Source organism: Kitasatospora sp. NPDC048715 (assembly GCF_043198905.1).
Lineage (GTDB): Bacteria > Actinomycetota > Actinomycetes > Streptomycetales > Streptomycetaceae > Kitasatospora > Kitasatospora lactacystinica.
Window position 1 is genome coordinate 155,089 of record NZ_JBICVH010000001.1, and the last position, 113,593, is coordinate 268,681.

The window sequence follows — 113,593 nt, forward strand, 5'->3', positions numbered from 1 at the left end:
CGACCGGGGAGCGGACTCCCGCGAGGCTCAGTTCGCCTCGGCGAACGCCTCGTACACGTGCTTGGGGATGCGGCCACGGGCCGGCAGTTCCATCCCGCGGGACAGGGCCCAGGCGCGGACGGCGGCCGGGTCCGGGGTGAGGGCGGTGCGGCGGAAGGACTTTCCGGTGCGGCTCTGGCGGCGGCCGGCGGCGACGAACGGAGCGAGGGCCTCCCGCAGCTTTTCCGCGTTGTCCACGGACAGGTCGATCTCGTACGACTTCCCGTCGACGCCGAAGTGGACGGTTTCCGCGGCGGAGCCGCCGTCCAGGTCGTCGGAGAGCGTGACAACTACACGCTGTGCCATGGGTGTCAATCCTCTCGGGCAATTCGGCCGCCGGTCCGAGGGGGTACCGGGGCCTGATGTGCACCAACTCGCGCAAGCGCGTACGGGCGCGCCGGGTGGCTCGCCTGATACGCAGCACTTGCCGCGACAGGTGGCCCTATTCTGCACCCGAAGGGGGCAGAAATCGAAGAGTCCGGCATTCTTTTCCGGATATTCACGTCTCTTCGCGGGACTCCTGGATACCGATGTGCGGGACGGGCGGTTCTGTCCCCAAGTGCCGTATTCGGGTGTTCTCCGGGCGGGGCCGTTCCGAGTGCCGAATCCACGGAAACCGGTCGGCCCGGTCGGTGGGTGAGGGGTCCGGATCCCTTGTGGCGTAAGGGTCTCGGGTCTACGCGCGTCGCTATCCCCGGCCAGCAATCCTGCCCGAAACCACCGGTAGTCTGGAGTTCCCCCGCCTCACCGAAGACACCACCGGGAGTGCCAGTGGCACGCGTCGTAGTCGACGTCATGCTCAAGCCGGAGATCCTCGACCCCCAGGGACAGGCGGTGCAGCGTGCACTGCCCCGCCTCGGATTCACCGGGATCGCCGACGTCCGCCAGGGCAAGCGTTTCGAGCTGGATGTGGAGGGCCCGGTCGACGACGCGGCGCTCGCCCGTATCCGCGAAGCCGCCGAGACCTTTCTCGCCAACACCGTGATCGAGGACTTCACCGTCCGGGTCGAGGAGGAGGGCAAGTGACCACCCGCGTCGGCGTCGTCACTTTCCCCGGCTCCCTCGACGACCGCGACGCCCAGCGGGCGGTCCGCCTCGCCGGCGCCGAGCCGGTCGCCCTGTGGCACCGTGACAAGGATCTCCACCAGGTCGACGCCGTCGTCCTGCCCGGCGGATTCAGTTACGGCGACTATCTGCGCTGCGGTGCGATCTCCCGCTTCTCGCCGGTGATGGAGACCGTCATCGAGCAGGCGAAGCTCGGAATGCCGGTGCTCGGTATCTGCAACGGCTTCCAGGTGCTCTGCGAATCGCACCTGCTGCCCGGGGCGCTCACCCGGAACGACTCGCTGCACTTCATCTGCCGCGACCAGAAGCTGAGCATCGAGAACGCCGGCACCGCCTGGACCCGGGATTACTCGGTCGGCCAGGAAATCGTCGTCCCGCTGAAGAACGGCGAGGGCCGCTTCGTCGCCGAGGAGCGGGTGCTGGACGAACTGGAGGCGGAGGGCCGGGTCGTCGCCCGTTACCTGGACGTCAACCCGAACGGTTCGTACCGCGACATCGCCGGCATCACCAACGCCGCCGGCAATGTCGTCGGCCTGATGCCGCACCCGGAGCACGCCGTGGAGCCGCTCACCGGCCCGACCACCGAGGGCCTGGGCTTCTTCACTTCCGTCCTGAAGCAGCTGGTGAACGCCTGATGAGCCTCGACACCGTCAAGAACGCCGAGCAGACCCCGGACGCCGCCCAGCCCTGGGCCGAGCTCGGCCTCAAGGAGGACGAGTACGCGCGCATCCGGGAGATCCTCGGCCGCCGCCCGACCGGCGCCGAACTCGCCATGTACTCGGTCATGTGGTCGGAGCACTGTTCGTACAAGAGCAGCAAGGTCCACCTGAAGCAGTTCGGCGAGAAGAAGCCGGATTCGGACGCGATGCTCGTCGGCATCGGCGAGAACGCCGGCGTCGTCGACGTCGGCCAGGGGTACGCGGTCACCTTCAAGGTCGAGTCGCACAACCACCCGTCGTACATCGAGCCCTACCAGGGCGCGGCCACCGGCATCGGCGGCATCGTGCGCGACATCCTGGCGATGGGCGCCCGCCCGGTCGCCGTGATGGACCCGCTGCGCTTCGGTGCGGCCGACCACCCGGACACCCGGCGCGTGCTGCCCGGGATCGTCGCGGGCATCGGCGGCTACGGCAACTGCCTGGGCCTGCCGAACATCGGCGGCGAGGTCGTCTTCGACTCCTGCTACCAGGGCAACCCGCTGGTCAACGCGCTGTGCGTGGGCGTCATGAAGCACGAGGACATCCACCTCGCGCAGGCCTCCGGCGCCGGCAACAAGGTCATCCTGTACGGCGCCCGCACCGGCGGCGACGGCATCGGCGGCGTCTCGGTGCTCGCCTCCGAGACCTTCGACGACAGCAAGCCGGCCAAGCGCCCGGCCGTCCAGGTCGGCGACCCGTTCCAGGAGAAGCTCCTGATCGAGTGCACCCTGGAGATCTTCCGGGAGAAGCTCGTCAAGGGCATCCAGGACCTCGGCGGCGCCGGCCTGTCCTGCGCCACCAGCGAGCTGGCCTCGGCCGGCTCCGGCGGCATGCGGATCGAGCTCGACACCGTGCACCTGCGCGACCACACGCTCTCGCCGGAGGAGATCCTCATGAGCGAGTCGCAGGAGCGCATGTGCGCGATCGTGGAGCCCGACAAGGTCGACCGCTTCCTGGAGATCTGCGAGAAGTGGGACGTCATCGCCAACGTCATCGGTGAGGTGACCGACGGCGAGCGCCTGGAGATCTTCTGGCACGGCGAGCTCGTGGTGGACGTCCCGCCGCGCACCGTCGCCCACGAGGGCCCGACCTACGAGCGCCCGTACGCCCGCCCGAGCTGGCAGGACGCGCTGCAGGCCGACGCCCCGACCGCCGAGCGGCTGGCCCGCCCGACCACCGGCGAGGGCCTCAAGGCCGACCTGCTGAAGGTCGCGAGCCACCCGAACCAGGCCTCCAAGTCCTGGATCACCGACCAGTACGACCGCTACGTGCTCGGCAACACCGTGCTCTCGCACGGCGAGGACTCGGGCATGATCCGGATCGACGACGAGACCAACCTCGGCGTCTCGGTCGCCACCGACGGCAACGGCCGCTTCGCCAAGCTGGACCCGTACACCGGCGCCCAGCTGGCCCTGGCCGAGGCGTACCGCAACGTCGCGGCCGGCGGTGCCAAGCCGCTCGCCGTCTCCGACTGCCTCAACTTCGGCTCCCCCGAGGACCCGGACGTGATGTGGCAGTTCGCCGAGGCCACCCGCGGCCTGGCCGACGCCTGCCTGGTGCTCGGCACCCCGGTCACCGGCGGAAACGTCTCGCTGTACAACCAGACCGGCGACGTCGCCATCCACCCGACCCCGGTGGTCGCGGTGCTCGGCGTCATCGACGACGTCACCCGGCGCACCCCGCTCGCCTTCGCCGAGGAGGGGCAGCTGCTCTACCTGCTCGGCGACACGGCGGACGAGCTCGGCGGCTCGGCCTGGTCGCAGGCCGTCCACGACCACCTCGGCGGCCTGCCGCCGGCGGTGGACCTGGAGCGCGAGCGGCTGCTCGGCGAGATCCTGATCGCCGCCTCGCGCGACGGCATGATCGACGCCGCGCACGACCTGTCCGACGGCGGTCTCGGTCAGGCGCTGGTGGAGAGCTGCCTCAAGGGCGGCCACGGTGCGCGGATCGTTCTGCCCGAGGGCCAGGACCCGTTCGTCCTGCTGTTCTCGGAGTCGGCCGGCCGCGCCGTCGTGGCGGTGCCGCGCAGCGAGGAGCTCCGGTTCAACGACATGTGCACCGCGCGCGGCCTGCCGGCCACCCGGATCGGTGTCGTGGACGGCGAAAGCCTGGACGTCCAGGGCCGGTTCAGCGTCTCGCTGGCCGAGCTGAAGGACGCCCGCACCGGTGTCATCGAGGCCCTGCTGGCCTGACGCACGGTCGACGAGGGGCGGTTGGTTCTCTGGTGAACCACCCGCCCCTCGGCGTATGTTGACGCCCATGCCTGCCAAGTCCCGTACGTATCAGCCGCAGAAGGTGAGCGCCGCGTTGACGGCGCAGAGCGAGGCGGTGCGCGTGGTCGTGCACCAGCTGACGGAGTCCGATCTGGAACGGCCGACCCGGCTCGGCTCCTGGAGGGTGCGGGAGCTGGTGACCCACCTGAGCCTGGCGCTGAGCCAGCTGTCCGTCGTGCTGGACCTGCCGGAGGTGGACGGGCCGGTGCTCCCGCTGGCCGACTACGCGGCGCTGGCCGGGACGATGGCCGGCTTCGTCGACACCGCGACCACGGAGCACACGGCGGCCGGGTTCGCCGGCCCGCCCAAGGAGGTGGCCGCCGAGTTCGACCGGTCGCTCGACGCCGTGCTGGCCGTGCTCGACAGCCGGGCCGCGGCGGAACCGGAGCGGCGGGTGACCTTCCTGAGCGGTCATCCGATGCTCCTGAGCGACTACCTGGTGACCCGGCTGATCGAGGCCGTGGTGCACGCCGACGACCTGGCCGACGCGCTCGGCCTGGACGCCTTCCCGCACGACCGCGAGGCCCTCGCCACCGTCTCCCGGATGCTGGCCGACGCCCTCGCCGGGCAGGTGCCCGGCGGCGCCGTCGAGCTGCGCGTCCCGCCGTTCGCGGTCGTCCAGGCGGTGCCGGGGCCGAAGCACACCCGGGGCACCCCGCCCAACGTGGTGGAGACCGATCCGCTGACCTGGATCCGGCTGGCCACCGGCCGGGCCGACTGGGCGGCGGCGGTGGAGGCGGCCGAGGTGTCCGCCTCGGGGGAGCGCAGCGACCTGCGGGAGTACCTGCCGGTGCTCTGTTAGGGCGTGTCCGACCCGTCGCGCACCCGGCGGGAATTGTCGGACACGCCCCAGGGCGGCTGCCAGGACCCGCCCCCGCCGCCGCGGTTCTACGGGACGGACGGCCCGCCCACGTACGTGCCCTGTGCCGAGTACGGCCAGGCGTTGGGCGTGCAGCCCTTGAGGCCGTAGATCTGCTGCATCATCGCGGGGGCGGGCTTGCCCTCGCCCGGGCAGCCCTCGTGCCCGTGGCCGATCCGGTGGCCCACCTCGTGGTTGACGATCAGCGCCCGGTACTCCTCCAGCGGTCCGCTGAACTGCGGTGAACCGGTGTTCCAGCGCTTGGAGTTGACGAGCACCTGGTTGCCGACGTTGCAGTTGACCTCGCCGTGGGTGTCCAGCCCGGAGGCGCCGCAGATCCGGTCCACGGTGGCCGGCGAGGCGATCTTCACGGCGAAGTCGTACGGGCCGTCGGCGACCAGCTGGAAGCCGTTCTTGCGGTCGTTGGTCCAGCCTCGTTTGTCGCCGAGGATGGCGTGGATCTGCGTGGCGGCGGTCGGGGCGTCGATGCCGATGCCGTCCTCGACCTCGACCCGGTAGCGGCGCACGTTGCCGCGTCCGACCGGCTTGGCGGTGGCCGGGGCGACGGTGAAGGTGCCCGCGCCCTTGGTGGGGCCGGGGTCCGGCGCGGCGGGGGCGGGCGGCGGGGTGTCGGCCGGGGCGGGAGCCGGGGGCGGCGCCTGCTCCGCCGTCGGTGCCGCCGTGGTGGCCTGCTCGCCCGGCGGGGCGACCCTCGCCTGGGCGGTCGGGGCGGCGGCCGGGGTTCCCGCTGGGCGGTACAGCATGATCGCCGCGGCCCCCAGGACCACTGCGGAGACCACGAGTGCCGTGAGCATGCCAGGACCGGGTCCGCGGCGCGGCTTGCGGCGTCGGCGACCGCCCTTCCGGGGCGGTGCGGTGCGCCGGCCGACGGATCGGGCTGCGGACATGATCTTCACAGTGGCAGGCGAACGGGTGAATGTCCACACGCCTCGTCTGTGACTTCGGCGTCGCGGAACGGGCGCCCGCCGGGGACGGCGGTTGACCCCTGCGTCTCGGGTGGCAGACTTCAGGGCATGGCGATTCACAGGAACCTTCTCGACGGTCCCGAACCCACTCTCCTCCCGGAGGAGGAGCGGCCCTACCGGATGCTGGCGGAGGAGTCGGCCTCCCCCACCCAGGTGGCGGCCGAGTTCCCGGTCTTCTGCCTGGCCTGGGCCATGCTCGCCGACGACGCCTACGCGGCCGGCCGGTACGTCGAGTCGTACGCCTACGCCCGTACCGGCTACCACCGCGGGCTGGACGCGCTGCGGCGCAACGGATGGAAGGGCCACGGCCCGGTGCCGTGGGAGCACCGCGGCAACCGCGGCTTCCTGCGCTGCCTGGCGGCGCTCGCCCGGGCGGCCGGCGCGATCAAGGAGACCGAGGAGGAGACCCGCTGCTGGCAGTTCCTGAAGGACAGCAGCGCGGAGGCGTACGCGGAGCTCAAGCAGTAGACACCCCCGGACAGACGGGTGCCCCCGGCGGTCTCCGCCGGGGGCACCCGTCTGTCACGTCACGCCCGGAGGGCGGGGCTCACGCGGCCGTGGGCCCCGCCCCGGGCGCGGGACTCACTTCAGGCGCTTGCCCGCCGAACGCAGCTGCTCGGCGGCCTCGACCACGCGGGCGGCCATGCCGGCCTCGGCCAGCTTGCCCCAGGTGCGCGGGTCGTAGGTGTTCTTCTTGCCGACCTCGCCGTCGACCTTCAGCACGCCGTCGTAGTTGGCGAACATGTGGCCGGCGACCGGGCGGGTGAAGGCGTACTGGGTGTCGGTGTCCAGGTTCATCTTCACGACGCCGTTCTCCAGCGCGGTGGCGATCTCCTCGGCGCTCGAACCCGAGCCGCCGTGGAAGACGAAGTCGAACGGGTCGGTCTTGCCGTACTGCTTGCCGATCGCGTCCTGGAGCTCGCGCAGCAGCTCCGGCTTCAGCACGACGTTGCCCGGCTTGTACACGCCGTGCACGTTGCCGAAGGAGGCGGCCAGCAGGTAGCGGCCCTTCTCGCCCAGGCCCAGCGCCTCGGCGGTGCGCACGGCGTCGTTGACGGTGGTGTAAAGCTCGTCGTTGATCTCGTGGGTGACGCCGTCCTCCTCGCCGCCGGTCGGGGTGATCTCGACCTCAAGGATGATCTTGGCGGCGGCGGCCTGGGCCAGCAGCTCCTGGGCGATGCCCAGGTTGTCGGAGAGGGTCTCGGCCGAGCCGTCCCACATGTGCGACTGGAACAGCGGGTTCTCGCCCCGGGCCACGCGCTCGGCGGAGACCGCCAGCAGCGGGCGGACGTAGCCGTCCAGCTTGTCCTTCGGGCAGTGGTCGGTGTGCAGCGCGACGGTGACGTCGTACTTGGCGGCGACGATGTGGGCGAACTCGGCGAGCGCGACGGCGCCGGTCACCATGTCCTTGCTGTGCTGGCCGCCCAGGAACTCCGCGCCACCGGTCGAGATCTGGATGATGCCGTCGCTCTCGGCCTCGGCGAAACCACGCAGTGCGGCGTGCAGCGTCTGCGACGACGTGACGTTGATGGCCGGGTAGGCGAACTTGCCCGCCTTGGCCCGGTCCAGCATCTCGTTGTAGACCTCGGGAGTTGCGATGGGCATGCGATCCGCTCCTGTCGGGTTGCGGCGTACGGACGGTGCTGTCCGACGCTGTGTACGCCTTCGTGACGACTCCGTGCCGGCCCGCCGACGCGCGGCGTTGCGGTGTGGCTCTCCGGCACGTTCGCGGCGACCTGCGCGGTACGGCCATGAGGGTGGTGTGCCACCGCGGACCGGACGCCTGTGCCATCTTCCCAGACTCGTGCCCGCGGGTCAGCAGGAGCCCGCCATGCGGAACGGCGCACGGCACGGGCGCACGGCGGCCGCGGGCGGCTCCGGCGGGCGGCCGGGGGGCGTCCCCCGCCGGGCGCCGTCGGCACGGTGCGCCCGCGTCGTGGGCACGGTGCGCCCGCGTGGTCGGCACGGTGCGCCCGCTATCCTGCGCCCGTGGACTACAACCAGCTGGCCGTCAACCTGCTTGACGCCAAATCCCTGATCTCGTCCCTCGGCGCCATCGGGCTGATCGCGATCATCTTCGCGGAGACCGGCCTGCTGGTCGGCTTCTTCTTCCCGGGCGACTCGCTGCTGATCCTCGCGGGTGTCGCCGCCTCGAACGCGGCCTCCTCGGTGCTCGGCGACGGTGCCAAGCTGCCGATCGCCGTCCTGCTGATCGGCTGCCCGATCGCGGCGATCGCCGGCGCCCAGCTCGGGCACCTGATCGGCGCCAAGGTCGGGCCGAAGATGTTCGACAAGCCCGATTCGAAGATCTTCCGACGCGACTACGTGGTGAAGGCGGAGGAGTACTTCAACAAGTTCGGCTCCGGCAAGGCCGTGGTGCTGGCCCGCTTCATGCCGATCATCCGCACCTTCCTGAACCCGGTCGCCGGCACCCTGGAGATGCCCGCCCGGACCTTCTTCCTCTGGAACGTGATCGGCGGCGTGCTGTGGACCGAGTCCATGCTGCTGATCGGCTACTTCTTCGGCGACGCGCTCGCCCCGGTGATCGACAAGTACCTGATCCCGGCGGTGCTGCTGATCGTCCTGCTGTCGATCTCGCCGATCCTGGTCGAGATCATGCGCGAGCGGAAGAAGAAGCGGGCCGGCATCGGCGCCGAGGTCGACGAGGAGAGCCAGGTCCAGGCCGGCGGCGGCCGGCACCGGCGGGGCTGAGCTCCCGGCGCTCCGGACACGGCGAGGGCCGGTGCTGTTTCACGTGAAACAGCACCGGCCCTCGGTCGTTCGTCGTACCGGACGGGATCAGAGACCCAGGTCGTCCAGGGTGTAGGCGGTCACGTACTCCAGGCCCTGGGCCTCCACGGCGGCCGCGCCGCCGCGCTCCACGATCACCGCGACGCCGACCACCTCGGCGCCCGCCTCGCGCAGCGCCTCCACGGCGGTCAGCACCGAGCCGCCGGTGGTGGAGGTGTCCTCGACGGCCAGCACCCGGCGGCCCTTGACCTCCGGGCCCTCGATCCGGCGCTGGAGGCCGTGCGCCTTGCCCGTCTTGCGGACCACGAAGGCGTCCAGCTGCTGCCCGCGCGCGGCGGCGGCGTGCAGCATCGAGGCGGCCACCGGGTCGGCACCCAGGGTCAGGCCGCCGACGGCGTCGTAGTCCAGGTGCGAGGTCGCGTCCAGCATCACCCGGCCGACCAGCGGGGCGGCCACGCCGTCCAGCGTGATCCGGCGCAGGTCGACGTAGTAGTCGGCCTCCTTGCCGGAGGAGAGGGTGACCTTGCCGTGCACGACGGCCTTGTCCTTGATCTGTGCCAGCAGGGCGTCGCGGTCGTTGCTCATGAGCGTTCAGTCTAGGCCCTGACGGTTCCCGCGGCGCTCCGGGCTCAGCGTCGGCGCAGCGCCCTGACCAGCACCACGGCACCACCCAGCAGGGCCACCGAGCCGCCGATCACCCACGGCACCGCGCTGCGGCCGCCGGTGCCCGGCACCACGATCCCGCCGGCCTCGCCGCCCCAGCGGGACGCCGCCCGGGCCCGCGCGCTGCGGGCGGGCAGCGCCGGGGCGTACGGGCCGCGCGGCGGGGCGTGGTCCACCTCCTCGGCGGACCGGCCGACGATGCTGCGGCGCACCGGGCCGCTGAGCACCGGCTCCTCCTCGTACGCGAAGAGCGGCTCGGCGGGGAGCTCCTCGGCGACGCCGTCCTGCTCGGCGGAGCCGTCCGCGGCCCCGTCCTCCACGTCGTCCTCCTCGTCCTCGTCCTCGTCGTCGGCGGAGCCGGTGGGCAGGCCGAAGCGCTCGGCGTCGGCGTCGGAGAAGGCGATCAGGTCGGAGAGGTCGTCGTCCAGGTCGTCGCCGGGCTGGTCCTGGCGGTCCTCGATGAAGACCACACCGGCGTCGGCCCCGGCCCCGGCGTTCCCGGACCCGCCCTGCTCGGCGTCCTCCTCCTGGTCCTGGTCCTGGTCCTGCGGCTGCTCGCCCTCCGGGGCGACCAGCGCGGCGGCGAACCGGTCCAGCAGGCGGCGGCCGGTGGCGTCGAGGGTCTCCTCGTCGAACTCGGTCAGCCGGCCGGTGGCGCTCAGGTCGCCGGTGAAGCGGATCACCGCGGTGCCGTCCTCGGCGCCGTCCGCGACGCTGACCCGGACGGTGGCGGTCACCTCACCGGTGCCCCGGGCCTCCTCGCCCTCGGCGAGCACGGTCAGCACGCCCTCCCGGCCCCCGATCAGCGACAGCACGCCCTTGTACGTGATCGTGGAGCCGCCGATCCGCAGCTTCAGCCGGCCGCCGATCTCCTCGGCCGCACCGGCGCCGACCGCGGCCGGCTCGGTGCTCAGCCCCGGCACACTCCGCGCCAGCAGCGCGGGATCCTGCAAGGCCTGCCGGACCGGCTCGGCGGACAACGGGACGAGAACCTCATGCTCCATGTCACGGAGCCTACCGACTGGGCCGCGCCCGGTCCCTACCCACCACCACCGGATTTTCCCCGCCCCACCTGTTCCCTTGGCCGTCGCACCATCGCCGCGGCCGCCCGCACGGGCACCCGCCCCGGCCCGCCACGGGCGCGAGGCGGGGCTTCCGGGAAGACGGTTCCCCGGGGTGGCCTCGGCGGGGCCGGGCGGCCTCAGCGGGGGCCGAGGAGGGTGAGGGCCGCCGGGGGGTGGGCCGGGCGGAGGGCGGTGAGGCGGGCGGTGGTGGCGTGGAGGGCGTCGGGACTGAGGGCGCGGGGCGACGGGGCGTCGGGGGCGAGGGTGAGCGGGGGCCGGACGGCGGCGGCGAGGAGGAAGTTCTGGGGGTCGTCCGGCGGGCCGGGGCGGCAGGCGGCGGTGGCGCTGCCCGGGACGGCGTACGGGGCGGTCTGCAGGCCCGTCGTCCGCAGACCGGACTCGATCTGCCAGAGGCCGTCCAGGTCGTTCCCGGCGCGGACGGCGATCCGGCCGCCGGGGGAGAGCAGTCGTGCGGCGAGGCCGTAGAACTCCTGGGAGTGGAACTTGACCGGCCCGCCGTCGGCCGGTGCCGGGAGGTCGGCGAGCACCACGTCGTACGGTCCGTCCCCGCCGGGGGCGCCGGCGCCGCGCAGCCAGGCCAGCGGGTCGGCCGCGGTGGTGCGGACCCGGGGGTCGTCCAGCGAGCGGCCGCCGAGGGCGGCCAGCCCGGGGTCGGTGCGGGCGAGCCGGGGGAGGGCGGGGTCGGCGTCGACCAGCCGGACGGTGCGCACGCCCCGGTGCCGCAGCACCTCCCGCAGGGCGAGCCCGTCGCCGCCGCCGAGCAGCAGGACGCGGGCGTCCGGGCCGGCCGCCATGGCGGGGTGGACCAGGCCCTCGCTGCTCCGGTACTCGTCCGGTCCGCAGACCGCGAGCCGGCCGTCCAGGTAGAGCCGCAGGGGGCCCTCGGCGGGGCCGGTGAGCACGATCTCCTGGGACCGGCTGCGGGTGGCGTAGCGGACCTGGTCGCCGTACAGGGCGTGCCGGGCGGCGCGCTCGACGGCGTCGGAGCCGGCCGCGGCCGTCGCGAGCAGGGCGAGGACCAGCAGGCAGCCGCCCCAGAGCAGCCGTCGGATCCGGGGGGCGGGTTCCTCGCGGAACAGCCAGAGCACCACGGCCGCCCCGGCGACGGCGTTGACGGCGCCGGTGAGCAGGGCGCCGTCGCCCGGTCCGAGGGCGGGCAGGATCAGGAAGGGGAAGGCGAGGCCGCCGATCAGCGCGCCCACGTAGTCGGCGGCGAACAGGTCGGCGACGGCGCGTCCGGCGTCCTCGCGCCGGATCCGTTGGATGAGGGTCATCAGCAGGGGGATCTCGGCGCCGATCAGGACGCCGATCAGGCAGGTGAGGCCGACCATGGCGGCCTGGTAGCGGCCGATCCAGGCCCAGCAGGAGTAGAGCGCGAGGACGGAGAGTCCGCCGGTGAGCGCGAGCGCGCACTCGACGAGGGCGAAGGCGGTGGCGGGCCGGCTGGTGAACCGTTTGGCGAGCAGTGAGCCGAGGCCCATCGCGAACACCATGACGGAGAGCACGACGGAGGTTTGGGTGACCGTGTCCCCGAGCAGGTAGTCGCCGAGCGCCACGAGTTCGAGCTCGTAGACGAGTCCGCAGGCCGCGCAGACGAACGCGGCCAGCAGGACGGTCAGGCGGGCGAGCCGGGGGCTGGAGCGCAGCCGGGACCGACGGCGGGCGGGCGGGAGCGGGGCGAGGCCTCGCCCGGGCCGGGGTGGGGCGCCGTCGTCGAGGTCCACTCGCGGGCGTGCGGGCGGACCGGTCGGATGGTTGATCACGAACAAACGCTAGGGGACGTGCGGGACGGATGGATGCGCCCATCCGACGGACAGTGGGCGACGTCGGATTGACGAACCGTTCCTGCGTACGATTCGTAGGCCTGGGCCGGGCGGCCTACGGCCGGATCGGTGGTCCGGTCCGGACTTCCGGCGGTCATGCCCCGGCCACCCCGGTCACCACCAGCGAGGAGCGGGTGCACACCAGCTGCCCCTCCTGCGGGTAGGCGTGCCAGGTGCGCCAGAGCAGCCGGTCCGCGCCGCCCTGGGTGACCAGTGCGGTGAAGGCGCTCGGGTCGCCCGGGAAGACCCCGGCGAGGCCCCGCGGGTGCCCCTCGACGAGGGCCAGCAGCTCCTGCGCGCGGGCCGCGAAGTCGTGCGGCGGCAGCGCCTCGATCCGGGCCGCGAACTCGTACTCCCAGCCGCCGACCTGCTTGGCCACCCGGGCCGGCAGCGGGGTGCGGCGGCCGGGCAGGCAGGCGACGGTCTCCAGGCACTGGCCGGGGCCCGCGTCGATCACCACCTGGTGGGAGGCGCCCAGCAGGCGCAGCTGGAGGGTGCCGGGCGTGCCCGGGCGGCCGCCCCCGTCGAGTCTCAGGTCGCGGACGGCGAGAGCGGGCAGCGGGTCGCCGCCGAGGCACCAGGCGAGGTCACCCGCCCGGGTGTCCGTGTAGGAGGTCTGCAGTGTGGTGAGCATGCTCGGCTCCGCGTTTCAGCTCCGTGCGCGCCCGCCGAGCAGCAGCGAGTAGGCCTAGGCGATGGCGAGGCTGTTCGTGGCTGTGCGGCCCTGGGCGCGGCCGACCGTGGAAGGAGGGATTCCGGCTGGAGATTCAGCAGCAGAGAAGCACGAATACGCCGGGTCCGCCGGTGATTTACCCAACTTTGTCAAGCATTCACCGTTTCGAGCACACCTGCTTCCCGGCTCTGATCGAGCCCGTGTACGAGTCTGCACAGCGCGCGCCCCTATCACCGGATCGTGCGCCGTGCGCGCCGGGTGTGCGCTGTCCGGCTGCATCACACACCGCCGCCCTCCAGGCGCGGGGCGTGGAGGGCGGCGGGAGAGTGCCCGGATGCTCGGAAGGATTGCCGCAATGGTGGCAAACAAGCAAGCCGATCAAGGAAGTTGATGATCCATCAGCACTGGTGTCGGATCACGGACATCCCTGTTCGAAGGGCGCGAAAGGGGGCGTGCGGCCCCTCACAGGCGCCGCAGGCGGGTGACGGCCTCCTGGAGGACCTCGTCCTTTTTGCAGAAAGTGAAGCGGACCAGGCTACGGCCGGCCTCCACGTCGTCGTAGAACACCGCGTTCGGGATGGCGACGACGCCGCAACGGCCGGGCAGGGCACGGCAGAATTCGATGCCGTCCTTCTCGCCGAGCGGCGTGATGTCGGTGGTGACGAAGTACGTGCCCTCGGGGGTGAAGGCCCGGAAGCCGGCCGCGGTGAGGCCGCCGAGCAGCAGGTCGCGCTTGCGCAGCAGGTCGGCGCGGAGGGTGTCGAAGTACGTGTCGGGCAGCCGCAGGGCCTCGGCGACGGCGTACTGGAAGGGTCCGGCGCTGACGTAGGTGAGGTACTGCTTCGCGGTGCGCACGGCCGCGACCAGGTCCGGGCTCGCGGTGACCCAGCCGACCTTCCAGCCGGTGAAGGAGAAGGTCTTGCCGGCGGAGGAGATGGTGACGGTGCGTTCGCGCATGCCGGGCAGGGCCGCGAGGGGGTGGTGGACGGCGCCGAAGACCAGGTGCTCGTAGACCTCGTCGGTGACGACCAGCAGGTCGTGCTCGACGGCGAGCGCGGCGACGGCGGAGAGCTCCTCGGCGGTGAGGACGGTGCCGGTGGGGTTGTGCGGGGTGTTGATCAGCAGCAGCCGGGTGCGCGGGGTGATCAGGGCGCGCAGCTCGTCCAGGTCGGGGCGGAAGGCCGGGGCCCGCAGGGTGAGCGGCACCCGGGTGGCGCCGGCCATCGCGATGCAGGCGGCGTAGGAGTCGTAGAAGGGTTCGAGGGCGATCGCGGTGCGCAGCTCGGGGATGCCGGGGCCGGGCGGGTACTGGTTGCCCCGGCCGTCGCGCAGGGCCCGTACGGCCGCCTCGCGGACCTCCTCGGGCCCGTCGGTGTCGGGGAATCCCTGGCCGAGGTTGATCGAGCCGGTGGCCGTGGCCAGGGCCGACATCTCGGCGAAGATCGTCGTGCCCATCCCGGTCAGTCGGCGGTTCAGCAGCGGCCTGGTACCCATCGGTGGCTCCTCACGGCTCGTCGTCAGGGCCATCCTGGGTCAGCCGGGGGCCGGGGACAAGAACGGCCCGCCACCGGCGCGGAGGGCGGTGGCGGGCCGGACCGGAGTACCGGGACCGGGATCAGGCCTCGTCGGTGCCCTCGGTGCCCTCGCCGTCCTCGCCCTCGATCTCGTTCTGGAGGCCGAGGCGCTCGACGATCCACTGCTCGAAGCCGACCGCGGCCTGGGTCCAGTTGGCGGTGGTGGTGACGAAGTAGTCCAGGTTGACGCCGGTGCCGACGATCATCTGGGCCTCGCCGATCAGGCGGACCACGCCGTCCTCGTGGGTGTGGGTGTAGACCTTGGGCCAGAGGGTCTCGCGGTTCCACTCGTCGATCAGGTCGAGGATCTCGCCCTTCTTCTCCAGCGGGTAGGCGCGGTCGTAGAAGGCGCGCACCGCGAAGAGCTCCTTCTGCTCGCCGCGGAACATGTAGTAGACGCGGAAGCCCTCCCAGGGGGCGGTGAGGTCGCCCTCCTCGTCCACGACGTGCTTGAGCTGCATCTGGTCCAGCAGCTGGGTGACCAGGGCCTGGTCCGGGACGACGATCGGCGGCGGGCCGGCCGGCCGCCCGCCCTGGCCGCCGGGCTGGCCGCCCTGGGGAACGCCGAAGGACGGGATGGACGACGGGTCGATGCTCATGGGGGTCCTCTTCCTCAGTGCACGTGGTGGCCGGCAATGAGAGGCCGCCCTTTCCACCTCCCATCCTGCCTCATTCGGGGCTCCGCTCACAGGGGCGGCCGAGGGGCGCGTCGATCTTCGTCGGGCGTTCCTCCGGCCGTCGTCCGGCGGCTCCGGCGGCGGTGGGAAGGGTGTCGGTCACCGAGGGTGTGCGGGGCCCGGGGCGGGGGTGGGAACCCCGGTGGGGTGTGGGCCCGCGGAGGGGCGCGCGTGAGCCACGTCACGCGCCCGGCGCGCTGGTTCGGCTGCCGTCCCGGTCGGATGCGGTTAGCGTGCGACGGAACTCGCATCGATCAAATCCCGGCCTGGCCGGGGGAGTTGAGCTGTCCTGAGGTGGACTGTCCGGAATTGAGGGGGGAACAGGAGTGGGTGGAGCGGCGACGGGGGACGGCGCGACGCTCGGGGCGCTGCTGCGGAGCATCCGGCTGGACCGGGGCATGACGCAGGAGCAGCTGGGCGAGGCGACCGGGCTGAGCGTGCGGTCGATCCGGGACCTGGAACGCGGGGTGTCCTGTCCGCGGGTGTCCACGCTCAGGCTGCTGACCCAGGCCTGGAGCCTGCCGGACGTCCAGGTGGCCGAGCTGCACCGGCTGGCGCGCAGCCGGCGGGACCGGACGCGGCGGCTGCTGCGACGGGCGGCGGCGGAGTGACGGCGGCGCGGTGACGGCGGCGCGGTGACGGCGGCGGCCCCGGCGGCCGGGTGACGGCCCCGGTGCGGCCCGCGGGCGCGGAACGGGCCGCCCCCGCCGCCGGAGCGGAAGGGGCGGCCCGGGTGCCGGACGCCGGCGGTGCTACTTCTCCAGCGGCCCCCGGCCGCGGACGGTCAGGCGGTCGCCCGCCTCGTCCTGCTCGACCAGGACGGTGTCCCCGTCGTGCACCGCGCCGGACAGGATCGCCCGGGCCAGCTGGTCGCCGATCGCGGACTGCACCAGCCGGCGCAGCGGGCGGGCGCCGTACGCCGGGTCGTAGCCGGTGAGCGCCAGCCAGTCGCGGGCGGCCGCGGAGACCTCCAGGGTGAGCCGCCGCTCCCGCAGCCGCTCGCCCAGGCGGGCCACCTGGAGGTCGACGATCCGGCTCAGCTCGCCGGTGCCCAGCGGCTCGAAGACCACGATGTCGTCCAGCCGGTTGAGGAACTCCGGCTTGAACGCGGACCGGACGGCGCCCAGCACCAGCTCCCGCTTGCGTTCCTCCGGGGTGGCCGGGTCCACCAGGTACTGGCTGCCCAGGTTGGAGGTGAGGATCAGGATGGCGTTGCGGAAGTCCACCGTGCGGCCCTGCCCGTCGGTGAGCCGCCCGTCGTCCAGCACCTGGAGCAGGACGTCGAAGACCTCCGGGTGCGCCTTCTCCACCTCGTCCAGCAGCACCACGCTGTACGGGCGGCGGCGGACGGCCTCGGTGAGCTGGCCGCCCTCCTCGTAGCCGACGTACCCGGGCGGGGCGCCGACCAGACGGGAGACCGAGTGCTTCTCGCCGTACTCGCTCATGTCGATCCGGACCATCGCCCGCTCGTCGTCGAACAGGAAGTCGGCCAGGGCCTTGGCGAGTTCGGTCTTGCCGACACCGGTCGGGCCGAGGAACAGGAAGGAGCCGGTCGGGCGGTCCGGGTCGGCGACGCCGGAGCGGGTGCGCCGCACCGCGTCGGAGACGGCCTGCACGGCCTCCTGCTGGCCGATCAGGCGCCGGCCCAACTCCTCTTCCATGCGCAGGAGTTTGGCGCTCTCGCCCTCCAGTAGCCGGCCGGCCGGGATGCCCGTCCAGGAGGCGACCACGTCGGCCACGTCGTCCGGGCCGACCTCCTCCTTGACCATCGAGGTCGAGGTGTCCTGGTCCGCGGCGCGCTCCTGGGCCTCGGTGAGCTCCGTCTCGGCGGCCGGGATCTCGGCGTACATCAGCTTGGACGCGCGCTCGAAGTCCCCGTCGCGCTGGGCGCGTTCGAGCGCGCCGCGCAGGTCGTCCAGCCGCTCCTTGAGCTCGCCGACCCGGTTGAGGCTCTTCTTCTCCTGCTCCCAGCGCGCCGTCAGCACGCTCAACTGCTCGTTCCGGTCGGCGAGGTCGCGCCGCAGCCGGGCCAGCCGGTCCACCGAGGCCGGGTCGGACTCCTTCTCCAGGGCCAGTTCCTCCATCCGCAACCGGTCCACGGAGCGCTGGAGTTCGTCGATCTCGACCGGGGAGGAGTCGATCTCCATCCGCAGCCGGGAGGCCGCCTCGTCGACCAGGTCGATCGCCTTGTCGGGCAGGAAGCGGGAGGTGATGTAGCGGTTGGACAGGGTGGCGGCGGCGACCAGGGCGGCGTCCGAGATCTGCACCTTGTGGTGCGCCTCGTACCGGCCCTTGAGGCCGCGCAGGATGGCGATCGAGTCCTCCACGCTGGGCTCGCCGACCAGCACCTGCTGGAAGCGGCGCTCCAGGGCCGGGTCCTTCTCGATCCGCTCGCGGTACTCGTCCAGCGTGGTGGCGCCGACCATCCGCAGCTCGCCGCGGGCCAGCATCGGCTTGAGCATGTTGCCCGCGTCCATCGCGGAGTCGCCGCCGGCGCCCGCGCCGACCATGGTGTGCAGCTCGTCGATGAAGGTGACGACCCGGCCGTCGGAGGCCTTGATGTCGTTCAGGACGGCCTTCAGCCGCTCCTCGAACTCGCCGCGGAACTTGGCGCCCGCGACCATCGCGCTGAGGTCCAGCGCGACCAGCCGCTTGCCGCGCAGCGACTCCGGCACGTCGCCGGCCACGATGCGCTGGGCCAGGCCCTCGACCACGGCGGTCTTGCCGACGCCCGGCTCGCCGATCAGCACCGGGTTGTTCTTCGTCCGGCGGGAGAGCACCTGGACCACCCGGCGGATCTCGTGGTCGCGGCCGATCACCGGGTCGAGCTTGCCGTCCCGGGCGGCCTGGGTGAGGTCGGTGCCGTACTTCTCCAGCGCCTTGTAGGTGCCCTCCGGGTCCGGTGAGGTGACCCGGCCGCTGCCGCGGACGTCCTTGAACGCGGCGAGCAGCGCCTTCGGCGCGGCGCCCTGGTGCGCCAGCAGCTCGGCCACCTGGCCGCCCTCGGCGGCCAGGCCGACCATCAGGTGCTCGGTGGAGACGTACTGGTCGTCCAGGTCGCTGGCGCGCCTGCCGGCCTCGGTGAGCACCGCGACGGTGTCCCGGGCGAGCTGGGGCGCGGCGACCGTCGAGCCCATCGCGCTGGGCAGCGCGGCCGCCTGGCGGCGGGCCTCGGCGTCGACCCGGGCGACGTCGGCCCCGACCGCCTCCAGCAGGGGCCGGGCGATGCCCTCGGGCTGCTCCAGCAGGGCGATCAGGATGTGCACCGGCCTGACGTCCGGGTTGCCGGCCGTGCCCGCCTGCCGGATGGCGGCGGACAGGGCTTCCTGCGTCTTGGTGGTGAACTTGCTGGCGTCCACTGCTGGGGGGTCCTCCCTCGTCGTCCTTCACTACTGCTGCGTACAGCATGCACTAAGTTGAGTCTATTCCGCTCAACTTTCCGTTTCCGGTTTCCGCCTCAACTTCTCGGTGAACGTTTGACCGACCGCCGGGTCAGCCCCAGCAGCTCCCGGGCCGGCCCGCCCGGCCGCTGCCCGGCCGGCCAGACCGCGCGCAGCGGCCGCCGCAGGTCCAGCTCCGCCACCAGCGGCACCTCGACCAGCCGCCGGGTGGCCAGCTCCTCCGTCACCGCCAGCTCGCTCAGGCAGACCGGCCCCGCCCCGGTCATCGCCGCCGCCTTCAGCGCGGTGGACGAGGCCAGCTCCATCCGGGGCCGCGCCACGCCCCCGTACGGCCGCAGGGCCATCTCCAGCACCTCCCGGGTGCCCGAGCCGGGCTCGCGCAGCGCCAGCGGGGTGGCCGCCAGCTCGGCCCCGGTCAGCGGGGCGCGGCGGCGCGCCCACGGGTGCCCGGGCGCCACCACGACCACCAGCCGGTCGGCGGCCACCACCACGCCGGCCAGCCCGGGCGGGGTGGTGGGGCCCTCGACGAAGCCGAGGTCGGCGTCCCCGTCCAGGACGTGCCCGGCGACCTCCGCCGAGTTCGCCGTCCGCAGCGTCACCGCCGTCCCCGGGCTGGCCTCGGCCAGGCCCAGCAGCCAGCCGGGCATCAGGTACTCGGCGACGGTCAGACTGGCCACCACCCGCAGCTTGGCGTCCCGCCGCTCGCGCAGCGCGTCGATCCCGGCGTCCAGCGCCTGCGCCGCCTCCACCACCTGCCGGGCCCACTCGACCACCAGCCGGCCCGCCTCGGTCGGCCGGCTGCCCCGGGGCGAGCGGTCCAGCAGCGGGACGCCGACCTGCCGCTCCATGCCCTTGATCCGGGCGCTGGCGGTCGGCTGGGTGACGCCCAGCTCGGCCGCCGCCCGTCCGACACTGCCCAGCCGGGCCACCGCGAGCAGCAGTTCCAGGGCGCCGAGTTCGGGGACGTGCGGGGAGAGGGCCATAGGTTCAGGCTATGCCCCCATAGAAGCCCCGGCGCTACCGGCCGCCCGGCCTTCCGGGCGACGGTGGGGACATGTCCACTTTGGCCGGTATCCGCCCCCTCGCCCGCCCCGCCGTCCGCCGCCGGCCCGACCTCGCCCAACTCGGCCCCAACTGGTACGCCGCCGTGATGGGCACCGCGATCCTGGCGAACGGCGCCGCCGTGCTGCCGGTGCGGCCGCCCGGGCTGACCGCCTTCGGCGAGGTGATGTGGGCGTTCGCGCTGGCCGCCCTGCTGGTGCTGGCCGGGGCCCGGCTGGTCCACCTGACCCGGCACCGCGAGGCGGCCCGCGCCCAGCTGCTGGACAACCCGGCCACCGCGGTCTTCTACGGCTGCCCGCCGATGGCGCTGCTGGCGGTCGGGCTGGGCACCCTGCTGCTCGGCTCCCGGGTCATCGGCACCGGCCCGGCGGTCGCCCTGGACGCGGTGCTGTGGAGCCTCGGCACCCTGTACGCGCTGGCCGTGGCCGGCGGCATCCCGTACCTGATGATCACCCGGCACCGGCTCTCCGCCCTGGAGGCCAACCCGACCTGGCTGCTGCCCGTGGTCGCCCCGCTGGTCGCCTCCGCCTGCGGCCCCGCGCTCGTCCCCCACCTGCCGGCCGGGACGGCCCAGCAGGCCATGCTGTACGGCTGCTGGGCGCTGTTCGGGATCGGCCTGCTGGCCACCCTGGTGCTGCTGCCGGTGGTGTTCACCGGGCTGCTCCACAGCAAACTGCCCGCCCTGGCGCTCACCCCCTCGCTGTTCCTGGTGCTCGGCCCGCTCGGCCAGTCCGTCACCGCGGTCCACCAGCTCGCCGACGCCGCCCGCCCGGTGCTGCCCGCGCTGGCGCCCGCCATGGTCGACCTCGCCGAGCTGTACGGCGTGGCGGTGATCGGCGTCGCCATGCTCTGGCTGGCCGTCGCGCTCACCGCCAACCTGCGGGCCCGGCGGGCCGGGATGCCGTTCGCGATGACCTGGTGGGCGTACACCTTCCCGGTCGGCACCTGCGTCACCGGAGCCTCCGCGCTCGCCCGGCACACCGGCTTCGGGGGCTTCAGTGGCCTGGCCGTCGGCCTGTACCTGCTGCTGGCGCTCGCCTGGGTGCTCGCCGCGGGCGGCACCGCCGCCGGGCTGGCACGGGGCCGGCTGCTGGCCCGCTGAGGCGGCGCCGGACCCCCGGGCCTGCGTGAACGCGCAGCTCAGGAGCGCGCGGCCGGTGCAGGAACGCGCACGGCCGGACAACGGTGCTGCCGGGTGGTGCCGACGCCCCCGACCCGCCCCGGTTCCACCGGAATCCACCCCGCCGGCCGGACCGTCGCGCCCGCGGCCGGATGCAGGTAGCTGCAATTGCGCGAACATGCACTCGGGCGGCACTTGTTCACCGGCCGTCACGCTGTGAGGGTGGAGACACGCCAAGTCGTCCGGGCACCGCAGCCCGATGGTGGCGACACGCTCTTCGATGCTGACCGCAGGTGCGACATCCCGCGCCGGTGGAACGGGGGGGAAGAGCGCCGGGCCGGGGTCCATGTGTGGTGATGGCCCCCGGACCGGACCCGTCGAGGCGTTGCTGCTCCGCCTCGACGGGAGCGCCTTGACTGGCGTACCGATGGCGGCCCCCGGACGACCCGGCGTGCGACGGCACCCGGGCCCGGGGTCCGCCGTCCCACCCGGTACCGTGACCGCCTGATCCATGATCACGCCGTACCGGCCCACCGGCACCGTGAGCCCGCCGGGCCCACCGGTGCCACGGCTCGTGCGGCGGGGAGCACGGGCAGACCAGGGGAGAGGCGTCCGGCAGGGAGAGTGCGACGTGACGGCGGAACCGGCGGTCACACCGCACCACGGGCCCGTGGGCGAGGAGCCCGACGAGGCCGCCCGGCAGCTCTACCTGGCCATCATCGCCGAGGGCGGCCGCGTCCCCACCGGCGAGGTCGCCGACGTCGACCGGGGAGCGCTCCAACAACTCATCGACATCGGCCTGTTGATGGTCAACCGGATGGACCGCTGCTACACCGCGGTCAGCCCGCGCTCGGTCAGCGACCGCCTCGGCGCCGAACTGCGCAGCGAGGCCACCCGGCTGCTGGTCCGCGCGGAGAACCTCCCGGGCGCCCTGGACGGCCTCACCCGGGCCTACGACGCGATGCCCCGCCCGACCGACCGGGCCGGCGGCGCCGTCCACGTCGAGGGGCACGTCCACATCCGCCAGCGGATCTCCCAACTGGTCTCCGACTGCCGCTCCGAGGTCCTCACCGCCCAGCCCGGCCACCGGCCCGCCGACACCCTCCAGGTCGCCCTCCTCCAGGACGTCCAACTGCTCCAGCGCGGCTGCTCGCTGCGCACCATCTACCAGCCGGTCGCGCTCGCCGACCCGCCCGCCCTCGCCTACGCCGAGGAGGTCATCCGGCACGGCTCGCTCATCCGGGTGCTCGACGAGCCCTTCCAGCGGCTGATCGTCTTCGACCGCTCCGTCGCCGTGATCTCCGCCAACGACGACAACAGCACCGCCGCCTTCATCACCGACCCGGCCACCATCACCTACCTGGTCGGCACCTTCGAACGCGACTGGGCGCGCGCCGACACCGCCGAGGCCGCCGCCCTCGGCCAGGCATCCGCCCGCACCATCCCCGACCGGGTCGGAAGGCTGCTCGCCCGCGGCCTCACCCAGCGCGCCGTCGCCACCCGGCTGGGCCTGAGCGAACGCACCGTCGCCGCCCACATCTCCCGGCTGCGCGACCGCTACGGCGCGCAGACCCTCTTCCAGCTCGGCTGGCTGATGCGGGGCGCCCGCGATGACCGATGAGCCGGGCCCGGCCGAGCGGGCCCTCTACCTCGCCGCCGTCCGGGGCGGCGGCCGGCTGCTCCCCGAGGACCTCGCCCCCGCCGACCGGCCCACCCTGGCCGCCCTCGTCGCCCGCGGCCTGCTCACCCCCACCGCCACCGGCTGGACCGCCGCCAGCCCGCGCTCCCTCGGCGACCGGATCGGCCTGGAACTGCGCACCCGCGCCGTCCGCCTGCTGCGGCACGCCGAGCGGCTCCCGGGCACCCTCGGGCCGCTGTCCCGCGCCTACGACGAGGCGCGCAGCCCGGTCGGGGGGCAGCCGGCGGCCGGTTCCCGGGCCGTTGGTTCGGCCGGCTCCCCGGCCACGGGCTCCCCGGCCGTCGCCCTCGGCGGCACTCTCGGCGGCACCGTCGTCGGCGCCGCCGAGGTCCGCGGGCGGGTCAGCGAACTCGTCTCGGAGTGCCGGGAGGAGGTCCTGGCCGCCCAGCCCGGCCCGCGGCCGCTCGAAGGCCTCCGGATGGCCCTCGCCCAGGACCTCTCGCTGCTCCGCCGAGGCTGCTCGCTGCGCACCCTCTACCAGCCGGTCACCCTCGCCGACGCCGCCGTGCGGAGCCAGGTCGTCCTGCGCACCGGGCAGGGCGCCCAGGTGAGGGTCCTCGCCGAGCCCTACGAGCGGGTGCTGGTCTTCGACCGCGCGGTGGCCGTCATCCCCGCCGCCGAGGACCACAGCCGGGCCGCCTTCCTCACCGACCCCACCACCGTGGCCTACCTCGCCGCCCAGTTCGAACGCGACTGGGCCCGCGCCACCCCCGCCGGACGCCACCTCGACCCGCCGTCCGTCACCACCGTGCGGATCGGCCGGCTGCTCGCCCGCGGCCTCACCCAACGGGCCGTCGCCACCCGGCTGGGCGTCAGCGAACGCACCGTCGCCGCCCACATCTCCCGGCTGCGCGACCGCTACGGCGCCCACACCCTCTTCCACCTCGGCTGGCGGCTGCGGGGCGAGCACCATGACTGACACGCCCGCCACTCCGCTCGCCGCCGCCCGGGCCCTCCACCTCGCCGTCCTGCGCGAGGGCGGCCGGGTGCGGTCGGCCGAAGTCGGCGGGGAGGACGGGTCGGCGCTCCTACGGTTGGTGGAACTCGGGCTGCCGGTACCGCAGTTGGTGGACGGCTCGGACAGCGCGGTGGATCCCCGGGCGGTCGGCGAGCGGATCGGGGGCGACCTCCGGAGGACCGGTACCCGCCTGTTGGCCGAGGCCGGCCGGATCCCCGGGCAGCTGCGCGAACGCACCCGGGCCCATGGCGCGGCGCCGCGGCGGAGCGAGCCGGGTGGAGGCGTCCGCCGGCTGAGGGGCACGGCCGAGATCCGGCACCTGGTCTCGCAGTTGGTCAAGGACTACCCGGACCACCCGCACGAGGCGCTCGGTGCCCGACCCGGCGGCCTGTTCCGACGCGCCCACCGCCGGGTTCGCCCGGCGGTCGACGCGGGTCGGAAGGCTGCTCGCCCGCGGCCTCACGCAGCGGGCGAGCGCCGGCCGGATGGGGCTGAGCGAGCGCGCGGTGGCCGGTCATGTCGCCCGGCTGCGTGAGCTGTGCGACGCGGAGGCGCTGTTCCGGTCGGGCCGGCTGCTGCGGGGGTCCCGGACGGGGGAGTCCGGTGGGTAGCCGCCGCTCAGCCGGTGGCGGCGCCGGTCGGCCAGTAGCCGGGGACGGCGGGCTGCTGCCGGGGGACGTTGAACTGCTCGCCGGGGGCGGTCCAGAAGCCCTCGCGCAGGGAGAGCGCCATGCCCGCCCAGTCGAGCGCGGTCTCGACCGTGTGGTTGAGGGCCTCCTGCGACCAGGTGTCGTCGAAGACCAGCGGCAGGACGGGGGCGACCTGCTCGATGGTGGCGATCAGCGGGTTGTGGGTGATGGCCTCGTCGACCAGGAGGACGATCGGCTTGCGCAGCGCCGACGCCCAGCCGAGCTCCAGGCTCACGCCGGCCGAGAGGGGGGCACCGACGTAGGCGAACACGAGGTCGGCGGACTGGAGGGCGCGGAAGTCGGAGGGGACGCGGGGCTCCGGCGCGCGGCCGGAGATGGTCCAGGCGTCGCTGTGGTGCGCGCTGTACACGGCGGCACCGCTGCGCAGGAGGGTGGTGCGGAGCGTCGTCAGCCGCGTCCGGCTGGCGAGGGTCACCACGCTGTCGGCCGGCCCGGTCAGTCGCATCAGCGGGGCGGCCAGGAACACACGTGCACGCCGACCCTCAGGGGCCTGGCTGTCGTGGTGACGCAGGTAGGGCTCGGTCATGTCGACTCCGGGGAAAGGCCGACCGGGGGAGTGAGTGTCGGCGATGCGTTGGATGTGGTCTGCTCGGTGGACTGATGCCGCTGCTGAACGGTTTAGTATTTGACGGTACATTGGCAAGGTGTGGCGCCCTGCCGAGACCATTGAGGGCGAACTGATCGTCCATCGCATCTCCGTGTCGCGTCCAGGGTTGGCCTGTGTCATCTGGATGACTGGCAGAGAGATGACGCACACCCCCGCATGCGGAAGCAGGTGACAGCCTCCCCCTGGCGTGGCACCATGTGGACCGTTATCCTGCTTGACGCTTCTAGTGGCGATTCTCCAGAAAAGTGAGGGCGTGACTGATATGCACCAATTTGTCCGCGTGGTTGTGCTTTCATTGGTTGCCGTCGCCGCCGTGCTCGGTGCCGGCTCTCTCGTGAGCGCTGCCGACTCGCACGACGCGATTGCCGTCAATGCCTCCGTGAGCGTCGCAGACGACATCTCCTGGCAGTGAGTACGGCCGGGTGACTGCACGGCCGGGTAATCGCACGGCCGCGTGCCAGAGTATTGACGGACCCGCCTGAAGCCGGCTGGGCGAGTCAGTCGGAAGTCTCCTGCGCCTTTCGGCCGAGGACATATCCGAGTTGGAATAGCGAGTCGACCTTGTAGTCGTCTCGCATTTCGGCTATATGTCTGGCCAGTGTCCGCTCGCTAATTCCAAGGCGTCGTGCGATAACTCGGTGATTGGTTCCTTCGAGCATCTGGTCAATGATCGTCTGGCGCAGGCGTGACACGACCTGCTGCGGCACCGTGCGGTCGCCCTCGAATTCCAGGGCCCGGCTCCAGTACTGCTCGAAGACCTCATTGGCAAGATAGTCGACGACGGCAGGGTCGTAGATGAAGGCCGCGAGGCTCATGTCATCGTCGATCGGGATCACTGCCACGCGCCGATCCATCACTATGAGCCGCGTATAGGGCTCGTCAAGCGTGCGGTACTGGCCGCCGGCTTGGGCGAGTGTGGCGACGTAATCCCTGGTCGGCTGGTGGTATCGGGTGCTGGCGTGGTAGATCGTCCGCATCTTCGTCCCGCTGCGGAGCGTCTCCAGATCGTATGCGATCATTCCGGCGAGAAGATCCGGCTGCCGGGGGCCGCCAGGTTGGAGCGCCAGGGCCTCCTCGAATCCGGAACCCCTGAACTGCTCCAGCCGCTGCCGAATGAGCGCCTTCCCCCGAACATGCTCTATGGACCCTCCGGACCGCTTCGGGGTGTGGAATTCCCGGGCCAGATCCTGCAGTTCGGAGGGGAGCGATACGGCGCGTGACAGGAGTTCCAGTGCCTGACGTTGCCACGAATGGCTGAGGCTTGTCGAGAGCTGCGCGGGGTCGGCGGCCACGAAAACATTCGGATCATCACTGTCGGGTATGAGAAGGCCGATCCTCACCAGCTCGCCCCGCGCGGGATCATCCTGGTCGAGGTCGGAGTCCAACGGCAGTTTGCCGTCTCCTCGGATGACGGCGAGATATAGCTCTCGTGCTTCTGGCGAGAGGATGGTCAAGCCGGCGGCAAGGGGCTGCTCTCGTCCACTCATTCGCGACTCCTTGCCGTTACCGTGCTACCTGCGTCCCATCAGCGCTGGTGCTGAACGAGTTTTAGCATGCCAGATCTGGTGAGTCCCCCGGAGAGGGAATACGACCGCACTCTCTCACCGCACGGCAGCCGCCGGCACCCCCCGAGAGGAGGGGCCGGCGGCCGGTGGGTGCTTCGGTCAGCGCTTGGGGCGCCAGACGACGAGGGCGCTGGACTGCGGGGTGGGGGGCTGGTACGGGACGAGGTCGCGCCGGTAGGACGCGTGGACGGCGGCCTCGCGCTGCTGGAGGGCGGTGGCGGCGCCCTCCAGGGAGTCGACCAGTTCCGCGACCCGGGACCGCAGGGCGGTGACCTGGTTCTCCAGCTCGATGATCCGCTTGATGCCCGCCAGGTTGATGCCCTCGTCCTGGGAGAGCCGCTGGACCTCGCGCAACTGCTGGATGTCGCGGGCGGAGTAGCGGCGGCCGCGGCCGGCGGTGCGGTCGGGGCAGACCAGTCCGAGGCGGTCGTACTGACGCAGGGTCTGCGGGTGCAGACCGGACAGTTCGGCGGCCACGGAGATGACGTACACCGGGGTGTCCTCGGTGAGGACGTACGTCGGCGGGGCCGCGGCGGCGCGGCGGGTGCGGCGGGGGCCGGCGCCGGGCAGGCCCTCGCCGAGGCCGGGGCCGATCGGGGTGTCGGGGTCGATCGGGTTCATCGGGGACATCTGGTCGTCACGCTCCCTTCGCCGCCCGGAACAGGGCGGCGCGCGGATCGTCGGAGGCGGTGGCCTCGCGGTACTGCTCAAGGGCGTTCAGCGCGTCGCCGGTGACGTGCTGGGGCACCACGACCTCGACGGTGACGAGGAGGTCGCCGCGGGTGCCGTCCTTGCGGGTGGCGCCCTTGCCGCGGGCGCGCATGGTGAGGCCGTTGGCGCTGCCCGGGGGCAGCTTGAGCTTCACGGTCGGGCCGTTCAGCGTGGGCACCTCGATGGTGGCGCCGAGCGCGGCTTCGGGGAAGGCCACCGGGACGGTGACGGTGAGGTTGTCGCCCTTGCGGCCGAAGACCGGGTGGGAGTCGACGTGCACGGTCACGTAGAGGTCGCCGGGCTGCCCGCCGCGCTCGCCCTGGGCGCCCTTGCCCTTGAGCCGGATGCGCTGGTCGGCCTGGACGCCGGCCGGGATCCGGACCTGCATGGTGCGGGCCGAGCTGGCCCGGCCGCTGCCGTGGCAGTCGGGGCACGGGTCGTCGACGATCATGCCCCGGCCGCGGCAGTCCTTGCACGGCTCGGAGAGGGCGAAGGCGCCCTGGCCGCGGCTGACGGTGCCCGCGCCGACGCAGGTCGGACAGACCCGCGGGGTGGTGCCGGACTTGGCGCCGGTGCCGTTGCAGCCCCGGCAGGGGGCCTGGCTGGTCATCCGCAGCGGGACGGTCGCGCCGTCCACCGCCTCCTCGAAGGAGAGCGTCACCTCGGTCTCGACGTCGGCGCCGCGCCGGGGCTGGGCCTGCCGGGTGCCGCCGCGGTTGAAGAGGCCGCCGAACACGTCGCCGAGGCCGCCGCCGGCCTGGCCGGCGCCGCCCTGGCTGCCGCTGAAGAGGTCGCCGAAGTCGAAGCTGTAGCTGCCGTTGCCGCCGGGGGCGCCGCCGGCCCGGAAGCCGCCGTTGGCGAAGAGGCTGCGGGCCTCGTCGTACTCCTTGCGGCGCTTCTCGTCGGAGAGGACGTCGTACGCCTCGGAGATGTCCTTGAACCGCTCCTCGGCCTTGGAGTCACCCTTGTTGGCGTCGGGGTGGAACTCGCGCGCGAGCTTGCGGTAGGTCTTCTTGATCTCGGTGGCGGTGGCGTCCTTGGGCACGCCGAGGACCTTGTAGTAGTCCTTCTCGACAAAGTCCTTGCCACTCATGGCTTCCGCCACCTCCCGATGTCCATCGTCACTGTGCTGTCAACAGCCGGTGAGCAAACGGCTGCTGACAGAGCGCTGCGGAGCCGGCCGCCGTACTGGCCGGCGTACGACTCCGCAGCGCACTGGTTGTCAGCTGTCACAGGTTGTCAGCTGTCCGAGCCACCGTCGGACTTGTCCGCGTCGGCGGACTTCGGCTCGGCGTCCGGGGAGGACGCCTGGCTGCCGGGCTGGGGCTCCGCGACGGCCACCATCGCCGGGCGGATGATCCGCTCGCCGATGCGGTAGCCGGGCTGGAGGATCTGCACGCAGGTGTCCTCGGTGACGTCCGAGGAGTAGCTGTGCATCAGCGCCTCGTGCATGGTCGGGTCGAAGGGCTCGCCCTCCTTGCCGAACTGCTGCAGGCCCAGCTTGGCGACGACCGTCTCCAGCGACTCGGCGACGGACTTGAAGCCGCCCGTGACCTCGCCGTGCTCGCGGGCGCGGCCGATGTCGTCCAGGACCGGGATCAGCGACTCCAGGATGTTGGAGACGGCGATCTCGCGGACGGTCAGCCGGTCGCGCTCGACGCGCTTGCGGTAGTTCTGGTACTCGGCCTGGAGGCGCTGGAGGTCACCGGTGCGCTCGGCGAGCTCGCGCTTGGCGGTGGCGAGGTCGTCCGAACCGGATTCCCCGGTACCGGCCGCGGCGGCCTCCTCGGCAGCCTTGATCACGGCCTCTTCGGCGGCGGAGTCGTCGCCGGGCTTACCGCCCTGCGGCTTGTCCGTCATGCCGCACCGCCCTTGGGCTTCTCGTCGTCCACGATCTCGGCGTCGACGACGTCGTCGTCCTTGGCCTGGGCGGAGTCACCGGAGGGGGCGGCACCAGCAGCGGCGTCGGCGTTGGCGTACAGCGCCTGGCCGAGCTTCTGCGCGGTGGTGGAGACCTTCTCCGAGGCCTCGCGGATCTTCGCGATGTCCTCGCCCTTCAGGGCCTCCTTGAGCTCGCCGATGGCGGTCTCGACCTCGGTCTTGACGTCGCCCGGCAGCTTGTCGGCGTTGTCGGCGATGAACTTCTCGGTCGAGTAGACGAGCTGCTCGGCGGAGTTGCGGGTCTCCACGGCCTCGCGGCGCTTGTGGTCGTCCTCGGCGTACTGCTCGGCCTCGCGGCGCATGCGGTCGACCTCGTCCTTCGGCAGCGAGGAGCCGCCGGTGACGGTCATCTTCTGCTCCTTGCCGGTGCCGAGGTCCTTGGCACCGACGTGCATGATGCCGTTGGCGTCGATGTCGAAGGTGACCTCGATCTGCGGCAGGCCGCGCGGCGCCGGCGGCAGGCCGGTCAGCTCGAACATGCCGAGCTTCTTGTTGTACGCGGCGATCTCGCGCTCGCCCTGGTAGACCTGGATCTGCACGGACGGCTGGTTGTCCTCGGCCGTGGTGAAGATCTCGGAGCGCTTGGTCGGGATCGTGGTGTTGCGCTCGATCAGCTTGGTCATGATGCCGCCCTTGGTCTCGATGCCGAGGGACAGCGGGGTGACGTCGAGCAGCAGGACGTCCTTGACCTCGCCCTTGAGGACACCGGCCTGGAGCGCGGCGCCGATGGCGACGACCTCGTCCGGGTTGACGCCCTTGTTGGCGTCCTGGCCGCCGGTCAGCTCCTTGACGAGTTCGGCGACGGCCGGCATGCGGGTCGAGCCGCCGACGAGGACGACGTGGTCGATCTCGGAGAGCGAGATGCCGGCGTCCTTGATGACGTTGTGGAACGGGACCTTGCAGCGCTCCAGCAGGTCCGCGGTCAGCTGCTGGAACTGGGCGCGGGTGAGCTTCTCGTCCAGGTGCAGCGGGCCCTCGGCGGAGGCCGTGATGTACGGCAGGTTGATCGAGGTCTCGGAGGACGAGGACAGCTCGATCTTCGCCTTCTCGGAGGCCTCGCGCAGACGCTGCAGGGCCATCTTGTCCTTGGACAGGTCGACGCCGTGGCCGGCCTGGAAGACCTTGACCAGGTGGTCGACGACGCGCTGGTCCCAGTCGTCACCACCGAGGTGGTTGTCACCGTTGGTGGCCTTCACCTCGACGACCCCGTCGCCGATCTCCAGCAGGGAGACGTCGAAGGTGCCGCCGCCGAGGTCGAAGACCAGGATGGTCTGGTCGTCCTTGTCCAGGCCGTACGCGAGGGCGGCCGCGGTCGGCTCGTTGACGATGCGCAGGACGTTGAGGCCCGCGATCTCACCGGCCTCCTTGGTGGCCTGGCGCTCGGAGTCGTTGAAGTACGCCGGGACGGTGATGACGGCGTCGGTGACGGTCTCGCCCAGGTACGCCTCGGCGTCCCGCTTCAGCTTCTGCAGCACGAAGGCCGAGATCTGCTGGGGGTTGAAGTCCTTGCCATCGATGTTGATCTTCCACCCGGTGCCCATGTGGCGCTTGACCGAGCGGATGGTGCGGTCGACGTTGGTGACCGCCTGGCGCTTGGCCACCTCGCCGACCAGAACCTCGCCGTTCTTGGCGAAGGCGACGACGGACGGCGTGGTCCGCGCACCCTCGGCGTTCGTGATGACGGTGGGCTCGCCACCCTCCAGAACGCTGACGACCGAGTTCGTCGTACCGAGGTCGATGCCGACCGCGCGTGCCATCGTAGATACCTCCACGGAAGAGTTGAGCTTTACGGGCTCAAGGATGCATGACTCGGTGGGCGGCGTCAACAGGTATGAGTGCGGCTCGCTCAACTTTGCTGAGCGGATCGGTGGGCGCCCGCCGCCGGAGTGCCCCGCCGCGCCGTGGCGGGGGTGCGCCCACGTGACTGCCGCCATAGCTTGGGAATCTTCTGGAGAACCGTTGTCCACCGGTAATGTCCGGGCCGTCGGCCCGGCAAGTTACCGACCAGTACACTCGGTTCCCGAAGAACGTGGAACCGCAGAGCCTGCTCAACCGCGAAGCCGCAGGAGACGGAGAGCCGATGCAGCTAGCAGCGATCGTCATCTCGCTGGTCACATTCGTGATCGGCACCGCGCTCGCCGCCCGTGCGGCGTTGTACATCTACAAGGTGGTCCGCACCGGCGCGCCGGACTCCACCCGCTTCGGGCAGCCCGCCCAGCGGGTGAAGACCGTCGCGACCGAGTTCGTCGGCCACACCAGGATGAACCGCTGGGGGATCGTCGGGATCGCCCACTGGTTCGTCGCGGTGGGCTTCTTCAGCCTGGTGCTGACCATCGTCAACGCCTTCGGCCAGCTCTTCGACGCCGACTTCGCGCTGCCGATCATCGGCCACTGGACGATCTGGCAGCTCTTCGTCGAGCTGGTCGGCACCCTGACCACCCTGGGCATCCTGGTCCTGATCGTGATCCGGCTGATGAGCCTGCCGTCCCGGTCGGGCCGCAAGTCCCGGTTCGCCGGCTCGATCGCCTGGCAGGCCTTCTACGTCGAGTACACGATCCTCGGCATCGGCCTGTGCATCCTGATGCTGCGCGGCCTGGAGGGCGCCCTCAACGGCGTCGACTCGTACGGGCCGGAGCACCTGGTCTCGTACCCGCTGGTCTCCGCGCTGAGCGGCCTGTCGCACGGCACGCTGGAGAACCTGATCTACCTGTTCGCGATGCTGAAGATCTGCATCTCGTTCGCGTGGGCGACCACCATCGGCCTCAACCCCTCGATGGGCGTGGCCTGGCACCGCTTCCTCGGCTTCTTCAACATCTACTTCAAGCGCGAGGAGGACGGCGGCACCGCGCTCGGCGCCCTCCGTCCGATGACCAGCGACGGTCAGCCGATCGACTTCGAGGACCCGGCCGAGGACGCCGTCTTCGGCGTCTCCCAGGTCGAGCACTTCTCCTGGAAGGGCATCCTCGACTTCTCCACCTGCACCGAGTGCGGCCGCTGCCAGTCGCAGTGCCCGGCCTGGAACACCGGCAAGCCGCTCTCGCCGAAGCTGCTGATCATGAGCCTGCGCGAGCACGCCTACGGCAAGGCGCCGTACCTGCTGGCCGGCGGCGGCAAGGACATGGAGGGCGAGGAGAAGGCCACCTCCGAGCAGCTCGAGGACGTCCCGGCGGCCGCCCTGGCCGAGGCCGCGCGCCCGCTGATCGGCACCGCCGAGGAGAACGGCGTCATCGACCCGGACGTGCTGTGGTCCTGCACCACCTGCGGCGCCTGCGTCGAGCAGTGCCCGGTGGACATCGAGCACATCGACCACATCGTCGACATGCGCCGCTACCAGGTGATGATCGAGTCCTCGTTCCCGACCGAGGCCGGGACGATGCTCAAGAACCTGGAGAACAAGGGCAACCCGTGGGGCATGGCCACCAAGGCCCGCCTGGACTGGGTCAAGGAGCTCAAGAAGGAGACCGGCATCGAGGTGCCGGTGATCGGTGAGGACATCGACCCCGCCGAGGTCGAGTACCTCTACTGGGTCGGCTGCGCCGGCGCCCTGGAGGACCGCGCCAAGAAGACCACCAAGGCCTTCGCGGAGCTGCTGCACACCGCGGGCGTGAAGTTCGCGATCCTCGGCAAGGAGGAGTCCTGCACCGGTGACTCCGCCCGCCGCCTGGGCAACGAGTTCCTGTTCCAGATGCTCGGCGCGCAGAACGTGGAGACGCTGAACGCGGCCCTGGAGGACGCCCCGGTCAAGCGGATCGTCGCCACCTGCCCGCACTGCTTCAACACCATCGCCAACGAGTACCCGCAGCTCGGCGGCCACTTCGAGGTCATCCACCACACCCAGCTGCTCCAGCACCTCATCGACGAGGGCAAGCTGATCCCGGTCAACCCGGTCGAGGGCCTGATCACCTACCACGACCCCTGCTACCTGGGCCGCCACAACAAGGTCTACAGCCCGCCGCGCGAGATCATGGACAAGGTCCCCGGTCTGCGCCAGCAGGAGATGCACCGGCACAAGGAGCGCGGCTTCTGCTGCGGCGCCGGCGGTGCCCGGATGTGGATGGAGGAGCGCATCGGCAAGCGGATCAACACCGAGCGCGTGGACGAGGCGCTGTCGCTCAACCCCGACATCGTCTCCACCGCCTGCCCGTTCTGCCTGGTGATGCTCTCCGACTCGGTCAACGGCAAGAAGAACGAGGGTGCGGCCAAGGAGCACCTGAAGGTGGTCGACGTGGCCCAGCTGCTGCTCGACTCGGTCAAGGCCCTCCCGCCGGCCGGGAGCGAGGAGCAGCCCGCGACGGTGGACGCGTAACGCCCGTCGCGGAGCCCGCTGTTCGACAGTTCTGCTACAACCGCCCGGCCCGGTGGACGCCCCGAACGCGCCCGCCGGGCCGGGCTTTTGGGCGGCCCGACGGCGCGCGCCGGTACGGCGGGCGTACGGGGAGTGACGGCAATCGCACAGGCGCCGGACGGGCATTCGGTCGGAAGCAAATACAGTAGGCCCGGACCGGCTTCGTGCCGGTCGACCCGTTCCGGACGGAAGCCCCGGACGGGTGGCGACCCGCGCCGGCCGGACGGCCGGGTCCAGACCGACGACGAGGTGTCGGCCCGCCGGGCCGGGCCGCAGAGACACAAGGGGAACAGCGCAGACCATGACCGAGGCGATCATGCTGGTCGGTGGTAAGGGCACGCGATTGCGTCCGCTGACCACCCACACCCCCAAGCCGATGCTGCCGGTGGCAGGCGTCCCGTTCATCGCGCACCAGTTGGCCCGCGCGGCCGCCGCCGGCGTCACCCGCGTCGTGCTGGCCACGTCGTACCTGGCCGAGGTGTTCGAGGACCACTTCCAGGACGGCACCCCGTACGGCATCGAGCTGGTCTACCTGACCGAGCGCGAGCCGCTGGGCACCGGCGGGGCCATCCGCAACGCCGCGTCCGGGCTGACCTGCGGCCCGGACGAACCGGTCCTGGTCTTCAACGGCGACATCCTCTCCGGTGTCGACATCGCCGCCCTGCGCGACGGCCACGTGGCCGCCGGGGCCGACGTCACCCTGCACCTGACCCGGGTCGAGGACCCGCGCGCCTTCGGCCTCGTCCCGACCGACGAGGACGGGCGGGTGCTGGAGTTCCTGGAGAAGCCGGAGACCCCCGAGCAGATCGTCACCGACCAGATCAACGCCGGCTGCTACGTCTTCACCCGGTCCGTGATCGACCGCATCCCGGCCGGCCGCGAGGTGTCCGTCGAGCGCGAGACCTTCCCCGAGCTGCTGGCCACCGGCGCACTGCTGCGCGGCGTCGTCGACACCTCGTACTGGCTGGACCTGGGCACCCCGGCGGCCTTCGTCCGCGGCTCGGCCGACCTGGTGCTCGGCAAGGTCGACTCCCCGGCCGTCCCCGGCCCGACCGGCGACGCCCTGCTGCTGCCCGGCGCCACCGTCCACCCGGGCGCGGTGCTCAGCGGCGGCACCGTGGTCTCCGAGGACGCGGTGGTCGAGGCCGGCGCGATCGTCGAGGGCAGCGTGATCCTGCCGGGCGCGGTGATCGGCCCGGACACCCTGGTCAAGGACTCGATCGTGGGCGCCTTCGCCACCGTCGGCGACCGCTCGGCGCTGGACGGCGCGGTGATCGGCGACGGCGCGATCGTGGAGTCGGACAACGAGCTGCCCAACGGCATCCGGATCGCCTGCGGCACCCTGCTGCCGGTCGGCGCCGTCCGCACCACGGCCGGGCCGGGCGGCTGCCCGGCCGGCACCAGCGCGGCCGCGGCGGTGCACGGGCCGTCGGTCGGCGCGCAGCGGTAGCGACTCCGGGGGCTGCCGGGCTCCCGGGCCGCCGGGCTCCGGGGTGCCGGGCTGTTGGGCTCCCGGGGGTCGTTCCGGCGGGTTTTCGGCCCCGTTCGTCTCAGCCTCGCTGCAAACCGGCCCCGGCTCCGTCCGGGGCCGACGCGGGCCGGGCCGGGCGGGTACCTTCGGACCGTGGCTGGTAATCGATACGACAGCGGTCAGGGCGCCGACCGTCCGCACGGCGGGTGGTCGGCCCCTCCGCCGCCGTCGGTGCCCGGGGGGCACGGGGGGACGGACGGGCCGGAGTACTTCACGGCCCCGCACGCGGCGACGCCCGGCGGTCCCGGCGGGCCGGCCGGCCCGCCCGGCGCTCCGGGGCACCCGGCGGGGGACGGGTACGACCCGTACGCGGCGGACCGGCCCGGCAGCACCCGGGCCTTCCCGACCGGCGACCCGTACGCGGACGGCGGCCCGTACGCGCAGCAGCCGCCGTACGGGCCCGCGCAGGGCTACGGCCCGGACCAGGGCTACGGCCCCGACCACGGGTACGGTCCGGAGCCCGGGTACGGCCCCGACCAGGGCTACGGCCCCGACCAGGGCTACGACCAGCAGCCGTACGGCCAGGACAACGTCGCCGTCTACCGGGCCGGCGGCCAGTCCGCCCCGCACGTCGCCGGGCCCCGGCCGCACTGGCGCGAGCTGTTCACCGGCCTGTTCCGCGCCCCGACCGCGATCTTCGACCGCACCCGCGACCACCAGGTCTGGCTGCCCGCCCTCACCGTCTCGCTGCTGTACGGCGCGCTCGCGGTGCTCGGCATCGGGCTGACCCACGACGACATCGTCAACTCGACCTTCACCGTGGCGCTGACCGGCATCCTCGCCGCCGCCATCGGCTTCACCGTGACCGGGGCGCTCTTCGGCGGAGTCACCTACGCGCTGGCCCGCCAGCTCGGCGGCGACGGCCCGTGGAAGGCGACCGTCGGCCTGGCCGCGCTGATCGGCTGGCTCACCGACGCGCCCCGGCTGCTGCTCGACCTGGTGCTGCCCTCCGGCAGCGCCGTCGTCCAGGTCGTCGGCTGGGCCACCTGGATGCTCTGCGCGTACCTGCTGACCAGCATGGTCCGGCGGCTGCACGACCTGCCCTGGGGCAAGGCCGCGGCCGCCTCGGCGGTACAGCTGGTCGCGCTGCTGGTGCTGATCAAGCTGCCGACGCTGGGCTGAGCGCCCGGCGGGCCGAGGGGTTCGGCGGGCGGCCGGCTCCGGCGGGCTTCAGCGGGCTCCAACGGGCTCCGACGGGCTTCGGTGGGCGGAACCCTTCGGGGGGCGGAACCCTTCGGCGGGCGGAAGGCAGAATGGGGGCGGGTCGCGGCCGAGCGCCGGGCCCGCCCACCCTCGTCGTCCCACCTTCACCGGAGCCAGGAATGACCCTCCCCACCACCCACGTCAGCTTCCCGGCCGGGGCGGTGACCGGCGAGTCCCCGGTGCTCGCGGTGCACCCGCTGGCCGACGGCCGGTACGCCGTCGTCACCGAGGCGACCCCGTTCCACCCGCTCGACCACACCTGGCCGGACCAGCCGGCCGACCTCGGCACCCTGACCGTGGACGGCACCGGGCTGGCCGTCGTCGACTGCCTGACCGGCGCCGTCGGCCCGGACGGCGGGGAACTGCTGGTCGGCGCCGACATCCCGGTCCGGCGCGGTGACGAGGAGTGGTCCTGGCTGGTCCTGCACGTCCTCGACGGCGACCCCGGCGACATCGTCGGCCGCACCGCCGCGCTCGCCGTCGACGCCGACCGCCGGGGCGCCCTCAGCGCCTCGCACAGCGGCTGCCACCTGCTCGCCCTCGCCCTGAACGCCGCGCTCGCCCCGCGCTGGCGCAAGGACCCGGGCCGCTCGGACGCCTTCGGCCACCCGGACTTCGACAGCCTCGCCATGGCGAGCTCGGTGATGGACACCGCGGCCAGCACCGACACCTACCGGCTCGGCAAGTCGCTGAAGAAGAAGGGCTTCACGGTGGACGCCACCGAGGAGTTCCCGGCCCTCGCCGACGCCCTGCCGGCCCTCACCGAGGCCGTCAACGCCCGGCTGGCCGCCTGGGTCGCCGCGGACGCCCCGGTCCGCATCGAGGTGCCCGGCCCCGAGCTGACCGCCCGCCGCCAGTGGCACTGCGAGCTGCCCGAGGGCGGCGCGCAGATCTTCTGCGGCGGCACCCACCTGCACCACCTCGGCGAGCTGGCCGAGCTGCGCACCGAGCTGCGGCTGTCCGAGGACGGCACCGAGCTGGTCGCCGTCACCAGCCCGAAGCGGGCCTGAGGAACGCCGCGGGCGGCCACCCCTCCTTCCGACCTCGGAAGGGGGTGGCCGCCCGTCGTGCGTGCGCTCTGCGGAGCCCTTCGGCTCAGACCTCGGTGTGGTGGAAGTTCAGGTACGAGCGCGACGGCGTCGGGCCGCGCTGGCCCTGGTAGCGCGAGCCGTAGCGCTCCGAGCCGTACGGGTGCTCCGAGGGCGAGGAGAGCCGGAACAGGCACAGCTGCCCGATCTTCATGCCCGGGTACAGCTTGATCGGCAGCGTCGCGACGTTCGACAGCTCCAGTGTCACGTGGCCGCTGAAGCCGGGGTCGATGAAGCCGGCCGTGGAGTGGGTGAGCAGGCCCAGCCGGCCCAGGCTCGACTTGCCCTCCAGCCGGGACGCGACGTCGTCGGGCAGCGTGATGACCTCGTACGTCGAGGCCAGCACGAACTCGCCGGGGTGCAGGATGAACGCCTCGTCGCCCTCCGGCTCGACCAGCCGGGTCAGGTCCGGCTGCTCCTCCGAGGGGTCGATGTGCGGGTACTTGTGGTTCTCGAACACGCGGAAGAAGCGGTCGAGGCGCACGTCGATACTCGACGGTTGGATCATCGACGGGTCGAACGGGTCGACGACGACCCGGCCCCGGTCGATTTCGGTCCGGATGTCCTTGTCAGAGAGCAGCACGCTTCGAGGTTACGTGCAAGAAAGGGCCCCGGACGAATCCGCCCGGGGCCCGTCCGCCCTTCCGCCGGCCCTCAGGCCAGGAACTCCGCGGCCTCCAGCCGCATCGCCCGCGCCAGTTGCGGCTCCGACAGCTCCCGCACGTCGGCCAGTACCGAACTCCGCAGCCGTCCGCACTGCGGACATCGGATCAACCGCCCGGGGCCGATCCGGCCCGGACCGAGGTTCTGCATCGGGAACGTGGTGGTGCTGAACAGGTGCCCCTCGGCACAACGAACGACGGCGCGCTGCTCCATCGATCCCCTTCCCATCCCTAACCCAGTACTCACCCGTACTCACGTGCCCCGGCGGCCGAGCCCCGGGACAGCGTCACACGAAGGGATGTTCCGGACATTCCTCACCATGGCTCGCCGCCCCGGCCCCCACTCACCGGGGCACTCGCACGCGGCCCAAACAGTACGCCTCCGCACCCGCCCCACCGTGCTCCGCCACGTTCACCGACCCCCTGTGCAACCACCGTCGCAGATGGGGTACAGTGACACTGGATCGAGCGGTCTCTGACGGCTCATCAGGCGGGCGTAGTTTAATGGTAGAACATGAGCTTCCCAAGCTTAGAGCGCGAGTTCGATTCTCGTCGCCCGCTCCAGCGGTAAAGCCCCAGGTCAACGACCTGGGGCTTTCGCATTGTCTAGACCAATTCGCCCCCGCCGTGCCAGATCCGTGCCAGAAGGACGCCGATGCGATGCCTGAGCGGCGGATTCCAGTTCGTGAATCGTGTCTCCTGGGCGGACGGACGGACGGACGGTGACCTTCTCGAATGGTGAGATCCATTTTCTGTGGCCTGTGTCATGCGGTCTGAGGGGTGGGCTGCTGGTCATCGCAGAGGGGGACCGCTCGTTGAGCATGGCGAGCGGCCACGCCCACTTGTCGGTGCTCGACAACTCGTGTGTCCAGTGGGACTGCCGGGGCCGTCGTCAGTCGGTGGTGCCGAGGGCATCGGCGAGGCGGGCGTCCTGGTCGGGCGAGAGACCGAATCGGATGGCACGGGGGCTGTAGGTGCCGCCGCAGAGCAGAATGCGGCTGGTGTGGCTGGCGGCGCCGGCACCGCTGAGGGGCGAGCCGGCACCTTCGAGGTACCAGGTCTCGCCGTCCCAGAAGGGGTGGTCGAGCAGGGTCTCGGCGAGGGCGGCCGTGGCCTCGGACGGAGTTCCGATAGCGGCGAGGGCGTCGGCGACGGCCGCGGTGGCATCGGCTGGCAGGTCAGTGTCACCGAGGACGGGCAGCAGCAGGAGCAGTCGGGCGTGCGGATCGGTGATCCCCGGTCCGTCGCCGGGGTGCAGGGCGACGTGCTCCAGTTCGCACCATGCGAGGCCGGGGCCGGCGAAGTGGCCCTCGATGCTGGCGATTGAGCGTGGCCGGGCCCAGTCGGGGTGGGCCAGGTAGTAGTCGATCCCCTCGTCCTCCGTGAAGTTGCGGTGGACGATCAGGATGTTGTGGCCCTGTTGCATCGGCAGCCGGATGACGGGCCAGGCCGCCGGGTTGGAGAGCCGCTCGTAGGCTGCATCGGCGTCCGCGCCATCGACCCCGAACAGGGCGGGCTCGGGCTCGAAGTCATCGCCCTCGGCGAGCCAGAGCAGATAGGCAGCCCAGAAGCCGGGCAGGTGGAGCAGGTCCTCGCCGGCGGCAAGCGGATCGTTCTCGTGTCCAGGGATCAGCACAGGTGCATGCTGCCACCTGGTTCCGACACTGTGCGGTGAGGGGCGGTGTCTGCGGAAGAACTCGTACGGAACTGCAAGAACAGTCAGGATCTTCGCAGATGGGAGACCCTGTGGGGGATCTGGTTTTTGCAGTATTGGTGCACGTAACTCGCTGCAAAAACCGCCCGACGAGCTCGCGTTGGAGGTCCACGCCGCTGCATGCTTCACACACAACAGCGGTGTCGCGACTGCGACTTGATACCCGCTGTCAGAGCCAAGGAGGGTCTTGTGGGTACTGTGGCTGATCGTGGGCCCAGGCGGTGGGGGTGCGTAGCTGGCGGCCGTGCAGGAAGCGGTCGACTTGTACCGGACCTGGTGTTGGTTGTGGTCCTTGTTCTGCGCGGCACGCCAGCGAGGGACGTTGAGTCCCTCCTCGTGGCGGTAAGCCTGGTGGCTACACAAGCCGGTTCTGCTCGGCTTCGTCGGACCGAGTCAAGGTAAGCCGCGCAGTGGCTCGTCCCGAGAAGCCGTTGCCGATTGGTTCTGACCCGCAGATCGATGCGGCACGGTGGATGCGTGGGCTTCGCGACCGCGCTGGGTTGACGAATCGTGAGATAGCTCAATTCCTAGGCACGTCGGAGTCGACGGTGTCGAGAGCGATGTCGGGTCAAGGTTCACGGCGGTTGCATGATTTCGTGTACGCAGTGGCCATAAGGTGCGACGGGAGCACTGAGGAAGCTCGAGATCTCACGGGCCGTATGGCAAGACGCCGGCGTGCACACCTGCGGCAGCCCAATGAGGGGATCCTCGGCTGCGACCCGGACCTGATCTCGACGCCTTCCGAATTGGTTCGGGGGATGCGAGTCCTTCGTATCCAGGCTGACCAGCCCTCTCTCGCCGAGCTGAAGCGGAGGTCGCCGAACCGTGCGCTGGCTCCAACAACAATCAATGAGGTCCTGTTGGGGCAACGCTTCCCTTCGGCGCTCGTACTCGCCCGATTCGTGGCGGCGTGCGGAGTTGTTCCGCCCGAATCTGATCGTTGGGCCAGAGCCTGGCAACGGGTCATGTTCCTGCAGCAACAGAGCGGATGGAGATTCAAGGCACCATTCTCCCGCATGGTGCGCTTTCGGTTGGTGGAGATGGAGTCTGAGATTGGACCAACGTTCGTTGAGCCGTTCCGGGAGGCACACGAGGCCGTCAATGGTCATCTCGCCGGTGATCTCGAAGCCTGACCAGTCCGCGCGCTGCTCTTGCGGCATGCCTCGTGCACGATGAGAGGCATGGCCATCACGGACGATCGGCACGCTGCGCGACTCCTCGCGCAGCGTGCTCACGAGGTTTGGCGTTCGTCGGAGCGGGAGCGGTGTGGGGTGCTGCGATGGCTTGGTCGACGGAGTCTCGGCCCGTCTGCCAGCCCGAAGTTGGATACGTCATGGCGGGATGAAGCTTCGACTGCGAGGCCCGGTTGGCGTGAGCGCACTGCCTACTTGGACGGGGTGTACGCATTCGGGGTCGACTACCAGGTCTGCCGTAGCTGCGGACTCGGCTGGGTTGAGCAACCCGATACGCCTCCCCAGTAGCGGCGTTGTGGGCTGGCTGCTGCCGGTCTGGCTGCGCTACGTGTTGAGCATCCCGGCCTGATGTGGCACACGCTGGGAGGCCACTTGGCTGAATCGCGCCCGTTCTGGGCAGCGGTTGGCGCAGACGCTAGGAGCCGTCCGGCCGATCATGTGACTGTCGCCTGCCTTGGTCGTTGAACCGGACATGGGGCGGGGAGATCTCACGGATGCGGAGTGGGAACGGCTGCGGCCGTTCCTGCCGGTCAGCAAGAGGCGTTGTGGCCGGTGGCGGGACCACCGGCAGGTGATCGACGGGATTCTGCACCGGGTGCGGACCGGTGGGCACTGGTGTGACCTGCCCGATCGGTTCGGACCGTGTCGTGACTCCCACGTCCTGACCTGCAAGGTAGATGAGCATGATCGGACCACAGCCACCTTCGATGAACAGCTGGAGCGCCAAGACGACGGCGGGTTACCGAGGTTGATGGCCAACGGTGCATCACCGGTCCTACAAGGACGTATCCTGAGACTGTGTCCAGTCCGGTCGTAATCGAGGTGCCGCGGATTGCCGCGCCCGGCTACTCCAACCTGCGCCCGCCGTTGCGGAAAATCCGGCGCGAAAGGCTCTGGAAGACGGCTCGCATCACAACTCCTGGTCCGCTCTGGAAGCCAGTCCCAGAAGGCATGACACTGCCTCCCGATCTTGAGTACTACGTCGACACCTATGCCGAACAGGTCGTGCAGTACGTCCCGACCGGAGGGGGCAAAACGGCGGCCTACCAGGGTCTCTGGGATCTCGCCCGTGGGTGGGACGGCTGGCGGAACCTTGGCCGACCGATCGCGGTGGGCAGTTGGCGCGGCGTAGGCGCCGATTCCGAGTCTCTGCGGAAGCTGCGGTCTTTCCTCGACCGGCGTCCGGCGGTGAACGAGCGACTTAGCCCGCTTCGCGATGTGGTGGAACGCGGCCTGAGGCCGCCCGGATCCCCTGTCCCGGTGCCGGAGATGGGCGATGGTGAGATTTCGGGCGCGCGGGTCTCACGCCGGTTTGCTCTCGCCATCTCTGCCGAACTGCTGTCATCCTCCCTGTGGTGCCCGCCTGTCCTGCCACAGGAGTCCGCGGTATTCCCGCCGGATTGGCCGCCGATGGACCGGCTGTCGATCGCGTGCGGTATCACGCGATTGAGAATCGCTCTCGTGCCCAGAGCCCCGGGGCATGCCGCCGCAGTCGGCAGCGCGCCAGGGAGTGCGAGCGCATGCCGCCAGAGCGGTTTCTGCCTGGCTGCCTAGATCCTCTGGGTAGACGCCCTCCCGCTCAATGTGTCTCTGAGCAACGGGAGTTGTCATGCACGACGACCAGTTTCCGTGGTCGATCGAGAAGTTCGCGGCAAGCCTGATCGCGAACCTGATCATCAAGGGTGCTGAGGCGGTGGTCCGCCACCGGCAGCAGCGTAAGGGCGGTGAGAACGGACAGGCCCCTGCCGTCCGGGGTCGCCAGTCGACGGGGACCCGCCGGCCGGGCGGCAGTACCCATCCGCCCCAGAAGGATGCGGCGCGCAGGCGGCGGGCCCGTCGCCGTGGTCGGCATAGCACGCGCTGACCGGGTGCTGTCAGGGTCCGGCGTCCTCGGGCGCCGGACCCTTCGCCATGCGGCTACCGGTAGCGGCGGTGCTGCCGGTGGGCCGAGCCGCGGCGGTGGTGGCGGTGGTGCAGGGTGCGCCGGTGGTGGGCTGGCCGCCATCGGCTGGCACGGTGCAGGTCAGGTCGGCGTCCTGCCCGGCGTAGTAGATCAGTGTCGATGGCTAGCTATCCCTCTCTGCCACATTCCTTGCCCAAAGCGGGATTTGATTGCTGGTCCGCTGGTGATGCAGTCTCTTTCCGGCGCGTATAGCGCGCGCATCACAAAGGAGTGACCGTGGCACTGGAGGACATAGTCCTTGCTGTTCTCGCTACCGCGCCCGTCTCCGCACTGACGTCCTATCTAGTGGTGGCTGGGCACGAACGGCGCCGCCGCAGTTTCGCTAAACAGGACAAAAGGGAACAGGCGGCACAGATCGCTACCGAATTGGCGCTGCAGGAGGAGCAGGCCAGACGCTCTGCGTTCGACGAAGCGATCAAGGCAGTGGCTTACGCGATCCAGCACGCGCCCACCGTCCTCGGCAGGTACGTTGTCCCGCCCGGAAAGGACCCGGAGCGCTATGCGGCAGAGACAGCCGGGGAGTTCGCAAAATCTCTGGAGGACCTCAAGCGGAAGCTCATCAACGTGGCGCCCTACTTTCCCACCAAGTGGGACCAGTGGAACGCAAGCGCTTCCTGGTCATCCTTGAATCTCGAAAAGCTTCTGGATGATCTCCAGCACCAACGCGACAAGCGGAGATAGGAAGGCGATCGTCCGTACCGCCGCTTAGGACTTGTCCGCCCGATCATGTGACTATCGCCTGCTTTGCTCGTTGGTTCGGGCATGGGGCGGGGAGATCTGACCGATGCCGAGTGGGAACGGTTGGAGCCGTTCCTGCCGGTCAGCAACAGACGTTGTGGCCGGTGGCGGGATCACCGGCAGGTGGTCGACGGGATCCTTCACCGGGTGTGGACTGGTGTGCACTGGCGTGATCTGCCGGAGCGGTTCGGGCCGTGGAAGACGGTCTACGAGTGGCATCGGCTGTGGTCGGCCGACGGGACCTGGGAGCGGCTACTCCAGCAGGTGCAGGCCGAAGCGGAGGCGGTCGGCGACATCGACTGGGACGTCTCGGTCGACTCGACGATCGTGCGGGCTCACCAGCACGCGGCCGGTGCCCGCACCGATCCGCCGCCGGCCCTCGCCAGCTCAAAGGGGGCTGGCGCCGGGGAACACCAGGACGAGACGCCGTGGCAGAGCCTCGTCGCCCGCCTGGTGGAGGTGGTGCTGGAGGCGAAGGTCTGGGCCGCTCGCGGGGCGGGTTCACCACGAAGGTTCACCTGAGCGCGGACGGCCGCTGCCGTCTGCTGTCCTTGATCGTCACGCCGGGGCAGCGGGCGGACTGCACGCGGTTCGAGCCCGTGTTGGAGAAGATCCGTGTCCCGCGGACCGGTCCAGGCAGGCCCCGCAAGAAGCCCGACAGCGTGGCCGCCGACAAGGCCTAAAGCAACGGCCCGTGCCGCGCCTACCTGCGCAGACGGGGCCATCCTGCACACTATCCCGGAGAAGACCGACAGCCGGGCCGCCCGCCTGCGCAAGGGCTTACGAGGCGGACGGCCACCGGGCTTCGACGAAGAGCGGTACAAGAAACACAAGCACTCGGCGCCTACCGCGCTGGCGGTCCCGCCTTCTCGCGCTACGGCTGGCAGTCAGCAGCAGCATGACGACCAGGCTGGACGGGTCCATCGGTACCTGAGCGAATCCGCCCGTATAGACCGGACAGTCTCCGTGTCGTCAGAGGTAGGCACTCTTCCTCAACTGAGGGGGAGCGCCTATTCTCGCGACCACGCCATGTTCGGGTGGGGGGGAGCGAACGTGCCGGTCGAGGCGACGAGTTGGCAGAAGGAGCAGGTCAGTCGCGCGTACGTGCACGCACTGGCCACCCAGGGCGGTTACACGATCGGCGAGTGGAATGTCGATAAGGACGGCGTCGACGTGACTCTCCGCTCGCGGGGGCTGATGATCGACATCCAGCTCAAGTGCACACAGAGCCCGCGGGTCACGCGAGACGGATACAGCTTCGACCTCGACATCGCGACGTACGACAAGCTCCGTCATCCTGAACGGTCCGCTCCGGGGCATCTCGCGTTGTTGATCGTTCCGCCGGATATCGGCCGTTGGGTCACCCACCAGCAGGAATCCATCGTCCTGGCCTGCCACGGGTACTGGGCTTCTCTTCAGGGTATGAGCGCCGCGGGTGGAAGGTCCACCACCATCAGGATCCCGCGTCAGCAGGAGCTGACCGCGAAGGCCATGGCAACCATGTTCGATGCGGCGCGGCGCATGACCCTGGGCGGCTTGCGGAGGCTGAACTGAGATGGTGGACAGCACACTTGCCTTCGGCCCCAACGAGATCCGAAGCTACCTGAAGGTCAACGGGTGGGCACCCGTCGACGGCGGTGAGCTGGCCGAGCTGTGGAGCCTGCCGGGCTTCGCGGACGAGGTTGTCCTCGTGCCGCTCAAGCAGACCGCCCCGGACTTCACCAAGCGCGTGCACATCTTGCTGAACGACCTCGCGCGAGTGGAGGCCCAGGAGACCCGTACGGTCCACGACGCGATCACCACCGTGTACCACGACGTCACCGATCTTCGGGCCTCGCACCCGTCGTTGAGTGATGGGTCGATCCCGCTCGAAGCGGGCTACGAACTGTTCGTCTCTGCGAAGCGCCTCAGGGTGGCCTCGGCAGCCGCCACCCTCCGCCGGCAGGGCCACTTCCGCAATTTCCCGTCCCGGGCACGGGAGCAGGCACGCGAAGTCCGGATCGGCCAGACCCGGCGCGGGTCGTACATCGTGCCGATCATCAGCCAGGCCCGGTCACCGCTTGAGGTCTACACGCCCGGCCAGAACGACATCGACGCCGGAGTCGAAGAGGTCCTCTTCGACCGGCGAGTGACTGCGACCATGTCGCGGGCCCTCGGTGTTCTTGAGGAGATGGCCAGCGCCGAGCGCGAGCCAACCCCGAGCGAGATCACCGACAGCGTCGGCGAGGGCGTCTCCTACGAGCTGTGCCAGGCTTTGGCCAAGGTCGTCAATGCCGACTCGGTCAACGCTCTCGACGTCTCCTTCAACTGGTCCCGGGTCGCCGCTCCTCCGCCAGGCGCCCCACCGCAGGTGACCTTCAACGAGGACACGATCGAGATCCTCGACAAGGTCTCCACTCAGCTCAAGACACGCACTTCGACCCGACAGCACCTGATCTACGGGGTTGTCACGAACTTGAGCCGTCAGCCTGATGACGACGACGGCCGCGTGGGGGTGCGGACTCTGCTTCAGCGACGGATCCGGGTTGTGTGGATGACGCTCCCCCCGGATGTCTACCACGTTGCCGTCCGCTGCCACGACGAAGGAGTTCCGGTACAGGTTCAAGGCGTGCTGACCAGCCCACCTGGAGGCCACGCCACCATGGAGGTCAGCCACTTCGGCCCGGATCCTTCGCTGCCACTGAGTGGGCCCACAGGGCGGTGAGAGGCTCTCGCCCTCTCACTGAACGCCGAGGAGCTGGCCCCCGAGCAAGTTGGATACCACTTCATCCTCCGACATCTGGTGACCAGTTGGGTCCACCAACAGCGTGGCAAACCCGGTTACTTGCTGGCGGGCGTCGCGCAGTGGCTCCAGATCGTCGCGTGACGCGGCTGGGCGGCTACAGTCGTCGCCATGAGCGATTCCCGGTCCCACGAGGTCGTGGCCCAGCCCCGTACCGCCGCCGGCGTGCTCTTCTTCGACGAGGACGACCGCGTCCTCCTCGTGAAGCCGACCTACAAGCCCGGCTGGGAGATCCCCGGCGGCTATCTGCACGCCGGCGAGACCCCGAGCGAGGGCGCGGCCCGCGAGGTCAAGGAAGGGCTCGGCATCACCCCGCCGATCGGCCGCCTTCTCGTCGCCGACTGGGCACCCCACCCCGCCGAGGGCGACAAGCTCCTCTTCGTCTTCGACGGTGGCGTCCTCCCCGCCGACGAGCTCGACAACATCACCGTCGACCAGGTGGAGATCGGCAAGTACGCCTTCCACGCCACCGACCAGCTCGACGAACTCCTCATCCCGCGCCTCGCCCGCCGCGTCCACGCCGCTTGTGCCGCCAAGGCGAAGCCCGAGACGGTTTACTTGGAGCACGGGGCGACCCGCTCGTAGGCCGAGATTCGACTCCGTGGCACACCTCGTACTTCACGAACCGGCAGCCACCACCTCTGCCGCAGGGCCGAATGGCGACATACCGGGTAACGCGCGGATGCGAGGGCCTGGGCGTGCTAGTGTCCGTCCAAAGGCCCGGAGGTGGGCCAGTGGCGAGCCGCTTGCCCGGACGAGTGTGCGTTAAAGCCCCAAAGGTGAGATGCCTGACCTCCAGTTTCAATGATTGAATTTGCCCTGCGCTGCACTGTTCTCAAATGCGGCCGCAATCCGGGTTGTAGTCGCGGATGAGATAGCAATGCCACACACTCACGACAGGGCTGCCTTTGAGGCGTGCCGAAGGTTCCTGAATCTTCCGAAGCAGGTGCTCCGCCGCTGCTGCACTGAAGGCAAGATCTCCCTGGACGCCTCAGGTGGAGGACAGCAGCAATTTCAGGCGCTCCTGTTCGACTGTTTCTTCAGCTCGGACGAAGATCACCCGTGGGACCGCATGATCGGTCGAACGTTCCGGCAGTTGATCTGCTACTTCAGCTGGGTGGCGCCGCAGCCTGATCGTCTGCTTATTCGGACCAACACCGCAGACCGAATTGCCAGTTACCTTCTGCCTCATACTCGAGTGTTCGATGATGGTTCGTATGAACACTCGGGAATTGCTGGGCTGCGCGTTGACGGGTTCAGCTCCGACACTATCCACCTCTGTCATATCCCGACTGGTGGGCGGCTTGACCTGCAGGACACCAGCCACTCGACTTCGGCTCGGTTGATGCGGTACTGCTTTCAGGGGGAGCTGGAGTCTCGGATCAAGAGTGAGGCCGATGACGGGCGCGATCCCGTTCATGCGAATTCGTCACTCACTGCGGCCGAAGAAGCAGCAAGTGATCACTGGGCTCCGAGCCCATCTACGTCCTTGCGTAGTGCCTTGATGGCCCGGTCCCATCTGTGGTGGTACACGCTCCGGCATGGCGCAGCCTTGGTCAGGCCGAGGCGGAGCAACACCGTTCAGTGCCTTCGATGGGACGTGGGTCGGTCCTGTGAGCAGATTGGCAGCCTGTTGACGTCAGGGCCGTTGAGCATCCCTGGGGCCTTGTTTACGCCGCCGAGCCACGAATTCGACGTCAGTCTTCTTCGGTTGGACTCGGTGTCGATTGAACTTCGTACGCCACTGGTGACTCGCGGCACCGTCCACCCGTGGAATCAGTTGCTTGACGTCGAGCGTGGGAATGAAGAGCGTCGCCGAGCTCGCCAGCTGGCCGAGCTGAGTCCTGCAACCGCACGTCGCGATAATCCGATCGCTTGATCTGGATGCCTGCTCGAGTTCGGGCCCCGGACCACGGTGTGGTCCGGGGGGCTGGCCACGGCCTCAGCTACATGAGGGAAACAGTTAGGCACGACAGGCCGCAGCGGCGCGGCCGAACTCGGGCGTGTGTTTCCAAGTGTCGATGACACCATGTCAGGCTGTCGGGTACTCTCCTGGTATGGCCGAGGCGACGGCCACGGTTGTGTGTTCCGGCCCGTGCCCGGACACGCTCAACAGCCGGAAGTTCAGTCATCGCAATCTCCTCGGCCTGTCGTGCTCTTCGCACGCATGCACCGAGGCACGGGTGCGTGCATGCGAGAAGGTTGCGCGATGGCTCGGAACGTCTTCGGCAAGGTGATGTCGCCGCATCTGCGACCGGCCATTCCAGATGAGGTTGCCGAGATCGTCGGTTACCTACAGGAAGTTCTGCGCTACTGCGCCCCCGATCGAGCTGGGCACGGGTGGGCCAGGATGTGCATGTACAGGGCCAGTGACGCGATGGACGCAGTCGGGCACCTGGCTGGCCTGATCGCCGCGCAGCTGGAGCGTGACGGGGAAGACCGCGCGGTCATCCAGCGCATGCTTCGGGCCGATCAGGAGTGCCTTCGTACGGCAGTGGCGGTTCCCTTGGCAGGGGAACGGGGTGCGGAGCGCGACCTGAGGCTAATGCCTGAGTGGCTCCACCTGCGTGTGCAGGGATCTGTGACACGGGTGGTGCTCAGACTCTATGTGCTGCTTCGTCACTGTAGCGGTGAGCCGGACCGGAAGTGGCCCGCACGATGCCTGTTCGCGTTGTCCGAAGCCATGGACGAACTGGGTCGACTCATCGGCACGATTGCCGCGCTCCACGCGAACGTCATGGACCAGGAAACGTTGGGGCGCTATCAGCACTTGTTCCAGCAACGGTCTCGGACGGAGTTGCCCGGCGAGGATGACAGGGCACAGCTAGCCGGCGTGTTGGGCCTGCCGTACGAAAACCCCAGTTCTGTTTGGTACTTCAGTGCTCGGGCGAAGGCCACTCGCCCGGCCAGGTCCAGCTGGAGCGGCATGCCCGAGGCAACGGTCGCGATGGCGCTGACGATGCTGGGCGATGCCTTTCATGGTCAGCGGTGGGAGCGGCCTGACGGCAACCCGCAGGAATATGTACAGACCGCAGCGCTGGCATGTCTCCACGGGCTGACGGCCGCCGCGTGGGACGACGAGGGCCTGCCGCTGTACTGGCTGCCCGAGGACGAGCGGCGGTCCGCACTGGCGGTGGCTGCCGTCTTGGCCCGCCGCACCCGTGCCGATCGGAGGCACTGATGCGACGGTCGTACGACTTCGCCGCGAGCGCCGACGTACTACGGGGACTGTCCGTGGGCACAAGGTGGGGTGCGCTTGCCATCCTGATGCTCACGGCGGTGGCAGTGATCTCGCTCGCCATCGGCCTGATTGCGGTCTGCCGCGCTGACCGGAAGGACATTCCTGCGGTGTTGAGGGCACTAGCGGGCTGGTTCCCTTGGGGGCAGCGGAACCGGGGGCGATGACAGCCCATGACCTGCGGTCGTTGGTGTTTGGTAAGGAGCCACCTGGGTGCAGATGTCGGGACGCGTCGAGTCAGGAGGATCGCCAGCAGGCGAGGATCAGGTGACCGTCGTGGTCACCCGCCACTCGCCTGGGAGGGAAGCTCGGTCACCACGGTCCATGGCCGGTGACCGTCGCGGTGGCACTCCGCTCGCAGACGCACAGGCTGAGTTGCGTTGCGGGTGTGCCAGCCGAACGGGTCGCCCTCGAACCAGCTCGGAGCTGGCGTGTACTCCATGAGGCGGATCAGCTGCTCACCGCGCTCCAGATCAACGAGCACGGCTTCCCGGCCCGGTTCCAGGACGCTGTCGACATCCGGCCGGAAACGGTAGGGCCCCCAGATCATCCGGGCCAGCTCCTGGGGCCGGCGATCAGGATCTGCAGCGAGCGCCGCGTGGTCAATGCCGGCCTCGTCCCGCACGGACAAGGTGATCCGGTCAAGACGGTCGAGACCGACCGGCCCCACCAACTCGACCCGCAGCGCCCTGGGGGAGCCTGTGGAACCGTCCAAGGTGAACCGCAGTTCGGGCGTGAGGTCCCGATGCCAGCGATCCCGTTCAATCTGCGCCATCTCCTGAGCTGTCGCCGCAGACGCCGAGGCGGCGGCCGCCGCCTGCCGCGTCGCCCACACGGTCAGACCGACAGCCAAGAGGGCCGCTATCGCGCTGACCGCAGTCCAGAACGTCTCGTCCATGGCGCGGGACGATACTCGCCTGTCGGGTGAGCTGCCATGCTCTTCTTCGAGCGCTCAGTGGGTGAGCCCGTCGATCAGCTTGCCGAGGTTGCGCACGGCCCGGTCGGAGGCACCCCGGGCTGCCAGCGTACCCAGGACGACGTCTCGTTCCAGCGCCCCCGCGCTCTGCAGGGTCTGCAGGATGCGGCGGGCCTGCTCCTTGCCGAACTGGTCGCCGAAGCCGTTGTTCTTGTAGAAGTTCAGTTGCTCGATGGCCTTCGCCACCTCGGGACGGAGTCCTGCTGGCTGCTCATCGGGCCTGGTCAGATCAACCGCACCCAGCTGACTGGCCCAGCCGCGGAGCGGAAAGCCGCCGATACTCTCCACGATGGCGAGCGACGACCCGCGAGCAAGTCCGGCGGCGAAGTTGAGAGTCTTCTCGTCCGGAACGTAGGCCAGGACGGGCCCGATGCCACTGCCCACACGGCTCCGCGCGGCGCGCGGCGTAGTGACGGTGTGCTCGGCTGCGAAGGTGCGCAACGAGGGAATCTGCTGCTCCACGCCGAAGGCGTTGACCACAAGCACACCGGAGGCGTCCTGCTCGGCGCACTCCCGCCGGACCCACGCCACAGCAAGGTCCGCAGCCAGTTCCCAATCCCGCTCGGGATCGTCGTCCGGCACCCAGGCCGCCCGCACGAGGCTGTTCGCCATGGTCGAGTCCTCTCCCGCAAGCAGATCGCCGAGATGCGACCTGACCGATCACGTTAGCGGCCACCTCTGACAGTCAGAGGTGGCCGCTGTCGGCCGGAACCGGCGGGCCTAGAGGCCGCAGGGTGAGCCAGAGACCAGCAAGTTCGACCCATGTGGTCACGGTGCCCGGCAGTTGTTCCGTCAGGCGGCGCTTGTGGTCATTGATTTGGGTGGCCAAATCCTCAAGCTGAGATTCCCTGAGCAGCCGCGCTCCTGACTTCGGCCTCCGCGAGCTGCGCGGCGAGGATCCTGAGCCGCGGGAGGTATGCCTCGACGTCGTCGATCACCCGGCGGAGGTCAGTGGCGTTGAGATCAGTCCAGTTGTCGAGGAGCATCCCACAGGTCGGTTCGCCATCGAAGGTCGCCAGGCGAGCGCTGAGATAGGGCCTGCCTCGGCCGGGGTTGAGGGAGTCGACGGTCTCAAGGGTGATCTCGGTACCCTCGCAGTCCGGGTGGGGTACGGCGCCCTTCACACACCACGGATGAGTACTGCAGCCGTTGATGACTTGCGGGGCGCCGACAGCAGCGAGGTGTTCGGCCTCTTCGTCGATCCGGGAGGCCTGGTTGCGCAGCTGTGCGGCGAAGCCGTGAGCCTCGTCCCGGTTCATCTCCAGGCTGGCACCGTAGCCCCAGCCTTCGATGATCGGTTCGCAGCCTTCCTCTGCCAGCCAGGTGCGGCGGACGGTGAAGACCGGATTTCCGGAAGGATCGTAGATCGTGTGCTCCGGCCCGTGGTGGTCGAACTGGTTGCACGGAACCACATAGCTGGCCGGGTCCGAGTGATTGATGATGCAGCCGAGCATCTCGGTGGACGGCTGAGCGCCCGACAGTGCGGCTTCCGGACTCGATGTCGAACGAGGAGGCACTGAGGGTTGCGCAGGGAAGCTGACGAGGGGGGCATTGTCCGGCATATCGCTCCGTAGGTAGCGGGACTCGACGCATTCGTGACTCTCGCATCGGCCGTCGAGCGGTTGGATCTAGATTGGGAAACCGTGCTGACGCGCGTCTTCGGATAGGTACGCTGCTCGGGCTGTGAGCCGCGTCCAGCAGGCGAAGTTACGGCATCGCCGGATCCGGACTAATCTGCCCGTTCGCCCGCGCCAGGGGCAGTGCAGACAGGTCACTGCTCGATCCGCGTTGGAGGAACATCCTGTCGTTGAACCTCGGCGTGTTCTGCTGGGATGCCGGGCTGGTCAGTTTGGTTGCCCGTCGAGGTGTCTTCAGCCGTTGTCGGGATACGTAGTCTCCTCAGGGCGAGGACGCCTGCCGCCGTGATCACCGAGACGATGGGAGTCGCCACCACATCCGGCAAACCGATGAGGTTGATGGTTACGCCCGCGGCGACGAGTGCGGCGACCAAGGCCAGGTTGCCGATCACGCCAGCCACCGTGGAGGCGGGGCGTGAGTCTCGGTGCCATTCAGGATCGTCGATCAGGACGTCATCGTCAGCGAGCTTCACTGTGGCGCCGATCGTGTTGGCCGACCGGGTCGCATGCCGGAGGACGGACGCCAGGATCCTGGCCAAGTCAGTCCGGGACGCAGCGTCTTCGGACAGCAGTCGGATCTTGGCTGCTTGGACATTGCGGACGATCAGGTAGGCGCGGCCCCGGACGCGTTGTCGCAGGACGTGATCAGCATCCTTCGGTACGAAGCGTGCTTGGCGTTCCAAGGTTGAACAGAGCTCACCCACAGTCTTGGACACGGCGCCGTCCTTCGTCCGGCCCCGGCGCTCGGGGCTGTCCTCGGCAATTGCCTCCAGCGCGGCCAGGGCCGCATGCACGGTCCATTCCCGCGGGACCGAACGTGTGACTGCTCTTCGGTCCGTTTCGGCGAGGCACAGAGAGAGGACGAGCAGACCCCAAGGAAGTAGAGGTGCAGTGCTCTTGAAGATGTGGTGGTCCGGGTCGCCCATGGAAAGACCCAGCCACATGGCGAACGAAGCGACGAGCGGGGGAGCCCAGATCACGCCCATGCCGGCCAAGGATCGCGATCGGTCGGCGATGGTTCGCTCCAACGAGGCGGCATCGGGGAGCTCATCGGCACTCACCCCGCTGTTCTCCAGATGGCGGTGGGCGTTTTGTGCGCGCTTACGAGCGATGGACCGGAGAAAGGAGTCGAGGGGACGTAGACGGCATAGCCAGTTGCCGGGCACACGCGGACCTCCGACCCACACGGAGATCAAGGAGACCAGGGCGAAAGCCAGGTAGATGCTCACGCAGTAGAAGGCCAGTCCGAGGGCGATGTATGCCGTCATGGGCCGAGCTTTGCAGATAGGCCTGACACCGTCAGACGAGTATCTGGCGGGGTTCCGGCCGCGTCTCGGAACCGGGATCCTCTCTGTTGTGGCGGCGGTTCGAGTTCCTTCGACTGTTTGCTCGGCAGGCTACCGTTGGGCCGGACGCAACAGGCTGGGGCAGCGGTGAGCCTTGTCCCACGAAGGGCCCGGGGGTGGTCCGCTGTCGTTGTCGATGATGACGGCCTTCCTGGGCGCAGCCAGCGCGGGGAAGGCCAATGAGGTGGGGACGCGGTCCTGGGAGACAGCGGGCCGCGGCTGGTGGCCTGGGCGGTGGGGCTGGAGGTGTCAGCACTGGTCGAGCAAGCCGAGCGGGAGTCCGTGGCGGATCTGCTCGTGGCGGAGGTGCTGCGCAGCTTCGGCAGGTCAGGGCGCTCGCCGCTGTGATGAGCGGGAAGAGCGCCGGTGGGCGGCGGCGCGCGGGGTGCCGCGGCTGCTGCCGGCTTCAACCCGTCGTCCTGCACGGCCCGGAGCAGCTGAAGATGCCCGGGTGGCCGGTGAAGTGTCGATGGGGCGGGCAGACTGCCGACGGCACTCCACTGGCTCGAGCGGCGCCTTGAGGGGCGCTAGGCGAATGCCGGGGCGCCCAGGGCACCAAGAAGGACAGACCCGACAGCCGGGGAGGCCTCGGCGATCCGCCGGAGGGCTTCACTTGGCAGATACCGGTAGCTCTGCGGCGGGTGGAACGTTCCGGCGGACCTCAAGGTGCTGAGCGTGACGGGCTCCTCGAAGGTGGCCGGTGCCTCCAGCGTGAGGCCACTGGCCTGGGCGGCACCGCTCATGTACTCGTCGTACTCGCGACGGGTGATCCCTGTGCGAGAGCGGCTGGCGGCCCAGACCTCGCTCGGGGATCCGACATGGACGGAAGCGACGCGGGCGGTGCCGACCAAGGCCATCGTGGGAGCCGTGGCGTAGATCACGACAGGGGTCCCAGGGGGAACGGCGACTCGCTGCCGGCGCACCTCAACGGTCTTGCTGCCCGCAAGGATCGCGGTGGCAAAACGCGGGTGGACTGAGAGCAGGAGTGCGCGTTCCTGGTTCACGTCGGTCGGTGCCCTTCCTGGTAGGCCACTTCGAACAGCCTGTTGTCGATCTTCGTCAGCGACATCACGGACAACGGTAGACCCAGACCCTTCGCCAGGGACTTCAGGCGTCGGTACGTCACCGGATTGGGGAAGAGCTCGGTGTCCGAGAAACGCAGAGCCATGGCCGTACCTGACGTGGAGTTGGCCACCTTTTTGCGGATCTCCTCCAGACCATATACGCCCAAGTGTTCGAATTGGGCAAAGAGGGCCTCGGCTGTGTCGATGACCACCTGCTCAAGCCGAGAGCAGCCGATCGCCATCTGTCCTTCCTGGCTGGACGGGTCCTGGCTGACGTACCAGAGGAGGCGGGCTGGGACGCTCTCGCCGCGGTGTCCCGAGGAGCGGTAGTAGGCGTGCTCCCTGCTGATCCCCAGCTCGTTCCGTCGAGGCAGAAGGGACACGGGCATGTTGAACAGTTCGGTCGACCAGACAGGGTTGATCGGGACGATGAACGACGGCAGCTCGGAGTCCATGACCTTGGCAGGCCACCACGATCGCTCAACGACGCTGGCGACCTCAGCCGGCAGCCCGGTGGGGAGAGCCAGCGCCGTCGTGCCCAGCTCTCGTGCTGCAGCATCGGCGGCTTCGGTGACGACTGCTGCCGTTCCACAGACATCCACGACGAGCGCCGCCAGACCGTCCTGGTGAGCGAGGAAGCCGTCATCGCGAGCTGCGGCGTGTGCCGCGGTGGACGGGAACGGGTCGGTGATGTGCACGACGTGGGCACCGTACGAGCGGGCGGTCTGCTTCAGCGTGAACAGCACCTGGCGGGAGAGGGTCTCTTCGAGCGGATGGGTAGCGGTACGCAGAACCGGGACGAGGAGCGTCCGTCCGTCTACAGACCAGGCGTACAGCGCAACCGGGTGCCCGTCGCCGTCACGGATGAGCTCGCGGCGCCAGCTGAGGGGGCTCCGCTCCAGGCTCTTGAGACGGTTCGCGAAGTCCGATCCGCTGTCGCTGCTCGATTGTTCGAAGAGCGCGACCAGCTCGGCCTCACCGCCCGGCGCGACCTCGCTGATCCGGAACTCGGTGCCCATGAGATCGGCCGGCCGGTACACCTGGGCCTGCCGCAATTCGTCGACGTGCATTGCCACGTCTGATGGAGCCACGATGCGGACTCCGACGGCATTCCATGCGACATCGGCCAGTCGTGTCAGCGACGGGTCATGGGTGGCCAGCACGTGCACTCCGGAGGCTGCGGCCTCGGCGACGTATCGCAGTCGCGCTTCAAGCTCCGTTAGCTCGGGATCGGCCTTGGCCGCTGCGTCCAGCAACTGGCGGCTCCGCAGTGCCACAGTCCGTGGATCGGGGCTGAGCTCGCGAAGGCCAGCGGCCGCCGCTCGCTGGTGGACGCGCTCGGCCTCATTCTCAATGTCCCGGATGTCCTGGTAGAGGTGCGGGGTGAAGACCAGCTCAACCAGATCGGTCATCCATCCGGCTTCGAGCGCCTGGGACTCGGCTGCTTCTGAGGACGGCTTCCGTCCGCGGAGATCGGCGAAGACGCCGTGGTCGATCGCGACGGTCAGCTGCGCGTCGCTGTCCACCTCGGCGAAGAGGCTGGGATGGCGGAAATCCAACCACCAGCCGTCCAGTACGTGCCCTTGCTTGCTGCGGCCCTTCACCTCGCCGCGCGGGATGAATCCGAGCTTCGCCCACATCCCGGTGAGCCCATAGTCACGCCTGCACTTCGCCTTGATGCCGAAACGCTGGCCGTGGTGGGCCCGGATGGTTTCGATCAGCAGCCGGGCGATGCCCTTGCTGCGGTGTTCCTCGGCTACGCAGAGATGGGCCAGTCGAACGTGGGGCGTCCGCTTCGGCAGGCCGAACAGCGCATACCCGACGACCACACCGTCCTCGATGGCTGCGAGAAGTCCGCCGTCTTCCGCCATCTTCGAGTAGGCGGGCGGTGTCATCAGTCCCAGCGTCTTGGTGTAGCGATCACCGAGCGCGATGGACTCGGCCAACAGCTCATCCTGCGCCGGAGACACCGATACGACCTTGATCCCCATCGGACCCCCTCAACTGAGCTGCACCGAGCAGCCTCGTTCTCAGCCATGTCTGTCTCAGCAGGCACCTAAACCTCGGAAGGGCGATTCCGTTGCCAGCCGTGCCAGATCCGTGCCAGAACGGGTGGAGAACGGTGGACAGCAGCGGTCCACGCCGGGCCCCCGAAGGGCTGGCCGGGCTGGTATCCGTGCAGGTCAGGAGCACTTGTCGGCCTGAAGGCCCAAAGATTCCCAAGCTTAGAGCGCGAGTTCGATTCTCGTCGCCCGCTCCAGCGGTAAAGCCCCAGGTCAACGACCTGGGGCTTTCGCATTGTCCGGACCGATCCGGACCGCTCCGGACCGGTCCGGCCCTGCCGCGCCCGCCCTGGAGGCCGCGGGGAGTCGGCTGCATGGCGGCGAACGCATGTGCCATGCGCGGGAGTTGACGTTCACCATCCATCCGGGTGAGCACCGTGGCGATCGACGGAGCGTTCCGGGGCGAGCGTGTCCGGGCGGTCAAGGGTCCGGATGCGGCCCGGGGCGTCTCGGGGTGCTGGGTGCGCGCACCGGCCGTGGCCGTCCGCCCTGGCGAGCGACCGGGCCGGAGTCGGCCGATGATGGAAGTCCAGGGGCGCGCGACGTTCGAGAGCGGCGTATGCGAGAGCGGCGAATGGCTGTATGGCATGTCCGGGACTTCACTCCGGACGACCTCGAAGCGATGGTCCGGCTCGACGCCGAGAGCGCCACCACGGATCGCGCCGCCGTCTTCCGTCTCTCGGACGTGGTCGCCGCGCTGCAGGCACGGAATCCGAGCGTCGTCGTGGTCGCGGACGGCCATCTGGTGGGCGCGGCGGTGGGCCGGGTGGACGGGGACCGGGCATGGGTGCTGCGCATCGCCCTGCACCCCGCCTGGCGGAACCTGGGCATCGGCACCGCCCTGCTGTCCGCGCTGGAGCACCGTCTGCGGGACGCCGGCGCCAGGATCGTCGCGGCGTTGCTGCCCGATGAGGAGACCGGCGCCACCGCACTGGTCAACTCCGGATTCCAACCCCACCGGGGGCTCACGTACTTCGAGAAGTCGGAGGCCGTCAGTGCCCAGGGCGCGACGGTCCTGGCGATGCTGGGCGCGGTCATGCCCGAAGCCCGTCTCTGGGAGCGGCTCACGGGCATGGCCGACGAGAAGCGGCTCATCGAACGGCGACTGGTGCTGCCCCTGGCGAACCCCGAGCTGGCGGACGCCCACGGAGTGGAACCGCCGCGCGCGGTCGTGCTGTTCGGCCCGCCGGGCACGGGCAAGAGCACGTTCGCCAAGGCCGTGGCCGGCCGGCTCGGCTGGCCGTTCATCGAGATCTTCCCCTCCCGGCTCGTCTCCGAGGACGGGCTGGCCACCGGACTCAGCCGCCGCTTCGAGGAGGTGGTGCAGCTCGACCATGTGCTGCTCTTCATCGACGAGGTCGAAGAGGTCGCCGGGACACGCAGCCTCGCCGCCCCCGCTTCGGTCGGCGTGGTCAACGAACTCCTCAAGTCGATCGTGCGGTTCCGTGACCGCGACGGCCGGCTCCTCGTCTGCGCCACCAACTCGGTGGCCGCGCTGGATCCGGCGTTCCTGCGCCACGGCCGGTTCGACTACGTCCTGCCGGTCGGGCCACCCGACGCCGCGGCCCGCGACGCGCTGTGGGCCGGCTACACGGCGAAAACGGGCACCGCCGCGGACACGGCGGTGCTCGCGGAAGCCAGCGAGGGCTTCACTCCCGCCGACATCCGGCAGGTCGCCATGGCGGTCGCCCAGAGCACGTTCGAGCGCACGCTCGACACGGGGGAGCGGACCCAACCCGGCACCCAGGACTATCTGGACGCCATCCACCGCACCCGTCCGACCGTTTCCGAGGAGATGGCCCGGGAATTCGCCGACCAGGCGGTCCGCTACGGGCGCGTCTGAGGGGCCGCCCCGTACCCGCGGAGCGTCCGACACCGGGGCGTACCCGGAGCGGGGGCCGGCGCGGACCGCCGTCAGTACTCGGCGCCTTTTCGCAGGTAGCTGCCCATGACCTGGAGCCACGCCCCGGGGCCGAAGCAGACCTCGATCCGGTAGGGCGTGTCCTCGAAGACCCGCAGGACGCGCAGCGCACCACTGGGATGCAGGTCGTACTCGAAGGTGACGCCGTCCGCACCGTCCTCGTACTGCATGTCCAGCGGCCCCTTCGACGGCTCCGCCGGCACCCGGGCGTCGGCCGAGAGCTTCACGTAGACGGACATCTCCCCGTCCCGCCTTTCCTGTCTGTCCGAGGAGCCCGGCCCACGAGGCCGCCCCGCAGGAGGCCCCGCCCGGTGGCTCGGAGCCGATGCCGGTGGCGACGAAGGACCTGCCGGGCCGAGTCGCTTCCCACCGGTCTCACCGTGTCGTCGCCGACCGGGGACCGGTCGCTTCGTCCGACACGGTTCGCCACCCGTCCGCGGACGACATCCCCACGGTACTCCGCCCGCACCGGCCCGGCCCGGCCGGTCACGAGAGCCGTGGTGAGGGGCGGCCCGCTCAGCGCCACTCGATCAGGAACAGGGTCGCGTCGTCGCTCGTCCGCCCGCCGCGCTTCTCCTTCAGGACGTGGGAGAGCGCGCGCACCACGGCCCGCACCCCGTCCTGCGAGCGCTCGACGCGGTTGACCCAGTCGATGAGCTGTTCCTCCCCGAACTGCTCCCCGCCGGCCTCGCGCTCCTCGACCAGGCCGTCGGTGAAGCACAGCACCCGGTCACCGTGCCGCAGCACCCGCTCGCTGATCACCGGCTCCTCACCGCCGAAGCCGACCGGCAGGGTGGTCTCGCTCTCCAGCCGCTCGACGACGACGTGGTCGCGGATCAGCAGCGGTTGGGGATGGCCGGCGTTGACCCACTGCAGGTGGCCGGTCCCGGTGTCCAGGCGCATCATCTGCGCGGTGACGAAGTGGTCCGGCCCGAACTGCTCGGCAATGGCCCGGTCCATGAACGCGTAGATCTCGGCGAGTCCGATGTCGGCGCGCCTGGCGTGCCGGTACGCGCCGATGGCCACGGTCGCCATGGTCGCGGCGTCCAGCCCGTGGCCCATCGCGTCGATCGTGGCGACGTGCAGGAGGCCGTCGTTGAGCGCGTAGTCGAAGCTGTCCCCGGCCACCTGGTAGGCCGGTTCGAGGATCCCGGCCACGGCGACCTGCGGAACGGACAGCGACAGCGGTGGCAGCAGCGACCACTGGATCTCCGCGGCCACGCTCATCGGTTCGAGGCGCCGGGCCTGGAAGATCCGGTCGGTGTAGCCGCTCTTGGTGACCAGCAGATCGGCGACCAGGGCGGCGAGGCGCCGCAGCAGCGGCCGGTCGCCCTCGTCGACCGCGTCCAGGGTGAGGGCCAGAACCCCCACCTCGTCGCCGCCGTCCAGCAACGGCAGGTACAGCCGCACCCCGTCGGGCCGCGGCTCCTCGACGGCGACACCGCGCAGGAAGGCCGCGCCCGCCGGGGAGCCGTCGATCGGCACCGGCTCCCCGGCGGCCAACCCCCGCCCCGGCAACGGCGCCAGCACCAGCTGGCCGTAGTCCTGCAGCAGGAGCGCCGGGTCGCGGCCGCCGAGCCCGCGCACCGCGGCGGCGACCAGCGGGGCGATCAGCTGGGGCGGCAGCTCATGGGTCTGATCGAGCAGCGTGCCCAGCAGGCGTTCGCCGTGCCCCTCCGGCCGGTCCGGTCGCGCCGCGCCGGACCGCTGCTCACCGCTCATCGCTGTTCACCGCTCATCCCTGCCCGCCGCCGCCCCGCTCGCGCCGCCGTTCTGCTCCCGCGCGGGCACTCGACACCGGCTCGATCGACCCCGGCACCCCGGTGCAGTCCGCCGGGGCGGGTCCTTCCATTACGCCCGACGGCGGTGCATCGCGCCCTCCGGCCACGTCCCCCTCACGGGTGGCCGCCGGCGGGGATCCCGGGCGGGGCGGAGCACGGCCCCCGCCGCGGCCGCTGTTTCGGTCGGTCCGGCTCCGTCCCTTCCGCGTTGTCCGGACCGGCCGGTTCGGGCCGGGGTGGGCCGGTTCGGGCCGGGGTGGTTCGGGGAGGTCAGTGGGGGAGGGCCCAGGCGGGGGTCCAGGTGTCCGGGGCGGCGGGGTCCGCGGGGGCGGCCGCGAGGTGGGCGCGGAGCGTGGGCAGCGCCGGGTGGGGGTTGTCGCGGTGCCAGAGGAGGGAGTGGGGGTAGACGGGCGTCGGGTCGGTCACCGGGATGCGGCGCAGGCCGTGGCCGGCGGGCCAGACGAGACGGGTCCGCTCGCTCATGAAGGTGGCCAGGGCCGGGGTGTCGGCGATGGTGTCGAGGAGCACGTCGGAGCCGAAGTTGGGGCCGGTGGCCTCGATGGTGAGGCCGAACTCGGCGACCAGGTCGGCGTAGTAGGCGCCCCACTCGGTGCCGGGGGCGATGCCGGGCATCCAGATCCGGTGGCCGACCAGTTCGGCGACGGTCACGGACCCGGCGTCCGCGAGGGCGTGGTCGGGGCCGGTGAGGAGTTGGAGCGGTTCGTCGAGCACCCGGACGGACTCGATGTCCTCGGGCAGGGGCCTGCCGGGCGCGGCGACGGCGCGGAAGGACGCGTCGATCGTGCCGGAGCGGATGGCGGCGACGGCGGTGTCGATGTCGAACAGCATCAGCACGTCGAGGTCGATGTCGGGGTGGCTGCGGTGGAAGCCGCGCATCAGGCCCGAGACCGCGCCGCGTGAGTTGATCACGTCGACCCGCAGCGGGCGGCGGCCGGCGCGCACGGACGCGACCGCCCGCTCGGCGACCCGCAGCAGCTCGCGGGCGTGAGGCAGGAACGCCTGCCCGTCGATGGTCGGTTCGGCGCCGCGCGGGGTGCGGGTGAACAGCCGCACGCCGAGGTCGCGCTCCAGTGCGGCGACGCGCTTGGAGACGGCCTGCTGGGTGACGGACAGGTCGACGGCGGCCTTCTGGAACTGGCCGGCCTCCGCGATGGCGGCGAAGGTGCGCACTGCTTCGAGGTCCACGCAACCCACCTTAGGGAACAACCGGGGGTTGTGCGGAGTGGGTGAATCGGTTGTTTGACCTGCCGCAGTGGCGACCGATTGGCTCTCACCGGTCAACCCCGGTTTGTTCGGCCGGGGTCGGGACGTCGAGGGGAGCGCACCGCGCATGACGGGCGGGAAACGGCTGGGCCGGCGGTTCGGATGGCTGTGGGCTGCGTACGCGGCGAGCGCGTACGGGTCCGGACTGGGGTTCGGGGCACTGCCGCTGATCGCCGTCCTGGTGCTGCACGCCGGGCCCGCCGAGGTGTCCGCGCTGTCCGCGGTGGGGCCCGCGGTGGGTGCGCTGGTCGCGGTGCCGCTCGCGCCGTGGGTGGAGTTCCGGCGCAAGCGGCCGGTCATGATCGCGACGGACCTGATCCGGTTCGCGGCCATGGCGACGATCCCGGTGGCCTACGCCTTCGGGTGGCTCGGCTTCGTCCAGTTGCTCGTGGTCTCGATCGTGATCGCCGCGGCCAAGATCGCGTTCGGCGCGGCCAGTGGGGCCTACCTCAAGGCGCTCGTCCGGCCGGAGGACCTGCTCGTGGCCAACGCACGCTTCGAGTCGACGAATTGGAGTTCCATCGCGATCGGGCCGCCGCTCGGCGGGGCGGCGATCGGCTGGTTCGGGCCGGTCACCACCGTGGTGGCCGACGCGCTCAGCTACCTGCTCTCCGCGCTGGGCATCACCGCGATCCGCGACCGGGAGGAGCCGCCCGTCCGGGCCGGCGGGAAGCCGCTCCGGGCCGGCGCGGTGCTCGACGGCTGGCGACACATCCTGGGCGACCCCGGTCTGCGGGCGCTCTACCTCAACAACATGCTCGTCGCCGGTCTGATCATGGCCACCGAGCCGGTGCTCGCCGTCCTCCTCCTGCGCCAACTCCACTTCGCCCCTTGGGAGTACGGCCTCGCCTTCGCCGCCCCCTGCCTCGGCGGGCTGATCGGCTCCCGGCTGGCCCGGCGGGTCGTGGAGCGCCACGGGCGGGACCGGGTCTTCCGGGTCGTCGGCACCCTGCGGGCCGTCTGGCTGATCGGCCTGGCCTTCGTCCGCCCCGGCGTGATCGGGCTCGTCACCGTGATGGCCGTCGAGCTGGCGATCATCATCAACATGAGCCTGTTCAACCCGGTGCTCGCCACCTACCGGCTCGAACGCACGCCCAAGCACCTCGTCGCCCGCACCCTGTCGGCCTGGTCGATCGGCCAGCAGGCGTCCATCGCCGTCTGCACCGCGCTCGGCGGACTGCTCGCCGACGCCACCGGCCCGCGCACCGCCCTCACGGTCGCGGGACTGCTCATCCTCGCCACCCCCTTCCTGCTTCCCCGACCCGACCGGACGCGGCCGGACGCCGTACCGGGCACCCCGCCGGCCGCACCATCCGTACGGAGGACACCCGCATGAGCACCGACCGGGCACTCGACCCCGCGCACACCGCCCTCCTCGTCCTGGACTGCCAGCCCGCGATCCTGGCCGCGCTGCCCGGGGACGGGGACCGCGAGGCCCTGCTCGGCCGGGTGGCCGGGGCGATCGCCGACGTCCGCGCCGAGGGCGGCACCATCGCCCACGTACGCGTCGGCTTCACCGAGGCCGACTGGGACGCCGTCCCGGCCGCCAACACCACCTTCGCCCCGCTGGCCCGGCACCGCGCCATGCACCACGAGGACCCCGCCGCCGCCGTCCACGAGCACCTGGCGCCCGGGGACGGCGACATCCTCGTGCGCAAGACCCGCTACGGGGCCCTGTCCACCACCGACCTCGACCGGCGGTTGCGCGAGCGCGGCATCACCACGCTGGTCGTCTGCGGCCTCGGTACCGGCGGCGCCGTCCTGTCCACCGTCCTCGACGCGGCCGACCGCGACTACCGGCTCCTCGTCCTGTCCGACGGCGTCGCCGACCCGGATCCGGAGGTCCACGAGGTCCTGCTCCGCCGGGTCCTCCCCTCCCGGGCCGACGTCGTCGACACCGCCGGGCTGCGCGCCCTGCTCCGGGGCGACTGACGGGCCCGAACCCGTCCCGCCCCCGGCCGCCGCGCCGACCCGGTGCGGCGTGCGGCGTGCGGCGTGCGGTGTTCGCGGGGCGGCAGAGCGTCGAAGTGGCCGGGATCGATCTGGTTCCGGGGCGCCTCCAGCTGGTAACCGGTGGGCGGAGCCGGCTGGCGCGGGTGGGCGTCGAGCCCCGGCGCGACCCGGTCCCGCCGACGGACGCCCGCCGACGGACGCCCGCCGACGCCGACCGACAGACGGCCGCAGACGGCCGCAGGCCGGTCGGCCCGCGGCTGTCGTGCGGCGTCCGGGTGGGCCGGAGCCGGCAGTGGATCAGTGGATCAGTGGATCAGCGGCGGGCGGCGAGGCCCTCCAGGCTGGGGACCAGGGTGGCCGGGGTGGGCAGGGCGGCGTTGTCGGCCTGCAGGCGGTGGGCGGCGTCGCGCAGCGCGGCGTCGGTGAGGATGCGGGTGAGCAGCGGGGTGTCGACGGCGTCGGAGGTGGAGCTCAGGGCGGCGCCGGTGGCGGTGATGGCGTCGGCGTTGAGGAAGTGGTCCGCGCCCTGGGGGAGCAGCAGCTGGGGCAGGCCCGCCTGGAGGGCGGTCAGCATGGTGCCCGAGCCGCCGTGGTGGATCAGCGCGTCGGCGCGGCCGAGCAGTTCGTTGAGCGGGACCCAGGGCAGGCCGCGGACGTTGGCGGGCAGGGTGCCGAGCGGGGCGAGGTCGGCGCTGCCGACCGCGAGCAGGAAGTCGGCGTCGACCTCGGCCGCCGCCTCGACCAGGCGGACCACCGCGCGGACGCCGTCGAGTTCGGCGAGCACGGTACCCAGGGTGACGACCGCCCGCGGGCGGTCGGCCTTGCGGAGGAACTCGGCCGGGACGATGCCGCCGCCGTTGTACGGGACGTAGCGCATCGGCAGGCCGTCCGGGTCGCCGCCGAGCGGGCCGACGTTGAGCACCGCGGCGATGCCCGGGCCGGTCAGGCCGCGCTCCTCGTACAGGTCGGACACGTGCGAGGCCACCAGCTCGGTCATGGGACCGCCGGGGCTGGCACCGAAGTTCTGCACCACCGACGGGATCTTGAGCTGGGCGGCGACCAGCGGGGCGGCGGCCGCGAAGGAGTCGTGGACGATCAGGTCGGCGCCCCAGTCGGTGGCGGCCGCCAGCAGACCGTCCACGTCGGGACGGGAGGCTCGCGCGAACATCGCGGCCGCCATGTCGAGGATCTCGTCCTGGGTCCTGTTCTGGTTGACGTACTCGACCTTGCCGCCGAGAGCCTCCTCGATGATCTCCCGCAGGCCCCGGCCGTCGCCGATCTGGACGATGGGGAAGCCCGCGGAGCGGATCAGCTCGACCGGCTGTCCGACGGCGAACAGGACCTCGTGCCCGACGGCGCGCAGCGCCTGGGCGGTGGGCACCATCGGGTAGAGGTGACCGGCCGCGGTGGGGCCGGTGAAGAGTATGCGCATGGTGGTCTCCTTGCGGATGTTGCTGACAAGGCAGTCTCACCTTTGAAGTTGACGTTCAGTCAATTTGATTAGGATCACCATGCGCGGTAATCGGCCTTTCTGGAGCAGGGCTTGCCTCTCGGGCAATGGTGTGCTCCGCGCGCCGGTCGCCCGGGCCGTGCGCGCCCGCCGGCCGGACCCCCCGTACGCCGCCGCCCGCTCCCTCCCGGCGGTCGGTTGCGCGGCGGCCGGTTGTGCGACGGCCGGTCGCACGGCGGTCGGTCACGCGGCCGTGAGGAAGTCCCGGACGGTGCCGGTGAACGCCTCGGTCTCCTCGGCGAGCACGATGTGGCCGGTGTCGAACTCGGCGTAGGCGCTGCCGGGCAGGGCGGCGTGCAGCCGGCGGGCGTTCTCCACCGGGACGGTGGCGTCCTGGGTGCAGCCGATCACCAGGGCGGGCGCCTGGACGCGCGGGAGCAGCGGGCCGAGGTCCAGTCCGAGGTTGAGGGCGATGTGCCGCAGGGTGCCCGGAGTCGGCTGCATGTAGGCGGTGTTGGCCTGGACGGCGGCGCGCCCGATCCGGTCGAGGAAGCCGCGGCTGAAGGCGGTGAGGGTGGCGTAGCCGCCGAACGCGGCGGGGTGGTCGGCGAGCGAGAGCCAGGTGGCCATGGAGAGCCGCAGGTACTCGTCCTGTTCCGCGCTGATCCACCCGGCGGCGGCGATCAGCCGGCGGACCCGCTCGGGGTGCAGGGCGGCGGTCGCGGTGGCGACGACGGCGCCGAGCGAGAAGCCGAGGACGTCGGCGGGGCCGCGTCCGGCGTCCTCGATCACGGCGGCGACCTGGGCGGCCAGCGCCTCCAGGGTGAGCGGCGTGCCGTCGTCGTCGGCGGCCTCGCTGCCGGAGAGGTCGGGCAGCAGCACGGTGCAGCGGTCGGTGAAGGCGTCCAGCAGGCCGTCCCACATGGCCGAGCCGGGGCCGGTGCCGTGCACCAGGACGAGGGTGTCGGGGCCGTCGCCGACGACGCGGTAGGGGATGCGGGCGGTGCCGACGGTGATGACGGGCATGGCGGGTCCTCTCGACAGGGGGCGGACGGTGGGTCAGAAGACGTGCGGCAAGCGGACGGACGGCGGTTTCGGCCCGGCGGCTCGGCACAAGAAGTAAACTACACGGTGCAGATCAGTGATTCAACTGCACCGTGCAGTGCACTTTGAGGGTGTGGGAACGGTGAGGGATGGAGCCGGGAGGGGAACTGCCCGTACCCGCCCGCCGTCCAAGCAGTGACGGAATGCCTGCCCGGGTTGAACACCGGGAGGAGTACGGAGGGCCCTGTGCAGTCAGGTGGTGCCGAGCTGAACGTCGGATGTCCGGGCGGCGGCCCCGGGGGCGCGAGGGTCGCGCCGGTCCGTCGGCCGGGGTCCGGGCCGGGGTCGGAGCCGGGGGTGACGGTCGATCAACTCGACGCCGCCGAGCACTGCGAGACGCTGCTCCAGGACACCCTGGACGCCGTCCGTCCGGCGCCGGTCTGGCAGGGGGCGCCCGCACGGGCGGGCGCGCGGCTGCCGCTGCCGGGGCGCGAGTCGGAACTGCTCTGGTACGTCACCCGGGGTCGGGACCTCCTCACCGTCGTCTCGCTGCCCCGGCGGGCGGTGCTGGCGGACGTGGTGGAGCGGCACTGGCGGCGGCGCGGCTGGACGATCACCTCGCTGAACGCCGGCCAGGATCGCCCGGGCGTCGCCGCGACCACCCCGGACGGCTACCGGCTGGCACTGCGCTTCGGCGAGTCGGGCGAGGCCGGGCTGACCGCGAGTTCGCCGGGAGTGGCCCGCTCGGAGCGGGGCCCGGTGCTGTCCGGGAGCGTCGACCACTGCGCGCCGCCGCTGCCGTACGTCCGCTGTCCGTACTGGAGCGCCCTGGCGTAGACGCCGGGACGCGCCGGGACGCGTCGGGACGCGTCGGGGAGGCCGGAGGAACTGGTGGAAGGGGACCGGGGGAGGCGTGGAGCGAGTCCCCCCGGACCCGCTCCACGCCGCCTCGTCGCGCGGCTTCGGCGCTGCCGCTCCCCCCGACACCCCGGGCAAACCCGCCGTTCCCCCCTGGCCACACCCTCCGGCGAGAGCGGTCCGCACAGGCCCCGGCGAGCCCCCACCCCCCGGGGACGTCGTTGATCTCAAACTAACAAACCGCGTGGTTGGTTTGTCAATAGCGAAATCCACGAAACATCCACATTGTGGCGAGGCCCTCGGCGGGACCCGAAAAGGCCTCGGACCAGGGAGTTGTGGCCGATCCGGGACGGCCGGCGCCCGAGCCGCCCGCACCGGGCCGGTGGAGCTCACGGGCGGGCACCGGCTCGGAATCCGACATTCCGAGCATCATGGCAGCACGCAGTGACACCGGGCGGGCGCCCAGCGCAGCCGGGAGAACGGAGAACGGGGAGCGGGGAGCGGGGAGCGAGTCCGGCCTCAGCACAGCAGCCGGCGCTCCTTCGCCACCGCCACCGCGCCCGCCCGGGTGTCCACGCCCAACTTGTCGTAGATCCGGCCGAGGTGCGTCTTCACCGTGGCCTCGCTGATGAACAGCGCCCGGGCGATCTCCCGGTTGCCCAGCCCCTGCGCCAGCTGTTCGAGGATGTCCTGCTCGCGTTCGGTGAGCTGCGGTGAGGGCGCCCGCATCTGCGCCATCACCCTGGAGGCGACCGGCGGCGAGAGCACCGTGCGGCCCTGCGCGGCCGCGTGCACGGCGGAGAACAGCTCCTCCGGCCGTTCGGCCTTCAGCAGGTAGCCGGTGGCGCCGGCGGCGATGGCCCGGGTGATGTCGGCGTCCGTGTCGTAGGTGGTGAGCACCAGGACGTGCGGTCCGCCCGGGGCGGCGGTGATCCGCCGGGTGGCCTCCACCCCGTCGATGCCGTCGCCGAGTTGGAGGTCCATCAGCACGACCTGCGGCGCCAGCCGGGCGGCCAGCGCGACGGCCTCCTCCCCGGTGCTCGCCTCGCCGACCACCTCGATGTCGCCGGCGCTCGCCAGCAACGCCAGCAGCCCGGCCCGCACCACGGCGTGGTCGTCGCAGACCAGCAGGCGGACCGGGGTCGTCCGGACGGGAGTCGTGCTCATCTCTGCTCCAAGGTCATGGCCGCGCCGGGCCCGTCGGCGTTCCGGGCCGGGTTGCCGCGCCGGGCCGGAACGCCGCGCCGGGCCCGTCACCGCGCCGGGTGCACGGGTGATCCGCACTCATCGCTGCGTCAGGGGGATCGCGGCGGAGACGACGGTGCCCTCACCGGGCGTGCTCTCCACGGTCAGCCTGCCACCCAGCTGCCGGAGCCGGGCCCGCATCGCCGGCAGGCCGTACCCGCGCCCGCCCCCGGGGCCGGCCGCGTCCGGGTCGAAGCCCTGTCCGTCGTCCGCGATGTCCAGCACGGCCTGGTCGCCGAGGAAGGACAGCGTGATCGCGGCGGCCGAAGCCCCGGCGTGCTCGCGGACGTTGGCCAGTGCGCCCTGGGCGATCCGCAGCAGCGCGGACTGCGCGGCCGTGGGCAGCGGCACCGGCGTGCCGTCCAGGTGGAAGCGGACCGGCAGCCCGCTCTCGGCGGACTCCCGCTCGGCCAGCGACCGCAGCGCCCGGTCGAGGGTGCGGCCGTCGGACAGCTCCACCGGGGCGAGGCCGTGGACGAAGCGGCGGGCCTCGGCCAGGTTCCGGGCCGCCACCTCGGCGGCGGTGCGGACGTGGGTGCGGGCGGTCGCCGGGTGGGTGTCCCAGGTGCGCTCGGCGGCCTGGAGCAGCATCTGCTGACTGGACAGGCCCTGCGCCAGGGTGTCGTGGATCTCCATCGCCAGCCGCTCGCGCTCGGCCAGGGTGCCCTCCCGCCGCTCGGTGGCGGCGAGTTCGCGCCGGGTGCGGACCAGATCGGCGATCAGCCCGCGCTGCCGGGCGGCCTGCCGGGCCATGACGAGGAAGACGCCGGTGGCGAGCCCGGCCACCGCGGGCGGCAGCAGGACCAGGGTGGCGTCGGCGCCGCCGGGCAGCCGGATCTCGGCGATCACCACCAGCAGGGTCAGCGCCCCGACCAGCGGGATGGCCGCCCTCGCCGGCAGCACCCGCAGCACGCTGTAGATCAGCGGGACGGCGCACCAGGCGAAGCTCGGTGCGAGCAGCACCAGCACCACCCAGAGGGCCACCACCAGGGCCAGCGGCCACCGGCGGGGCCGGCCCGGGGCGGGCGGACGGCGGTGGTCGAGCCAGGACCCGGCCGGCCGGGCGACCGCGAGGGCCGCGCTCAGCCCGATCACCCAGGGCGCCTGCGCGGTGCCGGAGTGGTGGGTGAGGTACCGGTTGAGCGAGGCGGCGAGCAGCAGCAGGAAGGCGGAGTCCAGCAGCAGTGCCAACCGGCCCGCGTCCGGGTCAGCGGTGTCGCGGGTGTCGCCGGTGCCGAGGGCGGCGCGGTGGTCGGCGCCGGTGCGGTCCGCAGCGCCGCGGCCGGCGGTCGGGCGGGGCTGCTGCACGGGTGGCTCCTGGCTGAACGGGTGGTGCGGGCGCGGTCGGCGCCGGCCCGGACCGGCCTGCACCGGCCCGTACCGTCGCGGCCCGGCCTCGCACCGACCTGCGTCGATCCCTCGATGGTGACCCGTCCGGCCCGGGGCCGCATCAGCCGATCGGTTGACCCCGGCGTCCACCATCATGCCCGGACGTCCGCGCCGGACCGTCGATGTGGCGGCGCCTTCCCCGGGCGGAGGATCGAAGCACGCCGCCGGGCGATCCCCCCAACGGCCCGGCGGCCCCGAACCCCCGCCCCACCCCGCCACACCCCACCCCGCCACACCCACCCCGCAGATCCGCTGAGGAGCTGGACCATGAAGAAGACCTCCGTGCGCACCCGGGTGCTGACCGGCACCGTCGCCGCCGCCGCGCTCGCCGCCGCCACCGTGGGCGCCGTCTCGGCCAGCGCCGAGTCCACCGACACCCCGGCCGTCCCGGCGGCGGCGAAGGCCGACACCCAGAACAAGAACCTGGCCGCGAGCAGCGGCCTGACCATCGACGCCGCCACCCGCGCCGCCCAGGCCGCCCTGGACGCGGCCACCAAGGCCGGCCAGCACGTGTCGGTCGCGGTCGTCGACCGCGACGGTGTCACCCGGGTGCTGCTGAAGGGCGACGGCGCCGGCCCGCAGGCCCCGGTCTCGGCCGAGCGCAAGGCCTTCACCGCGGTGTCCTGGAACGCCCCGACCTCGGAGCTGGCCAAGCGGCTGGCCCAGGCCCCGAACCTGAAGGACATCCCGGGCACCCTGTTCCTGGCCGGCGGGGCCCCGATCCAGTCGAAGGGCGCTCCGATCGCGGCCGTCGGCGTCGCGGGTGCGCCCAGCGGCGACCTGGACGAGCAGTTCGCGCAGGCCGGCGTCGCCGAGCTGGCGAAGTGACGTGAGCCCGGCCGCCGGACCGCCCCGCGCGAGGGGAGGGCCGGCGGCCGCTTCATGGCCTCGTTCGGGTGAACACCGGGAGGGTCGCCGCAGAACACGGGATGACCCTTCGAAAAGCCGGTGCCACTGTCAGTGGCGCGTGGCAGGCTTCCCGGTATGACGGCGTGGACCCTCAACGACATCGAACGTGCGATCCGCTCCTCCTGGGGTGTCGACACCTGTGCGCCCGAGGATCTGGCCCACTGGCGTCCCGACAATCCCGCCCGCGGCCAGTGCGGGGTGACGGCGATGGTGGTGCACGACCTGCTCGGCGGCGAGCTCATGATGGGCGAGGTGTACGTCGACGGGGTGCGGACGGACCTCCACTGGTGGAACCGTTTCGCCACCGGCTTCGAGATCGACCTCACCCGTGAGCAGTTCGGGCCGGACGAACTGGTCGGCCCCGGCCGCCCGGTGGCCCGGCCGGCCCGCCCCGGCCGGCTCCAGGCCCAGTACGAGCTGCTGCGCGGCCGGGTGGTCGCCGAACTGGAGCGCGGGGCGGCCGACGACCGCACCCGGATGCCGGCCCGCGCCTGCGCGTGAGCCGCTGCCCGGCCGCGGGTGCGCCGCCCGGTTCACCGGTCGGCCCGCGGGCGTTCTGACGTACAGTCGGTCGTGCACGAGCAGGTGCGGCGACGGGAGTGCGGGGATGACCGGGCGGACGATCGGCTTCGTGGGGCTGGGTTCGATGGGGCGCGGCATGGCCGGCAGCCTGCTGCGGGCCGGCCACACCGTACGGGTCTGGAACCGCTCGCCCGGGCCGGTGGCCGCGATGGTGGCCGAGGGCGCGGAGGCGGCCGACTCGCTCGCCGAGGTGTTCGCCGCCGACACGGTGGTCTCCATGCTCGCCAACGACACGGCGGTCGAGCGGCTGCTCGACCCCGCGCTGCTGGCCGGTGCCGCGGCGACCCTGCACGTCAACATGGCCACCGTCTCGCTCGCTCTCGCCGAGCGGGCCGAGGAGCGGTACGCCGAACACGGCATCGGCTACGTCGCCGCGCCCGTCCTCGGCCGTCCGCCGGTCGCGGCGGAGGGGCGGCTGAACATCCTGGTCGCGGGCGCGCCCGAACTGCTGGAACGGGCCGAGCCGCTGTTCGCCGCGATGGGCGAGCGCACCTGGCACTTCGGCGAGAGCCCCCGGCAGGCCAACACGGCCAAGATCAGCGCCAACTTCCTGATCGCCTGCGCGATCGAGTCGATGGCCGAGGCGTGCAGTCTGGCCGAGGCGCACGGCGTCCGGCCGACCGACCTGGTGGAGATGCTCAGCGGGACGCTCTTCCCCGGGCCGATCCACAGCGGCTACGGCTCGATGGTGGCCGAGCGCCGCTACGAGCCGGCGGGGTTCCGGCTGCCGCTCGGACTCAAGGACGTCGGCCTCGCGCTGGAGGCGGGGGCCGCGCGCAACGTTCCGCTGCCGTTCGGCAGCATCCTGCGGGACGCCTTCCTGGACGCGCTGGCCCACGGCGACGGGGACAAGGACTGGGCGGCCGTCGCGGCCGTCGCCCGCCGCCGGGCCGGACTGCCCGACTGACCGTCGGCCGGGCCGCCCCCCTGGCCCCGGCCCGCGCCCGGTGTTCCGCGCCCGGTGTCCCGCGCCCGGTGTCCCGCGCCCGCGGTTTGGCATGGGCGCGGAATAAACCGGCGTTCGGGGGCTGCTCACTCGTGCGTCCGCACCGTACGCACGACGGAGGAGTCCTGATGGCCGATCAGCCGTCCGGCGCCGAGGCGCCGCGCCGTTTCCTGTTCCTCGACGCCAGCGCGCGCGCCGACGGCAACTCGGCCCGGCTCGCCCGGCTGGCCGCAGGGTCGAGCCTGCCGGCCGGTGCCGAGCAGCGTTGGCTGCGCCTCGACGAGCACCCGCTGCCGCCCTTCCGGGACCTGCGGCACACCGGCGACGGCAGCTACCCCGAGCCGGCGGGCCACGAGCGGACGCTGCTGGACGCCACCCTGGCCGCCACCGACCTGGTCTTCGTCGCGCCGCTGTACTGGTACTCGCTGCCGACCAGCGCCAAGCTCTACCTCGACCACTGGTCGGCCTGGATGCGGGTGCCCGGGGTGAACCTCAAGGCCCGGCTGGGCGGCGGCACGCTCTGGGGCGTCACCGCGCTCGCCACCGGGGACGACAAGGCCGAGCCGCTGATCGGCACCCTCCGGCTGACCGCCGAGTACATGGGGATGCGCTGGGGCGGGGTGCTGCTCGGCAACGGCAGCCGCCCGGGCGAGGTGCTGGACGACGAGCGGGCGGTGATCGCGGCGAAGTCGTTCTTCGCGGACTGAACCCCGGGCCGGGGGCCGTGCGTTATCGCCCTTCGGGCGTGTACCCGTCACGCGGCGCCCCGGCGGTCGACCCGAGGCAAGGCGCAAAAGCCTTACGAGTGGCCAGAGTTGGATGATTCGGGCACTCCGCCCCCGGGTTCGATTCGCAGCGTGCCACCCGCCTTCCGGACCGGTCCGGTCGTTCGGTACTCTCCGTCGGACTTTCAGCTTCGCGGGGGGTACGTGGCGTCTGCGGCCGCCCCCTCGCGCCCCGGGCCTCGCCCGGACACTTCCGTGAGGTCTCCTTGTCCATACGTCGCAGTCTTGCCCTTGCCGGAGCCGTCGCGCTCGCGTCCTCGCTCGTCCTGGCCGGCGCCCAGGGCGCCATGGCCGTCGGTGCCACCGGCACCCCGTCCGCCGCCGCGCAGCAGGCCGACAAGGCGTCGCACGCGAGCCTCGACCTCTCGCTGAACGGCGTGCCCGGCACCTTCATCGCCGGCGGTGACGCCCGCGAGTTCACCTTCAAGGTCGACAACAGGACGAAGCACGACTTCGTCTTCATCCCGCTGCTCAAGTTCAAGAACAAGGCGGGCTCGCTCCAGGCGAAGGACCTCAAGGTCCAGTACCGGCTCCCCGGGGGCGAGTGGCAGACCGCCGTGGTCGCCCCCGACCAGAGCGGGGAGAAGAACGACTCCGTCCTGATGATGCTCGGCACCCTCGACGGGGCCGGCAACCCGGTCGCCGACGACCTGCTCGGGGTGAACCGCGGCAAGAACGTCCCGATCAAGGTCCGGGCGTCCTTCACCGACGGTGCCCCGCTCGGCCGGGCCGGCGTCGTCCCGGTCGTCTTCGCCGCCGAGCTCGACGACTCCAGCCACCAGCCGGTCGACAACGGCCACCTCAGCTGCGAAGGCGGCGTGGGCTTCGTCATCAAGGCGCACGGCGGCGGCAAGCCGTCCCCGACGCCCACCGCGTCGCAGACCGGCAAGCCCAGCCCCACCCCGACCCAGACGGGCAAGCCCAGCCCGACCGCGAGCAGCTCCTCGTCGGCCACCGCGACCGCCACGCCGACGGAGAAGCCCACCGAGAAGCCCACCGAGAAGCCCACCGAGACGCCCACCGGCAAGCCGACCGAGAAGCCCACCGAGAAGCCGACCACCCCGGCCACCGGCGAGCCCTCCGGCTCGGCCACCGCCCCGGCCCCGGCCGAGAGCAGCGGCGACACCGCGGGCCCGATCGACTTCCCGGTCGTGCCCCCGGTCATCACCCCGCCGCCGCTGACCCCGGCCGCCGTCGACAAGGCCAAGGCCGCCGCGGACGGCAGCGACAAGGCCCTGGCCCAGACCGGTGGCGGTGACAACACCACCGCCATCGCGGCCGCCGGCGGCGCCGTCCTGGCGGCCGGTGTCGGCACCCTCGTGGTGCTGCGCCGCCGCAAGTCCGCCCAGCAGGGCTGACCCGGAACGCACCGACGCCCGGGAGGGCCGGGCCGCGGCTGATGCCGGCCCGGCCCTCCCGGCGTTCCCGGACGGTGTCCCCTCCCGGCCCGGCCCTCCGGGCGTTCCCGGGCACGCTCACTCCCGTAGTTCCGGGCGCGTCCCCGCAGCCCCCCGCGCCGCCCGCACCGTCCCGTCGGACGGATCCGCGGGCGGCGCGGACGGTTCTCCTCCGTCACATAGGATGTCCGGCCGGAGGGGGGCGGAACGGCGGGGAGAGGACAGGTGCGGACAGCACGCACGGCACGGGCCACCACCGACTACGAGGCGGCGACCGGGCGGATCGCCGGGTTGCCGCTGCGCAGGCACCACGTCCTGCTGGCCGCCTGGACGGTGCTCTGGTTCCTCCTGGTGGAGCCCAGCGGCGGCTTCTCCTGGCACTACCTGCGCCAGGGCGAGCAACTGCTCTTCAGCGATCAGCCCGACGGCGGCCTGTCGCTCTACGCCCGCCACCCGGAGCTCCAGATCGGCCCGGTGAGCCTGGCCGCGGCCAGGCTCACCGCCCCGTTCGCACCGCACACCGGCGAGCTGATCGCCGAGGCGGTGAGCGCCGGGCTGGGCCTGGTGATGCTGGTCGTGGTCGGCCGCACCGCCGCCCTGTACTACCTCGGCACCGGGATCAACCACCGGCGGCTCCAGCAGCGGCTGCTGATCGCCGGGCTGGCGTTCATCCCGATGTGGGCCGAGGTCTCGGTCCGCTTCGCGCACCTGGACGACGTCCTCGCGCTGTTCTTCACCACCCTCGCCGCGCACGCCCTGGCCCGCGGCAAACCCGTCCAGGTCGCGGTGCTCCTGGCGGTGGCGGTGGACTCCAAGCCCTGGGCGATCGCCTTCGCCCCGCTGATCCTGGCGCTGCCCCGGCCCGCCTGGCTGCGCACCGCGCTCTGGTTCTGCGCCCTGGTGGCGATCGCCTGGCTGCCGTTCTACCTGGGCAACCTGGACACCATGGCGGCCGCCAAGTTCACCATCCCGAACCAGCCCGCCTCCGCGCTGCGCTGGTTCGGGGTCACCGACCCGTCCACCCCCTGGTGGGACCGGCCGACCCAGTTCGCGCTCGGCATCGGGCTCGGCTGCGTCGCCGTTTGGCGCGGCCGCTGGCCGGCCGTGGTGCTGCTGGGCGCGGACGCCCGCGTCCTGCTCGACCCGAGCGTCTACACCTACTACACGGCCTCGATCCTGCTCGGCACCCTGCTCTGGGACGCGGTGGGGCAGAAGCGGCTCGTCCCGTGGTGGAGCTGGATCGCGCTGGTCGCGCTGTACGGCGGCACGCTGTTCCTCCCGTCGGACGCGGCCCGCGGCTTCGTCCGGCTCGCCTTCGTGGTGGTCTCCGCCGCGTACGTGCTGTTCTGGCCCGCGCAGCGGTCCCGCCGGCCGCGGTCCGGTGCGCCGGGCGACGGCGACGGCGAGGGCGGTGCCGTCGGCCACCGGGGCGGGCGACGGCGCGTGCGGGTGCCGGCCGGCGCCGGGGTCTGACGCGGGAGGGCCCGCCCCCGTTCACCGCTTGACCCTCACGCGACGTGAGAGCCGAGGGTGGTGGTCAGCACCAGGGAGGAACTCCGATGACCAGTGAGGGCTACTCGGTCGGCGCCGTGGCGAAGATCGCCAAGGTGACCGTCCGCACCCTGCACCACTACGACGGGATCGGTCTGCTGTCCCCGGCCGGCCGTACCCGGTCGGGCTACCGCCGGTACACGGACGCCGACCTCGACCGGCTGCAGCAGATCCTCTTCTACCGAGAACTCGGGTTCCCCCTGGAGGAGATCGCGGCGATCCTGGACGACGACTCGGTCAGCCCGACCGAACACCTCCGGCGGCAGCACCGGCTGCTCACCGACCGGATCAGTCACCTCCAGGAACTCGCCTCAGCCGTCGAACACGCCATGGAGGCACGGAGAATGGGCATTCAGCTGACCCCGGAGGAGAAGTTCGAGATCTTCGGCGAGGACTACCAGGAGGACTGGGAGCAGGAGGCCGAGCAGCGCTGGGGCGACACCACGGCCTGGGCCGAGTCGCAGCGCCGCACCGGCGGCTACTCCAAGGCCGACTGGCAGCGGATCCAGGCCGAGATGACCGGGCTCAACGAGCGCCTGGCCGAGGCGCTCACCGCCGGCGAGCCCGCCGACGGCCCGGTGGCCGCGGACCTCGCCGAGGAGCACCGGCAGCACATCTGCCGGAACTTCTACGACTGCACGTACACCATCCACCGCGGCCTGGCCGGGCTGTACGTCTCCGACCCGCGCTGGACCGACACCTACGAGAAGATCGCGCCGGGCCTGGCCCAGTGGCTGCACGACGCCGTTCTCGCCAACGCCGACCGGCGCGAGGAGAAGCGCGCGGGGCAGTAGGCCGCGCGCCCGGGCCACCCCGCGCCCACCCCGCCCCGGGCCCGAAGGAGCGCCGGGCTCAGGCCGCCCCGCGCCCGAAGGAGCGCCGGGCTCAGGCCGCCCCGCGCCCGAAGGAGCGCCGGTAGGCGGTCGGGGAGGTGCGCATCACCCGGCCGAAGTGGTGGCGGAAGGTCGCGGCGCTCTCGAAGCCGACCGCCGCGGCGATCTCCTCCACCGACCCCTCCGGCGACTCCAGCAGCGCCAGACTGGCCGCGATGCGCTGGGTGACGACCCAGCGCATCGGGCTGGTCCCGTTGCGGGCGGTGAAGTGCCGCAGGTACGAGCGGTCCGACATCCGGGCTGCGCCGGCCAGTTGCGAGATGGTCAGCGGGGAGGCCAGGTGGTCCAGCGCCCATTGCATGCTGCGGGCGATCCCGTCGTCCTCCTCCTCGACCGGGCGGACCGCCGCCTCGATGAACTGGGACTGCCCGCCGTCCCGGTGCGGCGCCACCACGAAGCGCCGGGCCACCGTGTTGGCCACCTTGGCGCCGTGGTCCCGGCGGACCAGGTGCAGGCAGAGGTCGATGCCGGCCGCGCTGCCCGCGCTGGTCAGCACGTCGCCGTTGTCCACGTAGAGCACGTCCGGATCGACCCGCACCGCCGGGTAGCGCTGCTGGAGCAGCTCGGCGTACCGCCAGTGGGTGGTCGCCACCCGGCCGTCCAGCAGCCCGGCGGCGGCCAGGGCGAAGGCGCCCGAGCAGATCGACACGATCCGGGCGCCGCGCGCGTGCGCGGTGCGCAGCGCCTCGACCAGGGCGGGGGAGACGCCCCCGGCCGGGCGACCGGGAGATGCCCCCACGCCGCCGAACGCGTTCGGCACCCCGGGGACCACCACGGTGTCGGCCGCGGCCAGCTCGTCCAGCCCGTGCCGGGCGGTCAGCGTGAAGCCGCCCACCGCCTCCAGCGCCGTACCGGGCCGGTCGGCGCACACCTTCAGCCCGTACCAGGGCGTCGCCAGCAGGCCGGTCAGCTCGGGCCGCGCCAGCCCGAACACCTCGACCACCACGCCGAGTTCGAACGGTGCCATGCCCGGGAAGGCGTACACCGCGACGTCGTGCACGGGCTCCGGACGCCGGCCGATGGTGACGGCCACCGGCCGTGGCCCGACGGCGGCTTCGGCGACCGGGGCGCCGACCGGGCCGGAGACGTTCTGCTCGGCCATGCGAACCCCCTGCTCACGGGTGGCGGAATGCCGGTGAGTGTAGCCGTCCCGGTCCCTTCGGAATTTTCTTCGAACCCGACTGCAACCTTCACCTCCGTCACACGTCCTTTGGTACGGGGGCGGAGGGAACCCGGCAGAGGGCGGCTGGGATGATCCCCCCGATCACGATCTTGATCAGGTGGACCTGACGGAACGGCGGCCGCCGTCACCGTCCCGGGGGAAAGCGGAATCGCGAATGTCCATGGCCATCGGGCCGACCGCCGTGCAGGCAGGGGGGCGCGGCTTCTCCGTCCGCGGAGTGGTCGCCGCACTGTTCGGCGCACAGGAGGCCGGCGAGCCGCTCGCCGCCGTCGCCACCGAGCAGGAGGCGAAGCAGCGCCGTTCCGGGTTCCGGCTGCTGCGCGGCGGCCGGAAGCCCGCCGAGGACCGGCCCACCCTGACCGACCTCTACCACGCCCACCGGCTCGGTCTGGTCCGGATGGCGGTCCTGCTGGTCGACCACCAGGACCTGGCCGAGGACGTCGTGCAGGACGCCTTCACCCAGCTCTACCAGCGCTACGGCGAGGAGCTGGACGACCTCGACAACGCCCTCGGCTACCTGCGCACCTCGGTGGTCAACGGGGCCCGCTCGATGCTTCGCCGCCGCAAGACCGCCCGCGAGTACGTGCCGCCGCACGTGGCCGACGCCCCGTCCGCCGAGGACCACGCGGTGCTCAACGACGAGCACCGCCGGGTGCTGGTCGCCCTGCAGGAGTTGACTCCCCGCCAGCGTGAGGTGCTGGTGCTGCGCTACTGGTCCGACATGTCGGAGGCGCAGATTGCCGAGACCCTGGGACTGTCCCGGGGCGCCGTGAAGTCCACTGCCAGCCGCGCTCTGGACGCCTTGGAAAAGCACCTGGAGAAGGTTCGATGACCGACAAGCTCCCCCGCCGCATCGGCGGCGACGGCGACGGGCCGGCCGAGACACCGACGGAACGGCTGCTCCGCGAGGCGATGACGGCCCGGGCCTCCATGGTCACGGCGGCCGACCTGCGACCGGCCGCCCCCCCGAAGAACCGCATCCGCCGGCTGCGCCCGGTGTACGCCGTCACCGTGCCGCTCGGCCTGGCCGCCGCCATGGCGCTCGGCGTGCTCACCTTCCACGGCGAGCCGGTCGCCCAGGACCAGGTCCCGCCCCCGGCCGCCACCCTGACCGCCGCGCCGAGCCCGACGCCCGATCCGACCGGCGAGCCCAGCCCGACGGCCACCCCCACCGACCCGGGCACCTCCACCGGCGCGGCCGAGCCGGAGGTCCCGCTCGCCGACGGCATCGCCTCCTCCGCCCCGCCGGCTTCCAACACGCCGACCAGTGCGGCGAGTTCGTACACCTTCCGGGGCGTCAAGTTCAAGGTTCCGGCCGGCTGGAAGACCGTGCCGGTCTCGACCACTCGGGTCTGCGTCCTGAGCCCGGGCGCTCCGACCGACCCGCAGCAGGGCTGGGACGCGGCGAGGTGCGAGCCGTACGGCGTCCTGGTCGTGGTCTACAACAGCCCGGACGAGATCGGCGGCGGCGCCTGGCCGACGACGGACGACCTGGTCGCCGACAGCGGCTGGGGCCACCAGCCGAACTGCCCGATCTGGGGCCGGCCCTACTTCCCCGAGAACGGCTACTCCTCGATCGGCACCCCGGTGCGGACCAAGCCCACCGTGGCCGGCAGGACGATCGACAAGACCCAGTGGAACGTCACCTGCAAGCCCGGGGACACCTTCACCGCCCAGCTGTGGGGGATGGGTCCGGACCAGGTCTTCGTGGTGGCGAACGGGCTCAAGAGCGACTACCAGTCGGGCCTGACGGCGATCGTCAACAGCCTGGACGTGAGCGGCCACAAGTCGCCGTCCCTGACCCCGTCCGACAAGGGCGCGAAGGACATTGCGATCACGGTCGACGGCGGCATCGGCGCCGGACAGAAGGTGTCCACCAACGGCACCCCGGTGACCTTCACGGTGACGTACCGGAACACCGGCCTGAAGACCTACGACAAGCTCCAACCGCTGGTCTACACGAAGGAGTACACCGGGACGCCGCCGAGCGAGATGGTCATGATCAACAAGGGCAAGCTGGAGCGCCAGGACGCCGGCGTCTGGAAGGAGATCCCGCTCGGGATGGGCGGCGGCATGGACTACGCCATGGTGGGCCAGCAGGCCCAGTTCTCGCTCGCGCCGGGAGAGTCCAGGACGGTGACGTACCGGATGAGCCTCGACAAGCTGGACGGGCCCGGCACGATGCCGGTGTCCGTCCAGGCGATGCTGCCGTACGACGGCTCCGCGCCGCTGACCTCCCTGAAAGAGGTGATCGTCCCGGTGACGGTCGTGAAGTAGCCGTCCCACGCGGGCCGTCGAGGCGCCGTGACCAGGGTTCCCCCTGGTCACGGCGCCTTTCGGCGTTCCGGGCGAAGTCCGCGGAAAATTTCTTCGAACCGACCTGCAACCCCCCGGGGGGATGGACGTCTATCAGGGTGAGAGGCGGGGAGAGCGAGCCGGTGGAGCCGGGGGGCTCGGGCCGGCTCCTCGGGGCGCGACATCAGGCGCCCGCTCATCCGATCACCATCACCTTCATCACCACGTGTCCTTGGGGGGACTGTCACATGAACGCGTCCGTTATCGCCCGTATTGCGAAGATCGTCCCGCTGGCCGTCGTCGCCGCCGTCGGTGTCGCCGCCTGCGGCCCGACGAACGGCGGAGCGTCCGTCGCCGCCTCCGCTCCCGCCTCCACCCCGGCCGTCACCTCCTCGGCCACCCCCGGCGCGGGCGCCGTCCCGACCACCCCCGCCCCGGCCGCGCCGACCACCCCGGCCGCACCGACCACCGAGGCGGCTCCGCCCGCCGCCGCCCCCGCGGCACAGGCCCCCGCGGCCCCCGCCGGGACCAAGCCGGCCGCGAAGGCCCCGGCCAAGCCGGTCTCCGCCAAGCCGACGCCCGCCAAGCCCGCCGCCCCGAAGGGCACCCAGCCCGGCGGAAAGGGTGTCGGCATCACCTTCGGCGGCCTGAAGGAGGGCGGGCAGATCGAGCTGAACGACCTGGTGTCCTTCTCCGTGACCTGGAAGAACAACGACGCCACCGGTACCCGCAACGTGGCCCCGGTGGTGTCGACCCAGCTGTACGAGGGCGCGCCCTGCTCGATGATCGCGATGGCGGAGGGCACCCTGGAGCGCAAGGACGCCTCGGGCTGGAAGAAGCTGGACAACCTCAGCGCGGGCACCGGGATGGACTACGTGATCAACCGGAAGGACGGGGCCTTCACGCTCGCCGCCGGTGAGAGCCGGACCATCGAGTACCGGATGCGGCTGTCCTCGGCCAACCGTCCGGGCCGGATCACGATCGAGGCGGACGCCCCCGTGCCGAACTCCACGGACTACCACGACATGGCGAAGGCCGAGCTGAACGCCGTGGTCGTCGACCGCCACGCCCCGGAGGTGACCGGTGTGTCGGCGTCGAGCCTCAAGGTCGGTACGACCCCCGCCGAGTTCGGCTTCGTGGTCGCCGCGCCCGAGGGCACCGCGAACCTGCACCCCGTGGTGGGCCTGTCGAGCGCCAACTGGCTGACCCCGGACGACGTCACGCTGGAGGTGATGGCCGGCGGCGCCTGGAAGCCGGTCGAGGTGCGCGAGGACTGCAACGGTCTGACCGCGGTCGCCCCGACCGGGCTGGACGTCAACCGCCGGGGCGACTCGGTCGAGTACTCCTTCCGGATCACCATGAAGCAGGCCCCGCAGTTCGACGTGGACGTCCAGGTGGGTGCCGAGGCGAACGGCCACCAGGCCGCCCGCCGGCACGCCTTCGACCCCCGGGGCCGCCGGTAACGGACGCCCGCACCGAAGCCGAAGGGCCCGGCCTCCCACTGCTCGGGAGGCCGGGCCCTTCACCGTGACCTCGTCACGGCCGTCGTGCGGCGGCTCAGGCGAGCGAGGCCATCCAGGCCTCGACGTCCTCGGCGCTGCGGGGCAGGCCGGCCGAGAGGTTCTCGTTGCCGTCGGCGGTGACCAGGATGTCGTCCTCGATCCGGACGCCGATGCCGCGGTACTCCTCCGGCACGGTCAGGTCGTCCTGCTGGAAGTACAGGCCGGGCTCGACGGTCAGCACCATGCCGGGGACCAGCAGCGCGTCGACGTGCTCCTCGCGGCGCGAGTGGGCGCAGTCGTGGACGTCCAGGCCGAGCATGTGGCCGGTGCCGTGCAGGGTCCAGCGGCGCTGGAGGCCGAGCTCCAGGACCTTCTCCACGTCGTACACCGTGGCGTCCAGCAGGCCCCAGGCGAGCAGCCGCTCGGCCAGGACGCGCTGCGAGGCCTCGTGGAAGTCGCGGAACCGGGCGCCGGGCCGCACCGCGGCGATGCCGGCCTCCTGGGCGTCGTACACGGCGTCGTAGATCCGGCGCTGGAGCCCGGTGAAGCGGCCGTTGATCGGCAGGCTGCGGGTGACGTCGGCGGTGTAGAGGGTGCTGGTCTCCACGCCCGCGTCCAGCAGCAGCAGCTCGCCGGGGCGCACGTCGCCGTCGTTGCGCACCCAGTGCAGGGTGGTGGCGTGCGGGCCGGCCGCGGCGATGGTGCCGTAGCCGACGTCGTTGCCCTCGACCCGGGCGCGGCGCCAGAAGGTGCCCTCGATCCAGCGCTCCGAGGTGGCGACGGCCTGGCCCAGCTCGCGGACCACGTCGGTGAAGCCCTTGACGGTGGCGTCGCAGGCGGCGCGCAGCTCGCCGATCTCCCACGCGTCCTTGACCAGCCGCAGGCCGCTCAGGAACTCCTTGAGCCCGGCGTCCTTGTCCTCGTCCAGGGCGTCGGCGAGCGCGGCCTCCAGGCCGGCGTCGTAGCCGCGGACGATCCGGGTCGGCACGGCGGGGTCCGCGGCCTTCGCGGCCAGCTCCTCGGCGGCCTGGCGCACGTCGCGGGCGGGCAGGCCGAGCAGCTGCTCCTGCTCGCTCAGGCTGTGCCGGCGGCCGACCCACAGCTCGCCGTTGCCGTCCAGCCAGAACTCGCCGTTCTCGCGGTTCGAGCGGGGCAGCAGGTAGAGCACGAACGCGTGGCCGGCCTCGCCGGTCGGCTCGCCGACCAGCACCGCGTCCTCGGTCTGGTCACCGGTGAGGTGGACGTACTCGCTGGAGGCGCGGAACGCGTAGTCGGTGTCGTTGGAGCGGACCCGCAGGTTGCCGGCCGGGACGACCAGGCGCTCGCCGGGGAAGGCGGCGGAGAGCGCGGCGCGGCGCTCGGCCGCGTACGGGGCCTGGGCGACGGGGGAGAGGCCGTGCAGCTCGGTGTCGGCCCAGCCGGACTTCATCGAGGCGGCCAGCTCGTCGGAGATCTCGCCGTAGAGACCGTTCTTGCGGCCCTTGTGCTGCTCGGGCTCCTCGCCGCCCTCGGCCTCGGGGTTCTCGGCCACCGCGGGGGTACGGTCCTCGGTCACGTGCAACGCCTCCTTGGGGGGTGGTACCGCCGCCCCTCGGGGGAGGTGTCGGATCGCGACACGCGCGGGCGGCCGTGCGTCCATGGTACGGACGCCGGGCCGCCCGCCCCTTTCGGGTCCGAACCTTCACTCGAAGCGGGCCGCCAGCAGCATCAGGTCGTCGGTGGCGGTGCCCGCGGCCGGCGGGGCCGGGCAGACGGCCAGCAGGTGGGCGCAGAGCCGGTCCGGGTCGATCCGCACGTCGCGCGGGGCGTCGGCGGCGGCGCGGCGCAGGTTGGCCTGCCCGGCGTGCAGGGTCGGGCCGAAGCGGCGGGCCAGGCCCTCGGTGTAGAGCAACAGGGTGTCGCCGCGCTCGGCGGTGAACTCGACCCCGGGGGCCTCCCAGCAGGCCAGCATGCCGAGCGGGGCGGAGAGCGAGGTCTCGACGAACTCGGCGCCGTGCCGGCCGACCAGGACCGGCGGGCAGTGCCCGGCGCCGGCCAGGGTGATCCGGCGCTCCTCGGGCTCGACCCAGGCGTAGACGGCGGTGGCGGAGCGGCTCGGCTCGGTGGTCTTGAGCAGCAGTTCCAGGTCCCCCAGGACGGAGACCGGGTCCTCGCCCTCCAGCACCGCGTACGCCCGCAGCGCGGCCCGGACCCGGCCCATCGCGGCGGCCGCGCCGGGGGCGGAGCCGGGGCCCGCGCCGGGGCCGTCGCCGGAGACGGAGCCGACGGTGAGGCCGATGGTGCCGTCCGGCAGCGGGATCGCGTCGTACCAGTCGCTGCCGGCGGAGCGCTCCAGCCCGGCGGGGACGAGCCGGGCGGCCAGCCGCAGTCCGGCGGCCTGGGGGAGGCGGTCCGGCAGCAGGCCGCGGCGCAGCGCCTCGGTGGTGCGCGAGATCCGGTCCGCCTCCAGCTGCTTGGCGAGCAGCGGGGCGGCGATCTCGCAGTAGTGGCGGGCCAGTTCGCGCTGGCATTCGGTCGGTTCGGCGGGCTCGTCGTAGAACCAGAGGGCGGCGGCGAGCGGGCCGTCCTCGGCGGTGGCGAGCGGCAGGCCGTAGGCGCCGCCGAGGCCGAGGTGGACGGCGAGTTCGCGCAGCCGGGCGCCGATGGCCGGGTCCTCGGCGAGGTCGCGGGAGTGCAGCCGGGCGGGCCGGTCCCGTTCGCGCAGCAGCCTGGCCAGCAGGCTCTGCTCGGTCGGGACGGTCTCCAGGGCGCCGAGGCTGGCGCGGTCGAGGCCGAAGCCGACCGGCTGTCCGGGGCCGCCGCCGGGCCGCCTGGTGACCAGCACGCCGCGCCGGGCGCCGAGCAGGGCGGCGCCGGAGGCGAGGACGGTGTCCAGGGTGGCGGCCAGGCCGCGGGTGCGGGCGAGCCGCTCGGTGTGCTCGTGCAGGCTGGTGATTTCGGACAGGCGTCCGGCCAAACGGTCCTGCACGGCGGCGGACGGCGCCGTGCGGGCGTCCGTGGTGCCGTCCAGGGCGTCGACGGGGCCGGGCAGGTCCGGCAGGTCGAGGACGGTGAGCCCGCCTGCGCAGCCGGGTTCGCCCGGCTCGGCGGTCGTCGTCGACGGGAGGGCCGTCGACGGGTGGGACTCGTTCATGCCGTCACTCCTGACGCGGTGCTACGTGCCATGCGAAACCCCCAGATACGGCCAATGTGGAGCGAGCACGGCCTTAGGGCGCGTTTCGCCTCGATTCGCTACTACTCGTCATTGATCGACAGCAATGCCACCACTTCTACACAGGCCATTCGGGGCATGTCCAGATCCAGGACGACGCGGTGGCCTGTTCCACATCCATCGCGACCCGGTCGGGGGGCGCGCGGGGTTGGTACGCGCGCCGGTCGGGCCGGGAGGCATGGAGCGGGCCGCGAACGGGCAGAACCGGGAGGACGGCCCGGGCGGCCGTCCGGATCGTATGTCCGTGCCGCCCGTGAGCCGGGCTGGCCGGAACTCTCTCACTCGTACGGTGGAACCAAGCGTGCCCGGGCGGCGTCCATCCGTCGCGTACGGGATTCTCGTTCCAAGGGCTGTGCCGGTACGCGGCCCTTTCATGTCGTGCTCCACACCCGCTCCACGTCGAAGCCGCGCCGCCCGCCCTGCCGCCCGCCCCGCGCCGCGCCGCCCGGGGACCGTGCCGCGGCGGGCCCGCACGGAGGATCCCGACGGACGCCGGCGGGGCGGAGCGAACCGAGCGGTCAGGGAAAGGAACGAGCGCCATGCGTGAGAATCCGAAGGACCGGTCGGAGGAGCGTTCCGCCCGGCTCGCCGCGGCCCTGGCGGCCGCCGTCGACCACCGCTGGCCCGTGGTGCCGGGCGCCGTGCTGCGCGACGGCCGGTGCTCCTGCGGCGACCTGGACTGCACCGTCCCCGGCGCGCACCCCCACGACCCCTCGCTGCTGGCCGCCACCACCGACGCCCGGATGGTGCGCTGGTGGTGGGAGCGGCAGAGCCCGGACGCGCCGGTGCTGGCCGCCACCGGCTCCACGGTCTCGGCGGTCAGCCTGCCCGCGGCGGCCGGCGCCCGGGCGCTGGTCTACCTGGGCGCGCTGCGGCTGCCGCTCGGACCGGTGCTGGCGATGCCGGGCCGCTACGCGCTGTTGGTGGCCCCGTACTCGCTGGACGTGCTCGGTGAGATGCTCGCCCAACTCCCTTGGGTGCCTGGCTCGTTGCGCTATCACGGGCCGGGTGGCTTCCTGGCGCTGCCGCCCGGCGGCGCGGCCGCGGGGGTCCCTCCGGCCGGAGGCCGGGGGAGGGTGCGCTGGGTGCTGGCACCGCGGCCGGGCGCCGGCGGCGGGGTCTGGCTGCCGCAGGTCGGGCCGCTGCTGGGGGAGTTGGTGGAGGCGGCGGTCCGATTGGACAGCGGACGTTCGGCCTACTGAGGACCGCGGGTGCCGGGCGGGGCGCCGGGGCCGTCCGCGGGGCGGGTCCGGGGCCTGTGCGCGGGGCGGGTCCGGGGCTTGTGAGAGGGCTCGCGCCGGGGCCTCCGTCGGGGCCGTCGCCGGGGCGTTCCGGAAAAACAAAAGATCCGGCCGCTGGCGACGGGGGATGCACCAGCGGCCGGACTCTTTAGACAGTAACAAGGATCTGCGCCCGCGCCAATTTCCAAGACGCCCTCCACGCCCGGAAATTGCGCGTTCACCGCGACAATGTGACGCGTATCACGCGGATCCTGCGCGCTTTAGTTCAGGGTGACCTGACGGTTCACCAGGTTCGCGCGGGCGCGCCGCTCCTCGGCGGTCAGCGGGGTCCCGTCGGCGAGCACGGCGGCGAGCCGCTCGGCGAACTCGGCGGCCGGCTTCTCGCAGTCGGCGGCGGTCATCGCGAGCGGGAGGTCCCACACCGGGACGGTCAGGCCGTGCGCGCGGAACGAGCCCACCAGGCGGGTGTCCGCGCCGAGCGAGGCCTCGCCGGCCGCGTTCAGCCGGGCCAGCGCGTCCAGCAGCTGCTCCTCCGGCACGGTCATCACCCAGCGCAGGTGGTTCTTGTCCGGAGTGCCGCACCAGTAGGCGGAGTCCACGCCGGCGAGCTTCTCGGTCGGGATGGCCGAGGCGTTGGCGCGCTCCAGGGAGGCGGCGACCTCGCCGGTGGCGGCCTCGGCGTCCTCCAGCCAGAACTCGAAGCCGGTGTGCACGGTGGGCGTGAACGCGGCCCCGGCGTCCAGCAGGTCCTGCAGGCGGCGCCCGCCCGGGACGGTCCGGCGGGCCGGCACCGGGCTGCCCGGCTCGGTGGCCAGGGCCAGCTCAAGGGCGTCCGCGAGGTCGCGGCTGAGGTCGCCGGAGGCGGACTGGGTCTGCAGGCCGAGCAGGATCGAGCCGTCCTGGCGGCGCAGGGCCGGCCAGGCCAGCGGCAGCACGGTGGCCAGGGTCACCGACGGGACGTCACCGGTGGCGCCGTCCGCCACCCCGGCGGCCAGCGTCAGCGGCACCGTGGCGGCGGGCACCAGCTCGCGCAGCGCCACCCAGTCGGCCTCGCCCGACAGGCCCTCGAACGGGCGGTGCACCAGCTCCTGCACCGCGTGCGAGGCCTCCCGGCCGTGACACGCCTTGTACCGGCGGCCGGAGCCGCAGGGGCAGTCCTCGCGGGCCCCGACCACGGGGATCTCGCCCGTGACGGCGGTGGTGGACTGGCGCTGCGGCGCCTTCTTGGCGGCCTTCTTGCCCATGCTGCGGCTCTCCCGGAAACGGTGGTCCTGTGTTCCGGGAAGCCTAACGACACATTCCCCGCGCCCGGCTCACGCGCTACGGGCATCGCCCCCGGTGCGCCGGGCGTGCCGGGCCCGGGCGGGCAGCGCCGCCCAGACCGTGACCTCGCCGGGGGCGTCGCGCACGCCCCAGTCGCTGGCCAGCTGGTCGACGATGCTCAGGCCGCGGCCGCCGCGCGAGGTCAGCGAGGGACTCGCGGGCAGCGGCCGAGTGGTCGCCCCGCCGTCCGTGACCTCCAGGGTGAGCACCCCGTCGGCGTGCATCTGCCAGCGGACCAGCACGCCGCCGTCCGGCTCGTCCGAGCCCTCGGCGGACTCCCGGCCGCTCGGTGCGGGTGCGGCGCGCGTCCCGGACGGGACGCCGACCAGCACCTGCCCGAGCACCTCGGCCCGGCCGCTGCGGCCCAGGGCCGGCAGCGGGCCGAGCGGACGGGCGTATCGACAGGCGTTGCTCAACAGCTCGGAAAGGATCAGAACAGCATCATCGATGACCGGTTCCGGTATCTGCCGGTCACCCAGATCTCGACGCAGTCGGCGCCGTGCGACCCCGACACTCGCTGGGCCGTGCGGCACTGCCATGGTCGATGAAGTCGGCACTTCACGCGCCACCATCAACGCCACCCCCGGACCTCCTTCAGCGTATGCCGAGGGAGAGATGCCCCTTGGTAATGCGTCGGAAACGAGCACCGGACGATCCCGCGAGCCCATTTCGAGTGCGGCGACCGACGGTCGACATCAGGTCATTCCGTGCTCACCCTCTGTCGCCCGGATGCAAGAATTCCGGCAATTTCGCGCAAGGAAGGTTTGACTGCCGACCAGAGTGGTCGGACCGGAGTGGTCGGACCGGGGTGATCGGACCGGGAGGATCCGACCGGGCCGACCGGACGCAAGTGACCGGACGGGGCGACCGGTTCGGGGCGACCGGTCGGGCGGGTGCGGCCCCGGGCGCGTCGGCGGATCACCGGCCGAGCTGCGCCAGCACCTCCGCGGGCCGGTTGGTGATGATCGCGGACACCCCGAGCTCCAGGCAGAGCTCGACGTCGGCCGGCTCGTCCACCGTCCACACGTGCACCTCGTGCCCCAGCTCGCGCAGCCTGGTCACCAGCTGCGGGCGGGCCCGCACCAGCTCGATGCCCGGGCCGGCGATCCGCGCCCCGCCCGGCAGCGGCGAACCCTCGCGCAGCCGGCCGAGCAGCGGCAGGGTCCGCTCGAACAGGAACACCCGCCGGTACTGCGGCGCGGCGGCGGCCACCCGGTTCAGCGCGATCGAGGAGAAGCTCATGATCCGGGCGGACGGGCGGTCGCCGCCCCGGGTCGCGCCGATCCCGAACCGCTCCAGCGTCCGCAGCAGCTCGGTCTCCACCCGGCCGCGGAAACGCACCGGGTGCTTGGTCTCGATCGCCAGGTCCACCGGGCGGCCGCACTCCACCACCAGCTCCAGCAGCCGCTCCAGCCGCAGCACGCCGCGCAGCTCCGGGTCGACGCTGGGGCGGCCGGTCTTCCAGGCGCCGAAGTCGTAGGCCTCCAGCTCGGCGAGGGTCATCGCCGAGACGGTGCCCCGGCCGTTGGAGACCCGGCCGATCCGGCGGTCGTGCACGCAGACCAGCGCGCCGTCGGCGGTGACCCGGACATCGCACTCCAGCGCGTCGGCGCCCTCGTCGAGCGCGCGCCGGTAGGCCGCGAGGGTGTGCTCGGGCAGGGCGTGGGAGGAACCGCGGTGGGCGATCACCTGGACGGACGGCACGGTGCGCGCCGCCGGCGAGGACAGGTCTGGGCTGGTCACAGGCCCAACGATAGGCGGCACAGGTGAAGCGCGGACAAAGACGGCCCCAACCTGTGGGGCCGTCTTCCTTCCCGCGGGGCCGTCCCGGCCGGGCCCGCGGGGCCGGGCCGCCCCCGCTTCGCCCGGTGCGGGGCGGCCCGCTCAGTGCCGGTCGGCGCGGCGGGAGAGCGGGGTGAGCGCCCAGGTGACCAGGGCGGGCACCAGGAAGGCGAACAGCGAGGCGGAGGTCCACTCCTGCGGGGTGAAGTGCAGCGACTCCTGGGCCGAGGTCCAGAAGTCCGTCCACCAGCCGGCCACCTTGGTCGGCGCGATGAACTGGTAGACCGCGAAGCCCAGGGCCCACGGCAGCAGCATCGGCCAGCGGGACGGCGCGTCGGCGGAGAGGTTCCAGCCGCGCCGCCCGGCACCGAGGAAGTAGTCCACCACGAGCACCGCCAGCAGCGGCACGAACACCGAGCCGATCAGACCGAGGAAGCCGTAGTAGGTGTCGGTGAACTCGTCGATCCGCAGCGCCAGCACGGTGGTCAGCGCGCCGATCGCGCCGGAGAGCACCCGGCGGTCCACCTTCGGCAGCAGGTTCTGCACCGACATCGCCGTCGAGTACACGTTGGCGAAGGACTGGTCCGTCTCGCGCAGCACCAGCACCAGCAGGAACAGCCAGCCGGCCCAGACCCCGAGGAAGGAGTCGAAGATCCGGTTCGGATCGCCGTCCGACTGCAGCAGCGCCATCAGGCCGAGCACGTAGCACCAGACCTGGGCGATCGTGTAGCCGGAGAAGCTGCCCCAGAACGCCGAGCGCGGGGAGCGCGAGTGCCGGGTGTAGTCGGCGGCCAGCGGGACGAAGGAGACCGACACGGCGATCATCGCGTCGGTGGCGCCCAGGAAGCCGTGCCAGTTGCCCGCCCCCGGGTCCGGCACGCCCTGGCGGCCCAGCTGGACGGTGAAGTACACCATGGCCACCGCGACCGCCCCGGCCACGAAGCGGCGCAGCACCGCGATCGAGCCCAGCGGCCAGATGGTCAGCGCCGTGGTCAGCGCGCCCGCGAGCAGGACGAACAGCCAGCGGTAGCCGGTGGTGTGCGCGACGGTCTGCGCGCCCGCCGAGATGGTCAGCAGCTCGAACACGCCCCAGCCGATGCACTGCACGATGTTCAGCACCGTCGGCAGGTACGACAGCCGGGTGCCGAACAGCCCGCGCAGGTTCGCCATCGCGGGGGCGCCGGTGCGGGCCCCGATCAGCGAGGCCACGCCGAGCATCGCGGTGCCGACCGCCGTACCGACCGTGATCGCGGTCACCGCGGCGGCCAGCGACAGCTCGCTGCCGGGGGCGCCGAGCACGGTGGCGGCGGTGGAGAAGCCGATCAGGCTGACGCCCAGGTTCATCCAGAGCGCGAAGTGGTCCCGGAAGCGCAGCGTGCGCGGCGGCTCGGTGTCCAGCACCAGGGGCGCTTCGACGTGCTCGGGGCGCTCCAGGACGGCGGTCGCGCCCGCGGCGGAGGCGTCCGCACCGGGGGCGGGAACGTTCGCGCCCGAAGAAGAGGATGGCGAAGCAGGCGGCATGGCCGATACTCCCTACGCCGGCATTACCCGGACAGGTTCCGGCGGTCAGCGCCCCCTCGACCGTCCGTCACTCGTGTGGCGTACGGTCGACATGCGCACTCTCAGCCTGGTGGGTCCAAGCTCCCGCGTGTCAGTTTGGAGCGACAGGCTAACCGGCACGGGGGCGAACGCCCAAGGCCGAGGGTGCGCGGTCCGCATCGCGGGACGCCCGGCGGGGGAGGGGAGCCTCGGCCGTCGGTGCCGGCGTCGGTGCCGGTGTCGGGTGTCGGCGTCTGCGTCGGCTAAGGATTCTTATGAGTTCTTCAGAGGGGTCCTTACGGCAATCGAATCGACAGTGCGAAAAACTATGGTCCTTGGTTCTGCCAGCTATGGAGGTCGTCCGTGAGCACCGAGCGCGAGGTTGGGCCCACCGGGCCGCAGGGGGAGCAGCCCGCCGGGCCGGGGGCGGCCGAGTCCGCTTCCGAAGGCCCCGCTCAGGGCGGGCACCAGCCGACCATGGCCTTCCGGCGGGTGCCCGAGCCGGAGTCGGGCGCCGTCGAGGCCGCCCCCGTCGAGGCGGCACCGCCCGTCGACGCCGTCGCGGCCGAGGGTGTCCCGGCCGAGGGCGGGCACAAGCCCACCGTCGCCTTCACCAAGGTGCCCGCCCCGGAGGCCCCCGCGGCCCCCGCGGCGCCCGCCGCCGAGCAGCCGGCCGTCGACCCGGTCACCGGCTACATCGACGCGCCGCCGCCGGTCCTGCCGCCCGCCCCGCAGGCTCCGGCGGCCCCGCCCGCCGCGCCCGCCCAGGCCGCGGCCCCCGCCGCCCCGGCGCTGCCGCCGGCCGACAACCCGTACGCCACCCCGACCCACGGCGTCCCGGCGGCCGGCACGCACGAGGGCTACGGCGCCGCTGCGGCCGCCCCCGTCGCGCACGAGGGCTACGGCGCCGCCCCGGTCGCGCCCGCCGTCCCCGCCGCGCACGGCCACCACCCCTTCGGGGCCGGTCAGCCGCTCGGCGGCTGGGGCCCCACCCACGACTCCACCTCCGGCGGCGCGGGCTACCCCGGCGGCCCGGCGGGCCCGTTCGGCTACCCGGCGGACCACCCCGGCGGTCCGGTCGGCCCCGGCGGCCCGCGCAAGAAGCGCGGCGGCCTGGTCGCCCTGATCGCGGCCGTCGCGCTGGTCGCCGGTGTCGCCGGCGGCGTGCTCGGCGTGACCGTCACCGACAACACCGACCGCGGCAGCTCCGCGAACGACCACCGCAGCACCACCGTGCAGGCCAGCGACACCCAGAAGAACGAGCCCGCCCCCGGCTCGATCGCCGCCATCGCGCAGAAGGCGCTGCCCAGCGTCGTCACCATCAAGGCGCAGGGCAACGGCGAGTCGGGCACCGGCACCGGCTTCGTCTTCGACACCGAGGGCCACATCCTCACCAACAACCACGTGGTCGCGCCGACCCTCAACGGCGGCAAACTGACCGTCAAGTTCGCCGACGGCAGCTCCTACAGCGCCTCGGTGCTGGGCCACGCCGAGGGCTACGACGTCGCCGTGGTCAAGATCGACAACCCGCCGAAGAGCAAGCTGACCCCGCTGCCGCTGGCCGACTCCGACAAGGTCAACGTCGGTGACGCCACCGTCGCGATCGGTGCGCCGTACGGCCTGGAGTCCACCGTCACCAGCGGCATCATCAGCGCCAAGGACCGCCCGGTGGCCTCCGGCGACGACACCGGCTCGCAGGCCTCGTACATGAACGCCCTGCAGACCGACGCCTCGATCAACCCCGGCAACTCCGGCGGCCCGCTGCTCGATTCCGGCGGCGCGGTGATCGGCATCAACTCGGCGATCCAGTCCAACGCCTCCGCCAACGGCCGGGCCGGCAGCATCGGCCTGGGCTTCGCCATCCCGATCAACCAGGCCAAGTGGGTCGCGGACACCCTGATCAAGACCGGCAAGCCGGTCTACGCCAAGCTCGACGTGCTGCGCAACGACGACTACAAGGGCGACGGCGCGCAGATCCAGACCAAGGACATCCAGGGCCAGCCGGCCGTCACCCCCGGCGGCGCGGCCGACAAGGCCGGCCTCAAGCCGGGCGACGTCATCACCAAGCTCGGCGGCGTGCCGATCGACAACGGCCCGGCCCTGGTCAGCCGGATCTGGACGCACAAGCCCGGCGAGACCGTCGACGTCGAGTACACCCGCAACGGCCAGACCTTCAACACCAAGGTCACCCTCGGTCAGCGCGAGGGCGACCAGTCGTGACCCCCGCCCGCACCGAAACGTGTGCGCCGAACCCCGCCGGACCCGTTAGGCTGACCTCCGCCTGGAGAGCTGCCCGAGCGGCCTAAGGGAACAGTCTTGAAAACTGTCGTGCGGTGACCCCGTACCGTGGGTTCGAATCCCACGCTCTCCGCCGGTAGGAGAACCACCTGCTCAGGGCGGGTGCCGAGTTCGCTCGGCACCCGCCCTCGGTGTTTCCCGGGCGGTCGCGGGCGCCGGCCTCGGAACCGTCGTGGAACGGATGCGGGCGGCCGGGTTGACCCTGACACGGTGGCAGGGGATGGAGTGGGCGCATCATGTTGAACATCGGAGACTTCGCCAGCCACGGCCGGGTGTCGGTACGGATGCTGCGCCACTACGACGCGATCGGGCTGCTGCGGCCCGCCCGGGTGGACCCGGTCAGCGGGTACCGCTCCTACGAGGCGTCCCAACTCGCCCGGCTCAACCGGGTGATCGCGCTCAAGGAGCTCGGCTTCACCCTGCAGCAGGTGCGCGCCGTGCTGGACGAGCAGGTGGACGCGGCCGAACTGCGCGGCATGCTGCGGCTGCGGCGGGCCCAGCTCGCCGAGGCGATCGCCGCCGACGAGCTGCGGCTGGCCCGGGTGGAGGCGAGGCTCCGGACGATCGAGAGCGAGGGGACCATGTCCGCACACGATGTCGTGGTGAAGCGGGTGCCGTCCGTCCGGGTGGCCCAACTGGCCGGTGCGGCCGCGAGTTACGAGCCGGAGGACATCGGCCCGGTGATCGGGCCGCTGTTCGCCGAACTGTGCCGGAGGCTGGCCGCGGCCGGGGTCGAGGCGGCCGGCCCGTCCGTCGCCCGCTACCAGGACGCGCCGGAGGGCGACGGCTCGGTGCTGGTCCTGGTGGCCGTCCCGGTGGGCCCGTCGGTGCGGCCGGGTGAGCACGACTTCGAGGTGCTCGACCTGCCGCCGATCGAGGAGGCGGCGACGATCGTGCACCGCGGCCCGATGGACGACGTGCTGGGCACCGGCCAGGAACTGGCCCGCTTCATCGAGGAGAACGGCTACCGCTCGGCCGGCTACGCCCGGGAGCTGTACCTGGAGTGCCCGGAGGACCGGGCCGGGTGGGTCACCGAACTGCAGGAGCCGGTGGTCCGGCGGTAGCCGCGCTTGCCCTCGACCGGGTCGAGGGCCCTAGCGTCGCCCGGCATGACCACTGCCACTGCCACTGTCGCTCCGCGGGCCGCGCTGCCGCGGAGGTACCTGCTCTGGCTGGCCGGTGTCCAGGCCGGACTGCTGGGTGACGCCGCGCTGTACTTCGCCCTCGGCTGGGCCGCCTCCGCGCACGGCGGCGGCGCGGCCGGGCTGGTCCTGACGGCGATCACGGTGCCGCGCACCGCGCTGGTCCTGCTGGGCGGCGCGGTCGCGGACCGCTTCGGCGCCCGTCGGGTGATGCTCGCCGGGGACACGGTGATGCTGGTCGCGACCGGTGCGCTGGCCCTGGTGGCGGCCTCCCGGGGGACGCCGCTGTGGCTGCTGGTCGCGGCGGCGGCCGTGATCGGGACGGTCGACGCCTTTTACCTCCCGGCCGGCGGTTCGATGCCCCGCCGGCTGGTGCCCGCGGACCGGCTGCCCCGGGCGCTCGCCCTGCGGCAGGCCGGCGGGCAGAGCGCCGTCCTGCTCGGCGCACCGCTGGGCGGCCTGCTGGTCGCGGCCCGCGGGCTGTCCGGCGCGGCGCTGGCGGACGCGGCGAGTTTCGGGGTCGTGCTGCTGGTCCTGCTGCGGGTGCGGCCCCCGGAGGACGGGCCGTCCGGTCCGCGGGCCGGACTGTTCCGCGAGGCGGCGTCCGGCGTCCGGCTCGCCGTGGCCGACCCACTGCTGCGGGCCGCCCTGCTGCTCACCGGCGCGGCGGCCGGGGCGCTGCTGCCGGTGGTGTCACTGCTCGGTCCGCTGCTCGCCCGGACACACGGCTGGGCGGCCGGGACGGCGGGACTGGTGGGCGGCGGCCAGGCGGCCGGGGTGCTGGCGGTGGCCGGCCTGATCGCCCGGCGGGGCCCCTTGCCCCGGGCGGGGGTGGGGGCGGCGGCCGGGCTCTGCGCGGCCTCGGTGGGGATCGCGCTGCTGGCGTCGGCCGCGGGGCCGGTGGCGGCGGTGGCCGGCAGCGCGGTGGCGGGCCTCGGCTCGGGGCTGTTCGCCTGCCACCTCGGCCCGCTCGTGCTGACCGGCGCGCCGCCGACCCATCTCTCCCGGGTCCAGGCACTGCTGACGCTCGTGCAGAGCCTGGCACTGGTGCTCTCGAACTCCCTGCTGGGCCTGCTCGCGGACGCGGCGGGCGCGGCCCTGCCCACCCTGCTCTGCGCCCTGGCCACCGCCGCCGCCGGGCTCACCGCCCTGGCCACCCCGGCCCTCCGCCGGGCCTGAGCCACTCCGCGTCCCCCCGTTCGTTCGCCTCCTGTTCCCCAACCGCCCCGCGGCCCACTTGCCCGGCCCCGGTCGTCCGGGCAGAGTGCGGAGGTGGAGGCGGGCCGGCGGCGAGTGGAGGCGGCGATGAGTGATCTGACGGACCGACTGGCGCAGGGCCTCCCGGCGGAGGCCGTCGTGGTGGACCCGGACGTGACCGCCGCGTACCGCCACGACATGGCGGGCCTCTGCGCGGCCGGGCAGCCCGCGGTGGTGGTGTTCCCGGAGACGGTCGAGCAGGTGCAGCACGTGCTGCGCACCGCGACCGAGTTGCGCGTGCCGGTGGTGCCGCAGGGGGCCCGGACCGGGCTGTCGGGTGCGGCGAACGCGGTGGACGGCTGCGTCGTGCTGTCGCTGGTGAAGCTGAACCGGATCCTGGAGATCGACCCGGTGAACCGGATCGCGGTGGTCGAGCCCGGTGTGGTGAACGCCGAACTCTCCGGTGCTGTCGAGGAGTTGGGGCTCTCGTATCCGCCGGACCCGTCCAGCTGGGAGTCCTGCACGATCGGCGGCAACATCGGTACCGGGGCGGGCGGGCTCTGCTGCGTGAAGTACGGCGTCACCAGCGAGTACGTGCTCGGGCTGGACGTGGTGCTGGCGGACGGGCGGCTGCTGTCCACCGGGCGCCGGACGGCGAAGGGCGTGGCCGGGTACGACCTGACCAGGCTGTTCGTCGGCTCGGAGGGGACGCTCGGTGTGGTGGTCCGGGCGGTTCTGTCGCTGCGGCCGGCGCCTGCTCCGCAGTTGGCCCTGGCGGCGGAGTTCCCGAGTGCGGACGCGGCCGGGGCGGCGGTCTGCGAGGTGATGGCGCGCGGGCTGACCCCGTCGCTGATGGAGCTGATGGACGCGGTCTCGGTGCGGGCCGTCAACGAGTTGGGTCGAATGGGCCTGCCGGAGTCCACCCGGGCGCTGCTGCTGGTGGCGTTCGACGGGCCGGACCGGGTGGCCGAGCTGGCGCGGGTCGCGGAGCTGTGCCGGGAGTCCGGGGCGACGGAGGTGGTGCCGGCCGAGGACCAGGCGGAGTCCGATCTGCTGCTGGCCGCCCGGCGGATGGCGTTGCCCGCGCTGGACCGGCTGGGCACCACGATGATCGACGACGTGGCCGTGCCGCGTTCCCGGCTGGCGGAGATGCTGAACGGTGTCGCGGCGATCGCCGAGCGGCACGGGCTGACCATCGGGGTGGTCAGTCATGCGGGGGACGGCAACACCCACCCGATCGTCATCTTCGACGCCTCGGACGAGGAGCAGACGGCCCGTGCCCAGCGCTCCTTCGACGAGATCATGGCGCTCGGGCTGGAGCTGGGCGGCACGATCACCGGGGAGCACGGGGTGGGGCTGCTGAAACGGGACTGGCTGGCCCGTGAGCTGGGCCCGGTGGCACTGGACCTGCAGCGGCAGCTGAAGGCGGTCTTCGATCCGCTGGGAATTCTGAATCCCGGCAAGATGATCTGATTTCCACTGAGTCATCTCGTCGGATCGGACGGGGCCTTCACTCCCGCCGCCCCGGTGTGACATTCCGATGGTCCGTGAATGGTCGGAAAGTCGACATGGAAGGGTGATCGAACTTTTCGGGGGCGCGTTCACGGGTTCGCATGCGCCGGGGTGGTGCGACCGGCGGACCGTGTGACGCCGTTTGCGCCGCTCGCCGAGCTGCCCTGATCCTCGGCCGTCCGGGTGAATTCCCAGCTCGGACGGGGTGCATCGACGCAGGGTCCGGTTTCGCGGCCGCCATGCGTCGCTCGGCTGGATATCACGCTAACGGGGGAAAATCGCTGTGGGAGCTAGTGCTTTGTCGATTTGTTGCGGAAGGCTGTGTTCCGGCGTCGCAGCCCGCAGGTGTTCGTCCGGTCGACGAACCTTGCGCACCTTGATCGACCATTGCCCGGTGAACAGCTCCTTGGAGGCATTCATGGCTCGCATCCGTACCCGTCGAACAGCCGGACTACTGTTCGCCGGCCCGCTCGCGGCCGGTCTGCTGCTGGCCGGTGCCGGTGGTGCCGCCGCCGCCGACGGCGCGGGTGCCGAGGGCGGCTCCAACGCCGGAGCGGTCTCCAACACCGGTACCGGCAACGTGTTCGGCGGGGTCGACGGCAACTACGTCTCCACCCAGCAGACCGCCACCGGTTCCGGCGGCTCGAACCAGGACAACACCGTCGCGGTGAAGGACAACGCGGGGAACGTCCAGGCCGGTCAGGGCAACAAGGACGTCAACGTCGTCGTCGCCCCGACCTTCAACTGACCGCCGTGATGCGGCACCGGGCACCACGGAAGGCGGGGGCGCCGGACGTGGGTGGCCGCGGCTGAGCTGAGCAGCCGCGGACGGGCCCGGACCGGGTCGGAACGGTCGGATCGGTTGGAACGGTCGTAACGGAAACCGAGGTACCACCGCAGTACAGCAGAGGGAACAGCGCATTCGACCGGCCGCGGAAAGGGTCACCGCGAATCCGGCCTCGTGGGCGGTGCCGATGGCGGCACCGCCCACGAGTGTGTCCGGTGCCGGTGCCGGTGCCAGTGCCGGTGCCAGTGCCGGCGCGTCCGGTGCCCGCCCCGGAACCGCCCGCCGACCGGCCCGGATCCGTCCACCGAGGGCCCGCGCCCGGAGCCGTGGGTGCACGGCGGTACGGTTGCGCTCCGACAGCGCACCACGTGCCCGGGCCCGAAGGGCCGGCCCGGCCGGGGCGGCGACCGCGGCAATCGGAAGGAAGGGCGCGCGATGGCGGCGGAGGAGGAGGGCCTGACGGGCCCGGGCGAGGCCAGGCCTGCACCGGAGCCCGCGGCGGACACGCGCCCGGAGCCGTCTGCCGAGCCGGTCCACGAGCACCGGCCCGGGCCCAGGTCCGTCCCCGAGCTGCTGCTCGGCCGTCCGCCGATGGCCCGCCCGCTGCCCTCCTTCGACCATGCGGCCGCCCCCACCGAGCCCGGCCCGCTGTTCGTGGACTGGCTCGCCACCGCGCTGCACGCCGGGGTGCTGGACCCGCAGGCCTTCACCCTCTCGACCGTCGACGCCGACGGCATGCCGGACGCCCGGGTGCTGGTGCTGCGCGACGTCGACGCGGCCGGCACCGGCTGGAACTTCTCCGCGGCCGCCGACAGCCCCAAGGGCCGTCAGCTCGCCGGTCACCCGGCCGCCGCGCTGACCGTCTACTGGCCGCAGCTGGGCCGCCAGGTCCGGGTGCGCGGCACCGTCGAGCGGGCCGCCGACCTGGTCGCCGCCGCCGAGTTCGCCACCCGCTCGCCCGCCGCCCGGGTCGGCGCGCTGGTCGGGCGGCAGAGCGAGCCGCTGGGCTCGGTCGACGAGTACGACGAGGCGGAGGCGGTCGCCCGTCGCCGGCTGGAGACGTACCCGGACGCGGTCGCGGCGGGGCACGCGGTCTACACCCTGTGGGCGCACGAGGTGGAGTTCTGGCAGGGCGACGCCCAGCGCCGGCACATCCGGCTGCGCTACACCCGTACCGGCCCGGTCAGTTCCCCGGAGTGGTCGCGCACCCTGCTCTGGCCGTAGGGCGTCCCCGGGGCGCGCCTCCCCGGAGGAGCACCCGGGGCTGACGTCCTCCGGGGAGGCGCGGCTACCGCCGCCCGGTCAGCGTGGCGCCCACGCTGGCCGCGACCACACAGCCGATCCCGGCCAGCTGCGGCACGCCCAGCAGCTGGCCCAGCACCACCAGCCCGACCAGCGCGCTGACCGCCGGCTCCAGGCTGACCAGCACGCTGAACACCCGCTGCGGCATCCGTCGCAGCGCGGTCATCTCCAGCGCGTACGGGATCACCGGCAGCAGCAGCGACACCCCGGCCACCGCGGCGAGCAGCCCCAGTGGCGAGGCGCCGGGCGCGGTCAGCCCGTCCCAGGCCTGGCCGAGCCCGAAGGGTGCCAGCGCCAGCGCGCCGACCGTCATCGACACCGCCAGGCCCTGGAAGCCCTGGAAGGTCGCTCCCACCTTGTCGGTGAACAGGATGTACAGGGCGTAGCAGGCGGCCGCCCCGAAGGCGTAGAGCAGGCCGACCGGGTCGAGCGACCCGCCGCCGTCCCCCTCGCCGAGCAGGGTCAGCAGCACCACGCCCGCGGCGGCGAGCAGCGCCCAGAGCAGGTGGCTGGCGCGCCGGGCGAAGACCAGGGCGACCGCGAGCGGGCCGAGGAACTCGATGGTGGCGGCGGTGCCCATCGGCAGCCGGTCGATCGCCCCGGCGAACAGGAAGGTCATTCCGGCCGAGGCCACGCCGAGCAGTGCGGCCGCGACGAGGTCGCGCGGGCGCTTGTCGCGGAGCCTGGGCCGGGTGACGGCGAGCAGGATGACGGCGGCGAAGCCGAGCCGCAGGAAGGTCGTGCCGCTGACGCCGAGCGGGCCGAACAGCGGCTTGGACAGGGCGATGCCGGTCTGCACCAGGAACATCGCGGTCAGACAGAGAAGCGGCGCCGGGATCCTCTCCGGGCGCCGCAGGACCTTGCCGAGCCGGCCGGTGGACCGGCCGGGGTCGATCCCGGGTGGCGCCGCGGGGCCGGAGGCCCCACCTCGTCGCCAGCTTCCCCGCTCGCCGGCAGGCTCGCCCTTGGGGGCGGGCGGCATGGCCAGGGCCTCGGCGACGGCGGCGGCCGACGACGAGGCGGCAGGGGTTTCGCTGGTATGGGAGGTGGGCATATTTGTGAGTTTGCCGTAAGGAGTGATGAACGGGCAAGCTCGTTACAAAAATCGGGACGGATGCGGACGGGTGCGTCCGAAAGGGTGGACTCGCGCGGGCGCTGCGGCGTGGTTGCGGCAAGCCCCCGACGGACCGTCAGTATCAAGGCGGGGTGCGCCTTCTCCGCCCCGCCGCCCTCCTCGCCGCCGCCCTCGTGCTCCTGCTGGCCACCGACGGGACGGGCGTGAACGCCGAAGCCACCGTCCCGGCCGCCTTCTCCGCCCCCCGCATCCGGGCCGTCACGCTGCCCGACCGGTCCGGCCCGCCCCGGGTCCGCGACACCTGGAGCGGCCCCGCCTTCGACGCCTGCACCGCACCGTCGCTCGACACCCTGACGACCTGGCGCGACGCCTCCCCGTACGGGGCGGTCGGCATCTACACCAGCGGCTCCCAGCGCGGCTGCGACCAGCCCCGGCTCACCACCGAGTGGGTGCGCCAGGCGCGGGCGCTGGGCTGGCGGTTCCTGCCGGTGCACGTCGGACTGCAGGCGCCGTGCGCCGAACCGGGCCGCAAGCCCAAGCGGATCGACCCGGCGAAGGCCGCCGAGCAGGGCCGGGAGGAGGCGGAGGAGGCCGCCCGGGCCCTGCGCGCGCTCGGACTCGCCAAGGGCAGCCCGGTCTACCTGGACATCGAGGCCTACCCGATGCGCGACCCGGCCTGCGGCCAGGCCGTGGTCGACTTCACCCTCGGCTGGACCGCGGCCCTGCACGACGCCGACTACCGCTCCGGCTTCTACTCCAGCCTCGACTCCGGCATCGCGGACCTCGCCGCCGCCGCCCGCGCCGGCAGCTCCCCGATGCCCGACGCGCTCTGGTACGCCCGCTGGGACGACCGGGCCGACACCGACGGCTCCGGCGGCCTCGCCCCCGACCTCTGGAGCTTGCACCAGCGCGTCCACCAGTACCACGGGAACGTCGAGGAGACCTTCGGCGGCGCCACCCTCACCGTCGACCGCAACCACGTGGACGGCCCGACCGCCCACTGAGCCCCGCCGGTAGGGTGGCCCCCGATCGAGCACGGGGGAACGGCATGGCGAACGGGCAGGGGTACGGCGGCAGCACCGGCGGGTACGGCGCGCCGCCACCGCAGAACCCGTACGGACAGCACCACTACGCGCAGAACCCGTACGAGCAGAACCCGTACGCGCAGCCGGTGCCACCGCCGCAGTCCTACCCGCCCCGGCAGCCGCAGGCCGTCCCGGCGCAACAGGCCCACCCGGTCCACCCGGCCCAGCCCGCCCCCCAACAGCCGTACGCCGCCGACCGGTTCGGCACCCCGCCGGAGCCCGGCGCCGGCCGCCCCGGCGGCTTCCCCGGCCCCGCGCCGCGCCGCAACCGCCTGGCCGTGCTGGTCCAGTTCGTCCTCCAGTGGGTCTACGCGCCGCTCTGGATCCTCGGCCTGGTGCTGCTCTTCGTCGTCCTGCTCCTCGCGGACTACAGCGGGGGAGGCCCCGACTCCGACGGCTGGCTGAAGGTCAACCGCAGCTTCGTCCCGCCCCGCCGGCTGCGGGCCGAGCTCTCCGGCAGGCCGGAGCACTGGGAGCGCTACGTCGCCCCGATCCTGGCCCGCCGGATCGCCGCCGCCGAGGCGGCGCACGCGGCCGGCGACGGCGAGGTGCGGGCCGACCTCGGCCGGGTGATGCGGGTCGGACTCCCGCTGCGGTTCTACCGCGGTCTCGGCGCGGCCGGCGTGGTCCGGCTCGCGGAGCGGCACGGCTGGCACGGCGTGGCGTCCGGGACGGACACCGGGCACGTCCGCCTCGCCCGCCACTTCCCCGCCCCGGCCGCCCTGAACGCCCCCTCCCCGCAGGACCCGCCCGCCGCCCCCGGCACCCCGTGGGGCCCGCAGCCGGTCCGCTTCGCGCCGCTGCTGCCGTTCGTCCTCCTGCTCCAGGTCCTCTACGTCCCGGTGTACGGCCTGCTCACCTGCTGGGTGAGCCGCCCCGAGCCCGACCACTGGGACCGCTGGGGCGCCCGCTGGACCGTCGGCCCGCGCGCCTTCCGCGCCGAGTTCACCAACAGCCCCGCCGCCTGGGACCGCCACATCCGCCGCATCCTCGAACGCGACGCCACCCGCATCCGCGCCGCCGCCGCCCGCACCCCCGGCACCACGCCCGGCACGACCCCCGCGCACCGCATCCAGCTCAAGCGCGCCACCTACCGCGGCGCCGGCGCCCACCAGGCCCTGCGCATCGCCGCCGAACAGGGCTGGACCCTCGACCCCGCCTACCTCCCCGACCCCGCCAACTCCCTCCGCCTCACCCGCCCCGACCTCCCCTGACCTCCCCGCCGCCGCACCGAGCCGTTCATCGCCGTCTGTTCGACGATTCGCCGGATCACCGCCCGCGCCCCGGATGGGTTCGTCCGGACGGCGCGGAACCGGAAGAACCGGGGGATCGGGTGTCGAACAGGATCTGGGAGGTTTTCGGCGGCGGGCCGGTGGCCAAGGCCGGCACGCCGGTACCGGCCCCGTCTCCGGGGCCGGCGCCGACAGCGCCCGGCGACGAACGCGGGGGCCGCAGGAGCGTGCTCACGACCGTCGGTGGGCAGCCGAAGAAGTGACGGGGCATCGGAAGTCGCATCGACGGAGCGGAGCGCTCGTGGCCCTGGTGCTGACGGCGGCGTTGGCCGGCGGCGGGCAGGTGTGGATCTTCACCGATCGGCATCGCGCCGCGGTCGGGGCCGAGCTGCCGGAGGGGGTGCGGCAGCGGGCGGAGGGCGGAACCGGGACGAATCCGTGATCCGTGCAACGGGGCCGGGATACTGACAGCGGGGGGTGGGGGCGGCACAATCGGGCACGTCGGCGCGCATTACCGCCCGGTAGGTGCCGCAGGCGCAGCCCCCAGTGCCGCCAGGTCGAGGAGGACCCGTGTTCAGCACGATGCAGGACGTACCGCTCACCGTCGCCCGAATCCTGGAGCACGGGTCGACGATCCACGGCCGCTCGACCGTGACCACCTGGGACGGCACGGGGCCGGTCGTCCGGACCTATGCCGAGGTCGGCGCGCGGGCCGCGCAGCTCGCGTGCGCGCTGCGCGACGAGCTGGGGGTGACCGCGGACGATCGGGTGGCCACCTTGATGTGGAACAACACCGAGCACCTGGAGGCGTACCTCGCCGTCCCCGCGATGGGGTCCGTGCTGCACACGCTGAACCTGCGGCTGCCCTCCCAGCAGCTGTCGTTCATCGTCAACCACGCCGCCGACCGCGTGATCATCGTCAACGGCTCCGTCCTGCCGCTGCTCGCCGCCGTCCTCCCGGACCTCGCGCCGACCCTCAGGCACATCGTGGTGAGCGGCCCCGGCGACCGCTCGGTGCTGGCCGGCTTCGCGGGCGCGGTGCACGACTACGAGGAGCTGATCGCCGGCCGGCCCACCGAGTACCCGTGGCAGCACGACATCGACGAGCGGCGGGCCGCCGTGCTCTGCTACACCTCCGGCACCACCGGGGACCCGAAGGGCGTGCTCTACAGCCACCGCTCGGTCTACCTGCACTGCCTCCAGGTGAACACCGGCGACAACTTCGCCTTCACCCCGCGCGACACCGCGCTGCCGGTGGTGCCGATGTTCCACGTCCAGGCCTGGGGCATCCCGCACGCGGCCTTCATGTCCGGCGCCAACCTGCTCATGCCGGATCGTTTCCTCCAGCCCAAGCCGATGGCCGAGATGATCGCCGCCGTCCGCCCGACCGTCAGCGCCGCCGTCCCCACCATCTGGGCCGGCCTGCTGGACGAACTCGACGCGGGCGACTACGACACCTCCAGCCTGCGCATGGTGGTCATCGGCGGCAGCGCCTGTCCGCCGTCGCTGATGAAGGCCTACGAGGAGCGCCACGGCATCCGGGTGCTGCACGCCTGGGGCATGACCGAGACCTCCCCGCTCGGCTCCTTCGCCCAGCCGCCGGGCGGCCTCACCCCCGAGCAGGAGTGGCCGTACCGGGTCACCCAGGGCGTCTTCCCTGCCTCCGTCGAGGCCCGGCTGATCGGCCCGGGCGGCGAGCGGATGCCGCACGACGGCGTCTCGGCGGGCGAGTTGGAGGTGCGCGGCCCGTGGATCGCCGGGGCGTACTACGGCGGCGCCGGCCAGGACCCGGTCCGCCCGGACGACAAGTTCTCCGAGGACGGCTGGCTGCGCACCGGCGACGTCGGCACGATCACCGCGGACGGCTACCTGACCCTCACCGACCGGGCCAAGGACGTCATCAAGTCCGGCGGCGAGTGGATCTCCTCGGTCGAGCTGGAGAACGCCCTGATGGCCCACCCCGACGTGGCCGAGGCCGCCGTGGTCGCCGTCCCGGACGAGAAGTGGGGCGAGCGCCCGCTGGCGACCGTGGTGCTGCGCCCCGGCGCGGCCGTCGGCCTGAAGGAGCTGCGGGCCTTCCTGGGCGAGCGGATCGCCTCCTGGCAGCTGCCGGAGCGCTGGGCGATCGTGGAGTCGGTGCCGAAGACCTCGGTCGGCAAGTTCGACAAGAAGGTGATCCGGGCCGGCTACGCGGCGCAGGAGCTGGACGTCACGGTGCTCGGCAAGGAGTGACCGGCCGAAAGGGCCGGCCGCCCCCGTACGGAACGGGGGCGGCCGGCCCTTTCACGTGCCGGAGTGCCGGAGATCCCGAGAGCCCGAGAGCCCGAGAGCCCGAGAGCTGCAGAGCCGGCCAACGACGGAGCCGGCCCGCGGCGGAGTCAGCCCGCGGCGGCGACGCCCGCCTCGCCCATCGCACCGATCCGCCCGAGCAGGTCGACGATCCGGGACTGGACGTCCTCGCTGGTCGAGCGCTCGGCGAGGAAGAGCACGGTCTCGCCGGTCCGCAGCCGGGGCAGTTCGCGCGGGTCGAGGTCCACGGAGGTGTAGACCACCAGCGGGGTGCGGTGCAGCCGGTCGTTGGCGCGCAGCCAGTCCAGCAGGCCGACCCGGCGGCGGCGGATCTGCAGCAGGTCCATCACCACCAGGTTGGGCTGCACACTGCTGGCCCGGGCCACCGCGTCGTTCTCGTCCACCGCGTGCTCGACGTGCATGCCGCGCCGCTCCAGGCTGCTGATCATGGCGGCGGCGATGTCCGGGTCGCCCTCGACCAGCAGCACCCGCGGGGCGTGGTGCTCGCCGTCGCGCGGTGCGAGGGCGCGCAGCAGGACGGCCGGGTCGGCCCCGTACGCCGCGTCCCGGGTGGCCTGGCCGAGGCCGGCGGTGACCAGCACCGGGACCCGGCGGTTGAGCGCCGCGGTGCGCAGCGACTGGAGCGCGGTGCGGGTGATCGGGCCGGTCAGCGGGTCGACGAAGAGGGCGGCGGGGAAGCCGGGGACCTGGGCGTCCACCTCCTCGCGGGAGCGGACGATCACCGGCAGGTAGCCGCGTGCCTGGAGGGCCTGCTTGGTGGCCGGGTCGGGCTCGGGCCAGACCAGCAGCCGGCGGGTGTTGGCCAGTTCGCCGGTCGGGGCGGACGGCTGCTCGTCGGCGGGCCGCTCGTCGGCGGGCGGGAGCTCGGCCATCGGGCGCGGCGCGGTCCGGTGGGCCTCGGCCGGTACGGGCGGCTGCGGCGCGGTGGCGGGCACCGGCGCGGGGCCGAGCTGGCGCGGCGGGGCGAGCTCGCCCAGGCCGGTGCCGACCGGGCGGGGGCCGGACGGCTCCTCGGCGGCGGGCAGGGCGGCGCGGGCGGGCGCCAGCGCGGTGCCGGGGGAGGGCAGCGCCTGGCCGACCTGGCCGACGTGCTCGACCTGGCCGACCGGACCGGCCGGAGCGGAGGCGTTCACCAGGGCGTCCGGGTCCGGTCCCGGCGGGACGGCCAGCCGGCGGCGGCGTCCGGTCGGCGCGGCGGCGCCCGGTTCGGGCAGCGCGGGCGCGGGACCGGCCGGCAGGGCGTGCTCCAGGCCGGGGTAGACCGGGGCGTCGGCTGCTCCGGGCAGGGCGAAGCCGCCGGAGGACTCCTCGGTCGAGGGCAGCGCGCGGCGGCGCCGGTGCTTGGTCTCGCCCGGGGCCTGCTCCTGGGCGGCCTCGGTGGTCGGGGCGGTCGGGGTGCCGGCCGGCGGGGTGCCGTCCGGGGCGGTGGGCGCGGGGGCCGGGCCGAGCGCGAGCGGCTCGCGCCCGCCGGGGCGGTTCGGCGGCGCCCGGTGGCCCTCGACGGGCACGGCGTAGGCGGGGCCGGAGCGGCCGTCGTCCTTGCCCCACGGGTCGCTCTGGGCCCCGTCCGGTCCGGGCAGGCCCTGGCGGCCGTACGCGGGGTCGTTGCCGGTGCCGTTCCACTGCTCGGGGACGGCCCGCTCGACCCGGGCGGGGGCGTTCGGCCACTGGTCGGCCGGAATGTCGGGGGCATCGGGGGTGCCGGAGGTGCCGGGAGTGCCGGGGGTGTCGGACTCCGGGGCCTCGGCGGCCGGTCGGCCTCGGCGGCCGCGCCGTTCGGCGGGGGGCTCCTCGGCGGGTGCCCGCTCCGCGGCGGGGGCTTCGGGGGCCTCGGCGCCGGGCTGTTCGGCGGTCGCCGCGGGTTCGGTGCTCTCACCGCTGCTGGGCAGCTGCGGGATGCCCGGAAGCTCGGGCAGGACGGCGCTGTCGCTCTCCTTGGGCCGGTCGGAGCGGCCTTCGGCGGCGGCGCGCTCGGCGGCGGCCTTCGCGGCGACCGGGTCCAGCGGCAGCTCGACGACGTACGTGGTGCCGGCCTTGCCGGGCAGCTCGTGCGGCTGGAGCACGCCGCCGTGGCGCTCGACCACCGCGCGGGCTATCGGCAGGTGGACGGGGCTGCCGCCGACGCCGGGGCCGCGGATCTCGACCCGGGCGACCTCGCCGCGCTGGGCGGCGGCCAGCACGACGGTCGGCAGGTCGGGTGCGGGCGGCAGCGCGGGAGTGGCGGCGCCGTTCAGCCCGGGCACGGCCAGGCCGGGGGAGGGGGCGTCGGGGGGGTCCAGGGCCAGTCCGATGCCGCTGACGTCGGCGACCAGGTGGGCCAGTGCCTGGGCGAGCCGCCGCTCGTCGGCGATCACCTCGACCGCGGCGGCGTGCACCGAGAACCGCACCCGGCCGGGGCCGACCAGCTCGCCGGCCACGTCGACGGCCCGGCGGACCACCTTGTCCAGGCCGACCGGCACCCGGGGCGCGGGCGTCCGCCCGTCCTTGGCGTCCTTGCCGGCCTTGGGCTCCTTGCCGTCCTTGCTGTCCTTGCCGTCCTTGGCCTCGCTGCCGGCGCTCTCGCCGGCCTCGCAGCGCTGGTGGTCGAGCACCCCGTCGATCAGCTTCCCGAACCGGCGGCACTCGGCGGCCAGCCGGCGCAGCGTCCAGTTGGCCTCCGGCCAGAGCTGGCCGGCCGGGTCGGCGGCGAGCGCGTCGAGCCGCTGGTTCAGCGCGTTCAGCGCGCCGCCCAGCTCGCTCTCCAGGACGGCGGTGAGGTGCTCGTTGCGGGCGACCAGGGCGAGTTCGCGGCTGCGGTCGGTGAAGGTCATCACCGCGCCGACCAGCTGGTCGCCGTCCCGGACCGGGGCGGTGGTGAGGTCGACGGTGACCGGCCGGCCGTCCTTGCGCCACAGCACGGTGCCGCGCACCCGGTGCTTGCGGCCGGAGGTCAGGGTGTCCAGCAGCGCCGACTCCTCCAGCGCCAGCGGGGTTCCGTCGGCCCGGGAGTGCTGGATCAGCGGGTGCAGTTCGCGCCCGCCCAGCTCGCTCGCCCGGTACTCCAGGATGTGCGCGGCGGCCGGGTTGACCAGCACGCAGCGGCCTTCGAGGTCCACGCCGAGCACGCCCTCGGCGGCGGCGCGCAGGATCATCTCGGTCTGCTTGTGCTGGCGGCGCAGCTCGGCCTCGACGCCGAGCCGGCCGGACAGGTCGCGGACCAGCAGCAGGAGCAGGTCGGAGGAGGAGGGCGAGTTCTCGCGGTACGAGTCGTACGGGGAGCGCGCGTAGCCGCGGCCGTCGCCGTCGTCGGCGAAGTCGTTGCCGGAGACCTCGACCGGGAAGGTGGTGCCGTCGGTGCGGTGGGCGGTCATCCGGACCGGGCGGTCGAGGGCCTCGTCGTCGCGGGTGGCCGGGCGCATCGAGCCGGGGATGCGGCTGGGGTCGAACTCGGGCAGCAGACCCAGCACGCCCATGCCGACCAGTGAGGTGCCCGGCGCCTGCAACGCCTGGACCGCCGCGCTGTTGGCGTCCACGACGGTGCCGTTGCTGTTCACCAGCAGCAACGCGTCGGGCAGGGCGTCGAGTATGGCGGCGAGGCGAGCAGCGCCTCGGATCGGCCTGCTGCTCACGTCGACAGGTCTCCTCGGCTCGGGGCAGCTCCTCCGGAGACGGCAGTATCTCATTCTTCTTTGCGGCGGGGTCGACCCGCCTAGTAACGTTGGCGGTGGTTGGTGCCGAGCCCCACGGTTGTGGCATCATCACTGACACACGGAACGGGTCCGCTCGCGCGGATGCGATCCATGTGGGGAGGCTTCGCCTAGTCCGGTCTATGGCGCCGCACTGCTAATGCGGTTTCGGGGTTATTCCTGATCGAGGGTTCAAATCCCTCAGCCTCCGCCAGTCGGGAGCCCCCGTCGACGATCTCGTCGACGGGGGCTCTTCGCGTTCCCGGACACAGCGCGGGTGCGGGTGCGGGTGCGACCCGGAGCGGGGCCCCGAGCGGGGCCGGAGGGGGTCGGCGGGGGCCCGGATCAACCGATTTCGTCCTACGCCGCAGGTCATGTAATGTTGTCCCCGCAACGCCCCGGAGACAACGTTCACCAGGGCGAGCGCTCATAGCTCAACGGATAGAGCACTTGACTACGGATCAAGAGGTTGCAGGTTCGAATCCTGCTGAGCGCACCAACCTTCGCAAGATCGGGTTCGCCCGTTCCTTGCGCTCATAGCTCAACGGATAGAGCACTTGACTACGGATCAAGAGGTTGCAGGTTCGAATCCTGCTGAGCGCACCATCGAGAAGCCCCCGGCCACCGGCCGGGGGCTTCTCCCGTTCCCCGGCGCGCCGGGCCACTGATTCGAACAGAGCCTTTCGGTGGATGGTTCCGTCCCGGGGACCGGTGTCCCCCGGATGGGTCCGGAGTTCCCGTTCTTGCGGCCGTTCGAGTGGTGCCGATTGCCGCCTAATGGATGAAATGCAGCTGTTTCGGGTACATCCCGTCCTGCCGCCCGAATGACCGCCGATCGGGTGGGACACGGCCAAAAGCACAGGTGTCGCCGTATGCCCGGCCCAGGGCCGTGATTCCTTTTCGTCGGATCTTGTGCAGCCTGCCCGCCTGCCCGCCAGCCCGGCAGCCCACCGCGAAGGAGAGCCGGATGAGCCGACAGTTTTCCCTTACGGCTGCCGCCCTGGCCGTCCTCGCGACCGGGCTGCTGACCACGTGGAACGCCCCGCTCTCGGTGGCCCGCCAGTCCCCCGACACCTGGTCCGCCGAGCACCGGGCGGTGCTGCCCTCCGGACTTTCGGTCCGGTTCGATCTCGACGCCGCCCCGGGCACCGGCGTCACCGCCGCACCGGGCGAACTGGCGGACCGCTCCGCCGCCGGTCTCCCCGCCGCCCGCTATGCCGACGGAATGCGGCCGGGAGATCCCGCGCAGACCTTCGACCTCGCCCCCGACCGTCCGCAGGCGGACGGCTCCTGGCGCACCGTGGGAACGCTCCGGCTGGATTTCTCCCGCCCGGTCCGCAATCCCCGGCTGCACCTCAGCGGCCTGGCCGCGCTCGCCACCGGGAATTCCGGCAGCACCAGCACGGCAACCCGGCTGACCGTGACCGGAGGCTCGCCGGCCGCCCCCGCCCTGGTCGACCGCACGGACTGGCCCGGCTGGACGGTCGAGGGCAACGTCCTCGCCCCCGCGAGCCCGGACGGGGCGTCCGACGGCGAACCCGGTTCGGCGGCCGAGGGCTCGCTGGAACTGGCCGGCACGGTCCGCACCGCGGTGTTCCGGGTCGAGCAGCGCTCCGTCGCCCGGGCCGGCAGCACCACCGCCCCGCCCGTCCTGCACCAGGCCTACACCGTCACGGTCGACGAGGGCCTCGGCACCGCCCCGCAGGACTACGGCAACGCCTCGCACGTGGTCACCGACCTCTTCCTGGGCGCCGACGCGGCCGGTCCGGCGCGCACCGCCGGCAGCCGTTCCGCCAAGGACCCGGGCAGCGGGCCGCTGGTCCGGCCCGACCACGGGGCGGCCCCGCGCAGCCCGTTCGACGGCCCCCGGGCCGGTCTCCAGCCCGGCCGCGGCGAGTACCAGGGCGCCGACCCGGCGATCGCCTTCCCCGCCGATGCCGCGATCGGCCACTACTACCGGCTCACCGTCCCGGTCGCGGTCGGCGACCAGCCCGCGACCCTGGCCGGCTGGATCGACTTCGACCGCACCGGCCGGTTCGACCCCGCGGAGCGGGTGCAGACCGAGGTCCCGCCGGGCGCCGACACCGCCACCCTGGAGTGGACCGTCCCGGCCGGTGCGGCCTCCGGCGGGACCTGGGCCCGGCTGCGGATCGGGCGCGACGGCGGCCAGCTCGTCTCCTCCGGTGGGTTCGCCGACTCCGGACAGGTAACCGACCAGCGGATCGAGCTGACCGTCGGCGCCGCCCGGCCGGAGATCGCCGAGCCGGTCGACGGGGCCGTGCTCGCCGACGCCCGCCCGCGGATCGGCGGCGGGGGCGCGGTGTCCGGTGCCACGGTGGAGGTCGTCGAGGGCGACACCGCGCTCTGCAAGGCCAAGGTCCTGCGCGGCGGCGACTGGTCCTGCCGCCCCGACACCGGGCTGGCACCCGGTCCGCACGCCCTCACCCCGGTGGAGACCACCACCGGCGGTGTGGTGCTGCGCGGCGAGCCGGTCGGGGTCAGCGTGAAGAGCGTGCCGCCGGGCGCCCCCGTGCTCACCGTCCCCGCGTACACCAACGACCCGGGGCTCCGGCTCACCGGCACCGGCGAGGCGGGCAGCACCGTCTCGGTCGTCGAACGGGGCTCGGGCGACGACCTGTGCATCACGGGGGTGCCGGCGGACGGCCGGTGGTCCTGCCTGCCAGTCGAGAACCTGACGGACGGGAAGCACCTGCTCACCCCGGTCGCGGTCGACGCGGCGGGGAACCGGACGGCCGGGCCGCCGGTGGAGCTGGTCGTCGACACCGGCCTGCCGCAGCGGCCGGTGCTCACCTCCCCGGCCCCGGGGGAGACCGTGCGGGTCAGCCGGCCGAAGCTGGCCGGCCGGGCGGAGCCGGGAGGGAACGTGCTGGTCACGGTGCGGCCCGGGGCGTCCTCGGAGACGGAACGGCGGACGGTGCTCTGCGGGGCCACGGCGGCGTTCGACGGGAGCTGGAGCTGCACGGCCAACCGGGACCTGACGGACGGGGACCAGTGGCTGCTCGTCACGGCGACCGACCGGGCGGGCAACGAGGTCGCGGCGGAGCCGGTGCCGGTACGGGTCGCCGCTGCGGGCGCGGTGCCCGGTCCGGCGGCGTCGAGCCCGGCGGCGTCGGGTCCGGTGGCGTCGAGCCCGGCGGCGTCGGGTCCGGTGGCGTCGAGCCCCGCGGTGTCGGGTTCGGTGTCGCCGAGTCCGACGGCACAGGGTTCGACGGCAGTCGGTCCGACGGCTTCGGCTCCGGCCGCGGAGGTGTCGAGCCCGGTGGCCGGGAGCCCGACCAGGTCGGCCTCGGCCTCGGCCCGGCCCAGTCCGACGACGGCAGCGACGACGGTGTCGGCGTCCGGTCCGGCGGCCAGCCCTGCGGCACCCGGGTCGCCGTCGCCGGGCCCGGTGGCGTCCGGTGCGTCGGCGGTGCCGTCGAACCTCGCCGGGTCGGGCCCGAGCGCTCAGGGTTCGGCGGTGGCCTCGCCTAGTCCGTCGGTCGCGGCGGTGCCTTCGGAGGTGCCCGCGGCGTTGCCGATCGTGGTTCCGTCGGCGGGAGCCCGGCCGGTGACGGCGGGTCCGGTGGTGGCGTCGTCGGTGGCACCGAAGTCGCGTCCGGACGCTTCGGCCCCGGCGCCGGCCACCGTGGCCACCGCGTCCGTCGCGTCCACCGGGCTCGTCGCCCCGATCCCCTCGACCACCGCGACCGTCTCCCCGGCTCCGGCTCCGGCTCCGGCCCCGGCCGACGGTGTCGGCGCCTTGCCGGCCGCTGTCGCCGCGGTGCAGTCCGCGCCCTCGCCGGCCGGGACCGCCGGAGCGGCCGCCGGAACCGCCGGAGCTGCCGACTCGGCCGGGGCCGTCGCCGAACCCGCCGAACCCGCCGAACCCGCCGAGTCCATCCGATCTGCGGCCCGGCCGTTGGCGGCTCCTCCGGCGGAGCCGTCGCAGGGCGCGTCCGGACGGCCCGGGGAGGCCGGCCGGCGCGGTTGGCTCGCCGGAGTCCTGCTGGTGCTCACCGGTCTGGGGCTGATCACCCGTCGGGTGTTCGCCCGCAGGGCCGGTGCTCCTCGGCGCTGATCGGCGCCGAACTGTCCCGACCATCCGCTCATGTGCCTGCGCGTCAGGTCGGCTTTGGATGATTCGTCAGTAAATGTCGACACACCTCGGTTCAAATGTCGCATTTGATGACGTATGAACTTAGCCTGACCCTGGCACTGCCCGTCAGATCCGGGCCGCCCGTTGCGCGACACACCGACCCAGAGGATCCGTGCATGGACGTCACCCGCGATTCTTCGCAGCGACCCGACAATCTGCCCAAGGTGCTTCCGCCGGCAGTGCCGGAACGTTCCGCCTTCGGCTCCAGCCCGCTGGCCAGAACCACGGCCATCAGGACCGTCACGTCGGACGGCCCGGCCGACAGCGGGCCGGCGACCACCCCGCTGGCCGTCGTCCCGAGCCCCGCGCACGCCGGCCCGGCGGACCGGCGCGACCCGCTGGAGACGGCCGCCCCCGAGACCGTCGAGCTGCTGGACGCCACGGCGGCCGGAACCCAGACCACCACCACCTCCCGGCGCCCGCCGCGCGCCGACCAGGCGCTGCGCGAGCACCGCGCCGCCGCGCTGCCCGGCTGGATCGCCCTGCTGGCCGTGCTGATCGGCGTGGCCGGTGTGCTGTTCGTGCTGCTGCGCACCGGCGTCATCCCGTACTGGGACGCGCTGCCCGACCTGCGCGGCACCGCCGCACGGGAGAGCGGCCGGGTGGAGGTGGACGCGCAGTGGATCGCCGCGGCGGCCGCGGCCGGCCTGCTGGTGGTGCTCGCGCTCGCCGGACTGCTGGCCAACGCGGGCGGCGAGACCCGGGTGCTGACCCGCTGGGGCCGCTACCGGGGCACTGTCCGCCGGGCCGGCCTGGTCTGGGTCAACCCGCTGCTGCGCCGTCGTCGGGTGGACGTGCGGCTGCGGCACTGGCGCAGCGAGCCGGTCAAGGTGGTGGACCGCACCGGCACGCCGATCGTGGTCCGGCTGCTGATCGTCTGGCGGGTCAAGGACACCGCGCGGGCGCTGCTGGCGATCGAGGACCACGAGAGCTACCTGCGCGAGCAGGTCCAGGCGGTGCTCACCCGCACTGCGTCCACCCTGCCCTGCGACAGCAACGCGGCCCCCGGACCCGCGCTGCGCGACGGGCAGTGGTTCGCCGACGAGATGACCAGGGCGCTGGCGGCCGAGGCCGCCCCGGCCGGCCTGGAGGTCTACTCGGTGCAGCCGCTGGCCCTGGAGTACGCGCCCGAGGTGGCCGAGTCGATGCGCCGGCGCCGGCTGGCCGACCTGGACGCGGGCCTGCGCACGGTGCTGGTGGACGACGCGGTGGAGGCGGCGGCGCTCGCCGTCCGCCGTCTGGAGCGGGCGACCGCGCACGAACTGGACGAGGCCGCCCGCAGCGC

The 113,593-nt window shown here is 72.4% G+C and carries 95 protein-coding genes, 5 tRNA genes, 2 pseudogenes and 1 riboswitch (1 of these 103 cut by a window edge); of the genes and pseudogenes, 58 read left to right on the forward strand and 44 right to left on the reverse strand.

The window, feature by feature from the left end; translation table 11 throughout:
* Positions 1–27: 27 nt before the first annotated feature.
* On the reverse strand, positions 28–345 hold the full coding sequence (locus ACGFSC_RS00755) for an Lsr2 family protein (protein ID WP_359897715.1): 318 nt from the start codon (positions 343–345) through the stop codon (positions 28–30).
* A 465-nt stretch (positions 346–810) separates the two neighbouring features.
* Between ACGFSC_RS00755 and purS the strand changes: the two genes are divergently transcribed.
* From purS to ACGFSC_RS00775, 4 genes are all read left to right on the forward strand, one after another.
* The gene (gene purS / locus ACGFSC_RS00760; RefSeq protein WP_049654013.1) at positions 811–1,065 is read left to right on the forward strand and encodes a phosphoribosylformylglycinamidine synthase subunit PurS; all 255 of its coding nucleotides are present in this window, start codon (positions 811–813) and stop codon (positions 1,063–1,065) included.
* On the forward strand, positions 1,062–1,739 hold the full coding sequence (gene purQ / locus ACGFSC_RS00765; RefSeq protein ID WP_359897716.1) for a phosphoribosylformylglycinamidine synthase subunit PurQ: 678 nt from the start codon (positions 1,062–1,064) through the stop codon (positions 1,737–1,739). Before purS ends, purQ begins: the two co-directional genes overlap by 4 nt.
* Positions 1,739–3,994, forward strand: coding sequence for a phosphoribosylformylglycinamidine synthase subunit PurL (gene purL, locus ACGFSC_RS00770; RefSeq protein ID WP_359897717.1), 2,256 nt, complete (start codon positions 1,739–1,741; stop codon positions 3,992–3,994). The genes purQ and purL overlap by 1 nt, the downstream gene beginning before the upstream one ends.
* 67 nt (positions 3,995–4,061) lie before the next feature.
* Positions 4,062–4,877: a sterol carrier family protein gene (locus tag ACGFSC_RS00775; protein WP_359897718.1), complete on the forward strand. Its 816-nt coding sequence runs from the start codon at positions 4,062–4,064 to the stop codon at positions 4,875–4,877.
* A gap of 86 nt (positions 4,878–4,963) precedes the next feature.
* Here the strand turns inward: ACGFSC_RS00775 and ACGFSC_RS00780 are convergent, their stop codons facing one another.
* Positions 4,964–5,749 carry a DUF3152 domain-containing protein gene (locus ACGFSC_RS00780; protein WP_359897719.1) on the reverse strand — a complete coding sequence of 262 codons (786 nt, stop codon included), beginning with the start codon at positions 5,747–5,749 and terminating at the stop codon, positions 4,964–4,966.
* 219 nt (positions 5,750–5,968) lie between these two features.
* Between ACGFSC_RS00780 and ACGFSC_RS00785 the strand changes: the two genes are divergently transcribed.
* Entirely contained in the window at positions 5,969–6,388 is a 420-nt protein-coding gene (locus ACGFSC_RS00785) for a DUF3151 domain-containing protein (protein WP_359897720.1), read from the forward strand.
* 114 nt (positions 6,389–6,502) lie between these two features.
* Here ACGFSC_RS00785 and fbaA read toward each other — a convergent pair whose 3' ends face one another.
* Positions 6,503–7,525 (reverse strand): class II fructose-bisphosphate aldolase, encoded by a 1,023-nt coding sequence (fbaA, locus tag ACGFSC_RS00790; RefSeq protein ID WP_359897721.1) that lies wholly within the window; start codon positions 7,523–7,525, stop codon positions 6,503–6,505.
* 384 nt (positions 7,526–7,909) lie between these two features.
* Here fbaA and ACGFSC_RS00795 point away from each other — a divergent pair, with 384 nt between their 5' ends.
* Positions 7,910–8,632: a VTT domain-containing protein gene (locus ACGFSC_RS00795; RefSeq protein ID WP_359897722.1), complete on the forward strand. Its 723-nt coding sequence runs from the start codon at positions 7,910–7,912 to the stop codon at positions 8,630–8,632.
* A gap of 87 nt (positions 8,633–8,719) precedes the next feature.
* On the opposite strand, the gene pyrE is transcribed toward ACGFSC_RS00795, so the two are convergent.
* From pyrE to ACGFSC_RS00825, 6 genes are all read right to left on the reverse strand, one after another.
* Entirely contained in the window at positions 8,720–9,256 is a 537-nt protein-coding gene (gene pyrE, locus ACGFSC_RS00800) for an orotate phosphoribosyltransferase (protein WP_359897723.1), read from the reverse strand.
* A 44-nt stretch (positions 9,257–9,300) separates the two neighbouring features.
* Positions 9,301–10,338: a hypothetical protein gene (locus tag ACGFSC_RS00805; protein WP_359897724.1), complete on the reverse strand. Its 1,038-nt coding sequence runs from the start codon at positions 10,336–10,338 to the stop codon at positions 9,301–9,303.
* A gap of 197 nt (positions 10,339–10,535) precedes the next feature.
* The gene (locus ACGFSC_RS00810; RefSeq protein ID WP_380630647.1) at positions 10,536–12,143 is read right to left on the reverse strand and encodes a polyamine aminopropyltransferase; all 1,608 of its coding nucleotides are present in this window, start codon (positions 12,141–12,143) and stop codon (positions 10,536–10,538) included.
* A gap of 193 nt (positions 12,144–12,336) precedes the next feature.
* Positions 12,337–12,876, reverse strand: a complete 540-nt coding sequence (locus ACGFSC_RS00815; protein WP_359897726.1) for a DUF2617 family protein — start codon at positions 12,874–12,876, stop codon at positions 12,337–12,339.
* Between the two features lie 501 nt (positions 12,877–13,377).
* Positions 13,378–14,409 (reverse strand): aminotransferase class I/II-fold pyridoxal phosphate-dependent enzyme, encoded by a 1,032-nt coding sequence (locus tag ACGFSC_RS00820; protein WP_359897727.1) that lies wholly within the window; start codon positions 14,407–14,409, stop codon positions 13,378–13,380.
* Between the two features lie 121 nt (positions 14,410–14,530).
* A complete protein-coding gene (locus ACGFSC_RS00825) occupies positions 14,531–15,088 on the reverse strand; it encodes a YbjN domain-containing protein (RefSeq protein ID WP_359897728.1) in 558 nt (185 codons plus the stop codon).
* Positions 15,089–15,492: 404 nt separating this feature from the next.
* On the opposite strand from ACGFSC_RS00825, the gene ACGFSC_RS00830 reads away from it, so the two are divergent.
* Complete coding sequence (locus tag ACGFSC_RS00830; protein ID WP_359897729.1) at positions 15,493–15,777, forward strand: helix-turn-helix transcriptional regulator; 285 nt, start codon at positions 15,493–15,495, stop codon at positions 15,775–15,777.
* A gap of 141 nt (positions 15,778–15,918) precedes the next feature.
* On the opposite strand, the gene clpB is transcribed toward ACGFSC_RS00830, so the two are convergent.
* Both clpB and ACGFSC_RS00840 read right to left on the reverse strand, forming a co-directional pair.
* Complete coding sequence (gene clpB / locus ACGFSC_RS00835) at positions 15,919–18,525, reverse strand: ATP-dependent chaperone ClpB (RefSeq protein ID WP_359897730.1); 2,607 nt, start codon at positions 18,523–18,525, stop codon at positions 15,919–15,921.
* 98 nt (positions 18,526–18,623) lie between these two features.
* A complete protein-coding gene (locus tag ACGFSC_RS00840; RefSeq protein ID WP_359897731.1) occupies positions 18,624–19,550 on the reverse strand; it encodes a LysR family transcriptional regulator in 927 nt (308 codons plus the stop codon).
* A 71-nt stretch (positions 19,551–19,621) separates the two neighbouring features.
* On the opposite strand from ACGFSC_RS00840, the gene ACGFSC_RS00845 reads away from it, so the two are divergent.
* The 4 genes from ACGFSC_RS00845 to ACGFSC_RS00860 all read left to right on the forward strand — a co-directional run bounded on the left by ACGFSC_RS00845 (position 19,622) and on the right by ACGFSC_RS00860 (position 23,941).
* Positions 19,622–20,731 carry a TDT family transporter gene (locus ACGFSC_RS00845; protein ID WP_359897732.1) on the forward strand — a complete coding sequence of 370 codons (1,110 nt, stop codon included), beginning with the start codon at positions 19,622–19,624 and terminating at the stop codon, positions 20,729–20,731.
* 688 nt (positions 20,732–21,419) lie between these two features.
* Positions 21,420–22,370: a LuxR C-terminal-related transcriptional regulator gene (locus ACGFSC_RS00850; RefSeq protein ID WP_359897733.1), complete on the forward strand. Its 951-nt coding sequence runs from the start codon at positions 21,420–21,422 to the stop codon at positions 22,368–22,370.
* Positions 22,360–23,367 carry a LuxR C-terminal-related transcriptional regulator gene (locus ACGFSC_RS00855; RefSeq protein WP_359897734.1) on the forward strand — a complete coding sequence of 336 codons (1,008 nt, stop codon included), beginning with the start codon at positions 22,360–22,362 and terminating at the stop codon, positions 23,365–23,367. The genes ACGFSC_RS00850 and ACGFSC_RS00855 overlap by 11 nt, the downstream gene beginning before the upstream one ends.
* Positions 23,360–23,941, forward strand: coding sequence for a hypothetical protein (locus ACGFSC_RS00860; RefSeq protein WP_359897735.1), 582 nt, complete (start codon positions 23,360–23,362; stop codon positions 23,939–23,941). Before ACGFSC_RS00855 ends, ACGFSC_RS00860 begins: the two co-directional genes overlap by 8 nt.
* A gap of 83 nt (positions 23,942–24,024) precedes the next feature.
* On the opposite strand, the gene ACGFSC_RS00865 is transcribed toward ACGFSC_RS00860, so the two are convergent.
* Positions 24,025–24,642, reverse strand: a complete 618-nt coding sequence (locus ACGFSC_RS00865; RefSeq protein ID WP_143204511.1) for a hypothetical protein — start codon at positions 24,640–24,642, stop codon at positions 24,025–24,027.
* A 307-nt stretch (positions 24,643–24,949) separates the two neighbouring features.
* Here ACGFSC_RS00865 and ACGFSC_RS00870 point away from each other — a divergent pair, with 307 nt between their 5' ends.
* Positions 24,950–25,135, forward strand: coding sequence for a hypothetical protein (locus ACGFSC_RS00870; protein WP_359897736.1), 186 nt, complete (start codon positions 24,950–24,952; stop codon positions 25,133–25,135).
* An 85-nt stretch (positions 25,136–25,220) separates the two neighbouring features.
* Here the strand turns inward: ACGFSC_RS00870 and ACGFSC_RS00875 are convergent, their stop codons facing one another.
* The 5 genes from ACGFSC_RS00875 to dnaK all read right to left on the reverse strand — a co-directional run bounded on the left by ACGFSC_RS00875 (position 25,221) and on the right by dnaK (position 30,697).
* Positions 25,221–26,210 (reverse strand): helix-turn-helix domain-containing protein, encoded by a 990-nt coding sequence (locus ACGFSC_RS00875; RefSeq protein WP_359897737.1) that lies wholly within the window; start codon positions 26,208–26,210, stop codon positions 25,221–25,223.
* A 177-nt stretch (positions 26,211–26,387) separates the two neighbouring features.
* Positions 26,388–26,918: a heat shock protein transcriptional repressor HspR gene (locus tag ACGFSC_RS00880; protein WP_359897738.1), complete on the reverse strand. Its 531-nt coding sequence runs from the start codon at positions 26,916–26,918 to the stop codon at positions 26,388–26,390.
* Positions 26,919–26,925: 7 nt separating this feature from the next.
* The gene (dnaJ, locus tag ACGFSC_RS00885) at positions 26,926–28,092 is read right to left on the reverse strand and encodes a molecular chaperone DnaJ (RefSeq protein WP_359897739.1); all 1,167 of its coding nucleotides are present in this window, start codon (positions 28,090–28,092) and stop codon (positions 26,926–26,928) included.
* A gap of 146 nt (positions 28,093–28,238) precedes the next feature.
* The gene (gene grpE / locus ACGFSC_RS00890) at positions 28,239–28,859 is read right to left on the reverse strand and encodes a nucleotide exchange factor GrpE (protein ID WP_359897740.1); all 621 of its coding nucleotides are present in this window, start codon (positions 28,857–28,859) and stop codon (positions 28,239–28,241) included.
* The gene (gene dnaK, locus ACGFSC_RS00895) at positions 28,856–30,697 is read right to left on the reverse strand and encodes a molecular chaperone DnaK (RefSeq protein WP_359897741.1); all 1,842 of its coding nucleotides are present in this window, start codon (positions 30,695–30,697) and stop codon (positions 28,856–28,858) included. The genes grpE and dnaK overlap by 4 nt, the downstream gene beginning before the upstream one ends.
* Before the next feature lie 323 nt (positions 30,698–31,020).
* Here dnaK and ACGFSC_RS00900 point away from each other — a divergent pair, with 323 nt between their 5' ends.
* The 4 genes and pseudogenes from ACGFSC_RS00900 to ACGFSC_RS00915 all read left to right on the forward strand — a co-directional run bounded on the left by ACGFSC_RS00900 (position 31,021) and on the right by ACGFSC_RS00915 (position 37,029).
* Positions 31,021–33,246, forward strand: a complete 2,226-nt coding sequence (locus ACGFSC_RS00900) for a heterodisulfide reductase-related iron-sulfur binding cluster (protein WP_359897742.1) — start codon at positions 31,021–31,023, stop codon at positions 33,244–33,246.
* 340 nt (positions 33,247–33,586) lie between these two features.
* A pseudogene (locus ACGFSC_RS00905) lies at positions 33,587–34,651 on the forward strand (sugar phosphate nucleotidyltransferase); the annotation flags it as partial.
* Positions 34,652–34,909: 258 nt separating this feature from the next.
* Complete coding sequence (locus tag ACGFSC_RS00910; protein WP_359897743.1) at positions 34,910–35,938, forward strand: YIP1 family protein; 1,029 nt, start codon at positions 34,910–34,912, stop codon at positions 35,936–35,938.
* 200 nt (positions 35,939–36,138) lie between these two features.
* Entirely contained in the window at positions 36,139–37,029 is an 891-nt protein-coding gene (locus ACGFSC_RS00915; RefSeq protein ID WP_359897744.1) for a metal-dependent hydrolase, read from the forward strand.
* Positions 37,030–37,114: 85 nt separating this feature from the next.
* Here the strand turns inward: ACGFSC_RS00915 and dcd are convergent, their stop codons facing one another.
* Both dcd and ACGFSC_RS00925 read right to left on the reverse strand, forming a co-directional pair.
* On the reverse strand, positions 37,115–37,690 hold the full coding sequence (gene dcd, locus ACGFSC_RS00920) for a dCTP deaminase (RefSeq protein WP_359897745.1): 576 nt from the start codon (positions 37,688–37,690) through the stop codon (positions 37,115–37,117).
* 71 nt (positions 37,691–37,761) lie between these two features.
* Entirely contained in the window at positions 37,762–37,983 is a 222-nt protein-coding gene (locus ACGFSC_RS00925; RefSeq protein WP_380351225.1) for a hypothetical protein, read from the reverse strand.
* A gap of 276 nt (positions 37,984–38,259) precedes the next feature.
* On the opposite strand from ACGFSC_RS00925, the gene ACGFSC_RS00930 reads away from it, so the two are divergent.
* Positions 38,260–38,333, forward strand: a tRNA-Gly gene (locus ACGFSC_RS00930).
* A gap of 328 nt (positions 38,334–38,661) precedes the next feature.
* Here the strand turns inward: ACGFSC_RS00930 and ACGFSC_RS00935 are convergent.
* Complete coding sequence (locus ACGFSC_RS00935) at positions 38,662–39,405, reverse strand: hypothetical protein (RefSeq protein ID WP_359897747.1); 744 nt, start codon at positions 39,403–39,405, stop codon at positions 38,662–38,664.
* 551 nt (positions 39,406–39,956) lie between these two features.
* Here ACGFSC_RS00935 and ACGFSC_RS00940 point away from each other — a divergent pair.
* From ACGFSC_RS00940 to ACGFSC_RS00980, 9 genes and pseudogenes are all read left to right on the forward strand, one after another.
* The gene (locus ACGFSC_RS00940; protein WP_359897811.1) at positions 39,957–40,616 is read left to right on the forward strand and encodes a winged helix-turn-helix domain-containing protein; all 660 of its coding nucleotides are present in this window, start codon (positions 39,957–39,959) and stop codon (positions 40,614–40,616) included.
* Positions 40,617–41,148: 532 nt separating this feature from the next.
* Positions 41,149–41,316 (forward strand): annotated as a pseudogene (locus tag ACGFSC_RS00945) (transposase); the annotation flags it as partial.
* 158 nt (positions 41,317–41,474) lie between these two features.
* On the forward strand, positions 41,475–42,230 hold the full coding sequence (locus ACGFSC_RS00950) for a hypothetical protein (RefSeq protein ID WP_359897748.1): 756 nt from the start codon (positions 41,475–41,477) through the stop codon (positions 42,228–42,230).
* A 55-nt stretch (positions 42,231–42,285) separates the two neighbouring features.
* Positions 42,286–42,540, forward strand: coding sequence for a hypothetical protein (locus tag ACGFSC_RS00955; protein WP_359897749.1), 255 nt, complete (start codon positions 42,286–42,288; stop codon positions 42,538–42,540).
* A 315-nt stretch (positions 42,541–42,855) separates the two neighbouring features.
* A complete protein-coding gene (locus tag ACGFSC_RS00960) occupies positions 42,856–43,320 on the forward strand; it encodes a hypothetical protein (protein WP_359897750.1) in 465 nt (154 codons plus the stop codon).
* Positions 43,321–43,401: 81 nt separating this feature from the next.
* Positions 43,402–43,899 (forward strand): IS5 family transposase, encoded by a 498-nt coding sequence (locus ACGFSC_RS00965; protein ID WP_392862074.1) that lies wholly within the window; start codon positions 43,402–43,404, stop codon positions 43,897–43,899.
* Between the two features lie 531 nt (positions 43,900–44,430).
* Entirely contained in the window at positions 44,431–44,931 is a 501-nt protein-coding gene (locus ACGFSC_RS00970) for a DUF4365 domain-containing protein (RefSeq protein WP_359897751.1), read from the forward strand.
* 1 nt (position 44,932) lies between these two features.
* A complete protein-coding gene (locus tag ACGFSC_RS00975; protein WP_359897752.1) occupies positions 44,933–46,081 on the forward strand; it encodes a hypothetical protein in 1,149 nt (382 codons plus the stop codon).
* Between the two features lie 189 nt (positions 46,082–46,270).
* Positions 46,271–46,744, forward strand: coding sequence for an NUDIX hydrolase (locus ACGFSC_RS00980; protein WP_359897753.1), 474 nt, complete (start codon positions 46,271–46,273; stop codon positions 46,742–46,744).
* 406 nt (positions 46,745–47,150) lie between these two features.
* Here the strand turns inward: ACGFSC_RS00980 and ACGFSC_RS00985 are convergent, their stop codons facing one another.
* Positions 47,151–47,579 (reverse strand): hypothetical protein, encoded by a 429-nt coding sequence (locus ACGFSC_RS00985; protein ID WP_359897754.1) that lies wholly within the window; start codon positions 47,577–47,579, stop codon positions 47,151–47,153.
* Positions 47,580–48,368: 789 nt separating this feature from the next.
* On the opposite strand from ACGFSC_RS00985, the gene ACGFSC_RS00990 reads away from it, so the two are divergent.
* On the forward strand, positions 48,369–49,340 hold the full coding sequence (locus tag ACGFSC_RS00990; protein WP_359897755.1) for a hypothetical protein: 972 nt from the start codon (positions 48,369–48,371) through the stop codon (positions 49,338–49,340).
* A gap of 337 nt (positions 49,341–49,677) precedes the next feature.
* Here ACGFSC_RS00990 and ACGFSC_RS00995 read toward each other — a convergent pair whose 3' ends face one another.
* From ACGFSC_RS00995 to ACGFSC_RS01020, 6 genes are all read right to left on the reverse strand, one after another.
* On the reverse strand, positions 49,678–50,295 hold the full coding sequence (locus tag ACGFSC_RS00995) for a hypothetical protein (protein WP_359897757.1): 618 nt from the start codon (positions 50,293–50,295) through the stop codon (positions 49,678–49,680).
* Between the two features lie 54 nt (positions 50,296–50,349).
* Positions 50,350–50,985: a hypothetical protein gene (locus ACGFSC_RS01000; RefSeq protein ID WP_359897758.1), complete on the reverse strand. Its 636-nt coding sequence runs from the start codon at positions 50,983–50,985 to the stop codon at positions 50,350–50,352.
* Between the two features lie 221 nt (positions 50,986–51,206).
* Positions 51,207–51,935, reverse strand: a complete 729-nt coding sequence (locus ACGFSC_RS01005) for a hypothetical protein (protein WP_359897759.1) — start codon at positions 51,933–51,935, stop codon at positions 51,207–51,209.
* Between the two features lie 209 nt (positions 51,936–52,144).
* Positions 52,145–53,278, reverse strand: coding sequence for a hypothetical protein (locus tag ACGFSC_RS01010; protein ID WP_359897760.1), 1,134 nt, complete (start codon positions 53,276–53,278; stop codon positions 52,145–52,147).
* Between the two features lie 605 nt (positions 53,279–53,883).
* Positions 53,884–54,360: an ASCH domain-containing protein gene (locus ACGFSC_RS01015; protein ID WP_359897761.1), complete on the reverse strand. Its 477-nt coding sequence runs from the start codon at positions 54,358–54,360 to the stop codon at positions 53,884–53,886.
* Positions 54,357–56,411, reverse strand: coding sequence for a GNAT family N-acetyltransferase (locus ACGFSC_RS01020; RefSeq protein ID WP_359897762.1), 2,055 nt, complete (start codon positions 56,409–56,411; stop codon positions 54,357–54,359). Before ACGFSC_RS01020 ends, ACGFSC_RS01015 begins: the two co-directional genes overlap by 4 nt.
* Positions 56,412–57,057: 646 nt before the next feature.
* Here ACGFSC_RS01020 and ACGFSC_RS01025 point away from each other — a divergent pair.
* On the forward strand, positions 57,058–58,326 hold the full coding sequence (locus tag ACGFSC_RS01025; protein WP_359897763.1) for a GNAT family N-acetyltransferase: 1,269 nt from the start codon (positions 57,058–57,060) through the stop codon (positions 58,324–58,326).
* A 71-nt stretch (positions 58,327–58,397) separates the two neighbouring features.
* Here ACGFSC_RS01025 and ACGFSC_RS01030 read toward each other — a convergent pair whose 3' ends face one another.
* From ACGFSC_RS01030 to ACGFSC_RS01040, 3 genes are all read right to left on the reverse strand, one after another.
* Complete coding sequence (locus ACGFSC_RS01030; protein WP_359897764.1) at positions 58,398–58,643, reverse strand: hypothetical protein; 246 nt, start codon at positions 58,641–58,643, stop codon at positions 58,398–58,400.
* 277 nt (positions 58,644–58,920) lie between these two features.
* Positions 58,921–60,126, reverse strand: a complete 1,206-nt coding sequence (locus ACGFSC_RS01035) for a GAF domain-containing SpoIIE family protein phosphatase (RefSeq protein ID WP_359897765.1) — start codon at positions 60,124–60,126, stop codon at positions 58,921–58,923.
* A gap of 329 nt (positions 60,127–60,455) precedes the next feature.
* Positions 60,456–61,391, reverse strand: coding sequence for a LysR family transcriptional regulator (locus ACGFSC_RS01040; protein WP_359897766.1), 936 nt, complete (start codon positions 61,389–61,391; stop codon positions 60,456–60,458).
* Positions 61,392–61,536: 145 nt separating this feature from the next.
* Here ACGFSC_RS01040 and ACGFSC_RS01045 point away from each other — a divergent pair, with 145 nt between their 5' ends.
* Positions 61,537–62,805 (forward strand): MFS transporter, encoded by a 1,269-nt coding sequence (locus ACGFSC_RS01045; protein ID WP_359897767.1) that lies wholly within the window; start codon positions 61,537–61,539, stop codon positions 62,803–62,805.
* Entirely contained in the window at positions 62,802–63,401 is a 600-nt protein-coding gene (locus ACGFSC_RS01050) for a cysteine hydrolase (RefSeq protein ID WP_359897768.1), read from the forward strand. Before ACGFSC_RS01045 ends, ACGFSC_RS01050 begins: the two co-directional genes overlap by 4 nt.
* 334 nt (positions 63,402–63,735) lie before the next feature.
* Here the strand turns inward: ACGFSC_RS01050 and ACGFSC_RS01055 are convergent, their stop codons facing one another.
* A complete protein-coding gene (locus ACGFSC_RS01055) occupies positions 63,736–64,854 on the reverse strand; it encodes a nucleotide disphospho-sugar-binding domain-containing protein (RefSeq protein ID WP_359897769.1) in 1,119 nt (372 codons plus the stop codon).
* A gap of 261 nt (positions 64,855–65,115) precedes the next feature.
* On the reverse strand, positions 65,116–65,898 hold the full coding sequence (locus ACGFSC_RS01060) for an alpha/beta hydrolase (protein ID WP_359897770.1): 783 nt from the start codon (positions 65,896–65,898) through the stop codon (positions 65,116–65,118).
* Between the two features lie 375 nt (positions 65,899–66,273).
* On the opposite strand from ACGFSC_RS01060, the gene ACGFSC_RS01065 reads away from it, so the two are divergent.
* Entirely contained in the window at positions 66,274–66,753 is a 480-nt protein-coding gene (locus ACGFSC_RS01065; protein ID WP_359897771.1) for a hypothetical protein, read from the forward strand.
* A 540-nt stretch (positions 66,754–67,293) separates the two neighbouring features.
* On the opposite strand, the gene ACGFSC_RS01070 is transcribed toward ACGFSC_RS01065, so the two are convergent.
* Entirely contained in the window at positions 67,294–67,941 is a 648-nt protein-coding gene (locus ACGFSC_RS01070; protein ID WP_359897772.1) for a response regulator transcription factor, read from the reverse strand.
* Between the two features lie 117 nt (positions 67,942–68,058).
* Positions 68,059–69,327, reverse strand: a complete 1,269-nt coding sequence (locus ACGFSC_RS01075) for a sensor histidine kinase (protein ID WP_392862082.1) — start codon at positions 69,325–69,327, stop codon at positions 68,059–68,061.
* A 348-nt stretch (positions 69,328–69,675) separates the two neighbouring features.
* Between ACGFSC_RS01075 and ACGFSC_RS01080 the strand changes: the two genes are divergently transcribed.
* From ACGFSC_RS01080 to ACGFSC_RS01110, 7 genes are all read left to right on the forward strand, one after another.
* Complete coding sequence (locus ACGFSC_RS01080; protein WP_359897773.1) at positions 69,676–70,236, forward strand: heme-binding protein; 561 nt, start codon at positions 69,676–69,678, stop codon at positions 70,234–70,236.
* A 156-nt stretch (positions 70,237–70,392) separates the two neighbouring features.
* A complete protein-coding gene (locus ACGFSC_RS01085) occupies positions 70,393–70,818 on the forward strand; it encodes a hypothetical protein (protein ID WP_359897774.1) in 426 nt (141 codons plus the stop codon).
* Between the two features lie 106 nt (positions 70,819–70,924).
* On the forward strand, positions 70,925–71,806 hold the full coding sequence (locus tag ACGFSC_RS01090; RefSeq protein WP_359897775.1) for an NAD(P)-dependent oxidoreductase: 882 nt from the start codon (positions 70,925–70,927) through the stop codon (positions 71,804–71,806).
* A 167-nt stretch (positions 71,807–71,973) separates the two neighbouring features.
* Positions 71,974–72,552, forward strand: coding sequence for an NAD(P)H-dependent oxidoreductase (locus ACGFSC_RS01095; RefSeq protein WP_359897776.1), 579 nt, complete (start codon positions 71,974–71,976; stop codon positions 72,550–72,552).
* 284 nt (positions 72,553–72,836) lie between these two features.
* A complete protein-coding gene (locus ACGFSC_RS01100; protein ID WP_359897777.1) occupies positions 72,837–73,988 on the forward strand; it encodes a PT domain-containing protein in 1,152 nt (383 codons plus the stop codon).
* Between the two features lie 264 nt (positions 73,989–74,252).
* Positions 74,253–75,500 carry a hypothetical protein gene (locus ACGFSC_RS01105; RefSeq protein WP_359897778.1) on the forward strand — a complete coding sequence of 416 codons (1,248 nt, stop codon included), beginning with the start codon at positions 74,253–74,255 and terminating at the stop codon, positions 75,498–75,500.
* Positions 75,501–75,586: 86 nt separating this feature from the next.
* Positions 75,587–76,372, forward strand: a complete 786-nt coding sequence (locus ACGFSC_RS01110) for a MerR family transcriptional regulator (protein ID WP_359897779.1) — start codon at positions 75,587–75,589, stop codon at positions 76,370–76,372.
* 91 nt (positions 76,373–76,463) lie between these two features.
* Here the strand turns inward: ACGFSC_RS01110 and ACGFSC_RS01115 are convergent, their stop codons facing one another.
* Positions 76,464–77,573, reverse strand: a complete 1,110-nt coding sequence (locus ACGFSC_RS01115; RefSeq protein ID WP_359897780.1) for a helix-turn-helix domain-containing protein — start codon at positions 77,571–77,573, stop codon at positions 76,464–76,466.
* Positions 77,574–77,808: 235 nt separating this feature from the next.
* Here ACGFSC_RS01115 and ACGFSC_RS01120 point away from each other — a divergent pair, with 235 nt between their 5' ends.
* The 3 genes from ACGFSC_RS01120 to ACGFSC_RS01130 all read left to right on the forward strand — a co-directional run bounded on the left by ACGFSC_RS01120 (position 77,809) and on the right by ACGFSC_RS01130 (position 81,412).
* The gene (locus tag ACGFSC_RS01120; protein WP_359897781.1) at positions 77,809–78,486 is read left to right on the forward strand and encodes a SigE family RNA polymerase sigma factor; all 678 of its coding nucleotides are present in this window, start codon (positions 77,809–77,811) and stop codon (positions 78,484–78,486) included.
* Positions 78,483–79,931: a hypothetical protein gene (locus ACGFSC_RS01125; protein WP_359897782.1), complete on the forward strand. Its 1,449-nt coding sequence runs from the start codon at positions 78,483–78,485 to the stop codon at positions 79,929–79,931. Before ACGFSC_RS01120 ends, ACGFSC_RS01125 begins: the two co-directional genes overlap by 4 nt.
* Positions 79,932–80,197: 266 nt before the next feature.
* Positions 80,198–81,412: a hypothetical protein gene (locus ACGFSC_RS01130; RefSeq protein WP_359897783.1), complete on the forward strand. Its 1,215-nt coding sequence runs from the start codon at positions 80,198–80,200 to the stop codon at positions 81,410–81,412.
* 94 nt (positions 81,413–81,506) lie between these two features.
* Here the strand turns inward: ACGFSC_RS01130 and ACGFSC_RS01135 are convergent, their stop codons facing one another.
* On the reverse strand, positions 81,507–83,006 hold the full coding sequence (locus tag ACGFSC_RS01135) for an aminopeptidase P family protein (RefSeq protein ID WP_392862088.1): 1,500 nt from the start codon (positions 83,004–83,006) through the stop codon (positions 81,507–81,509).
* Positions 83,007–83,132: 126 nt separating this feature from the next.
* Positions 83,133–84,584 (reverse strand): PP2C family protein-serine/threonine phosphatase, encoded by a 1,452-nt coding sequence (locus ACGFSC_RS01140; protein WP_359897785.1) that lies wholly within the window; start codon positions 84,582–84,584, stop codon positions 83,133–83,135.
* A 617-nt stretch (positions 84,585–85,201) separates the two neighbouring features.
* Between ACGFSC_RS01140 and ACGFSC_RS01145 the strand changes: the two genes are divergently transcribed.
* Positions 85,202–85,864 carry a bifunctional DNA primase/polymerase gene (locus ACGFSC_RS01145; protein ID WP_359897786.1) on the forward strand — a complete coding sequence of 221 codons (663 nt, stop codon included), beginning with the start codon at positions 85,202–85,204 and terminating at the stop codon, positions 85,862–85,864.
* Positions 85,865–86,163: 299 nt separating this feature from the next.
* Here the strand turns inward: ACGFSC_RS01145 and ACGFSC_RS01150 are convergent, their stop codons facing one another.
* The 4 genes from ACGFSC_RS01150 to ACGFSC_RS01165 all read right to left on the reverse strand — a co-directional run bounded on the left by ACGFSC_RS01150 (position 86,164) and on the right by ACGFSC_RS01165 (position 90,529).
* On the reverse strand, positions 86,164–87,147 hold the full coding sequence (locus ACGFSC_RS01150; RefSeq protein ID WP_359897787.1) for a DUF5926 family protein: 984 nt from the start codon (positions 87,145–87,147) through the stop codon (positions 86,164–86,166).
* Positions 87,148–87,216: 69 nt separating this feature from the next.
* Entirely contained in the window at positions 87,217–87,798 is a 582-nt protein-coding gene (locus ACGFSC_RS01155; RefSeq protein ID WP_380630580.1) for an ATP-binding protein, read from the reverse strand.
* A gap of 346 nt (positions 87,799–88,144) precedes the next feature.
* The gene (locus tag ACGFSC_RS01160; protein WP_359897789.1) at positions 88,145–88,969 is read right to left on the reverse strand and encodes a glycerophosphodiester phosphodiesterase family protein; all 825 of its coding nucleotides are present in this window, start codon (positions 88,967–88,969) and stop codon (positions 88,145–88,147) included.
* A gap of 141 nt (positions 88,970–89,110) precedes the next feature.
* Positions 89,111–90,529, reverse strand: a complete 1,419-nt coding sequence (locus ACGFSC_RS01165; protein WP_359897790.1) for a cytosine permease — start codon at positions 90,527–90,529, stop codon at positions 89,111–89,113.
* Positions 90,522–90,666, reverse strand: a riboswitch (TPP riboswitch). Its footprint overlaps the gene before it by 8 nt.
* Positions 90,667–90,910: 244 nt before the next feature.
* Between ACGFSC_RS01165 and ACGFSC_RS01170 the strand changes: the two genes are divergently transcribed.
* The 5 genes from ACGFSC_RS01170 to ACGFSC_RS01190 all read left to right on the forward strand — a co-directional run bounded on the left by ACGFSC_RS01170 (position 90,911) and on the right by ACGFSC_RS01190 (position 96,657).
* The gene (locus ACGFSC_RS01170) at positions 90,911–92,767 is read left to right on the forward strand and encodes a trypsin-like peptidase domain-containing protein (protein ID WP_359897791.1); all 1,857 of its coding nucleotides are present in this window, start codon (positions 90,911–90,913) and stop codon (positions 92,765–92,767) included.
* Positions 92,768–92,830: 63 nt separating this feature from the next.
* Positions 92,831–92,918, forward strand: a tRNA-Ser gene (locus tag ACGFSC_RS01175).
* 163 nt (positions 92,919–93,081) lie between these two features.
* Positions 93,082–93,909, forward strand: coding sequence for a MerR family transcriptional regulator (locus ACGFSC_RS01180; RefSeq protein WP_359897792.1), 828 nt, complete (start codon positions 93,082–93,084; stop codon positions 93,907–93,909).
* A 45-nt stretch (positions 93,910–93,954) separates the two neighbouring features.
* Positions 93,955–95,166, forward strand: a complete 1,212-nt coding sequence (locus ACGFSC_RS01185) for an MFS transporter (RefSeq protein WP_359897793.1) — start codon at positions 93,955–93,957, stop codon at positions 95,164–95,166.
* A gap of 126 nt (positions 95,167–95,292) precedes the next feature.
* The gene (locus ACGFSC_RS01190) at positions 95,293–96,657 is read left to right on the forward strand and encodes an FAD-linked oxidase C-terminal domain-containing protein (protein ID WP_359897794.1); all 1,365 of its coding nucleotides are present in this window, start codon (positions 95,293–95,295) and stop codon (positions 96,655–96,657) included.
* A 303-nt stretch (positions 96,658–96,960) separates the two neighbouring features.
* On the opposite strand, the gene ACGFSC_RS01195 is transcribed toward ACGFSC_RS01190, so the two are convergent.
* Positions 96,961–97,116, reverse strand: coding sequence for a hypothetical protein (locus ACGFSC_RS01195; protein WP_359897795.1), 156 nt, complete (start codon positions 97,114–97,116; stop codon positions 96,961–96,963).
* Here ACGFSC_RS01195 and ACGFSC_RS01200 point away from each other — a divergent pair.
* On the forward strand, positions 97,115–97,444 hold the full coding sequence (locus tag ACGFSC_RS01200) for a hypothetical protein (RefSeq protein ID WP_359897797.1): 330 nt from the start codon (positions 97,115–97,117) through the stop codon (positions 97,442–97,444). The two genes, ACGFSC_RS01195 and ACGFSC_RS01200, sit on opposite strands and share 2 nt — an antisense overlap.
* Before the next feature lie 474 nt (positions 97,445–97,918).
* Positions 97,919–98,707: a pyridoxal 5'-phosphate synthase gene (locus tag ACGFSC_RS01205; protein ID WP_359897798.1), complete on the forward strand. Its 789-nt coding sequence runs from the start codon at positions 97,919–97,921 to the stop codon at positions 98,705–98,707.
* A 64-nt stretch (positions 98,708–98,771) separates the two neighbouring features.
* On the opposite strand, the gene ACGFSC_RS01210 is transcribed toward ACGFSC_RS01205, so the two are convergent.
* Positions 98,772–99,839, reverse strand: a complete 1,068-nt coding sequence (locus ACGFSC_RS01210) for an EamA family transporter (RefSeq protein WP_359897799.1) — start codon at positions 99,837–99,839, stop codon at positions 98,772–98,774.
* A gap of 152 nt (positions 99,840–99,991) precedes the next feature.
* Here ACGFSC_RS01210 and ACGFSC_RS01215 point away from each other — a divergent pair, with 152 nt between their 5' ends.
* From ACGFSC_RS01215 to ACGFSC_RS01230, 4 genes are all read left to right on the forward strand, one after another.
* Positions 99,992–100,864, forward strand: a complete 873-nt coding sequence (locus ACGFSC_RS01215; RefSeq protein ID WP_359897800.1) for a DUF1906 domain-containing protein — start codon at positions 99,992–99,994, stop codon at positions 100,862–100,864.
* A gap of 44 nt (positions 100,865–100,908) precedes the next feature.
* Positions 100,909–102,159, forward strand: a complete 1,251-nt coding sequence (locus ACGFSC_RS01220; protein ID WP_359897802.1) for a hypothetical protein — start codon at positions 100,909–100,911, stop codon at positions 102,157–102,159.
* 319 nt (positions 102,160–102,478) lie between these two features.
* Entirely contained in the window at positions 102,479–102,619 is a 141-nt protein-coding gene (locus ACGFSC_RS01225) for a hypothetical protein (protein WP_359897803.1), read from the forward strand.
* A gap of 128 nt (positions 102,620–102,747) precedes the next feature.
* Positions 102,748–104,409, forward strand: coding sequence for a long-chain fatty acid--CoA ligase (locus tag ACGFSC_RS01230; RefSeq protein ID WP_359897804.1), 1,662 nt, complete (start codon positions 102,748–102,750; stop codon positions 104,407–104,409).
* A 146-nt stretch (positions 104,410–104,555) separates the two neighbouring features.
* On the opposite strand, the gene ACGFSC_RS01235 is transcribed toward ACGFSC_RS01230, so the two are convergent.
* Complete coding sequence (locus ACGFSC_RS01235; protein ID WP_359897805.1) at positions 104,556–108,095, reverse strand: PAS domain-containing protein; 3,540 nt, start codon at positions 108,093–108,095, stop codon at positions 104,556–104,558.
* A 177-nt stretch (positions 108,096–108,272) separates the two neighbouring features.
* Between ACGFSC_RS01235 and ACGFSC_RS01240 the strand changes: the two genes are divergently transcribed.
* From ACGFSC_RS01240 to ACGFSC_RS01260, 5 genes are all read left to right on the forward strand, one after another.
* Positions 108,273–108,366: transfer RNA gene (locus ACGFSC_RS01240), tRNA-Ser, on the forward strand.
* A 209-nt stretch (positions 108,367–108,575) separates the two neighbouring features.
* Positions 108,576–108,651, forward strand: a tRNA-Arg gene (locus ACGFSC_RS01245).
* Positions 108,652–108,682: 31 nt separating this feature from the next.
* Positions 108,683–108,758, forward strand: a tRNA-Arg gene (locus ACGFSC_RS01250).
* A 361-nt stretch (positions 108,759–109,119) separates the two neighbouring features.
* Positions 109,120–112,230: an Ig-like domain-containing protein gene (locus ACGFSC_RS01255; protein WP_359897806.1), complete on the forward strand. Its 3,111-nt coding sequence runs from the start codon at positions 109,120–109,122 to the stop codon at positions 112,228–112,230.
* Positions 112,231–112,424: 194 nt separating this feature from the next.
* Positions 112,425–113,593: the 5' portion of an SPFH domain-containing protein gene (locus tag ACGFSC_RS01260; protein WP_392862099.1), read on the forward strand. Its footprint extends 106 nt past the window's final position; 1,169 of the gene's 1,275 nt are visible here — the first part of the coding sequence; the start codon lies at positions 112,425–112,427; the stop codon falls past the right edge of the window.

Coding starts and splice junctions, on each gene's coding strand:
- ACGFSC_RS00755 (WP_359897715.1), bottom strand. CDS start 345: ATGGCACAGCGTGTAGTTGTCACGCTCTCCGACGACCTGGACGGCGGC.
- purL (WP_359897717.1), top strand. CDS start 1,739: ATGAGCCTCGACACCGTCAAGAACGCCGAGCAGACCCCGGACGCCGCC.
- ACGFSC_RS00775 (WP_359897718.1), top strand. CDS start 4,062: ATGCCTGCCAAGTCCCGTACGTATCAGCCGCAGAAGGTGAGCGCCGCG.
- ACGFSC_RS00780 (WP_359897719.1), bottom strand. CDS start 5,749: ATGCTCACGGCACTCGTGGTCTCCGCAGTGGTCCTGGGGGCCGCGGCG.
- ACGFSC_RS00785 (WP_359897720.1), top strand. CDS start 5,969: ATGGCGATTCACAGGAACCTTCTCGACGGTCCCGAACCCACTCTCCTC.
- fbaA (WP_359897721.1), bottom strand. CDS start 7,525: ATGCCCATCGCAACTCCCGAGGTCTACAACGAGATGCTGGACCGGGCC.
- pyrE (WP_359897723.1), bottom strand. CDS start 9,256: ATGAGCAACGACCGCGACGCCCTGCTGGCACAGATCAAGGACAAGGCC.
- ACGFSC_RS00805 (WP_359897724.1), bottom strand. CDS start 10,338: ATGGAGCATGAGGTTCTCGTCCCGTTGTCCGCCGAGCCGGTCCGGCAG.
- ACGFSC_RS00815 (WP_359897726.1), bottom strand. CDS start 12,876: ATGCTCACCACACTGCAGACCTCCTACACGGACACCCGGGCGGGTGAC.
- ACGFSC_RS00820 (WP_359897727.1), bottom strand. CDS start 14,409: ATGGGTACCAGGCCGCTGCTGAACCGCCGACTGACCGGGATGGGCACG.
- ACGFSC_RS00825 (WP_359897728.1), bottom strand. CDS start 15,088: ATGAGCATCGACCCGTCGTCCATCCCGTCCTTCGGCGTTCCCCAGGGC.
- ACGFSC_RS00840 (WP_359897731.1), bottom strand. CDS start 19,550: ATGGCCCTCTCCCCGCACGTCCCCGAACTCGGCGCCCTGGAACTGCTG.
- ACGFSC_RS00845 (WP_359897732.1), top strand. CDS start 19,622: ATGTCCACTTTGGCCGGTATCCGCCCCCTCGCCCGCCCCGCCGTCCGC.
- ACGFSC_RS00855 (WP_359897734.1), top strand. CDS start 22,360: ATGACCGATGAGCCGGGCCCGGCCGAGCGGGCCCTCTACCTCGCCGCC.
- ACGFSC_RS00860 (WP_359897735.1), top strand. CDS start 23,360: ATGACTGACACGCCCGCCACTCCGCTCGCCGCCGCCCGGGCCCTCCAC.
- ACGFSC_RS00865 (WP_143204511.1), bottom strand. CDS start 24,642: ATGACCGAGCCCTACCTGCGTCACCACGACAGCCAGGCCCCTGAGGGT.
- ACGFSC_RS00875 (WP_359897737.1), bottom strand. CDS start 26,210: ATGAGTGGACGAGAGCAGCCCCTTGCCGCCGGCTTGACCATCCTCTCG.
- ACGFSC_RS00880 (WP_359897738.1), bottom strand. CDS start 26,918: ATGTCCCCGATGAACCCGATCGACCCCGACACCCCGATCGGCCCCGGC.
- dnaJ (WP_359897739.1), bottom strand. CDS start 28,092: ATGAGTGGCAAGGACTTTGTCGAGAAGGACTACTACAAGGTCCTCGGC.
- grpE (WP_359897740.1), bottom strand. CDS start 28,859: ATGACGGACAAGCCGCAGGGCGGTAAGCCCGGCGACGACTCCGCCGCC.
- dnaK (WP_359897741.1), bottom strand. CDS start 30,697: ATGGCACGCGCGGTCGGCATCGACCTCGGTACGACGAACTCGGTCGTC.
- ACGFSC_RS00900 (WP_359897742.1), top strand. CDS start 31,021: ATGCAGCTAGCAGCGATCGTCATCTCGCTGGTCACATTCGTGATCGGC.
- ACGFSC_RS00915 (WP_359897744.1), top strand. CDS start 36,139: ATGACCCTCCCCACCACCCACGTCAGCTTCCCGGCCGGGGCGGTGACC.
- ACGFSC_RS00925 (WP_380351225.1), bottom strand. CDS start 37,983: ATGGAGCAGCGCGCCGTCGTTCGTTGTGCCGAGGGGCACCTGTTCAGC.
- ACGFSC_RS00940 (WP_359897811.1), top strand. CDS start 39,957: ATGCGTGGGCTTCGCGACCGCGCTGGGTTGACGAATCGTGAGATAGCT.
- ACGFSC_RS00955 (WP_359897749.1), top strand. CDS start 42,286: ATGCACGACGACCAGTTTCCGTGGTCGATCGAGAAGTTCGCGGCAAGC.
- ACGFSC_RS00965 (WP_392862074.1), top strand. CDS start 43,402: ATGGGGCGGGGAGATCTGACCGATGCCGAGTGGGAACGGTTGGAGCCG.
- ACGFSC_RS00975 (WP_359897752.1), top strand. CDS start 44,933: ATGGTGGACAGCACACTTGCCTTCGGCCCCAACGAGATCCGAAGCTAC.
- ACGFSC_RS00980 (WP_359897753.1), top strand. CDS start 46,271: ATGAGCGATTCCCGGTCCCACGAGGTCGTGGCCCAGCCCCGTACCGCC.
- ACGFSC_RS00985 (WP_359897754.1), bottom strand. CDS start 47,579: ATGAACGGGATCGCGCCCGTCATCGGCCTCACTCTTGATCCGAGACTC.
- ACGFSC_RS00990 (WP_359897755.1), top strand. CDS start 48,369: ATGGCTCGGAACGTCTTCGGCAAGGTGATGTCGCCGCATCTGCGACCG.
- ACGFSC_RS00995 (WP_359897757.1), bottom strand. CDS start 50,295: ATGGACGAGACGTTCTGGACTGCGGTCAGCGCGATAGCGGCCCTCTTG.
- ACGFSC_RS01000 (WP_359897758.1), bottom strand. CDS start 50,985: ATGGCGAACAGCCTCGTGCGGGCGGCCTGGGTGCCGGACGACGATCCC.
- ACGFSC_RS01005 (WP_359897759.1), bottom strand. CDS start 51,935: ATGCCGGACAATGCCCCCCTCGTCAGCTTCCCTGCGCAACCCTCAGTG.
- ACGFSC_RS01010 (WP_359897760.1), bottom strand. CDS start 53,278: ATGACGGCATACATCGCCCTCGGACTGGCCTTCTACTGCGTGAGCATC.
- ACGFSC_RS01020 (WP_359897762.1), bottom strand. CDS start 56,411: ATGGGGATCAAGGTCGTATCGGTGTCTCCGGCGCAGGATGAGCTGTTG.
- ACGFSC_RS01025 (WP_359897763.1), top strand. CDS start 57,058: ATGGCTGTATGGCATGTCCGGGACTTCACTCCGGACGACCTCGAAGCG.
- ACGFSC_RS01030 (WP_359897764.1), bottom strand. CDS start 58,643: ATGTCCGTCTACGTGAAGCTCTCGGCCGACGCCCGGGTGCCGGCGGAG.
- ACGFSC_RS01035 (WP_359897765.1), bottom strand. CDS start 60,126: ATGAGCGGTGAGCAGCGGTCCGGCGCGGCGCGACCGGACCGGCCGGAG.
- ACGFSC_RS01045 (WP_359897767.1), top strand. CDS start 61,537: ATGACGGGCGGGAAACGGCTGGGCCGGCGGTTCGGATGGCTGTGGGCT.
- ACGFSC_RS01050 (WP_359897768.1), top strand. CDS start 62,802: ATGAGCACCGACCGGGCACTCGACCCCGCGCACACCGCCCTCCTCGTC.
- ACGFSC_RS01055 (WP_359897769.1), bottom strand. CDS start 64,854: ATGCGCATACTCTTCACCGGCCCCACCGCGGCCGGTCACCTCTACCCG.
- ACGFSC_RS01060 (WP_359897770.1), bottom strand. CDS start 65,898: ATGCCCGTCATCACCGTCGGCACCGCCCGCATCCCCTACCGCGTCGTC.
- ACGFSC_RS01070 (WP_359897772.1), bottom strand. CDS start 67,941: ATGAGCACGACTCCCGTCCGGACGACCCCGGTCCGCCTGCTGGTCTGC.
- ACGFSC_RS01080 (WP_359897773.1), top strand. CDS start 69,676: ATGAAGAAGACCTCCGTGCGCACCCGGGTGCTGACCGGCACCGTCGCC.
- ACGFSC_RS01085 (WP_359897774.1), top strand. CDS start 70,393: ATGACGGCGTGGACCCTCAACGACATCGAACGTGCGATCCGCTCCTCC.
- ACGFSC_RS01090 (WP_359897775.1), top strand. CDS start 70,925: ATGACCGGGCGGACGATCGGCTTCGTGGGGCTGGGTTCGATGGGGCGC.
- ACGFSC_RS01095 (WP_359897776.1), top strand. CDS start 71,974: ATGGCCGATCAGCCGTCCGGCGCCGAGGCGCCGCGCCGTTTCCTGTTC.
- ACGFSC_RS01110 (WP_359897779.1), top strand. CDS start 75,587: ATGACCAGTGAGGGCTACTCGGTCGGCGCCGTGGCGAAGATCGCCAAG.
- ACGFSC_RS01115 (WP_359897780.1), bottom strand. CDS start 77,573: ATGGCCGAGCAGAACGTCTCCGGCCCGGTCGGCGCCCCGGTCGCCGAA.
- ACGFSC_RS01120 (WP_359897781.1), top strand. CDS start 77,809: ATGTCCATGGCCATCGGGCCGACCGCCGTGCAGGCAGGGGGGCGCGGC.
- ACGFSC_RS01125 (WP_359897782.1), top strand. CDS start 78,483: ATGACCGACAAGCTCCCCCGCCGCATCGGCGGCGACGGCGACGGGCCG.
- ACGFSC_RS01130 (WP_359897783.1), top strand. CDS start 80,198: ATGAACGCGTCCGTTATCGCCCGTATTGCGAAGATCGTCCCGCTGGCC.
- ACGFSC_RS01140 (WP_359897785.1), bottom strand. CDS start 84,584: ATGAACGAGTCCCACCCGTCGACGGCCCTCCCGTCGACGACGACCGCC.
- ACGFSC_RS01145 (WP_359897786.1), top strand. CDS start 85,202: ATGCGTGAGAATCCGAAGGACCGGTCGGAGGAGCGTTCCGCCCGGCTC.
- ACGFSC_RS01150 (WP_359897787.1), bottom strand. CDS start 87,147: ATGGGCAAGAAGGCCGCCAAGAAGGCGCCGCAGCGCCAGTCCACCACC.
- ACGFSC_RS01155 (WP_380630580.1), bottom strand. CDS start 87,798: ATGGTGGCGCGTGAAGTGCCGACTTCATCGACCATGGCAGTGCCGCAC.
- ACGFSC_RS01165 (WP_359897790.1), bottom strand. CDS start 90,529: ATGCCGCCTGCTTCGCCATCCTCTTCTTCGGGCGCGAACGTTCCCGCC.
- ACGFSC_RS01180 (WP_359897792.1), top strand. CDS start 93,082: ATGTTGAACATCGGAGACTTCGCCAGCCACGGCCGGGTGTCGGTACGG.
- ACGFSC_RS01185 (WP_359897793.1), top strand. CDS start 93,955: ATGACCACTGCCACTGCCACTGTCGCTCCGCGGGCCGCGCTGCCGCGG.
- ACGFSC_RS01190 (WP_359897794.1), top strand. CDS start 95,293: ATGAGTGATCTGACGGACCGACTGGCGCAGGGCCTCCCGGCGGAGGCC.
- ACGFSC_RS01200 (WP_359897797.1), top strand. CDS start 97,115: ATGGCTCGCATCCGTACCCGTCGAACAGCCGGACTACTGTTCGCCGGC.
- ACGFSC_RS01195 (WP_359897795.1), bottom strand. CDS start 97,116: ATGAATGCCTCCAAGGAGCTGTTCACCGGGCAATGGTCGATCAAGGTG.
- ACGFSC_RS01205 (WP_359897798.1), top strand. CDS start 97,919: ATGGCGGCGGAGGAGGAGGGCCTGACGGGCCCGGGCGAGGCCAGGCCT.
- ACGFSC_RS01210 (WP_359897799.1), bottom strand. CDS start 99,839: ATGCCCACCTCCCATACCAGCGAAACCCCTGCCGCCTCGTCGTCGGCC.
- ACGFSC_RS01220 (WP_359897802.1), top strand. CDS start 100,909: ATGGCGAACGGGCAGGGGTACGGCGGCAGCACCGGCGGGTACGGCGCG.
- ACGFSC_RS01255 (WP_359897806.1), top strand. CDS start 109,120: ATGAGCCGACAGTTTTCCCTTACGGCTGCCGCCCTGGCCGTCCTCGCG.